The following is a 113,144-nucleotide window of genomic DNA, read 5'->3' on the forward strand; positions in this document are numbered from 1 at the left end:
TGCCGCTCGCCCAGTAGCCGCCAGAGACGAGCACCTGGCCCGTGGGCAACAACGTGGCGGTGTGGCCGTAGCGAGCCGAGGCGAGGGAATCGGTGGCACTCCAGGCGCCAGTGGCCGGCTCGTACACATCCACGCTGGTCAGGGCTTCGCCCTCTCCGTAGCCGCCAGAGACGAGCACCTGGCCCGTGGGCAGCAGCGTGGCGGTGTGACGCTCGCGCGTCCTGCGCAGGGAGCCGGTGGTACGCCAGCCCGGAGTCGCCGCGGTGAGGGTGTTCCGGGCGGAGGAGATGCCAGGGGCGCGCTCCGACTCCGGGTCCCGGGATTCCTGTCCCGCGTTGGGGCTACAACCGAGAGCCACACAAACACATATCAGTGAAACCCACCACGAATCCGACCTGCTACCGGGCTGCCGCTCTGCTCCCTCGCGCATACACCTTCCCCTCGGTGAAATGGACAAGCACTCGAGGAGCGCGCCTCTCGTGCCCGTGGGCCGAACCCAGGACGCTCCTGGGTTCCCCCCCTTCAGCGGCGCGGGGAATAGCGCTTCGACAAAAGAATGCAACCGTTCACTGAGGCGGGCGGAGCAACACGAAAGGCACACGCGATGACCCACACCCCCAGCGGGGTTGGAGGCCGCACACGGGCTCAGTGCGCGCCGGGTGCGCCGTCCCGCCGGGCCACGTTGTTGCTCAGCGAGCGGGCGCGCTTCAGCAGGGACACGAACTCCTCGCGCTCGGCGTTGCCGGCGGGCGTGGCGCCCCGGGCGATGTCGAGCACCTGCTCGAAGCTCCAGCGCTCGGCGTGGGGGCTGTGGCGGAGCAGCTCGGCGGCGCCCATGACGGCGGTGGCGAAGCGCAGGTCCGCGGAGGCCTCGGGGAAGGAGGCCGCGAGCGCCCCGGCGGGGAAGCGGTACGCGCGCTCCGAGGCCTTCTCGCCCCGGGGCCGCCTGGCGCGCAGGCGCACGGTGGCGAGGCCCTCGCCCGCGCCGGGCTTCAGCTCCAACTCATAGAGCGCGGTGACGGTGTGGCCGGAGCCGATCTCTCCCGCGTCCACCTTGTCGTCGCGGAAGTCGCGGTCGGCGATGTCCCGGTTCTCGTAGCCCACCAGCCGGTAGCGTGCCACCTGGGCGGGGTCGAACTCCACCTGGAGCTTCACGTCCTGGGCGATGACCTCCAGGGTGCCGCCGAGCTGCTCCTGGAAGATGCGGCGCGCCTGCAGCAGCGAGTCCACGTAGTAGTGGTTGCCATTGCCCTTGTCGGCGAACTGCTCCATGAGCGTGTCCTTGTAGTTGCCCATGCCGAAGCCCACGGTGGTGACGGTGATGCCCTCCTTCACGTGGCCGCGGATGAGCTCGAGGATCTCCTCGTGGGAGGAGGGGCCCACGTTGGCGTCGCCATCGGAGAGGATGAGGACGCGCGAGAAGGAGTGGCCATCGAGCGTCTTCATGGCCTGCTGGTAGGCGAGCTGGATGCCATTGGACATGGCGGTGGAGCCGCTGGCGGTGAGGTCCTCGATGGCGGAGTGGATGAGGGCCTTGTGCTCCAGGCCGGTGGGAGGCAGCACGAGCTTCACGCCGCCCGCGTAGGTGACGAGCGCCACGGTGTCGCCATCGCGCAGGTTGTCCACGAGCATGCGCAGGGAGCGTTTGGCGAGCGGCAGCTTGTCGGGGGACTGCATGGAGCCGGAGACGTCCACCAGGAAGGTGAGGTGGGCGGGCTTGCGCTCGGAGACGCTGAGGCGCTTGCCCTGGACGCCCACGCGCAGCAGGTGGCGGCCGGGGGTGAAGGGCGAGGGCGCGGCGTCCAGGTGCACGGCGAGCGGGGCGCCCTGGGGCTCGGGGTAGGTGTAGCGGAAGTAGTTGAGGAACTCCTCCACGCGCACGGCCTCGCGGGGCGGCGGCGTGCCCTCGAGGAGCTTGCGGCGCACGAGGGTATAGGAGGCGGTGTCCACGTCGATGGAGAAGGTGGACAGCCGGTCCTCGGCGGTGGTGACGAAGGCATTCACCCCATGGTCGCGGTACTGCTCGGTATTGCCGGCGAGCGGCTCGGAGGAGCGGGTAGTGGGGATGCGCGCGCCGCCCTTGCCGCCGCTTCCGTAGGACGAGACACCAGCGCCCCGGCCCCGGGTGCCGATGGAGCCGATGCCAATGACGTCACCGCCTCCTCCGCCCCCGCCGGCGCCCTTGAGGCCGAGCCCACCGAGTCCCTGGGCGGTGCCACCGCTGCCAGCGCCGAAGAGATTCGCGGCCGCGGCTCGGGCCTCCGCCGAGGCTCGGGGCGCCGCGGACGGGGCAGGCGCTGGAGGCGGAGTCGCTGGAGGTGAATCGGCCGGGACCGTCGCCGGGGCCGCTGGCGCCTGGGCCTTCTCCAGGAGCGGCTCCAAGCGCTTCAGCGTCGATGAGGGCGCCGGTGGCTCCTCGGAGCGCTGACATCCTCCGAGCGTCCAGCTTCCAACGGTCAGCGCGCACACGACTCCCGTGACGGCGAGGGAGCTTCGCCTCATGGACTGCCTCCAGGGTAGGTGGGGTTCGTCTCTCGGAGGCCTTGGACAACGGCGCGCGCGGCGGGTTCCCGGGTATGATGGAGGCACCGTGCAACGTTCACGTTCCGCCCTTCACGCCCCTGACACCACTGGCGAGCTCCTGAGGGAGCTCCCCGCGCCGGTGAGCCAGGCGGAGCCGCCGTCCCCGCGTGCCCTGCTGGAGGAGGTGCGCTCGCCGGGCGCGGCCCGCGCCGAGGTGGATGCGTTGCTGAGCGGGCTCATGAGGCCCCTGGGGCCCGGGGAGAGCGCTCGCGAGCGAGCGGACCTGCTGCACGAGATTCTCGGGGACGAGCAGATCCGCGACTACACGGGCAGCGGCGGGCGCAAGGTGGAGCACGTGGCGGTGCTGCAGTTGGTGGAGCTCGGCTTCCCGTACGCGCTGGAGGTTCCTCCGGAGCAGTACGCCCAGGCACGTGCGGCGTCCGGACACCACGTGGTGACGCGCCGGGAGGGGATGAACCGCGGGATGGGTCTCGCGGCGACCACCTTCGTGGGCGCACTGGAGTCGCTGCCCATGCTCTTCTTCGCGCTCGATGGCAAGCCCACGGAAGTGTCGTTCGCGCTGGTCTGGATTCTGGGAGTGGCCCTCACCTCCTTCGTGCCGGCCGCGTTGGCGGAGACCGGGCCGGTGGTGAGCAGGGACTGGTTGCGCACCCTCCTGAAGGTAGCGGTGGTGCTGCCGGCGCTGCCCTGGCTGGCGGCCGCGGCCCTCATGGTGGTGGGGTCCCTCCTGAGCGGGGCCTTTCCGTATGTGCTGCTCGCCTTGCTGCCCCTGGGAGTAGGGCTGTTGCGCCTGAGCGGAGCGAAGTGGCTGTACGGCTCGTCGGCCGACCAGGCGCGGCCGGAGCCCAGGAAGGAGTGAGCATGGCCATCCGGGGCAGGAACCGCCTGGCCGGTTGCCCGCCCCTGGTGCGGAATGCAAGGCGCGGGAGGCATTCCTACCTTCCGGGGGTATGCGTCGACAAACGAGCCTGGTGCTCCTCAACGGGCTGTCGCTGAGCCGTCTACCGTTGGCGGGTGTCTTCGTGTCGACGGAGGATCCGCTGGCCCGGGCGGGACTGGTGGCCGGAGCGGCGCTGACGGACTTCCTGGACGGGTGGATCGCCCGTCACCGGCACCTGGAGTCGTACTGGGGTGCGCTCATCGATCCACTGGCGGACCGGGGCTTCGTGATGGTGGCGCTGGCGGCCTTCGTGGCGGAGGGGAAGCTGACGCCGGTGGAGTTCGGCACGCTGGTGGTGCGCGACGTGGCGACGGGGGTGGGCTTCGTGGTGGCGCGCTTCCTGCCGAGCTTCCGCCCGGTGAAGTTCCAGGCGCGGATGCTGGGCAAGGTGGTGACGACGCTGCAGTTGGGGGCGCTGATGTCGGTGCTGGTGGCGCCGAAGTGGGTGCGGCCGTTGGTGGCGGCGGTGGGAGTGACGTCGCTGGCGGCGGTGGTGGACTACACGGTGGCGGTGTGGCGGAAGCGGGTGCGCCCGGACCAGGCGAGCCCCATCAAGCGCGCAACCGTGTGAAGAACCGCGCCAGCTTCTCCGTATCCAGCCTGCCCTCCGTCCGCACGCCGCTGCACAGGTCGAGCCCGAAGGGTCCCACCTGACGGATGGCCTCGCCCACGTTCTCCGGGCGCAGGCCGCCGGCGAGGAACACGGGCACGTTCACCTGCTCGCGGATGCGCCGGCTGATGCTCCAGTCGTGGACGCGCCCGGTGCCGCCCAGCTCCTTCACCGCGAGGGCCTGATTGCCCGAGTCGAGCAGCAGCGCATCCACGTGGGGCGCCACGCTCAGGGCCTCCTCGAGGGATTCCTCTCCGGTGACGTGGATGACCTGGACGAGCGAGATGCCGGGCATGGCGCCGCGCAGGTCCGCGTAGGTGCCGGCGGTGAGCCGGTCACAGAGCTGCACGGTGTTGGTCCGGCAGCGGCGCTGCTGGGCGATGATGTCCCGGGCGTCCTGGCCGCACGTGAGCAGGAAGGTGCCGATGGAGGGCGGGACGGTGGCGGCGATCTCCGTGATGAGGGCCTCGGAGATGACGCCGGGCCCGCTGGGCATGCTGGAGACGAGCCCCAGCGCGGAGACCCCGGCGCGGATGGCGGCGCGAGCCTCCTCGACGCTGGAGATGCAGCAGACCTTCACTCGTGGGGTGCTGCTCGCTTCCATGGAGTCACCACTCCACGTGGACGATGAAGTCGCTGCCGGAAGGGTTCTTCACCTCCACGCGCACGCGGGCATGCACCTTGGCGGCCTTGAGGAGCGCCTGCTCCACGACGCCCTGGGTCCACGCGGGGCCGAGGAACTCCCCATGGCAGATGAGCTTGCCGGAGCGGGGACCCACGCGCTCATAGGCGCGCTCGCCAAAGGCGGAGACGGCCTTGTAGGCGGCGGGGGAGCTGGCCATGAGGCGGTGGGGCTCGTCGCCGGACAGGAAGGACATCATCTTGCCGGCCTGCGAGTCGAAGAAGTAGTTCACCGCGGCGCGGCCGAACTCGGCGATGGAGTCGTCGTAGCTGCGCGCGCTCGTCTTGTTTCGCTTCACGCCGAGGTCGACCAGCTTGAGGAGATCGGCCACGGGGTAGCGGAAGAAGCTCACGATGTTACGCGAGCCGAACACCTCCCGGCGCACGGTCTCGGCCTCCGTGGGGCCCAGCAGCCGCTGGAGATTCTCCATCGAGCTGTCGAAGAACATCCCGAGCAGCACATCCTTCTCGGTAGCGGCCCGGATGCGGAGTTGGAGCGCGTCACTGCTATCCATGAAACCCCCTGCGGAAACAGGGGGGTGCCTACCACCAAGGTGGGGCCGCGCGCCAGCGGGTGCTGACGCCCACGCGCATCCGCCCATCTACCGAGGGCGGGGAATCGTGCTCACGGCCTCCATTTGGTCCCTCTGGGGGGAGTTGTTAGGCTCGGACCCGATGGAGCGGGAGCAACCATGGATCGCAAGAAGTTCGCTCTGATCAAATACGATCATGGCGAGCCGACGAGCTTGAGCGGTGCCCGGTGGATGTGGATCGTTCTCGTCCTGGCCGCCGCCGTGGGCGCATTCTTCGTCGTCTTCCCCGCGGGCCTCGTGCTGATGATCGTGGCCTGGATCATCGCCCAGCAGCCCAAGCGGCTCTACGTGGGGCCCCGCTACCTCATCTGCGGCAGGAAGATCGTGTACTACGCCAACATCCAGAAGGTCTCGATGGAGGACTCCGGGAGACGGCTCGTGCTCAAGTCTTCCACGGGCAAGGTGCTGGTGATTGAACAGGACAGGTTCCAGACGGGTGCCCGAAAACCCGAGAAGATCTTGGCCAACAAGGCGGCCCGCTTCGAGAAGGTGGCGCAGAAGATCGTGAAGCACGTGCGCCGCGCCGCCCCCCAGGCGGTGCTCACGGGCGTGAAGGACCTGCCCGCGACCGGCACTTGAAGTCCGTGAACCCCGCCATGACCGCGCTCCAGCTGAAGCCCCAGCGGGACTACTCCCGTCACATCCACCTGCTGTACGTGCCCACGCTGGGCTGCAACCTCGGTTGCAGCTACTGCTATCTCGGGGACCAGACCACCCGGAAGACGCTCAAGCAGGACGCGGCCCGCGCCACCGCCACGTTGCGGCACGCCCTGGAGGCCTTCGAGGCGGCCGGGGTCCTCGCCTTCAACGTCTCGCTGCACGGGGGCGAGGTCACCACGATGCCTCCGGCCGTGCTGGAGGAGCTCTTCACGCTCATCCGTGGCTACTACATGGGCCACTTCGACGCGCTCTCCGCGCTGGGGCAGCCGAAGAGCGTGCCGCACATCAAGACGAACCTGTACCGGTTCGAGCCGCTCTACGACTTGTTCGTGAAGCACAAGGTGTCCATCAGCGCGAGCATCGACCTGCCGCTGTCCATGCACGCGAAGCATCGCACCACGCGCGGCGGGGCGAGCTGGCTGGACAAGACGCTGGAGAACCTGCGCCTGCTGGCGCGCTATCCGCACGCGAAGAAGATCTCCGCCACCCTGTGCGAGGAGCACCTGGCGGACATCCCGGCGATCATCGAGGACATCTGGTTCATCCATCGAGAGCTGGGCTTCGACATGAACCGGTTCAACGTGATGTTCGCGTTCGAGTCGGAGCTCAACGAGTCGCACGAGGTGAGCAAGGGCAAGGCTCCACTGACGCAGGCCTCGCCCGCGAAGCAGATGGAGCTGTACCGGGCGCTGAACGAGGCCTTCTCGGGCACGGAACTCGAGGAGGGACTGCGCCGCCACTGGTTCGACGAGTTCAAGCCGTCCTATTGCACCAGTGCCTTCAATTGCGGCGAGCGCTTCTTCCTGCTGCAGAGCGATGGCTCGGTGTACTCGTGCGTGCGGGGACAGGGGCTCGAGGAGCTCCACTACGGCAACGTGTTCACCGACTCCGTCGAGCAGATTCTCGCCACGGGGGCCCGGAAGGTGAGCGCGCTGCACCAGGCCCATGGCTTCGACGCGAGCTGTCAGGGCTGTGGCCACCTGCGCCTGTGCAGGACGGGTTGCCCCGCGGTGAAGCTGCAGATGAAGAGCGCGAAGTCGTACACGTGCGATCTGCAGAAGGCCATCTACACGGACAGCCCGCGCTCGTTTCCAGCGGACCCGCCCGAGGCGCAGCAGGACTACGCGCGATGGTACGCCCGCAACATGCACCCGCGGCTCGCCTTCGCGGAGGCGCCCGCTCCGAAGCCCGGGGTGCTGCTGCCGAACGATCTGTACGAGGAGAAGAACACGCTCCTCGCGTTGATCGAGGAGGACGAGACGTTGAAGGCCCTCTACTCCAGCGAGGCCTTCGTGCTGGAGATGGGGGACGAGCGGCTCCCGCTCTCATCCCAGTTGCTCAAGCGCGAGCGCTCGTTGTTCACGCTGACGAAGGAGGACCGGCTGCGGCTCCATGTGCGCCGGGACGTCTTCCAGAAGGCGTGCCCGGAGCCCATCCGCAACACGCTGTATCTGCAGATGCTGCGGGATACACCGGTGGTCTACGGGGACGAGAAGCGCACGAAGCAGGAGCATCTGTTCACGTACCAGCTCCATTTCCAGTGCCTGGAGCCCAGTGACACGCTGGGGGAGGAGTACGTGATGGCGGACCTGGGGGGAGTCCTCCACCTGCATCGCGGGCTGTACCTGCCGGGGGTGACGAACAATCTCTTCGTCACGACGCAGTACCTGCGCGAGTATCACTATCAAAAGCAGAAGAACAACGCGTTCTATCACATCCAGGCCATCAACCTGCCGTTCCAGAACTTCGAGTTCTACTATGTGCCCTGAGGAAGGAATCCCGGCGTGAATCCCCAGGAGATGGCGCGAACCGCGCACACGGTGGAGTGCTTCCTGAATGCCTTGCGGCTGGAGGACGGCCCCGCCCGGACGCAGATCGAGGAGTGGCTGGTGAACTGGCTGCTGACGGAGGAGGCCCCGAAGCCTCATGCCATCTACAGCCGGGCCAACATCCACTGCTATGCGGGGGACAAGCTCACGAGGAGCTTCTCGCTGCCGCAGGTGATGGAGAACCAGACCATCTGGTGCGACCGCAAGAAGCTGTCGATCATCGACCCCCAGGCCTACTCGCGCTCCGGGCATCTCGTCATGATGGGCACGGCGGGCCTCATGTTGGCCATGCCCGGTGGCCCCGAGGAGCCCGAGGGCAACCAGCGTCCGGGCGAGGCCAGGCAGAGCAACAACAACAATAATAATAACAACAATAACAACAATAATAACAACAACAACGGCTGACGCCCTCACGCGGCCGCTCCGGGCACGGTCTCGCCAAACTTGTCCAACAGTTGGACAAGTTCGTGAAGAGCGCGGCCGGGAGGTGGGCAGAACCGGAGGGCGTGACTTGCGTCCAAACCATGCGAAGTCATTCCGTGCAGGGGGGAGGTCCCGGCCGCGATGGGGAGCAACTGGTCCGATTGTTGGACCAGTCGGCACGCCGCGTGGCCGGAAGGCGCCCCGTGCTCCTGCATGAGCACCCCTGAACGGACTTGCTTCCGCTGGCTTGGGGTGGGGACACGCTCACCGGCCGCTCAGCTCAACCCGCCCGCGAAAGGCATCGTCCGCCAGCGCTGGAGCGCGGGCGCGAGCCCCTCTGCCAGCATCGGCAGTTGTGGCACGAGAGCGTGGCAGGCGGCCATCTGAAGCATCCCCGCCGTCTCCATGACGCGCAGGACCGCCGGGTCGAGAGGCCTCACGCCCGCCCGCTCTGCCGCCGCGTTGTAGACAGCGGCTCCCTCCAGGCCGAGGAACGCGAGATCCCATTCAGCCGGGCCGAGGGTCACCTCCTCGAAGTCCGCGTAGCGCACGCCCGAGGCCGTGCGGAGGATGTTGTACGACGGTGCGTCGCCGTGGATCGGCTGGATGCCGACGTTCGGGAACGCCTTGGAGAAGCCCTCGCGCGACGAGAGCACGGGCTCGAGCACAGCCCACTCGCTCCGAGCCCTCTCGAGGTCCGCGGGAGCCAGCAACCCGGGGTTCTCCTCCAGGCGCGCGAGGAAGGTGGGCACCGCTGTCATGGGGGCGAGGAACGGGAGCTCGCCCGGGTAGTCGCGCAGCGCCGCATGCAGGTCGGCCGCGAGCGCCGCCTCGGCGATGAAGTCCGGTTGCCGCGATGCGTCGACCTCCACGAGCTCCCAGAACGTCATCGAGAGGCCGTCCCGCTGCACGGGCTCACGAGGGACGAGGGGACTGGGGCGCACGATCGGGAGCCCCCGGTCGGCCAGCCAGGTCACCACGGCCAGTTCTCGCGCCTGACGCGCGACCACTGAGGCCACGTCTCGTCCGGGCGGCAGCACCACGGGGACGCGAACCACCACGGGTGATGGCGCCAGGTGCACGACGACGGAGAACACGTCATGCAGGACCTTCGGGGTGGTCACCTCGAGTCCGAGTGCGCGGCCCGCGCTCGTCGCCGCGGCGACGGCACGTGCCTTACGGGCCTCGATGTCGGAGGGAGTCAGATGCTGGATGGTCATTCCGTCACGGCCTTCTTCAGGGGGGGTCGAGAGGCGACGGGGAAGGGGGCCCACGCCTGACATGAGGCGTGGGCCCGGAGCGGAGGATGTCTACTGCGCGTCGATGTAGGCGCGGTAGGCCTCGAAGGCGTAGGGACGGCCGAGGAAGTCCTTCACCAAATCCGCGGCGGGTTTGGAGCCACCGGATTTGAGAATCAGGCTTGCACCTTCTCAATCCGGGAATCTTCCCTCCAGCAGAGTGCGGATGTCGGCGGGAACGGCGGAACTCATGGCCTTTTCCCATCCGAATTGCCAGAACAGGTTCTGTGCTGCTTCGTAAGCAGCGTCATACAGGTCGGAATCGCGAGCGATGACCAGATCAAAGGTCCAACTGGGCAACCGGCTGATATTATGTCCAAGAATGAAGCCAGCACGGCGCGGATTGAAGATGCGGAGTGAGCGTGCTTGCAGCCCCTCCCATCGGTACTTGATGGCCAACCTCCCTTGGTAATCGAGCCGGTTGAGCAAATTGCGTGCGAAGAGCAGGGGCTTGACGATGTCCATCAACGCCCATTCCACGGACAGGGTTCCCTTCGGAGAAGGCTGTACAGCTGATGTTTCGATGTAATCCTCTTCCATTCCTTGCCGTTGCATGAAGTCGCCAGAGAACAACATCATCCAGAAATGGAAGCGCTTCGTGACAGGAAACCTGGCATGGGTGTCCACCAATTGGAGCCCATTCTTGAGGACTCTTCTGAACGCATTGGTGGAATTCCAATCATGGGGAAATTTGGCGCCCCCTCCGCCCCTCAGTTCCACGGTGCATTCGTGGATGAGGTTCACCACCTCGGAGGGTTGAGATAGCTCGATGGGCACGGAGTCTTCCGGCCCGATGGCCACATCCTTGACGGCCATTCCAGGTGGGCATCCTTGAGCTTCAGCGTCCTTGGGCAATTCAGCGAATACGGACTCCAGGTGGAGGAACGAAGCAGCACCGCCCCTTGCGTTCTCCTTCCTCCAACTTGCGGAATGACTCGTACGAACGGCCTGGGCGAGCCGGTTGATTTCTTGGGATATGTCGGCCCAGGCTTCGTCTTGGTCGCTGTAGCTGGTAACAGGCTTGTCGTGTGACGGCAGCATGGGCAACCGTGCGAAAGGGGTTCCTTTCCAGAAAACGGGCCTCAAGAGAACGGGTCGCACCAGGGCCTTGCCTTCCAGTTGGCGCTCCAGGGCCCGCTTCATCTCGACTCCCTGGGCATAGTCAGACGCCAGGAAGTCCGCACTGAGGAAGACCAGGATGATGTCCGCCTCCTCGATGTGGACATCCAGCTCGGTCCTCCAATGAGTTCCCTTGGTAACCGCACGATCCCGCCAATCGCTGATGACTCCTTGTTGCTGCAGCACTCCCAGGTGGGACGTCAGTTGTCTCACCAGCTGCCCATCTCTGGCTGAATAGCTGAGGAACAGCTGGACGGGTTTCTGGGCATACGCGCCCTCTTGTGTCGCAGGGGGCTGCATCGGCGTCACCTTCCACGCCGCTGAAACATAGGAGTCCCGGTTTCTCACCAGGAGATCGGTTCCATCCAACCCATGGGCAAGCAGCGCGGCGAGCGTCTCGAATGAGAAGGAGATCTGTTCTGGATCCTTGCCGTCCTCTTCTAGCACCGGCAATTCCTCGCCGAAGCTCCAATAAGGGACGTAGGGGATACGGGTGTGGTTGAGCAGTTCCGGGACCGAGACTTCCTTGCTGGTCCACTCCGCGAAGATGGGCTCCAGCTTCTCGGCGAACATCTTCAGCCAGTCCTGTGCCCGCGTGTACTCCACGCGCTGCTCGAAGCGGGTGGAAACAGGAAGGGCCAACAGCCGTCCGCGGTCGTAGGCGAAGTCGTTCCGCCCTTCCAGCGCGCTGCGCCAGACGTCGACGATTCCCTCCAGGCTCTGATGGTTGGCCGTGAACAACAAGACGAGCTGATCAGGCAGCTGGATGGTGCAGATGCCGCCGATGTCTGTGATGCCCGTGCGGCTGTCGATCAGGACGAAGTCGTAGCTCTCCTTCCACTCGTCGCGCATCTGCTCGAGGAAATCACCCAGAGCGTGCTTCTCGTAGAGCGAGGCCCAATCCAGATCCTGGATGCGGCGCTTGTAAGTGTCGTCCTGGATACCCGCGGGCATCAGATGGAGCGGCAGTCCAGCGCTGCCGAGTTTCAGCTCCACCACGTACTCTTGCCAACGCGGTTTCCTCTCCTCGACATGGGCGTGGATCAACTCCACGACCCCCGGGTTCTGGGGCTGTTGGAGCCACTGGTGGAAGTACCTGTCCAGGCCGGGCGCCTCCAGGTCCCAGTCGACACAGAGGACCTTGTAACCCCAGCGGGTCAGGAGCGTGCCGATGTTGGCCAGCGCCTGGGTGCGGCCAACTCCGCCCTTGTAGGAGTAGAACGTGATGACTCGACCTGTGCTCATGGGAGCCTCGGCACTGGAATGGTCGTGGCGGAGCTGACCTCTGGGATGTCGATCGGCCAGTTGTCCTGCCACGGTGGCGCCTCGAGGATGAGTTTCGAGAGCTCTTCCGTCAGCTTCATCATTTCCTTATGGAATCCGATGATCTTCTTGGATTGGGCAAAGACCGGATCCGGGATCGACCACTCCCTGAGATCCCGGTACAGAATCCCTTGGGTGTAATCGGGGAGGAGCTTGCCGTCCGAGAAGAGGACGGGATACACGAGCCGACGATCCGGATGGCTCTCTGTCCGGTATCCGAGCAGTTGCTCGCGTTTCAGCATGCTCTTCAGTTCAGCCACGCACCAGGGCGAGCGGAAGTATTCCGCCGACCACACGGTGACGATGCAGCGCGAACTCTTCAGTGCCTCCTGAAGAACCAGTGGCCACTCCTGCCCGGTTTCTATCTCCCGGGTGTCCATGAAGATCCTGGGCGGGTGTGGCAGTGCCTCACCCAGCAAGCCCTCCAGCCGCTGGTAGAAATGGTTCTGCACCCAGTCCAATGCTGGCCATTTGCGGCGGTAGCTGAGGAAGACGTCGTATTGGTAGTCCCCGGACATGGCGGGCAGGCGGACCTCCAGCAGGCGGCCCACCATATAGCAGCCCCACACGGCCAGGTCTGGTGGCGGGCAGGCGAGTTGCCACAAACTTCATCGAGACCGAGAACGGCTGTGCCGTCCTCGGCCCCGGTTCATCCCCGGCCCTACTGCTGGTCGATGTAGGCGCGGTAGGCCTCGAAGCCGTAGGGTCGGCCGAGGAAGTCCTTCACCAGCTCCGCGGCGGGCTTGGAGCCACCGGGCTCGAGCACCGTCTTGCGGTACTTCATCGTGGTGGCCGTATCCAGGTAGCCGTTCTTCTGGAACTCGGTCTCCAGGTCCTTGGCGATCACGAGCGACCACACGTACGTGTAGTACGCGGCCGAGTACCCCTTGAGGTGCCCGAAGGCGAGCTGGAAGTGCGTGCCGTCACGGTACTCGTGGCGGAACGGGCTGAGCTTCTCCTGCTGCTTCTCGAGCGCCTCCGTGGTGTCGAAGCCCGGCGCGCGCGAGTAGTAGTCCAGCGACACCGCCGCCAGGAACATCTGCCGGCGCGTCCACAGGCCCTTGCCGAACTCCTTCGAGGCCCGGAGCTTTTCCACCATCGCGGCCGGAATCACCTCGCCCGTCTCATGGTGGCGGGCGAACTGCTGGAGGATGGCGGGGTGGGTGGCCCACTGCTGCAGCAGCATCGAGGGCGTCTCCACGAAGTCCCACTCGGTGGCGATGCCCGTGATTCCCTTCCACTGCTGGCGGCCGGCGAAGACGTGGTGCAGCAGGTGGCCGAACTCGTGGAAGAACGTCTCCACCTCGTCCTGCGTCATCAGCGCGCCCGTGCGCGGGAAGTTGCAGACCAGCGCGCCCTCCGGATAGCGCTTGCCGGCCTGGCCCGCCACGAGGTCGAACTGCGCCGCGTGCTTGTACTTGTCCTCCCGCGGGTGCATGTCCAGGAAGATGCGGCCCAGCAGCGTGCCGTTCTCCATGACGTCATAGGCCTCGACGTCCGGGTGCCACACCGCCGCGTCCTTCACCGGCACGTAGGTGATGCCCCACATGCGCGAGGTGATGTCCATCACCCCCTGCTTCACGCGCCCGTACTCGAAATAGGCCCGCATCGCCTGCGAGTCGAAGCCGAGCTTCTCCGCCTTGAGCCGGTCCTCGTAGTAGTCCTGGTCCCACGGCTCCACCGTGGTGGCCTTGGGATCGTCCTTCTGCTTGCGTGCGAGCAGGTCCGCGTACTCCTGCTTCGCACGCCGCTCGGCGGTGGCTGCCACCTTGTCGATGAAGTCCGCGGCCACCTGCTGGGTGCGCGTCATCTTCGTCTCGGTGACGAAGGCGGCCCAGGTGGGGTAGCCCAGCAGCGTGGCCAGCTCGTGGCGCTTCGCGATGAGCTGCTCGAGCACCGGCTGGTTCTTCGGATGGGCACGCTGACGATAGGTGCGCCACACCTTCTCGCGCGCCTTGCCATCGCGGGCGTACGTCATGAAGGGGAAGTAGTCGGGGTAGTTGGTGGTGATGACCACCTTCCCGTTGGCGCCCGGCTTGTGGCCGTCGATGAAGTCCTGGGGCAGGCCGATGAGCTCCTTCGGGTCCAGCTCTACCTTGCGCACGTCCTCGGAGATGTTCTGGGTGAAGGTCTGTCCGAGCTTGAGGATCTCCTCGTTGAGGGCCTTCACCTTCGCGCGGGTGGCGTCATCGCGGTCCACGCCGGCGCGGCGGAACTCGAGCAGGGTGCGCTCCATCCAGTAGCGGGTGGGGGCATCGGCCTGGGAGAGGTCCACGGCGGACAGGGCGTCATAGACGCCACGGTCCTGGGAGATGTCGACGTTGAGGGCATCGGCCTTCTGCTCGCAGGCGCGGGCGGCGTCGCGGAAGGCGGCCTGGGGGTGGACCTCGCGGGTGAGGCTGGAGCGGTTGAGGGAGGCGCCGAGCGCGGCGGTGGCCTCGTCATAGGCCTCGAGGATGGCGCGGCCGTCGGAGGCCTTGAGGGATTTCAGGGAGGCAATCTGGGCGCGGGCGCGCTCCAGGTCGGCGGAGCAGGCGGCGTTGAAGGCCTCGAGGGTCCCCGAGACGAGTTTGGAGCCCTCGGGAGGAGGAATGGGCTTGCGGGCTTCGGCCTGGACGGAGGAGGTGGGCTCGGGCTTCGTCACGGTCGAATGGGCGCAACCGGTCGCGCCCAGGGCGGCCATGAGGGTGAAGGCGGTGATTCTCAAGACGACTCCTTGGGGAAACAGCGGGGAAACGGAGGGCGGAATGTATCCCCGGGAGGAAGAGACCGCAGCCGGAAGCAGGCCGGGGGGACAGCGAGCACACAGGGAGACAGCGAGGACACAGGGAGACAGCGAGGGCACAGGGAGACAGCGAGGACACAGGGAGAAGGGGGCCACACTGTCCGCATCTTCCCTCGCCCTCCGGGAGAGGGACGGGGTGAGGGTGCCGGGCATCCCGGGTTCCCACCCGAGGACGTCTCCGCTCCACCCGGGTGCACGAGGCGCTAGGCTGGGCGCCCCCTGACCCACAAAGGCGTGGTGACCGTGAACCAACGACGTGGCGCGTGGCTGTGGCTCTTCTGTGTCCTCGGAGTGGCCTGGAGTTGTGACCCGAATGCCCCCGACACCTCGTCACCTGGCACGGGGCCGGGAGTGCGCGCGTGTGGTGTGGATGGCGTGCTGCTCTGTGACGACTTCGAAGGGGGGGCGCTGGGGAGTGTGCCCAATGCGTCGACGTGGCAGGTGCAGATCTTCGAGCAGAAGGGCCACATCGCCATCGACAGCTCGCAGGCGCACTCGGGCTCGAAGTCGGTGTACGTCAACGGCATGGGCACGGGCAATTACCGCTCGGTGTTGTTCTCGACCACGGCGCCCTTCCCGCCGCAGCACAACAGCTTCTACGCGCGGGTCTTCCTGCGCTCGAAGAACGGGATGGGCGAGGGCCACAGCACGTATTTCGGAGGAGGCTCGGAGGACAACCAGCGCATGGTGCGCATTGGCTTCCACCAGTACGTGCTCGAGGCGAACCTCATCCACCCCGGCACGGAGTACGAAGTGCTCTCGGGCCCGTGGGGCCAGCCCTCGCAGGGCATCCAGCTCCAGGCGGGGAAGTGGCACTGCGTGGAGGCGCTCTTCGATGGGGCGCGGCACGAGCTGCGCGTGTGGTTCGACGGGAGCGAGGTCTCGGACCTGCACACGACGAACTGGAACAAGAACCTGAGCACCTGGTCGCCGCAGTATGGGAAGGCGTGGTTCGGCTTCGAGACGTACCACGGCGAGCAGGATGAGCTCTGGTACGACGACATCATCATCGGGACGCAGCGGATCGGCTGCGGCGGATAGCGCATGCGGATCGGCGTCATCGGAACGAAGTGGGGGCTGATGCACGTCGGGGCCTTCCGCGCGGCGGGGGCCGAGGTGGTGGCGCTGTGCGGCCAGCACGAGGCGCACACGCGCGAGGTGGCGGACCGGGAAGGCATCGCCCTGGCCACGGCGGACGTCCGCGAGCTGTGCGCGGCGGTGGACGCGGTGGTGGTGGCGAGCCCGGACGCGCTGCACCGGGCGCACGTGGAGGCGGCACTGGACGCCGGGTGCGCGGTGCTCTGCGAGAAGCCGCTGGCGCTCACCCATGAAGACGCCGCGGCCCTGGTCGAGCGGGCCCGGTACGCGAAGTGTCCCTGCGTGGTGAACTTCCCCTACCGGATGTTGCCGCCGCTGCGGGCGCTGAGGGCATGGCTGAGGGAGCACAGGGCGCACCACCTGGTCATCACGGTGCGCAACGGCTTCGTCCCCACGGAGGTCCTGGAGCCCGGGGCCCGCGTGGGGCGCTCGGCGGACTTCGGAGGCGTCTCGCACCTGCTGGACGCGGTGCTGTGGCTGACGGGGGCCTCGCCCTCGTGGGTGCAGGCGTCGCTGTCGGGCCGGCCGGTGCACACGGCGGCGCTCCAGGTGGGGCTCTCCAGCGGGGCGGTGCTGGTGCTGACGCACGCGTCCAGTCCGGAGCCGGGGCTTCATGGCGGCTGGTCTCTGCTGGGCGAGGACTGGGAGGCGGGCTTCTCCGGCGGCTTCATCCCCGCGCGCGAGGGGTGGTGTGTCTCGCCGGTGCGCTGCTTCGAGTCCGGTGCGTGGTGGGATCTGGCGCCCGGACTGGAGCCCCGGCCCGGCGAGCGCGAGCCCTGGGCCCAGGCCCATGTGGAGACGGCGCGGCGTTTCCTCGGGATGCTCGGGCAGCCGCCACGGGTGGACGCGGAGCTGGCCTCGGTGGAGGAGGCGGCCCTGGTGCAGCGCATCCTCTCGGCGGCCCTGGCCTCGGAGGACGGCGGCCGCCGCATCCTGCTGGACTGAACGCGCGCTCCTTCCTTTCAGTGCCTGACAGCGGGAGTCCCGTGACTCCTCTTCGGGTTGCCGTCACTCCCACCCGCCGTCAGCTCTCTGTCGCTCCTGGTGATTGAGGAAATGAGACCCCCGAATAGCGACAAAATGCGACACCAGGGTACACTGGGGCGGAAATGAGCTCCTGGCGCTCTCATGGAGGCCTTGAATACGGGCTTTCCCTGACAAAAAAGGAATATGTTTTACAGTCCTGATTCAGCATTATAGTCTCACTGCCCGAGAGTCTCTCCCAGGGTGCCCCCGCCCGCCTCGAGGTTCCGATGCTTTCCGTTCTCCCGTCCGGTTCCGCCGCGTTTCCCCCGTCGCAAGAGGAGACGCTGCTTCGAGGGCCCAGCCTGTCGACACTGAGGCTGCCCGTGTCCTGGAGCTCGGAGCCGAGCCTGCACGCGAGGGCGATTGACCGGGCCACGCGGACGCGGGTGCTGGCGGTGAAGCTGTTGCCGAGGGTTCAGCCGGTGGTGAGGCGCTTCGACGCGAGCCAGTTCGGCCTGCTCACGGCCTACACCTATCCGCGGGGCACGCGGGAGCGGCTGGAGGTCTGCAACGACTGGCACGTGTGGCTGTTCCTCTTCGATGACCAGGCCGACGAGCAGGAGGAGGTGGGCCAGCGTCCGGAGTACCTCCAGGAGTACGTGGAGTCCTGTCTGAAGGTGTTGCGCGGAGGCCCCCTGCGCGCGCGGGCGACGCCGTTGGAGCGCTTCACCCGCCACCTGCGCGAGCGCATGGGCAGTCTGGCGAGCGAGGTGTGGTTGGAGCGCTTCACCCGGGACGTGGAGGACTATCTCTACCGGGGCACGCTCCCGGCGGCGCGTCACTGGGCGGAGGGCACCGTGCCCGAGCTCGAGCCCTACATCGAGCAGCGCTCCATGGACTCGGCGATGTACACGGCGTTGGACCTGGTGGAGTTCGCGCACGAGGGGCAGGAGCTGCCCGAGGCGCTCTTCCAGCAGCCGCTCGTCCAGCGGCTGCGGCACCTGTGCGCGCGGGTGGTGGGGCTGACCAACGACCTGTTCTCCTTCGAGAAGGAGGTCCTCTGGCACCGCAACCCGAACAACTTCGTGCACGTGCTGCGGGTCAACCAGCGGCTGGGGCTGGAGGCGGCCATTCACGCGGCCATCGGTGTCATCAACGCGGACACGGACGCGTTCCTCGCGTGTGAGGAGGCGCTGCTGGAGCAGGGGCCGGTGGACCCGCGTGTCCTCTCGTACGTGGAGGGGATGAAGGCGTGGATTCACGGCAACGTGCGCTGGTCCATGGTGACCGGGCGTTACAGCTCGCAGACCTCGCCCTTCCCCGAGCTGCGCCGCTAGTCAGGCCCTGGGCAGGTGGTCGCGGATGACGCCGAGCCAGTACTCGCGCCCGTAGTACTGGCTCATCTTCCCGAGCAGCTTGCCATCGCGGAACAGCAGGAAGGTGGGGATGCCGAAGAGGCCGAAGCGCCGGGCCAGCTCCTCGTGCTCGTACGCGTTCACCTTCACCACGCGCATGCGGGCGCCCTCGAGCTCGGAGAGCAGGGAGGGCTCGGCGGCCGCGTAGATGTCGCAGTTGGGGCAGCCGGGTCCCCAGAAGTCCACCACGACCAGCTCGTCCTTCGGCTCCAACACCAGCGCGTCGAAGTTCTCCGTCGTCGCGTCGTAGCTCACGGGATGTGACATGCGCCCGTGACTAACGGCACCGGGCGCCCGCTTCAACCGGGGAAGCGGGCGCCAGGGGGGTTCAGCGACGCTCCCCGGCGGGTGGGCGGGCCTGACGCTGCGCGGGCTGGGCCGGCTGCTGGGGTGCCGGTTGCGGCTGTCCGGCCTGGGCCTGGGGCTGGGACTGGCCGAGCAACTGGTAGGCCCGGTCCCGGTGCTCGCGCAGCTTGGGGAGCAGCCCGTCCAGCAGGGGCGCGAGCTCGGGGTACTGCTGCCGGCCGAGCGTCACGAGCTGGATGGCCTCGGCATGGTTGGCCACCTGCGAGGCCAGGTAGGCCTGATCATAGAGAGGGGGCTCCAGCACCGCGAGCTTCGCCTTGCTGGCCTCGGTGGCGTTCATGAGGCGGGTCTGCACGTCGTTGGTGGGCTGGAGCCGGGCGGGGAGCTGGAGGTTGCGCTGCTTCGCGAAGTCCAGGAGTTGCTGGTGGGCCGTCCGGTGGTCGCTCACCATGCGCTCGCCGAACTGCTTCACCGCGGGGTTGGCGGCCCTCTGCACGGTGAGCTCGCCGAGGGCGATCTCCGATTCGTTGATGGCCCGGAGCTGTGCGAGGAAGGCTGGCGCGCTGCCCGCGAGCATCATCACGCCCACGCGGTGGGCCTCGTCCGCCTCGAGGTCCCCCGTCTTGTGGGACGGGTGTTTTCCCTGGGGGGTCTGGGCCATCGCCGGCCCCCCCAACCCCAGGGCCATCGCCATCGAGCCGAGCACTGCCCACCGTCCCCACGAGCGCTTCATGTGACCCACTCCTTTCGAACCTTTTCGGGGAAGCTGGGTTCGGGAGGGGTGGAGAGGACAGGGGAGGGCAGGCGGCCGGGCGAGGCCCTCCCGGCCGGGAAGGGGGACCCTGGAGTGCCGATCAGCGGGCGGTGATGTCGAGGGTGAGGGTGATGACGGCCTCGAAGTCGCTGGAGGCGGTGCGGGGGGTGCCTCCGCGCAGCCCGAGGAGGAAGTCGCCCCGGGCCAGGTTGGCGTCCAGGGACTCCAGCGTGTTGCGGGTGGTGTCCATGTCGAGCTGGGCGCTGCCCCGGGGGTTCTGGATGGTGGCGATGTCCACCTGGGTGCCGGTCTCGCTGGCGCGCAGGAAGGCCGTCACGTCACTGGAGAGCACGTCCTGGAGCATGCCCACGTTCTTCGACTTCGTGACATTCAGCTGCAGGCGCGCCTGGGTGACTTCGAAACGCGAGGGGGCCTCGCCCAGGGTGGCGCGGGCCTGGGACAGGAAGGCCGTCCACTGGTCGTTCGTGGAGTCCAGGTGGAGGCTGTCGTTGATGGTGCCGCCGATCACGCCGCCGGCATCGAGTTTCACCTCATAGGTCACGGTGCCCTCGTGGCTGGGGCCGCAGGCGATCAGGGACAGGGCGAGGGGGAGCAGCAGGAGGACGCGGAGGAGGGGCACGGAGGCTCCGGGAAAGGGATGGGGGAGGGAAGTCCCGTGGGTTGAATTCATGGCGGAATCCATACGGAATTGGCGGCTGCGGAGTGCGGAAAGGCTGCCCGCGCGGGCCGTGGCGGTGCACAATATCCGACGAGGCACACTGCGCAGCAGGCCCCGGGCGCCATAAGTTGGGGCCCTCGACGGAGGGGACATGTACGAGTGGCTGGAGGGACTTCAGAAGTCGGCGAAGCGGACGGCGGCCGGAGTGGGCGCCGAGGATATCCGGAGGGCGGAGACCGAGTGCGGGGTGCCCTTCCCCGAGGAACTCGGCACGCTGTACCGGACGTTCGACGGCGGTGAGCTCCAGGGGGAGGTGACGCTGTTTCCGCTGCATGGTCCCGAGAGTGCGCCGAGCGTGTTGGAGAAGACGCGGCTGAAGCTGGAGAGCCTGCCGGCCGCGGGAGTGTGGCGCATCGGGGTGAAGGGGCCGCACCGGCAGCTCTTCGCCGCGCGCAAGTCGGCGATGGTGGAGCAGGCCGACAGCCCCCTGCCTGGCTGGGCGGAGCCGTTGTCGGGGGATGATTGGATCTACGGCACCTGGGAGACGGAGAAGCGCGAGCTGCGGCTGTACCGGACGCTGCAGACGATGCTCGAGGTGCTGGTGCCTCCGGCCGAGGTGGAGGAGTTCGGTGACAGGACGTTCGCGCGTGCGCTCTCGGCGGTACAGGGAGCGCTGAGCGATCTGTCCGTGGAATACGACGAGGACGCTCGGCCGAAGGCGGAGGCCGAGGAGTCGGAGGAGGAGGAGGAAGAAGAGGCGGCTGAGGAGGAAGAGGGCGAGGAGGAGGAGGCCGAAGAAGGCGAGGCGGCGGCGGCGGCTGAGGAGGAAGAAGCCGAAGAGGGCGAGGAAGAGGCCGAAGAGGGCGAGGAAGAGGCCGAGGAGGGCGAGGAGGCGAAGGCCGAAGAGGAAGAGGCCGAAGAGGGCGAGGAGGAGGTCGAAGAGGAAGAGGCTGACGAGGAGTTGCGGAAGCCCGTGGTCGCGGCGGCCGAGCGCCGGGTGGTGCAGCTCCGGCAGGCAGCTCCCCAGGAGCCGCCCTCGCCCGTGACCCGTGTTCGGAGTGCGGTGAAGAAGGCCGCTGCCGTGGCTCAGGACGCCGTGGAGACGGTTGCCGAAGTCGCGCAGGGGGCCGCGAAGACGGTTGCCGCCGTGGCGAACGTCGCCACGATGACGATGACTGGCGGCACCACGTCCACGGCTGGCGCGAAGGCTCCGGCCAAGAAGGCGGCGGCGAAGGCTCCGGCCCAGAAGGCGGCTGCGGAGGTTCCTGCCGCGAAGACTCCGGCCAAGAAGGCGGCGGCAAAGGCTCCGGCCAAGAAGGCGGCCGCAAAGGCTCCAGCCAAGAAGGCGGCAGCGAAGAAGGCGGCAGCGAAGAAGGCACCTGCCAAGAAGGCGGCGGCGAAGGCTCCGGCGAAGAAGGCACCTGCCAAGAAGGCGGCGGCGAAAAAGGCGGCAGCGAAGAAGGCTCCGGCCAAGAAGGCACCGGCGAAGAAGGCCGCCGCGAAGAAGGCCGTCGCGAAGAAGGCCGTCGCGAAGAAGGCCGCCGCGAAGAAGACCGCCGCGAAGAAGACCGCTGCCAAGAAGGCACCGGCGAAGAAGGCCGCCGCGAAGAAGGCCCCGGCGAAGAAGGCCCCGGCGAAGAAGGCCGCCGCGCGCGGCCGGCGCTGAGCCTCGTCGCCGCCCGTCCGAGCTCCCCTCTCGTCAGGAGAGGGGAGCGGACTCAGTGTCGAATCAAGGGAGGCTCGGCGGGGGGCCGTGGGCGGGTTCCCTGGTCCTCGGGGGCGAGGATGACGCGGGTCACCCCGTCCTTGCCGGTGCGCCATTGCTCGTGCAGCCGCGCCAGCCGGTCCTCGAGAATCACCTGCACCGCGCCAGCGATGGGCAGTGCCAGCAGCGCGCCGAGGAGGCCCGCCAGTGCGGTGCCCACCAGCATCACCAGGGCGATGAGCAGCGGGTTCATCTTCAACGTCCGGCGCTGGATGAGGGGCTGCAGCAGGTTGCCCTCCACCTGCTGGTAGACGACGAAGATGCCCACCGCGATGAAGCCCTCCTTCATTCCCACCGAGGCGAACGTCGTCCCCGCCACCAGGAAGAGGCCCAGCGTGGAGCCGATGAAGGGGAGGAGCCCCAGCACCGCCATGGCCAGGCCCAGGGCCATGAAGTAGGGCACGCCCAGCAGCAGCGTCGACACCGCCGTCACCACCCCGCCGATGAACGAGATGAGGAACGCTCCCGCCACGTAGCCGCCCACCGTGCGATGCATCTCGTGCGCGAGGCCGCGCCAGTGCTCGCGGCGTGATGGCTCCACCCACTGCAGGCTCTTGTCGAACAGGTCCGGTCCGAACAGCAGGAAGAAGACCGTCAGCACGGAGATGGTCACCACGGCCGCCAGCTTCTGCAGCAGGTTCGTCACCACGCCGATGACGGGCCCGGGGGCCATGGGGATGTGCTGGCGCAGCTCCGCGGAGACACGGTCGACGACGTCATAGCGCTCGTCCAGCTTCTCCACCCACGACAGGTGCTGGAGCCGGTCGATGTAGTCGGGCGCGGCCCGCACCAGCGCGAGCCCCTGCTCGAGGAACATCGGCAGCAGGGTCATCAACAGCGCCGAGAGCAGGCCCAACCCCAGCAGGGCCACGGAGAACACCGCCGCGCCTCGGCGCACCTGGTGCCGCTCCATCCAGCGCACCAGCGGATGCGCCGCCAGCGCGAGGAAGAGGGCCACCATCACCCAGGAGAGAACCGTCCACACCCGGGTCAGCAGCCACAGCACGGCCACCAGCGCCAGCACGTGCGACGCCACCGTCCACACCGTGCGGGGTGTCACCTGGGAGCGGGGCCGGCGGGGGGTCTCCAAGAGCCCGCCCCTCGTCTAGCCTTCCGGCAGATCGTTGGGAGGCATGGGGCGCAGCGGCTCCCGGGGACGAGCGGTGAGCTCCTCCTCCTGCTCCTCCTCGTCACCCCGCCGGAACTCGTGAATCTGATCCGGGAGGATGTCCCGGTAGTCCGGGTCCTCTTCCAGGGGTGGGGTGGCCGTCAGCTCCTGATCCGTGAAGTTGATGTGCTCCTGGCCGGTGACGGGGTCCCGGTTGCGCAGGGACTCGGACTCACCCACGTCCTCGGAACCGAGTTTCTTGAATCGCATGGTGTTTCCTCCGAGCACGCCGGGTTGGCTGCCCGAGCCAACGGTGCGAACCCAAGGGATTCCACGCAACAGAGCGGGGCCGCCCGCCTGTCAGGTGGCTCAGCGCGGAGAGGCCAGCGTCCGGCCGGAGGGGTAGCGGGGTTCCGCCTTGGCCAGCACCATGCCCAGGGCGAGCACCCGGGAGAACGTCTCGCGCATGGCATAGCGCCGGGTGCGGGGCCGGCCCTCGTCGGCGGCCACCCCCCAGGCGTCGATGCCCACCGAGTTGGCGATGTACAGGGCCCGTGTCAGGTGGAAACGTTGGGTGACGAGCACTGCCTCGCGCACCCCGAAGACGGTGTGGGCCCGGACGGAGCTGTCGTAGGTGGACAGGCCGGCGTCGTCCTCCTCCACCGCCTCGGGAGGCACGCCCCGCTCCAGCACGTAACGCACCATGGCACGCGTCTCGTCGTGGAAGGGGTCCGAGTTGTCCCCGCTGAGCAGCAGCGAGTCCACCGTGCCCTCGCGGTACAGGGCGATGGCCGCGTCCAGCCGCTGGGCCAGCACGGCCGACGGCACGCCTCCGGGGGCCAGTCCCGCCCCGTACACCAGGGCCACCGGGGCCTGGGGGGCCTCGGCGCGCGGGATGATCCGATCCGCGTAGCGCTTCTCCACGTAGAAGGAAACGACCCACACGCCCAGGACGGCCGCCAGCCCCATGGCCAGCAGCCCCAGCACCCACCTGCGCAAGGCTCGCGCCTTCTTGCCGCCTCTCCCCATGGTCCCCCGGCCAAACCGCCGGGAGCCTCATTCTCGTCCCTTCATTCCCAGATGGAAGCGGCTCTCTCTCCTGGTGCTCACACGGGGACACCAGCGCTCGTGTCCTCTGTCCTCAAACCATGCCGCTCCACCGCCTCCAGCACCTGCCGGGGGTCGGCCGGCTTGCCCAGGAAGGCGGCCACCCCATAGCTGGCGGCGTACAGGGCCCTATCCCTCGGGCTCATCCCCGCCAGGGCCGCCGAGAGGATGACCACGGGGACGGCGCGCAGGGTGTCATCCCCCTTGCGCGCGGTGAGGAGCCGGTTGCCGTCCATGACGGGCATGTTCATGTCCAGCACCACCATGGAGGGCCGGGGGACGCGCCTCAGGTACTCGAGGCCTTCCCTCCCATGGCTGGCGGCCACCACCGGGTAGCCATGGGCCTCCAGGAAGTGTTGGAGTGACTCCCGGATGTCCGGGTCATCCTCCACGATCAATACCGGGCCACGCAGGGAGGCCATGATCTCGCGCTCCACCGATGAGGGAACCTGCCCTCGAAGGCTAAGTCCGGGAGACCAGGGTGGCACCCCCGGTGGAATCGCCTGGATGCCCGGCCCCGGCCCCAGGAGGGCCCCGGGGGGGTGCTCCGAGTTTCAAGGCCACGGTTGACCGGCCGCCATACCGCCTATATAGGGGGCCGCGTTCAGGCCTGTTTCCAGAGGAGTTGGTGGCCCCATGGCGTCCCTTCGCGATATCCGCAAGCGCATCCGCTCGGTGAAGAACACGCGGCAGATCACCAAGGCCATGAAGATGGTCTCCGCAGCGAAGTTGCGTAAGGCGCAGGATGCCATCATCGCCGCGCGTCCCTACGCGCAGATGCTGGATCAGATCATCTCCGACCTGACCACCCGTTCCGGGGGCGAGGAGCTGGCGCACCCGCTGCTGACGTCCCGTCCGGTGCGCAAGGTGGAGTTGCTGCTGCTCACCTCGGATCGCGGCCTCGCCGGCGGCTTCAACTCCAACGTCATCCGGCGCGCCAGCCGCTTCCTGTACGAGAACAGCGGCGTGGAGATCGAGGTCTCCACCGTGGGCCGCAAGGGCAACGACTTCTTCCGGCAGCGCGGCCAGAAGATGCGCAAGGACTTCGGCTACCTCTTCCAGCGGCTGGACTACACCCACGCCTCGCAGGTGGCCGAGGAGATGAGCGCGCGGTTCCTCAAGGGCGAGGTGGACGCCGTCTACGTCGTCTACAACGAGTTCCTCTCCGCCATCAGCCAGAAGGTCTCCCTGGCCCAGCTGCTGCCGCTGCAGACGCTGTCGGTGGGCGCCCCCACGGCGGCCCAGGTCGGCCAGAGCGCCCCGGTGGCCGCGCCCACTCCCGCCCTCGTGGACTTCAAGTACGAGCCGGCCCGCCAGGACGTGCTCGACCGGCTGGTGCCCCAGGCGGTGGCCATCAAGCTGTACCGCTCCCTGCTGGAGAGCGTCGCCAGCGAGCATGGCTCCCGCATGAGCGCCATGGAGAACGCCACGAGCAACGCCTCGGACATGATCGCCAGCCTGTCGCTCACGTACAACCGCACCCGCCAGGCGGTCATCACGAAGGAGCTGATGGAGATCGTGTCCGGCGCGGAGTCTCTGAAGTAGAAGTTCCGCTTCTGGCCTTAGGGCCGCGAAGCTTGACCCCTGGGGGAGGCCACCTGTAGAGGGGGCCCGCCCATCCCCCGGGCCACAATTTCGACGAGGGACGGAAGACATTCCATGAGCGCTCAAGTTCCGACGGTAGGCAAGGTGACGCAGGTTCTCGGACCTGTGGTCGACGTGGAGTTCCCGCCCGGCGGTCTGCCGGAGGTGTACACCGCCCTCAAGCTGACCAACGCCAACATCAGCACCGAGGCGGACAACCTCACCCTCGAGGTGGCGCAGCACCTGGGTGAGAACACCGTGCGCTGCATCTCCATGGACTCCACCGAGGGTCTGGGCCGCGGCACGCCGGTGAAGAATACGGGCGCCCCCATCCAGGCGCCGGTGGGCAAGGCCACCCTGGGCCGCATCCTCAACGTCACCGGCGAGCCGGTGGACGAGAAGGGCCCCGTGAAGGCCAAGGAGTCCTGGCCCATCCACCGCCAGCCTCCTCCGTTCACGGAGCAGGACGTGCGCGTGCAGATGTTCGAGACCGGCATCAAGGTGATCGACCTGCTCGCCCCCTACACCCGTGGCGGCAAGATTGGCCTGTTCGGCGGCGCCGGCGTGGGCAAGACGGTGCTCCTGCAGGAGCTCATCCGCAACGTGGCCGTGGAGCGCGGTGGCTTCTCGGTGTTCGCCGGCGTGGGCGAGCGCACCCGCGAGGGCAACGACCTGTATCACGAGATGCAGGAGTCCAAGGTCATCAAGATCGACAACCTGGAGGAGAGCCAGGTGGTGCTGGTGTACGGCCAGATGAACGAGCCGCCCGGCGCCCGCGCCCGCGTGGCCCTCACGGCCCTGACCATCGCCGAGTACTTCCGCGACGTCGAGGGGCGCGACGTGCTCCTCTTCGTCGACAACATCTTCCGGTTCACCCAGGCCGGTTCCGAGGTGTCCGCCCTCCTGGGCCGCATCCCGAGCGCCGTGGGTTACCAGCCCACGCTGGCCACGGAGATGGGCAGCCTCCAGGAGCGCATCACCTCCACGACGAAGGGCTCGGTCACCTCGGTGCAGGCCATCTACGTGCCCGCCGACGACCTGACGGACCCGGCGCCGGCCACCACGTTCGCCCACCTGGACGCGACCACGGTGCTCAACCGCGCCATCTCCGAGCTGGGCATCTACCCGGCCGTGGATCCGCTCGACTCCACCAGCCGCATCCTCTCGCCGGACGTGGTGGGCGCGGAGCACTACGCGGTGGCCCGCAAGGTCCAGGGCATCCTCCAGCGCTACAAGGAGCTGCAGGACATCATCGCCATCCTCGGCATGGACGAGCTCTCCGAGGATGACAAGCAGGTGGTGGCGCGCGCCCGGAAGATCCAGCGCTTCCTGTCGCAGCCCTTCTTCGTGGCGCAGATCTTCACCGGCTCGCCGGGCAAGTACGTGAAGCTCCAGGACACCATCCAGGGCTTCAAGGAGATCGCCGACGGCAAGCACGACGACATCCCCGAGTCCGCCTTCTACATGGTGGGTGGCATCGAAGAGGTGCTGGAGAAGGCCCGCAAGATGGCGGCGGCCTAACCGGCCGTTCCCGCCTGGGAGGGAGCCCCCGTGCTGCATTCCGCCCTCATCCTGGTGTTGTCGCTGGTGGCGCTCCCGGCCCTCGGGCAGGAGCGCTCCAGCCGGGCGCGTGTGAGCGCCAATGGCACCTTCACCGTGCGCCTGGTGCAGCATGCGGCCGGGAAGTGCACGCTGGAGGTGGCCAAGGAGAGCGGCCCGGTGTGGACGCTCAAGCAGTGCGTGGGTGGGGTGGATGACCTGTACTACGTCTCCAATGATGGAGAGCGGGTATGGGTCATGTTCCCGCTGGCGCCCAAGGGCACGGTGAAGCTGCCCGGGAAGCAGTACAAGAAGGTGCCCGCGTGGGCCAACACGGTGGTGGCCGAGGAGTATGGCCGCGAGGGGCGCCTGCAGGAGCGGCGCCTGATGAACTTCGTGAGCCCGCGCGAGGTATCGGAGGTGCGGCAGTTGGGACAGCACCTCAAGTGGTTGGAGGGCGTGCTCGGGGTACCGGGCAAGGGCCCGCGCCTGACGGACGCGGGGCGCATCGAGTTCGAGACGGTGGGCGGCAAGTCCCACCAGCTGACCTTCTGAAAAAGCGGTACTGCAGGGAGCACGGAAGCCCATGGCCAAGCTGACGGTCGAGATTGTGACCCCCGAGAAGCGCATCCTGTCGGTGCAGGCGGACGAGGCGATCGTTCCGGGCGGCAAGGGCCTGTTCGGCGTTCGGCCGGGCCACACGCCGTTCCTGTCGCTGATGGAGCCGGGGCCGCTGACGCTGATCGACGGAGGGCGCCGCGAGTACTACTTCGTGGCGGGTGGTTTCGTCGAGGTGAGCAACGACAAGGTGTTGGTGCTGGCGGACGTGGCGGAGGCGGTGACGGGCATCGACGTGGAGGCGGCGAAGAAGCGGATGCAGGATGCGCAGGAGCGGCTGCGCGGCATGTCGTCGGACGACGTGCGCTTCGACATCGAGCAGGCGACGGTGCGCCGCGAGACGGCGCGCATGAGCGCCGCGACGATGCGCTAGCTCCCTCTCCCTCTGGGAGAGGGTCGGGGTGAGGGTCTTCAGCCCCGCCTGACGGATTCACACGAAGCCCCCGTGCACGATGCCCGCGTTTTCGGGCGTCAGGCATCGGGGGCTTCGTTGTTTCCACCCCCCTTCTTTCCCCGTTTCACCGTCCGTGCGAGCGTTCCACTTGACGTGGCGCCCAAAAAGGAGCATTCAAGATACACATTTAAAGATGCATTCGAGATGCATCGAAAGCAGGGCGCCACGAGCGGCCCGGGGAGCGAGCGCATGAGCACCAACGTCGCGGAGAAGAAGAGCAGCCTGTACGAGCAGATCGGCGGGGAGCCGGCCATGGAGGCGGCGGTGGATCTCTTCTACCGGAAGGTGCTGTCGGACGAGCGCATCAGCCACTTCTTCGAGGACGTGGACATGGAGCGCCAGTCGGCGAAGCAGAAGGCGTTCCTCACGATGGTGTGCGGAGGGCCGAGCGCGTACTCGGGCAAGGACATGCGCAAGGGGCATGCGCACCTGGTGCAGCGCGGGCTGAACGACACGCACTTCGACGCGGTGGTGGAGCACCTGTCGGCGACGCTGCTGGAGCTGGGCGTGGCGAAGCCGCTGGTGGAGCAGGTGCTGGCCATCGCCGGTGGCGCGCGGGCGGACGTGCTCGACCGCTGAGTCCGAGGGGGGCACGCACATGGCGAGGGTGAAGCTCGAGGGCCAGTGGTACGGGCTGGACGAAGGCGAGTCGGTACTCGACGGACTGCTGAGGGGGGGCGTGCGGGTACCGCACTCGTGCCGGGCGGGGGCGTGCCAGTCCTGCCTGATGCGAGCCGAGGGCGGCGCGGTGCCGGCGAAGGCCCAGGTGGGCCTGAAGGAGACGCTCAAGGCCCGGGGCTACTTCCTCTCGTGTGCGTGTCACCCCGAGGGGGACCTCGAGGTGGCGGGGGCGGGCGCGGAGCTGCGGGTGCCCGCGCGCATCGCCACGCTGGAGCGGCTGAGTGACAGCGTGCTGTGCGTGCGGCTGCGCCCGGAGAAGCCCTTGGAGTACCGGGCGGGCCAGTACGTGTCGCTGATCCGGGCGGACGGGCTGGCGCGCAGCTACTCGCTCGCCAGCCAGCCGCATGAGGACACGCTGGAGCTGCACGTACGCCGTACCGCCGGAGGCCGCATGAGCGGGTGGCTCTTCGACGAGGCCCGGCCCGGGGACGCGCTGGAGCTGCAGGGGCCCGCGGGCGAGTGCTTCTACGTGCCGGGCCGGCCGGAGCAACCGCTGCTGCTGGCCGGTACGGGCACGGGCCTGGCCCCGCTGTACGGCATCCTCCAGGATGCGCTGAGTCATGGGCACACCGGGCCCATCTGGCTCTTCCACGGTGCGCTCGAACCTTCGGGGCTCTACCTCGTGGAGGAGCTCCGGGCGTTGCAATCCTGTTACAGTCAGTTCCAGTACCGCCCCTGCGTTCTCAAGGGGCAAGAAAGAGTGGGCGTGACGGTGGGGGCGTTGGACGCGGTCATCAAGGAAGCGTGCCCCCGGCCTGCCGGTTGGCGGGCTTGGCTGTGCGGCGACCCTTCGCTGGTGCTATCCCTGAGAAAGAAGCTTTTCCTCGCCGGGCTGTCGCTCAAGGACCTCCATGCGGATGCGTTCCTCCCGAGCACTCCTCCGCCGCAGGAAGGAGTGGAGGTCTCGGGCCGTGCATCTGACGCTTCACGCTGACTACGCGCTGCGCGTGCTGCTGTACCTCGCGGTCAACCCGGATCGGGTGATCTCCACGGGCGAGGTGAGCGGTGCCTACGGTATCTCCAAGCACCACCTCGTCCGGGTGGTGCAGGGGCTGGGCCGCCACGGCTTCGTGGAGGTGCGGCCGGGCCGCTCCGGCGGCGTGGTGCTGGCCCGGGCTCCGGCGGAGATCTCCGTGGGCGAGGTGGTGCGCCGCATGGAGCCGGACTTCCACATCGTGGAGTGTTTCGATCCGAAGACGAACACCTGCCCCATCACCCCGGCGTGTGGACTGATCGGCGTGCTCAACGAGGCAACGCGCGCCTTCCTGGCCACGCTGGACAAGTACACCCTGGAAGACCTGGTGCGGCGCAGTCCGCGCAAGCTGTCCGCCTACTTCCTCAAGCCCGCGGCGAACGCCGAGGTGGGTTGAGCATGGTCGGGCCCGTGCTGGAGCTCTTCCACCGCATCGCGGAGCCGACCTCGGCGGAAGCGCGCCGCTACGTGGTGGACTACGCGCTGGAGGATCGGGTGCGCTTCCGCAACGTCGCCTTCGAGGAGGCGCAAGCGGCGTGGAAGGAGCTCGGGGGACACAGCACGCCCGCGCTCTGGGACGGTGAGCACCTGCACCAGGGCGCCCAGGCGGTCCTGGCGAGACTGCAGGCGGTTGTCAACCTCGGTCGCGACGGCTGACGCTTCCGGCATGTCGCGTGCCAGTGCCTCGTGGGCCCGAGCGCCTTGTGGTGGGAGAGCGACCTTCACCCAAGCTATGCGCCGGCATGCGGGGAACTCACGAGGAGATGAAAGTCGGGGCTGGTCACGGAACGCGGCTCGGTTATCTTGCCGCTCCCCATGTCGCTGACCCCCGCCGAACGCCAGGACAGGTTTCAAGCGGCGTTCCTGGGACTCGCCATCGGAGATGCCCTCGGGTTTCCCCTGAGGGGCGTGCCTCCAGCGAGCCTCACGCGCCTGCCTGGACTGGCGGAGGACTTCGCGCCTCGGCCTCGGGGGAAGTTCGCCAAGGGCCAGTTCTCGGATGACACGCAGCTGATGCTGGCGGCGGCCGAGAGCGTCATCCGCGAGAACAAGGTGGACGGGCGCAGCGCGGCGGCGCACCTGGCGTGGCTGTGGCAGGAGGGCATCATCCTCCAGCCGCCCAAGCAGCTGGCCGAGGCGCTGCAGAAGCTGGCGCAGGGCACGCCGTGGATGAGCGCGGGGGCGCCACTGGGAGTGAAGTGCCCCTCGGTGCTCAGCCGCGGGGTGGTGGTGGGCCTCTTCGAGAGCAAGAGCCGGGTGCGCATCCGCCACGACGCGGGCGTGCTGACGGTGCTCACGCACAAGGACCCGACGTGCGCGGCGGCGGCGGCCGCGTTCGCGCAGGCCATCGCGCTGGGGCTGACGACGAGCGAGCCGCTCACGCCCGCGGAGTTCTGCGAGGAGCTGGCGCTGTCGGCGGCGGCGCACGACAAGGAGCTGGCCGAGGAGCTGCGGCACCTGCCCCGGCTGCTGACGTGGGATCCCGCGCGGGCGCTGACGCAGCTGCGCAAGGTGAGCGTGCCGCCCAGCCAGCTCAAGGGCGTGGACGGGCTGCCGCCGCACGTGGTGCCGGTGCTGCTCACCGCGCTGTACGCCACGCTGAAGGTGCCGCACGACTTCCGCCAGGCGGTGGAGCTGGTGCTGCGCTGCGGCGGCGAGGCGGACGTGGCCGCGGCGTGCACGGGGGCCCTGGTGGGAGCGCACCTGGGCACGGCGGCCATTCCGGCGCGGCTGCGCAAGAACGTGCTGTACGCGGACACGTTGCTGGACACGGCGGACCGCCTCTTCCAGGCGCGGCAGGTGCGCGAGACGCTCGCCACCGCGCTGGCCCAGCAGCACCACCCGAAGCGCCGCCGCTGAAGCTCCGGTACGGATGAAGGGCCGGCGCGGAGCCGGGCCCCTGGTTGCCCGCTCGCCCCGGAGGGGGCAGCCGGGCGTTGGCGTGTCCTGGCCGCCAGACTTCCCGCGGAATGTTCCCGCTCCCACCTTCCGCGGGAGAGTGGGACGTCCCCGGCACCCCGGGGAAGGCCCGCGGGATGCCCCGGGAGGCGGAGACGTGGAACTCGAGTCGGAGCGTCTGGAGCGAAGGCAACTGGAGTCGTTGTCCACGGCGGAGCTCATCCGCCATGCCATCGAGGAGGCTCGGCTGCTGGCGCGGGCCGAGGTGCTGCACGCCAAGAAGGAGTTGCAGCAGGAGGTGAAGGCGGCGCGCACCTCGGGAATCCTGCTGGGCGCGGGAGGCGTGCTGGGGCTGATGGGCCTGGCGGCCCTCCTGGTGGCGCTGGGGCTGGCGTTGCCGCTGAGCGAGACGCTCGGCGTGCTGCTGGTGGGCGTCTTCCTGGTGGTGGTGTCGGGCGGCCTGGCGTTCGCGGGCGTCAAGCGGCTGCCGAAGAAGCCCCTGCCGCACACGCAGGAACGGCTGAAGACGGACCTCGCCCGCACCCGGGAGACATTGCAATGAGCGAGCAGGACGACAAGAGCGGCGGACACATCACCGCGGGCATGGGCGATCGCGAGCAGGTGGAGAAGACGGCGGACCGGCTGCGCGACGAGCTGCTGCTCACGCTCGAGGAGCTGGACCGGCGGCGCGAGCGGGCCATGGACGTGAAGTACCAGGTGGGCAAGGCCGTGGAGAAGAACCGCGACGTGCTCATCCAGGCGGGCGGTGTCGCGGTGGCGCTGGCCGTGGCGGGCATGGGCTACTCGTGGTGGCGGGCGCGTCACCGCGAGGAGCTGCTGTGGAAGCACCGCGCGCGGGCGCTGCGGCGCGCCTGGGAGCATCCGGACCGGGTGGCCTCGCGCGCCGAGGAGCGCCCGGTGGGCATCGAGCTCGGACGCAAGCTCGTCCTCATCTTCGTCAGCACGCTGGCCTCGGCCATGGCCCGGCGCGCGGTGCAGTCGCTGCTGCCTCCCGCCGAACAGACACCGGCCCCGGAGGGCAGGAAGCGCCTCGGGCTGCGTTTCCCGCAGACTCCCGCCCACGCGTAGGCCGCCGGAGCGGAGGGGGGACGGCGTGGCACTCTCCCGTCAACGGAGGGCGCCGCGTTCTCGTCCTCACATGGATAAGAATTGTTTATTGCGAGAAACCCGTGCATAAAGCAGATTCATCCACGACATGGATCTGCTCTACGCGCGCGCCCAGATGGGCCTGTCCCTCGCCTTCCACATCGTCTTCGCGGCGGCGGGAATCGCGCTGCCGTTGTTGATGGTGCTCAGTGACTTGAAGGCCCGGAGGACGGGAGACGCGGACTACGCGCTGCTCAGCCGGAAGCTGGCGAAGGGGACGGCCATCCTCTTCGCGGTGGGCGCGGTGAGCGGCACGGTGCTCTCCTTCGAGCTGGGGCTGCTGTGGCCCGCCTTCATGGGCACCTACGGGGAAGTCATCGGCCTGCCCTTCGCGCTGGAGGGGACGGCCTTCTTCACCGAGGCGGTGTTCCTCGGCATCTACCTGTACGGGCGGGAGCGGATACCGGCGGGGCTGCACCTCTTCTCGGGGGTGATGGTGGCGCTGAGTGGCGCGGCGAGCGCCTTCTTCGTCACGCTGGTGAACGTCTTCATGAATGACCCGTCGGGCTTCACGCTCACGGCGGGCGGGCCGGTGAACGTGGATCCGGTGGCGGCGATGTTCAGCCCGGGCTGGCGGCACCAGACGGCGCACACGCTGCTCGCGTGCTACCAGGCGAGTGCCTTCGCCATGGCGGGCATCCACGCCTTCGTGCTGCTGCGGCACCCGGGTGCGGCCTTCCACCGCAAGGCGCTCTCGATAGCGTTGCCGCTGGCGTGCCTCTCCGCGCTGGTACAGCCGCTGGTGGGGCACCAGTCCGCGGAGCACGTGGCGCGCGCGCAGCCGTTGAAGCTGGCCGCCGCGGAGGGCCTGTTCCAGACGCAGCGGGGCGCGGGGCTGAGCGTCGGCGGGCTGCCGGACGTGGAGACGGGCACCATGCGCTACGCGGTGGAGATTCCCAAGGGTCTCTCCATCATGGCCTTCATGGATCCGGACGCGGAGGTGAAGGGGCTCGACGCCTTCCCGCGTGACGAGTGGCCGCCGGTGGCCAAGGTGCACGTGGCCTTCCAGGTGATGGTGGGGACGGGGGGCGCGATGGCGCTGCTGGCGGTGGTGACGCTCTTCCTGCGCTGGCGGCGCGAGGCGTGGCCCGAGGACCGGCGGGTGCTGTGGGGGTGGCTGCTGTGCGGACCGCTCGGGGTGGTGGCGATGGAGGCGGGGTGGCTCGTCACCGAGTGGGGACGGCAGCCGTGGATCATCCGCGGGGTGATGCGCACGGGCGAGGCGGTGACGCCAGTGCAGCACCTGGCGGCGCCCTTCTGGACGTTCACGCTCGTCTACGTCTTCCTGGGGGCGATGGTCGTCTTCCTCATGGTGAGGCAGGTGGCGGGCACGCTGCCGGGCCACGAGCCGCCGGTGGGGGAGGTGGCCCATGAGCACTGAGCTGTGGCTGGGCGGAGCGTTGGTGGCCGCCTTCGTCCTCTACGCGCTCTTCGGGGGCGCGGACTTCGGGGGTGGCGTCTGGGATTTGCTGGCCTCGGGGCCGCGCAAGGCGGAGCAGCGGGCGCTCATCGCGAAGGCGCTCGGGCCGGTGTGGGAGGTGAACCACGTCTGGCTCATCATCGGCATCGTCATCCTCTTCTCGGCCTTCCCGAGGGCCTTCGCGGCGTTGTCGGTGGCGCTGCATGTGCCCCTGACGCTGTTGCTGCTGGGCATCGTCTTCCGAGGCACGGCCTTCACCTTCCGCACGTACGACGCGCGCGGGGACGCGGTACAGCGGCGCTGGGGGCTCGTCTTCAGCGTGGCGAGCGTGCTGTCGCCGGCGCTGCTGGGCATGTGCGTGGGGGCGGTGGTGAGCGGGGACATCCGCGTGCAGGGGCTCGTGGTGGTGAGCGGGTTCTTCTCCGCGTGGCTGTCTCCGTTCGCGCTGGCGGTGGGGGCGCTGGCCCTGTGCCTCTTCGCCTTCCTGGCGGCGGTGTACCTCATCGCGGAGACGCGCGAGCCCGGGCTCCAGGAGGACTTCCGGAAGCGGGCGCTGGGGGCGGGAGTGGCGGTGTTCCTGGCGGCGCTGGGGGTGCTGGTGCTCGCACGGGAGGGAGCGCCCCGGGTGTGGGAGGGGCTGACGGGCTCGCCTTTCGCGTTGGTGCTGCACGCGGCGACGGCGGTGGCGGCGGTGCTGGCCTTCGGGTTGCTGCTCGCGCGGCGTTTCTGGCTGGCCCGAGTGGCGGCGGCGGCGCAGGTGGGCCTCATCGTGGTGGGGTGGGCGGCCTCGCAATACCCGTACCTGGTGGTGCCGGACCTCACGCTCCAGGGGGCGGCGGCGTCCGTGGCCACGCAGCGGGCCCTGCTGGTGGCGCTCGCGGTGGGGGCCGCGCTCATCATTCCCTCGCTGCTCTTCCTGCTGAGGGTGTTCCAGTCCGCACCCAATGTGCCCATTTCCCCTCGCCCTCCGGGAGAGGGACGGGGTGAGGGTATCTGATGAACCCGGGTTGAACCCGGTGTCCCCACGTGGGGGCCACGGGTTGAGGAACTGGTCCAGGCCCCCTCCACCCCCACCCTCTCCCGGAGGGCGAGGGAGCCGTCTCACGGAAATCGCCGTGCGACCGCGGGCACGAAGGTCCGGTCATCGGGTGCGGCTTCCAGGAGCTGCGCGGGCCTGCCCACCTCGGGTGTGGGCGCGTCCTCGTCGAGCAGCACGCTCTCGAGCACGTCCCGGAAGCGCTCGCGCAACGACTCCTCGTACAGCACGAAGCGCACCTCGCGCAGCCGGCTGCCGCCCAGCAGCAGGTGCCAGCGCAGCGCCGACGCCTCCGCGCGAGCACTCGCCTCGACCGTCACCCGTCCCGCGCCCGTGCCCAGCGCCGGCACCGCGAGCGAGCTCAACCCTTCTTCCTCCGCGGTCAGCAACGCCCGCTGCATCGCCCGGCCGATGCAACTGACCTCCTCCCACGCGCTCACCGCGTGCAGCACCCGCTGGCACGCGAGCCGCCCCGCCCCCGTGGAGATGCACGCCCCGAGCGGCTGCTCTCCCCAGTGGTGCGCCTCCTGCTGGATGCTCTCCCCGCCGTGGGCCCGCAGGGCCGCCGCGGCCCCACCCGTCATGTTCAACTGGGGCACCGCCGGGCTCACGATGCCGTCCACCCGCGCCAGCGCCAGGTCCCCGGTCTCGCAGACGATCCGCGTGGAACCCAGGGTCAACGTGCCGTCCTCCAGCCGCGTGGCGGCACCGGGTGGGCGCGTGGTGGAGGCAAGCCGTGCGAACAGGTGGCGCACCTGGGCCACGTCGGGAAAGCGCGCGTCGGGCCGCGGCGCGAGCATGCGCGCCAGCACGTGCTGGAAGTACGCCTCCTCGGGTCCGCTGGGGCTGGGGAAGACGGGGTGCGCCTCACCGCGCAGCCGGGGCTCGATGCCCTCGAAGGGCGGCCGCCCGTAGCGCAGGTGATAGGCCGTGGCGCCCAGGCCGAATACGTCCGCGCGCCGATCGAACGCCTCTCCGCGCAGCACCTCGGGGGCCATGTACGGCCCCGTGCCCGAAATCTCCCCTCCACTCGCTCCCCCCACGTTCCGGGCCACCGCGATGCCGAAGTCCCCCAGCTTCGTCCCCAGCTCCGGCGAGTCCAGGATGTTCGACGGCTTGAGGTCCCGGTGCAGGATGCCGGTGAGGTGCGCGGCCGCGAGCCCCTCGGCCACCTGGGCGAGCACCTCGCAGACGAACCACAGCGGCAGCCCGTACCCCAGGGCCCGGCGCCGGCGCACGTCCACCTCGTCCATGTCGATGCCGTCCACGTACTCCTGCACCAACAGCGGTGTCCCCTGGTGGATGCGCACGTCCGTGGCGCGCACCACGCGGTGGCTGGGCACGCGCGCCATCAGCCGGGCCTCGTTGAGCATGCGCTGGTAGCGCTCCTCGGGGTCCGCCTGGAAGTGTGGCTTGAGCGTCTTGATCACCAGCGGCGACGCCAGCAGCACATGCCGCGCGAGCCACACGTCGCTCATCCCACCACCGCCGATACGGCCCCATATCTCGTAATCCCCGATGCGTGCGCCGGACTCGATCATGGTGCGGATTCCACTCTTACCCCGGAGGTACCGCACATTGAAGCCCCCCCTCACCGCTGGGAATGTCTGGCCATTGGCCATGCGGCCGGAGCGCTCAATCCCTTGCGGACGGGAGCCGGTGAGGAGCGCGTGGCGCGTGGTGGTGCTCGGCGAAGACGTGCCACGGCTGCGGTCTGCAACAGCGTGGGGTTTCGCTGCGCCCGCGATGTCGAGGTGATCCCGGCCCTGGGGCTGTCGGCATTTCCAGACACTCAATCGTGACGCAGTGGGTCAACTCCAGGTGGAGGGCTTTACCTCCGAGGACTGGCGGACTTTTCCACCCGTGGTGTGTGCGAAAGCGCTTCTGGACCCATCCAGTAGGGCCCGGGTTTGGGGTAGCGTCCCGGCACTTTCCAGAATCCGAGGAGCCCGAATCCCGATGACGAGCCCCAAGTTCGAGACGCTGGTCGACATCTTCCTGCAGAGCATTGCTTCCTTTGGCCCGCGGCCGCTCTTCGGCGAGAAGAAGAACGGCCAGTGGTCGTGGATGACGTACATCCAGTTCGGCCAGATGGTGGATGATCTACGTGGCGGTCTGGCCCAGCTGGGCGTGACGCACGGGGACCGGGTGGCCGTCATCGCCAACAACCGGCACGAGTGGGCGGTGGGCGCCTACGCCTGTTACACGCTGGGGGCCGCCTACGTCCCCATGTACGAGGCCCAGCTGGACAAGGAGTGGGCCTACATCCTCAATGACTGTGGCGCCAAGGTGGTGTTCGCCGCCACGGATGCCATCGCCGCCAAGCTCAAGGCCATCAAGTCGGAGCTGCCCAAGCTGGAGCACATCATCCGCTTCACCGGTACCGCCACTGAAGCGGACACCTTCGCGTGCCTGTTGCGCCGCGGCGCGGATACGCCCAGCCCCGTCACCACGCCCAAGCCCGCGGACCTGGCCGGCCTCATCTACACCTCGGGCACCACCGGCAATCCCAAGGGCGTGATGCTCAGCCACTCCAACCTGGCTCGCAACGTGTGCGCCATGCACGAGGTCTTCCCCATGAACAAGGAGGACCGCTCGCTGGCCTTCCTGCCGTGGGCGCACTCCTTCGGGCAGAACGTGGAGCTCAACGCCCTGCTCTCCATGGGCGCCTCCATGGGCATCGCCGAGGGCGTGGACAAGATCGTCGACAACCTCGCCGAGGTGCAGCCCACGCTGCTCTTCTCGGTGCCGCGTATCTTCAACCGCATCTATGACGGTCTGCAGAAGCGCATGGCGGCGGAGAAGCCCATCAAGCGCATGCTCTTCCACCGCGGCCTCGAGGTCGCCAAGCAGCGCAAGGCCCTGGCCGAGAAGAACCAGAGCAGCACGCTGCTGGACCTCCAGCATGCCTTCTTCGACAAGGTCGTCTTCTCCAAGGTGCGTGCCCGCTTCGGCGGCCGGCTGAAGTACGCCTTCAGCGGCGCCGCCGCCATCTCGCGCGAGGTGGCCGAGTTCATCGACAACCTCGGCATCACCGTCTACGAGGGCTACGGCCTCACCGAGACGTCCCCCATCGCCACCGCCAACTACCCGGGCTACCGGAAGATCGGCTCGGTGGGCAGGCCCATCCCCGGCACCCGCGTGGAGATCGACCGCTCCGAGACGGGCGACCCCAAGCAGGGAGAAATCGTCGTCTACGGCCACAACGTGATGATGGGTTACTACAACCTGCCCGACGAGAACGCGAAGGTCTTCACCGCCGATGGCGGCTTCAAGACCGGTGACATGGGCATGGTCGACGAGAACGGCTACGTGTGGATCACCGGCCGCATCAAGGAGCAGTACAAGCTGGAGAACGGCAAGTACGTGGTGCCGGTGCCCATCGAGCAGGCGCTGCAGCTCTCGCCCTTCATCGTCAACGTGATGCTGCACGGGCAGAACAAGCCCTTCAACGTGGCCATCATCGTCCCGGACATGGAGGCGCTGAAGAAGTGGGCGACGGAGAAGGGGCTGGACACCTCCTCCATCCCCGAGCTGCTCAAGCGCGAGGAGGTGCAGCAGCTCTACCGCGAGCAGATCAACGAGTTCTGCAAGGACGCGGCGAAGGGCTACGAGAAGCCCCAGCGCTTCCTGCTCATCAGCGAGGACTTCAGCACCGCCAACGACATGCTGACGCCCTCGCTCAAGCTCAAGCGGCGCAACGTGCTCAAGAAGTTCGGCGAGGCGGTGGAGGAGCTGTACCGCGAGGCCGAGAAGAACGGCGAGCGCGCGGCCTGAGTCGCATGGCCCGGGAGGGCTCCGGGACCCGGGTGATTTCCCGGGCGCCCGAGCCCTCCGTGCCTCAGGCGGCCTTCGTGAGGAAGGCCGCCACCGACTCGATGGTGGGGTACTGCCGCAGCAGCGTCTCGTCGAGCTCCCGCTGAAGCCAGGTCTCCAGCTCGCCGATGACCCGCAGCTGCTCCATGGAGTCCAGGCCGTAGTGCTGGAAGGGCGCGCGCACGTCGATGTCCGTGGGCGTCAGCTCCAGGAAGCCCGCCACCCGCTCCACCAGCCAGCGCTGGATGTCCTCGGAGGTCCTCGCGCTCACGAGACCGGGCCCTGGCGCAGCCGCGCCGCCATGGCCGCCAGTTCCGACTGCTCCGCCGGCGTGCCCAAGATGGGGGGCAGGTCCGCCATGGAGTCGGTGGGAATCAGGTGCACGTGCGCGTGCGGCACCTCGTAGCCCAGCACCACCTCCACCACGCGCTTGCACCCGGTGCGCTCCTTGAGCAGCCGCGCCACCGTGCGCACCGCCTGCATCAGCTCCGTGTACCGCTGCGGCTCCAGGTCGAACAGGTAGTCTCCGTCCGCCTTTGGAATCACCAGCGTGTGTCCCGGCTTCACCGGACGGATGTCGAGGAACGCCAGGTGCCGCTCGTCTTCCCAGACCTTGTGACAGGGAATCTCGCCACGGACGATGCGCGCGAAGATGTTGTTCTCAGCCACTCTACACTCTCCATTGATTGAAAAGTCGGTGCTCCCTTGCTTACCGGGCAGGTCTACTTTACACACTAAGCATGGACTCTGGGGTGATGCAGCGCACGGCGAGCACTCATCCGGAGGGATTCACGTTCCTTGTGTGGAGTGGCGTGGGCGTTGGCGTGTTGGAGGATCGGCGGGAAGGCCCCCTCCCGAAATACTTCCTGTCGCCCGGGGAGCGGGTGTGTCTCGACGAGCGGGTGCTCCCCCAACGTCAGCCGGAATGGTTACGCGGGCGTCACGCGTGCAAGCAGGTGGTTCGGGAGCTGCTGGGCCCGGAGCTTTTGATGCACCAGGTCGAAGTGCTGCCGGGTCCTCGGGGCGAGCCCCAGCTCCATCTGTCGGAGGGGCCCGGGCCCCTGGATGTGTCGATCAGTCACACGCGCACCCTGTCGGTGGCGGCCGTCACCGCTCGCGGGCAGGTGGGGGTGGACGTGGAGCCCATGGCTCCCGTGGAGGAGCGTTTGTGGCACTTCTTCCTTTCTCCCGCGGAGAGGGCCCGCTGCGAGCGGGAGCCAGAGCTGGCCTTGCGGCTGTGGGTATTGAAGGAGGCGCTCTACAAGGCCCTGCGCCCACCCCAGCCCATTCCGCTGCGCTCCCTGGTCCCCGAGCTGGGTGAAGGGGTGCTCCGGCTCGCGCCTCCTTTCGAGTGCGAGCTCTCCTTCACCTTCCTGCCCCTCCGCAATCACCTGCTGGCCGTCGTGCACTCATGAATCCCTCTTCCTCCATCCGTATCCACGGCATCCACTACACGCTGCCCGAGCGGCAGGTTGGCCTCGAGCAGCTCTCGGCGGAAGGGCGGCTCGTCAGCACGCCCGAGACGATGCGCGACTTCGGCTTTGGCGACTGCCGGGTGTCCAATGTGCCGGCCACGCAGCTCGCCTCCACCACCCTCAAGGCGCTGCTGGAGCGCCACGGGGTGGATCCCCTGGAGGTGGGATTGCTCATCAACGCCAGCGTGCTGCCCACCAGCTCGCTGGTGCCGCGCGGGGAGTCCCTCGCCGAGTTCCCCACCGGAGACAACGCGCACCTGGGGTTGTTCCGCTTCTCCAGCACGCGCCTCCAGGACGAGCTGGGCTTGTCCAATGCGCGCACGGTGGGGTTGAGCGAGCTGGGCTGTGTGTCCCTGTCCCATGCGGTGTGGCTGGCCCACGCCGTCATGGAGATGGAAGACCTGAAGTATGCCCTGTGCGTCAACGCGGACGTCTTCCCCGACGGCATCAAGCGCGAGGTCGTCTACAACGTGTGCAGCGACTCGGCGTGCGCGGTGCTGTTGTCGCGCGACCCCGAGGGCCTGCGCCTCAAGACGTATCACACGCTCACCCGTGGCTATTATTGGGATCCGGACGGCCACCAGAACGAGTTGCTCGCCGCCTACTTCCCCACCGGCAAGCGCGTGCTGGAGAAGACCTTCAAGGCCAGCGGCCTGGCGCGTGAGGAGATCAAACTCCTCATCCCCCACAACGTCAGCCTGCGAAGCTGGGAGATCCTCAGCAAGTTCACCGGCATTCCCCTGGAGAAGATCTACACGGAGAACATCCGTCCCAAGGGGCACTCGGTGGCGGCGGACAATTGGATCAACCTCAAGGACGTCATCGACCGGGGTCTGGTGAAGAAGGGCGACCACGTGATGATGTTCTCCTTCGGGCTCGGCGCCCACTGGGGCTGCAGCATCGTGCAGATCTAGTTCCGCCCGGGTTCACCTCTCTCCCCCCGGAGTTCCCCCCAGAGGTCCCCCCTCATGCATTTGTTTCTCACCGGAGTCACCGGCGCCGTCGGTATGGAGATGGCTCGCTGGATTGTCCGCAACACGCCGAAGGCGCGGGTGTATGCGCTCATTCGTGCCCCCTCGCCCGTGGTGCTCAAGGCGCGCTGGTCGAAGCTGGCGGCGAAGCTGTGGCCGGACGTCTCGGCGCGCCCGCCCGAGGGCCAGTTCATCCCCGTGCTGGGCGACATCTCCCAACCCGGGCTGGGGCTGTCACCAGAGGACGCTGCGCGGCTGGCCAGTGAGGTGACGCATGTCATCCACTCGGCGGCCAACGTGGAGCTGGATGCGCCCCTGCCGGAGGCGCGCGCGGCCAACGTGGACGGCACGCGCCATGTCTTCGAGGTGGTGCGCTCCTTCCGCCGGCTGGAGCGCGTGGGCTACGTGAGCACCCTCTTCGTGGCGGGCAAGCGCCCGGGCCGCTTCCTGGAGACGGATGCGGTGCACGCGTCGGACTTCGTCAATCCGTACGAGCAGAGCAAGTACGAGGCGGAGCACCTCGTGCGCGGGCTGATGAAGGAGATGCCCATCGCCATGTACCGGCTGGCCTACCTCATCGGCCGGGATGACGGCGAGGTGACGCGGTACAACTCCATGCACTCGCTCATGCGGCTCTTCTACCAGGGCCACGTGGGCGCCTTCCCGGGCACGCCGGACTCGCGGATGGACCTGTCCTCCAACGACTACGCGGCCGCCGCCCTGCTCACGCTCTTCCTGGAGCACTACCAGCCGGGACGTACCTTCCACATCGGCAATGGCGACGCGGGCCTGCGGTTGCAGGACTTCATCGACACCATGACCGAGGTGTCCGCGGAGTCGGAGCGGCGCTGGGCCCAGGGTGTCTTCCTCCCGCCGGACGTGGTGGACGAGGACACCTATACGCTGCTGCGGCGCACGCTGCTGCAGACCCAGAACAAGCAGTCCCACGAGGTCATCCGCCTCGGGGACACCATGTACGGGCACCTGCTGGCCAACCAGATCTTCGACGCCGCGCCCGTGCACGCGTTGCTCGGCGAGCGGGTGAAGCCGCCGCCCGCGAAGCAGTTGCTGCGTGACGTATTGCGGCACTGCGTGGCCACCGACTGGGGTCGTAACCGCATCTGACGAGGGACGGAATCATGGACAGGAATCAGTTCGAGGAGCGGCTGCTCACCTTCATCCGCAAGCTGTGCGTGGAGAATGGCATCACCGCGGACATCGGCCGGGACACCGCGCTGTTCGAGAACCGGCTCATCAATTCCATGCGCATCATCGACCTGATGGGCTTCATCGAGAGCGAGCTCTCCATCGAGGTGCCCGAGGACAAGTTGACGATGAACTTCTTCCGCACGCCGCGGATCATCTCCGACACGTTCTGCCCCCCGGGTGGAGACGCGAAGGCATGAGCGCCCTGACGGTGGACCCGAAGAGCCTGGCCTTCGACTCCGGGCGCTCGCCCCGGCCCGAGGCCATCGGCCAGTTGATGGAGCGCGGAGACCTGCGCTCCTACGAGAACGGCACGCTGGGCATGTCTGGCCCCGCGCTGTGGCTGTTCCGCTACTTCGAGCGCAAGTTCCTCGAAATGGCGTTCAGGTACGGCGCCTCCGAGCGCCAGTACCCCACGCTGATGCCCATCTCGGTGATGGAGCGGACGGACTACTTCAAGTCCTTTCCACACCACGCCACCTTCGCCATGTGCCTGGACCGGGACACCACGTCCCTGCGTCAGTTCGTGGACGCGGTGAAGGGCGGCGAGCGCGTGGAGGAGGGAGCGGCCTCGCGGGTGCGCTCGGCGGGCGCGGTGCTGTCCGGCGCCGTCTGTTACCACTGCTACGCGGAGCTGCAGGACCGCCCCATCACCGGCGAGCCCCTGGTGCTCACCACGCAGGGCCGGTGCTTCCGCTACGAGCACGGGGAGTTCGCTCCGCTGCGCCGGCAGTGGGAGTTCACCATGCGGGAGATCGTCCTGCTGGGGCCCGAGGCGCCCATCGCCAGCATGCGCGAGAAGCTGCTGCTGGAGGTGGTGGCGTTCGCGAAGGCGCACGGCCTCACCGGGCGCATCGACGTGGCGTCCGACCCGTTCTTCGGAGCGGTGGAGGGCCGGGCGCGCACGCTGCTGCAGCGGGCCCAGTCGCTCAAGTACGAGCTGCTGGTGGACGTCACCGGGCAGAAGGGCGGGGACCTGGCCATCGCGTCCTTCAACCTGCACGGGGACTCGTTCTCCCGCACCTTCGGCCTCAGCCTGCCGGACGGCCAGCAGGCCAGCACGGGCTGCATCGCCTTTGGCCTGGAGCGCTGGGTGGCCGCCTTCACCGCGTACCACGGGGTGGACCCCTCCGCGTGGCGCGAGGTGATTCCCGCCTCGGAGTTCGCACCCACACCGAATCGAGGAGCCGTATGACGACGGAGCGCTACTACTACGACTTCTTCGGCGCCAGGTCGGAGTCGCGTTGGAACGTGGAGAAGGACATCCCCTGGGGGGAGATCGATCGGGAGGCCGCGCTGAGCCAGCCGGACATCCTGGACAAGGTGCGGCGCACGGCGCTCATCGAGTCCTACCACGCCCTGGGCACCGTCTCGCTCATCAAGCTGCTCCACGAGGACGTGGACGCCACCTCGGTGTTCCAGGTGGAGTGCTTCGAGGGCTTCCGGCACTTCTGGAGCCTGCGGCGCTACCTGGACCTGGTGGGCTTCGAGCCGCGCATCACCGACGAGGAGCTGGTGGAGATCCGCCGGCGCAACATCGAGCACGTCAACTACAAGCCCGAGGACACCGTCCAGGAGCTGGTGAACTTCATCTGGTCCGAGCACGCGGCGGGCTACTTCGCCCGGCAGCTCGGCGCGCAGTGCAAGGACCCGGTGCTGGCGAAGCTGCTGGGATTCATCTCCGTGGACGAGTTCCGCCACGCGGAAGGCGGCTATCAGATCCTCACCAAGCTGCTGGAGCGCCAGCCGGAGCTGAAACCCGAGGTGCTGCGCGCGGCGAGCAACTTCAAACACTACGGCTGGCACGTGTGCGAGCTGCCGGTGGCGGTGGAGAACGACTTCACCACCGTGCTGCAGATGAAGCGCAAGTTCGAGAAGGTGTGCGGTGCCCGCATCGTGAGCTGGCGCGAGGGCTGGGCCAATGGCTGAGGCCGCCCGGAAGCTGGTTCCCGAGGAGCAGGAGCCCGCCTCGCCCGTGGGTAACAAGGCGGGGTGGGTGCTCCAGGAGCCCACGTTCGGGTGGGCCACCGCGGAGGGGACGCCGAAGGAGCCCACGGTGGGCGAGGCGCTGCGCGAGTGGTGGGACGCGGTGAACATCTTCGCCGACATGCGGCGCCTGCCATCGGCGCTGCACGTGGCCTTCCACCTGGCGACGCTGGGCTGTCTGGTGGCGCTGGTGGGCTGGCACCTGTCGGTGAAGAGCGCCCTGTATTTCTCCGTGTCCGCCTTCTTCATGGCCACGGTGACGCACACGGCGTGGCTGCACCGCTATTGCTCGCACAAGGCCTTCGACTTCCGGAGCCCCTGGCTGGCGCGCGCCTTCCTGTGGCTCAACGGCATGGCCATCCGCGAGGACACGTATGCGATTCCCCACCGGGTGCACCACCAGCGCTCGGACAGGGTGGGGGACCCGTATGGCCCCCACCTGGGGCGGCTCGCCAGCTACCTGGCCATCGAGTCGGTGACGAAGTTCAACACGGACATGGCATCGGAGCAGTACGAGCACGTGGCGAAGACGGTGAGCCACATCGGCTTCCCCATCAGCACGTACGAGCAGTTCCGGCGCACGGGCACGGTGGAGCATGCCGGGCACCTGGCGGTGCGCACGCTCTTCGCGCAGGCCTTCTGGAGCGGAGTGGCGTACGCGGTGGGCGGCGTGCCGTGCGTGCTGGCCTGGTACGCGGCGGTCTTCTTCGTCACCTTCCTCATCCGCGACTTCAACTACCTCGGCCACGGTGGCCGGAGTCCTCGGGCGAAGCTCCAGGGCTGGGAGTTCGACGAGCGGACCCTGGCCCTCAACCAGGTCTTCTACGGCGTCTTCGCCTCCGAGTGGCACAACAACCACCACAAGTTCCCCCGCTCGGCCAACCTGCGGCTCGTCCCGGCGCAGGTGGACATGTCCTTCCTCTTCATCCGCCTGCTGCACACGTTGGGCGTGGTCACCTCCTACGTGGACGCGGTGCCTCGCTTCCGGCAGCAGCTCGCCGCCGGCAAGGCGGTGCGTCCCACCGCGGGAGACGAGGAGTACGCCAACGCCATCGGCATCGCGGATGGCAACGACGGCACGCCCCTCCCCGAGCGTCACTGATCCATCACTCCCTCTCCCTCTGGGAGAGGGTCGGGGTGAGGGTCTTCACCGCTGTGTTCAGGCTGAGATGGAGCCTCGATGCGCGGGGGACAACCCTCACCCCCCGCCCTCTCCCAAAGGGAGAGGGTGCATGCGTCACCCCCTAGCCCCCCCGACCTGGAGTACCCCCCCCATGGCTTCTGACTGCATCTCGGGCGCGACCTCGCTCGCCCACATCCTTCATCGCCGCGCCGGACGTCATCCGGAGCGCAGGGCCCTCACCTTCATCGCCCGCGGCACCGAGGAGCGTAAGGCGTACTCCTTCGCCGGGCTGGATCAGCGGGCCCGCACCATCGCCGCGTTGCTCGAGTCCCATGGCGTGCGGGGCGAGCGCGCCCTGCTGCTCTACCCCCAGGGCGCCGAGTACGTGGAGTCCTTCCTGGGCTGCCTCTACGCGGGCACGGTGGCGGTGCCGGCCTACCCGCCGGACCCCACCCGCCTGGAGCGCACCCTGGGCCGGTTGCTCGGCATCATCGCGGACTGCCGTCCCAAGGTGGTGCTGTCCACCGCGGAGATCTGCGCCATGGCCGCCGCCTTCGCCGAGCAGGTGCCCGGGCTGGGCGAGCTGACGTGGCTGGCCACTGATCAGCAGGACCTGGGCGTGACGCCGCTGGAGTCTCCGGCCGACGCCCGGAGCGAGCAGCTCGCCTTCCTCCAGTACACCTCGGGCTCCACCTCGTCGCCCAAGGGGGTGATGGTGAGCCATGGCAACCTGCTGGCGAACCTCGCGCACATTGGCGGCAGCGTGAAGCTGGGCGAGGACTCGTGCTCGGTGACGTGGCTGCCGTCCTTCCACGACATGGGGCTGGTGGACGGGCTGCTGGAGGGCTTCTATTCGGGCTACCCCGTGTACCTGATGTCCCCGGCGGACTTCCTCAAGCACCCGCTGCGCTGGTTGCAGGCGGTGACGGCCTTCAAGGTGACGCACTCGGGTGGGCCCAACTTCGGCTACGAGCTGTGCGTGCGCAAGGCGACGCCCGAGGCCCTCGCCGCGTTGGACCTGTCCTCGTGGCGCAGCGCGTACTGCGGCGCCGAGCCGGTGCGGGCGGGCACCATGCGGCGCTTCATCGAGACGTTCTCTCCCCGGGGCTTCTCTCCCTCGGCGCTCTTCCCGGTGTTCGGCCTGGCGGAGGTGACGCTCAAGGCCCCGGGTCCGCAGGGGAAGGGCCTGGTGACGCTGGGCGTGGACAAGGAGGCCCTCAAGGAGGACCGCGTGGTGCCGCTGCCCGTGGGTGATGCCAACGCCGCGGAGCTCGTCTCCTGTGGAGAGTCCGAGGAGGGCTACGGCCTGGCCATCGTGGATCCAGAGTCGCGCGACACGCTGCCGGACGGCCGCGTGGGGGAGATCTGGGTGTACGGCCCGAGCGTGGCGCAGGGCTACTGGCGCAAGCCGGAGCTGTCCGAGGAGACGTTCCGCGCACGCATCCGCGGGGACGACTCGCGCACCTGGCTGCGCACGGGGGACCTGGGCTTCATGAGGGACGGGCTGCTGTACATCACCGGCCGCAAGAAGGACCTCATCATCATCGGCGGACAGAACCACTATCCGCAGGACATCGAGTGGACGGTGGAGGCGGCGCTGCCGGCGGTGAGGCCGGGGTGCGGCGCGGCCTTCTCGGTGGAGGTGGAGGGCGAGGAGCGGCTGGTGGTGGTGGCCGAGGTGGACACGCGGCAGCAGCAGGGCGGCGCGCCCTTGGAGCTCCACGCGGCGACGGTCACGGTGCGCCAGGCCATCAACGAGGCCTACCAGCTGCGGGTGCACGAGGTGGTGTTCCTCAAGCCGGGCAGCGTGCCCAAGACGTCCAGCGGGAAGATTCAGCGGCAGGCGGCGAAGCGCGCGTACCTGGAGCGCGGCCTGCAGGTGGCGGAGGAGCAGGCGGCATGAAGGTCGCCATCGTCGGGGGCGGTATCGCGGGGATGGGCGCAGCCTACAGTCTGCACCGTCAGCACGAGGTGACGCTCTTCGAGGAGTCGCAGGCGTTGGGCGGCCACGCGCACACCGTGGAGGTGACGCGCGAGGGCCGCACGGTGCCGGTGGACATCGGCTTCCTCATCTATCACCCGTGGGTGTACCCGAACCTGTCGGCGCTCTTCCGGAAGCTGGGCGTGGAGACGCAGCCGCTGCGGCCGGGCCTCGAGCTGTCCATCCACTTCCAGGGTGGCCACTGGCGCACGGGGCGGGACTCGGCGTTCTGGGAGTCCGTGCGGCACGAGGTGGAGCGCTTCCAGCTCGCGGTGCCGGAGCTCGTGTCGAATCCGAAGAAGTACATGCCCCTGACGGTGGAGCAGTACCTGGACGAGGAGGGGTACTCGGAGGACTTCAAGCACAAGGTGATGGCGCCGTTGCTGTCGGTGCTCTTCGTCACGCGCATCGGCCTGCTTCAGATGTCGATGTTCATGGTGGCGGCCACCTTCGGGCCGGTGAGCGGCTACTCGATGGATGGGCCCACGCCGTGGCGCACGGTGAAGCAGGGCTCGCGCGAGTACGTGCGCCGGCTGTCCGCGGTTTTCGCCTCGGGGGTGCGCACGGGCTGCGGCGTGCGCTCCATCCGCCGCGAGCGGGACGGAGTGACGGTGACGAGCGCGGACGGCGGGGTGCACCGGTTCGACCAGGTGGTGCTGGCCACGGAGGCGGGCACGGCGTTGAAGCTGCTGGAGGACCCCAGCTCGGACGAGGCCGTGTTGCTGGGCGAGGTGGAGTACGAGCCGGCGAGCATCGTGCTGCACACGGACCCGCGGGTGATGCCGGAGGACCGGAGCCTGTGGGCGGCGTACACGTACGTGACGCCCGAGGCGCGAGGGCCCTTCACGCGGGCGCACTACAACTACTACCTGCCGGCGTTGCAGGACTGGGTGGGCGAGGACCTGTTCGCCACGTGCAATCCGCCCGAGGGGCTGGTCGACCCGGCGAAGGTGGTGAAGACGATGCGCTGGCAGCACCTGGTGTGTGACGGGATGCATCCGGTGCGTTCGGCGGAGTTGCACCGCATCCAGGGCAAGCGGCGGACGTACTTCTGCGGGGAGTACGTGGGGTTCATCTCGGGGCACGAGATGGCGTTCACGTCGGGGCTGGCGGTGGGGAGGGCGCTCGGAGGGGAGTTCCCGTTCGAGGACAGCGAGTTCGCGCGGCGGAGCTTCTACGACCTGGCGGTGCACCACATGAAGGTGGTGAGGCCGGAGGACGCGCCGGTGGAGGGCGCGCCCACGTGGTGGCCGCCGCCGATGGCTCGGGTGCAGTCCGAGGTGTTGAGGGGACTGGTGGAGGACGAGGTGCGGCGGAGGATGAGGGCGGTGCTGCCGCTGCCGGAGGTGCTGCGTCCACTGGAGCAGGCAGTGGCGGGCACGGTGGCCGGACGCGTCTCGCTCTACGACGAGCTGCGCAAGCAGAAGAAGCAGAGCACCTGAGCGTGAAACATCCCCTCTCCCACCGGGAGAGGGACGGGGTGAGGGTATCCGGGTCCCGGGTTCATGCCCCAGGGGGCCAGGTGAGGACTTCGCGGTCATTCCAATAGAATCACCGCCCATGTTCCATCCGGTCCGCTGGCTCTTCCTCCTGCTGGGGTGTGTCTCTTGTGCAAGCACCCCATCTCCATCGCCCAGCCCTGACTCGAGCCGCCCCGTGCGCGTGCTCTTCGTCGGCAACAGCTACACCTACTACAACGACCTTCCAGCGATGCTCGAGGGCTTCGCCCAGGCGTTGGCTCCAGGGAAACGGCTGGAGACCGGCTCGGTGCTCGAGGGCGGTGCGACGCTCGCATCCCTCTGGAAGGGGGACAAGGCGAGGCCGCTCATCCGTGACGGCTCCTGGAACTACGTCGTGCTGCAGGAGCAGAGCATGCTGGGCGGCCTGCGCATCAACGGCGTGCCGTACATGAACGACCCCGAGGAGATGTTCCTCCCCTACGGCCGCCTCTTCGCCCAGGAGGTGAAGACCGCCGGAGCGCGGCCGGTCTTCTACATGACGTGGTCGCGCAAGGACGACCTGCCCGCTCAGGATGTGCTCACGCGAGCCTATGCGAGCCTCGCGCGCGAGCGGGTTCGGGGCTACTTGGACGCCGGGGCGGCCACCTTGCCGTCCACCGGCTTGTACTTCATGCCCAGCTCGTTGAAGAGGAACGAGTAGACGTCCACCAGCTCCTCGATCTTCTGGCCCAGCGGCGTGCCCATGCCGTGGCCCATGTTGTTGGTGCGCAGCAGCACCGGCCGCTTCGAGCCCGTGGCCTCCTGCATCCGCGCCACCATCTTCCTCGAGTGGAACGGATCCACGCGCGGATCATTCTCTCCCGAGGTGAAGAGCACCGAGGGGTACTTCACCCCGTTCTTCACGTGGTGGTACGGCGAGTAGCCATACATCGCCTGGAACTGCTCGGGGTTCTTCACCGTGCCGTACTCGGGGATGTTGAACTGGCCATTGGGCGTGAGCTCCACGCGCAGCATGTCGTAGATGCCCACGTGCGCGAGCACCGTACGGTACATCTCCGGGTGCTGCGTGAGCGCCGCGCCCATCAGCAGGCCACCGTTGCTGCCGCCCTGGATGGCCAGGCGCTCGGGCTTCGTCCACTTCTGGTCCACCAGCAGCTTCGCGCAGGCGTAGAAGTCGTCGAAGACGTTCTGCTTCTTCGTCAGCGAGCCATTGGCGTGCCACTCCTCGCCGAACTCCGCGCCGCCGCGCAGGTTGGCGATGGCCACCACGCCGCCCTGCTCGATGAAGGCGAAGTTCATCGGGCTGAAGCCCGGCGACAGCGAGATGTTGAAGCCGCCATACCCGGTGAGCAGGGTGGGGTTGTTGCCGTTCTTCTTCGTGCCCTTGGCGTGCAGGATGTTGAGCGGTACCTGGGTGCCGTCCTTCGAGGTGCACATCACCCGGTCCACCACCACGTTGCGGGTGTCCACGGGCGAGGTGCGGCCCAGCGCCGTCTTCGCCAGCTTCCCGTCCTTCGCCGAGTAGCGGTACACGGCGGAGGCCTCGGTGTAGCTGCTGGTGCCGAACAGCAGGTCATCCCCGCCCAGGTACACCGTGCCGCCCACGGAGGAGACGGGCGGGGTGGGCACCACGCCGATCTCCTTGCCGTCCAGGCCCAGGATGCGCATCCGCGTGGGGCCGCCGAGCTGCTCCACCACGTAGAGCCGGGTGGCCGTGGGGCGGACGCCCACGAGGGAGGCCTCGCCCTCGGGGATGAGGACCGTGGCCTTGTCCTGCGCGGGCGTGGCGAGCGGAATGCTCAGCAGCTTGCCGCGCGGCGCGTCCTTGCGCGACAGCACGTAGAGTACATCCTTGCCGAACGTCGCATCCTTGAGCTTGTCCTCGAACTTCGACAGCTGCGTCCAGGTGCCCTGCGGCCCGCGCACGTAGAGCGCGTACTCGCCTCCGTCGCCATTGCCCAGGATGGCCAGCACGTACTTGCCGTCCTCGGACGTCTCGAGCTGGAAGTTGGCGATGCGCGGCGCGTCCTTGCCCAGCTCGTAGGTGTCCTGGTCCGTGGGCGTGCCGAGCTTGTGGAAGTACACCTGCTGGAAGAACTCCCGGTCCTCGGCCGGACGCTCCTCGCCACGCGGGTAGCGCGTGTAGAAGAAGCCCGTGCCGTCCCCGTTCCACGAGAGGCCGCCGCCGGCCGTTCCGCCATTCACCCGGGGCACCACCTCGCCGGGCAGCGGCTTGCCGGTGGCCACGTCGTACACGGTGACGTCACCGCTCTCCGTGCCGTCCTTGGACAGCGACACCGCCACCTTCTTCCCGTCCATCGAGGGCACGAAGAAGTCGATGGTGGTGTGGCCGCTCGGGTCCAGCTCCATCGGGTCCACCAGCACACGGGCGGTGGAGGTGTCGTCCACCGAGGGCAGCACCACCAGCATGGACTGCTGCCGGGGCGGCTGGAACTTCATGGCGAACAGGGTGCCGCCGCGCTGAATCATGGCGAAGTGGGCGGCCGACTTGTGGGTGAGCAGCGTGGTGATGCGCGCGCGGATGGCGTCGCGCGAGGGCAGCTTGTTCATCACCGCGCGCATGTGCGCCGTCTGCCCCTCCACCCACTTGCGGACCTCGGGGTCGTCACTCTTCTCCAGCCACTGGTACGGATCGTCCACCTTCGTGCCGTGGTAGGTGTCCACCACGGCCTTCTTCGCGGCGACGGGCGCCGGGGGCACGGCCCCCTTGGCACCGGCCAGCGACGTGAGCGGCAGCATCAGCGACAGCACGGCGACGGCCGGCTTGAGGCGTTGTTGCATCGAGTCCCTCGGGTTGGTTGAGGGCCCGTAGCCTGCCACGCGACGCCGCCGTCCGCTCGTCTCCGCGCGTCGTGTCCGCTCCTGGGACGCCATCCCACTTCCGGACAGCTTCACTGCCCGTCGTGGAGGCGGGCAGCCATCTTCACGCGCGTCGCGAGGTCTTCTTCGTCACGGTTTTTTTCGCCCGCGTCTGTTTCGGCGTGGCCGTCTTCGCCTTCGCCGGAGCGGACTTCTTCTTCGCGGCGGGCTTCTTCTGCGCGGCGCGCAGCGAGGCCTCCACCGCGCGGCGGGCCCAGGGCAGCAGCGCGTGCGCGTCGTCGCTCACGTCCGCTGGAGGCGTCCAGTACGACATGGTGACGGGCTTGCGGCCCTTGCCCGCGTCGTAGACGAAGGGCTCGCCTCCCGCGGCCTCGAAGGCGGGGCGCGTGGTGTCGTCCGTCTTGAGGTAGAGCCGGTCCTCGATGATGAGGCCCATCATCCTCCCGGCGTAGTACAGGCCCCACCCACCGAACATGGCGCGCGCCTGCACGGGGCCCAGCGGCTCCAACAACTCCAGCGTGTACTCCACGTAGCTGTCCATGCGCGCCATGCGGTGTCCTCCGTTTCACCCCATCATGGGGCCGTGGACGTCGCGGTGACCACGCCCTTGTTCACCCGGGGCGGTGCGTTGGCCAGCACCGCCGTGCGCTCGAGCATCGCGTCCAGCTCGCTCCCCGGCAGCCACTTCCCGCGCACCATCACCCCGGCGATGTCCCGCGTGTGCTTCACGTCCTGGAGCGGGTTGGCCTCCAGCAGCAGCAGGTCCGCGCGCCGGCCCTTGGCCACCGTGCCCCAGGTGCCCGCCTCGCCCAGGTACTCCGCCGCGTTGCGTGTGGCCGCCTCCAGCACGCCGTAGGGCGGAATCCCCGCCGCCGCCAGTGACTCCATCTCCCGGTGCACCGCGAAGCCCGCCACCATGAAGAGCTGCGGCGAGTCCGAGCCCACCAGCAGCTTCGCCCCCGCCGTGTACAGCCCGCGCGTCACCTGCCGCCGCAGCTCGGCGAACTTGCGCTCGCGCTCGGCCGGGGCGTTCACCATCTGCGGGTCATTGGCCAGCATCTGCGTCCATGCCTCCACGGAGGACTGCTTCGCGTAGCGCAGCTCCGGACGCGCGCGCAGGGCCTCCACGCCCTCGGGGTTCGTCACCGTCTCGAAGAGCGCCAGCGTGGGCGAACTCCACACGCCCTCCTTCCTCGTGGCCTCCGCCAGCGCGGGGATGCGCGCCGGCTCCATCCGCTCCAGGGGCTCACCCACCTCCACCTGGCCCACATGCTGGCGCGCGCTGTCGTTCTCCGGCAGCAGCTCGTTCAGGTACCCATCCAGGTGCTCTATCTGCTGCCCCGACTCGAGCGCGTGGAAGAGGCCCACGTCCGGCGTCACGTGGCCGCTCACCGCGAGCCCTTGTGTGCGCGCCTCGGCCATCATCGCGTCGTACGTCTCGCGGCCGAGCGAGCCGTGCGTCTTCAGCAGGTCATAGCCGGCCGCCTTGTACTCACGCACCCGCTGGCGTGCCTGCTCGGGGCCCTGTACGGACTTGCCGTGCATGGAGGGCGCGGCGACGCGCAGCATGGGCCCGAGCACCTCGCCACGGGCCACGCGGTCCCTCACCACCCGTGAAGTGTCCTTGGGGCCGCCCAGCGCTCGCGCCGAGGTGACGCCATTGGCGAGCAGCAGGGCGAGCACCTGTCCGGCGGGGTCCTCGGGTTGGCCCGTGCCCGGCACCAGGTGGAGGTGCATGTCGGCGAGCCCCGGCATCAGGTAGCGCCCCTGGCCCTCCACCCGTATGGCGCCCGCGGGCACCGGGGTGGTGTCCACCGGCCCCAGGGCGACGATGCGCTCTCCCCGCACCACGACTGTCTGGTGGGCGAGCAAGCGCTCGGAGTCCATGGGCACCACGTTCACGTCCACGAAGGCCACCGTGTCCTTCGCCGGTGGCTCCGCCTTCACGGACGGGTGGGTCGTGCCGCAGGCCGTCATCCAGAGTGCCAGGCCCATGACTACCGGGTGTGGCCGCCATGTCTCTCGCCGCATGTGGTGTGCTCCCCCTCTCCCGGGATGCCCGGGCGGGAGGCCAACACCGGTGTCCGTCCGGTTGTTCCCAAGGCAGCCGGGCGATGGAGCGTCCGCGGCGCTTCACATCTGCTCGCCCCCCTCGTCCATCTGCTGTGGGTCCGACGCACCGCCCGCGCGAACTTCATGAGGGGTTCGCTCCAACCCACGAGGAAGCACTTCATGCCCCTGTACGCCAAGCTGCCCGACCGAGTGAAGCCCAGCGAGCTCACCATGATCAACCCGGTCTGGATCGACATCCAGTCCAACCCGAAGGAATTCGTCCCCCACAAGAGCGTCACCTTTCTCTGGGTGATGCGCGGCGACGGCAACGTCATCCTCGGCGTCGAGGAGCCCTGGAGATACAAGGAGGCCTTCGACAAGAGCGTGTGGCCGATGCTCGAGAAGATGAAGCAGCACTACGAGGCCGAGGCCGAATACTGGAAGACCCAGAGCATCCGGGATGGGAGCGGTGGCCACCCCACGCTGGCCGCCTGGTTCGACCCGACGGGGAGGGCTTCCGACCACGCCGGCTTCGCCTACATTGGCGGTGAGCTGCGCTACGACGAGAACACCAGTCAGTGGGTGCTGACCAATCAGTCGGGACGCTTCGGCCGCGGGTCGGAGCTGAAGGAGGGGACGGTCCAGGAGCAGGATGTACTGGAGGCGCTGAACGGGGCCGCCCAGCGCATCACGGAGAAGACCGGGCTGGCCGTGACGATCCGACTGGTGAAGAAGTAGCACGGGTCACCGTTTCATCTCGTGAGCTCCCGGGAGGGGGAGAGCCCACCCGCGACCACCGGGCTCATCAGGGCTCTCCGCCTGGCTGAGTACTGTCCGAGGCGAGCAGGCGAGCAGCGGGACGGGAAATGGTTTGGAATAGTACAAGGGGCTCCCGTCGTTTTCGCGCGGCCTACCCATGATCCTGCCCACGCTCTTCCTTCTCGCTTCCGCTCCGGCAGTTCCCTCCGCCCGCAACACCGTGGCACCCGAGATTGGCGTTCCCTTCGCTTGCGGCCGTGTGTTTCCGGTGAGCCAGGGTCACGACACGGGCAGCCACCTGCAGAACGACACGTACGCCTGGGATTTCCGCATGCCCGTGGGCACGCCGGTGGTGTCCGCCGAGGACGGCACGGTGCGCCTGGCGCGCGGGGACAGCACCCAGGGGGCGTGTGACCCGAAGATGGCGCAGCACGCCAACTATGTCGTGGTGGCCCACGAGGGGGGCCTGGAGACGCAGTACCTGCACTTCAGCGCCGTGGTGGTGAAGCCCGGCGAGCAGGTGCGCAAGGGACAGCTCCTGGGCTACTCGGGCAACACGGGCTGGTCGTGCGGCCCGCACCTGCACTTCAAGGTGGCCCGTGCTGCGGGCACCGGGTGGAACAACCCCTCCGTTCCCGCGCTCATCGCGGGGTATGGGGATCCGGTGCGCGACACGCTCATCGCGGCGCCCGCGTGTGGGAAGAACCAGGACATGCCGGTGATGGCCGCCAACGATCCGCGTGCCAACGAGCCGCTCGCGCCCGCCACGGACGTGCTGCGGGATGGCGAGCAGGCCGCCGGTGGCATTCCGTCCGGGGCCCGCTCCATCCTGGAGAAGGTCTCGCGCACGGCCTCCGAGTCGGCCCGTCAGCGCGAGCAGCAGCCCGAGGCGCGCGCCTCGGACGGTGCGGGCGGTTCCCGCTAAGCCATCGGAACAAAGTCCCTTCAGGGGTGGGTGTTTCCGCGCTGTATACGCAAGTCATGCCCTCGATTCAGCCCGCCTCCCGGGCGCGCTCTTCACGAACTTGTCCAACTGTTGGACAAGTTTGGCGAGACCGTGACCGGAGGGCTTTCTCTTGCTCTTGAGCTGAGGACAGGCCCCTGTACGGACTTTCTTCGGATGGGTTGGCGCTCCTCGTCAGCGGTCCGCCACGGGTGTGGCCGCTGGGAGCGTGAGGGCGAAGTCACGCATCCAGAAGCTCAATAGGGGCTTCTGGCCCGCGAGGCCGAGCGCGGCCAGGGGGCTGCTGTGGGGGATGGACCAGGAGCCCCGGAGCAGCCGGAGCGAGGTGGAGAAGGAGTCCTGCGTCTCGCCCACCTGGCCCTGTATGGAATAAAGGTCCGGCAGGGAGAAGGGCAGCCGGACGCGGCGAGGCAGGCCGGGGAGGAGCTCGAAGTGAGCCTTCCCCAGGAGCCGCCCCCGCTCATCCCACGCGGCGCCGGAGAAGCCTCCACTGGGAGGACTCCGGTCGAGTTCGAAGCGGGCCATCTCCTTGGGCAGATTCCACAGCGCGCGCCCGCCGCGCAGGGACTGCTCACTGTCCACCCAGATGAGGGGAGTGGCCGCGCCGAAGCGCCGGGCGCCCCGCTGCTTCACGACGATGCCCATGGCCAGCTCGCCATACGTCAGCGTGCCGCCGGGCTCGTAGTCCACGAAAGCCCCGGTGACGAACATGCGGCCCGCGACGACGAGAGGCTCGAAGACCGGTTCCACCTGGAGCGAGCACCGGTGGACGGGCACGCTCCATGCGGACATGTACACCTGCCCACGCAAGAGCCACGGTGCGGGCGGGTAGTCGACGGGCCTCGCTTGGGGAGAAGACGAAGGCTGGATGCCCACGGTGATTTCCCTGAGTAGGTGCATGATGCCGAGCTGTTCTGTTTCAGCCCGTGAAATATGGCGTCATAGGGGTGAAGTCATCGCAGCTGGCACTGCCCTTCGCTCTTCGAACATTGCAACCATGGCTCGCAATCTTGGTCAGATTTGCAGCCTGTGCCGGCCGGGCAATAGATACCTGTGCCGTCGGACATTCCGATCAGCTCAAGGCCGTCATTGGATGTTGTCTTGATGTCTTTGTTGCCGTCTACTCCTGCGAGTTTGTTTTCGAGCCTCACGATGTTCCAGTTCGCCGAGACGGCCTGAACCCTTATTCTGTCGTCAGCACTGCCAAATGCTGATTTGTTGATGGTGTCCTTGATTTTATTGGCTATCTCGTCCGGAGAGTCCAGGTTCCAGATGTCAATCCACTCATCGCCTTTCGGTAGTTCGAGTTTGTCGTAGAATTTGAATACAAATTCCTTGCTTCCGTCGTGGATGGTTATTGATTGGTCGTGTTTTACGCTGCTGGGATTTTTTATGATGATGATGCCAGTTGCGGACTTGAACTCTTGCCAATTCTTGCAATCTTTTTTGCAGGTGCCGCAGTTGCTGTCGTTTTTGTCATCGCATGCTTCGCCAGCGCTGGTGTTTACGATTCCATCGCCGCATTTCGTTAGTGTGCAATTGAAATTACATCGCTCCGAGACTCCCTTGTCGTCACATTCCTCGAGGATTGGAGTTTGCTGGTCTTGATGCCCATCGCCGCATGTATTGAAAAGACAGTTGGTGAGGCAGTTGTCGTTGTCGGAATTGTTCCCGTCGTCGCACTGTTCGCCTGGGTCTAAGATGCTATTGCCGCATTTCTCGCCTGAGTGACAGTCGGCGCTGCACCCGTCTCCGTTTGTGGTATTGCCATCGTCACAGACCTCGCCCAGAGAAGAGTCCAGGAACCCATTGCCGCAGGTCTCATCGGATTTGCAGTCAGCGCTGCAGCCATCGCCACTATCTTTGTTGTTGTCGTCGCAAACTTCTCCTAGGTGAGCGTCAATGATGTTGTTACCGCATACCTCTGTGGAACGGCAGTTTGCGCTGCATCCGTCGCTGCTGTCGTTATTGCCGTCGTCGCACTTTTCCCCTGGGTCGATGATGTTGTTGCCGCAGGTCTCTGTGGACTTGCAGTCAGCGCTGCATCCATCTTTGTCTGAAATGTTACCGTCATCGCAGACTTCACCGAACTGGGCCTGGAGGATGCCGTCGCCGCACTCAGTCTTGATGCAGGACTGCTGATCGGCGGAGCATCTCTCTCCTGCGGGGCAGAGCAGGCCGGAGGCGCAATTCACACTCATTGGCTCAAGGCAGGACTGGAGTGGCATGGCCAGGAGCACTGCCGCGAGCGCGGGAAGGGTGCTTAGGCGAGCAAGGAAAGAGGATTCTTGTTTCATCATGCACCTCAGAATCGGAAGGTGGCTTGGACGCCGTTCATGCCACCGAGGATCGGCACGACGTTCACCGACTCCTCACTCTGGTATGGGTCGATGAGATGGGCCTGGGGTTGGTTGAGGTAGAGCAGCACCGCGCCCGTAACAAGCGCAGCACCTCCGAGAGCATAGGCTCCCATTGCAGCCTGCTTCAGATTGTCACCTCGGCTTCGTATGGCCGCCAGTTCGGGCGTGGCCATGCAGCCACCACACTCCCGGACCTTTGTATCGAAAGCTCCATAGGTACTTGCTGCTCCCAGATGCATGACGCCGCCGCTCACAGCTGCCGCGAGCCCTGAACCGACGACTGCCCAGGGCTTCCATTCGTCCCACTGCCTTCGATACTGGGTTGCATCCTCGCGCCGCACGAGATGGAGGTTTAGTTCCACCTGCTTTCCGGAGACCCAGGTCTGACTCTTGTCGTAGGTGAGATGTCCGTCTTTGCGTGCGACCACACTGTGGATACCCGTACGGGCTAGCCCCTCGTAATGTCCGGGCGCCACGAATAGGGTCTGGCCGTCCAACGTCACGATGGTGCCTGGCTCATCACAGCGGACGGACACTCGCACGATCTGCTTGTCGAGGAGATCCTTGTACGTGCGGGCACGTTCGAAGCGCTCTTGATCGAGAGGCTCGGGGCCATAGCGCATCGCCGCTTCCAGATGCGTGTATGCCTCAATCGGCTGTTCGAAGTTCATCAGCGCCAGTGCTAGGTTGTAATGGATGGCGGGATGATCCCAGTGCTTGAGCGCCTGTCGGTACTTCTCGACGGCTTGGATGAAAATGGAGTTTTTCAGGAACCCATTGCCCTCGCGGAACAGTGCGTAGGCGGCGTCTTGCTCCTTCAGGGAGACGTTCCGGACCCACGGGTAGGAGCTCTCCAATTCAGCACTGGCCAGGATCGAAGGTTCTGCTGCCGACGCCATCCACGGCGAATGCAGAACTACCAAGGCCAGGCAGACCAGGAACTTGTTTATCATCCATCTCACTGTCGTGCCCCCTTCAGGATCTCGATGTATGGGCCGAGCCGCTCCTTCATCTGCCGGAGGCGTTCCTGTTCTTGAAGCAGCATCTCCTCAAGTTTCTGTGCGGCACGGATGGCTTCAGCACGCGCCTTGCGCGCCTTCATCGCGTTTTTCTCGGCGCGAAACTTGGCTAGTTTGGTGCGCAGTTGGGCTTCCTGTGCCCGATCCAGCGCCGAGCGCAGCGCATCATTTTTGCGCAGCAACTCCTCATTGGTGAGCGCCACCTGCGCATTTGCCTTCTCCGCCGCCTGCTGCGCCTCCTGGCGCTCCCGCTCCTTGGCTTGTACCTCCGCCAGATGCTGCCTGGCTTCCGTCTCGGCCGTGCGTGCCACTGCCTCGGCTGCTTTCGCTACCTCGGCCTGGCGCTCGGCCTCCTGCTGTGACGTGCGGATGATCACCAGTGCTACCGCCGCGGCGATGACCAGCAACACCAGGAACACCGTGGAGCCGACCACCAGCGCCCGCTTCAGTCTCGTGGACCGGACCTCCTGGGCGAACACCGCATCGAGGAAGTCTCGCTGCAACTGCGGCAGTTCCCCCCGGTATCTGCGCTGGAAGCGCCGGGCCTCCTCCACCATCTCGCCGCGCCACAGCAGGTTGTTGTCGAATTTCTTCGCCTGCCATTGCCGGGTCGCGTTGCGCAGTTGTTCCAGGAAGCCCGAGTCCTCCTGGCCCTCGTCCAGCCAGCGCTTCAGGGTGGGCCAGCTGTGGATGAGCGACTCGTGGACGAGCTCCACCGTCGCGCCCGTGGCCCCGCCTCCCGTCTGCACCACCAGCAGTCGCGCCTGCACCAGGTGGTCGATGAGCCGCTGCATCTCCCCCGTGTCCTTCGTCAGCTCACGCAGCTCGTCCGCAGATACCAGGGCACGCGTGTGCTCTGGCGTCACCAGCCGCAGGAAGAGCGCGCGCACCAGGGTCCGCTCCTGCGTGGACATTCCCGTGAGCACGCTGTCGGCATGGCTGGCGAGCGCCCCCGCGATGCCTCCAATGGCCGCATAGGCGCTCGTGGTGAGCAGCTTGCGCGCCGGGTCTCTCGACTCCCACAGCTGTGTCGCGGCGAACTGGAGCAGCGGTAGCGCGCCCTGGGTGGATTCCAGGTGCTCCAGCATGTTGTCCACCATCGCTGGCGTCTCGAACCGGTAGCCCGCCCGCTCCGCCGGTTGCACCAGGGCGTCTCGCAATCCCTCCCGGTTCGGCGGGGTGAGGAAGTAGAGGCCCTGGCTCAACTCGGCCATGAAGCCCTCGTCCTCCGGCACCCGGTCCAGGAAGTCAGAGCGGATGGAGAGCACCACCCGGATGGGCGAGGTCGCGTCATCCGCGATGCCCAACAGGCACGCCGTGAACGCCAGCCGCTCCTTCGCGTCCGGCACCAGCGTGTACAGCTCCTCGAACTGGTCCACGAAGAGCAGGATGTGGTGCTGCTTCCTCCTCGCCCGGCTGCGCAGCACGTTGCCCACGTAGCCGGGCTCGTTGCGCAGGTGCGCGATGAGGAGCTTCTGCTCCTTGAGGTCCTGCTCGACCGAATCCGACGAGCTCACCAGCGGCGCCATCATGTTGGCCAGCGCCGACAGCGGATTGCGGCCGGGGCGGATGACGAGCGCCTCCCACGGTTTGCCCGAGCGCTTGAGCACCGGCACCAGGCCCGCGCGCACGAAGGACGACTTGCCCGTCCCAGACGGTCCCACCACCGCCAGCAGCGGCCGGTCGTGGATGCGGTTCACCAGCGCCGCGATCTCCCGCGTGCGGCCGAAGAAGCGGTCCGCGTCCGCCTCCTGGAAGGAGCTGAGGCCCGCGTAGGGGCTCTCGTCGATGCGCTGCTCGCGGTTGTAGCGGCCGGGCAGGAAGGGCTCCAGGGCGCGCAGCAATGACAGCGCATCCGGGAAGCGCTCCTCCTTGTGTTTGAGCAGGCACCGGTCGACGATGGCCGCCAGCTCCGGCGGGGCATCCGGCACGACCTCGCGCAGGCGGGGCATCGGCTCGTCGAGCAGCGCCGTCACCGCCAGTTGCGGTCCCCCCATGTTGCCCAGCGGGTGCTGAGCCGCGAGCATCCGGAACAGCATGATGCCCACCGCCCAGATGTCCGTGCGGTGATCGATCGCCACCCCGTTGCCCCACTGCTCCGGGGACATGTACGCCATGGTCCCCAGGATGGAGCCGCGGCGGGTGAGCTCCTCGCCGTCATCCTCGAGCAGTCCCACGAAGGTGTCCGTGGCGACTCCCATCGAGGGCTCCTCGCCCTGGAGCACCTTGGCGATGCCGAAGTCCAGCACCTTGATGGCGCCCGAGTCCGTCACCAGGATGTTCTCGGGCTTCAAGTCCCGGTGGACGATGCCCTGCTCATGCGCGCACGCCAGCGCTCGCACCACCGGCACCATCAACTCCACCGCGCGTGAAGGCGGCAGGCGCTGGCCGGCGATGAGCTTCTTCATCGGCTGGCCCTGGAGGTACTCCAGCACCATGAAGGGGCTGCCCTGGTGCTCGCCCACCTCGTAGATGATGACGATGTTCTCGTGGCTGCACCGCGCCGTGGCTCGCGCCTCGAGGATGAAGCGTTTGGTGAGGTCCGGGTCCTCGGTGTGCAGGAACTTGATGGCCACGCGCCGGCCCAGCCGCGTATCTCGGGCCAGGCAGACGGTGCCCATGCCGCCGCTGCCCAGCTCGCGGATGAGCTCGTAATGCTGGATGCGCGTGCCCGGTGCGAGACCCCTCTCCCGTGACACCAGTTCCAGGCCCGTGCGCGTGGTGCGCAGGGCACTGCTCGCGTGCTTGCTCATGTCTGGCCAACCCCCCCGAGGCGGCATTCCCAGACGGGAACGCACGCTTCCTGCCGCACCGGCCTCGTGATGGCCGATGCCCGTATTGTGAGATGGATTACAGGAGATGCCGCTCCAACCCGGGCTGTCAGTGAATGCGGGAGCAGCCTGCTTCAGCGGGCTCGCACATGGAATGGACCTCTTCTGGCTTTACCGGCCTCCCAGACGCCCATCCCCATCCACCTGCCCCCCAGGGAGCCTTCCGTGTCCGTTGTGGGGCAACAACACCGACATGATGGGCATGGATGCTCCCTCGCCTATCCCCGCCCCCGGTACAGGAACAGTGTTGACCGTTCAATCCAGACGGAGCGTGAAGAGCACTTCGCGTGCCATCGTGTGGTGTGAATTATTGGAACAAATTCTGGCTGGCGAATGTGTTTCAGTCACCATTACTTCTCATTTCGCAACACAACACATGGAGGAACGCATGGGGGCACTGGACGGAAAGACGGCCATCATCACGGGTGGAGGTTCTGGAATTGGACTCGGGATCGCCGAGCGCTTCGTACGTGAAGGGGCGCAGGTGGTGATCGCCGGGAGGAGCATGCACCGGCTCGAGGCAGCGGTGGCGAAGCTGGGGAGCAACGCCCGCGCGGTGCAGACGGATGTCGCCGACGAGGCCCAGGTCAAGCGGCTCATCGACTCCGTGGAGAGTCTCGACATCCTGGTGACATGCGCGGGCGGGGCGGTGTTCGGCCCGGTCGAGCAGGTCCCCATGAAGTCCTGGCGCGAGCTGTTCGAGGGCCGCTTCTTCGGACAGCTCTCCGCCTGTCATTACGCCGTGCCGAAGATGAAGCCGGGCAGCTCCATCATGTTCTGCTCGGGCATCGCCGGCCACGCGGCCCTGGCCAACTACGCGGGGGGGGCGGGTCTGTGCGGCGCGGTCAACGCCATGGGGCGTTCGCTCGCCATCGAGCTGGCGCCCAAGGGCATCCGGGTGAACGTGCTGTCTCCGGGGCTCACCCGTGACACGGCCATCGACTGGGGCGTCCCGTCCGAGGCGGTACCCGAGTTCCTCGCCGGGCTCTCCAACAACATTCCGATGAAGCGCCCGGGCACGGCCAACGACATGGCCGACGCGGCCTTCTTCCTGGCCACGTGCGCCTACGCCACCGGCATGGTGCTCGACGTCGACGGCGGTTGGACGGCGGTGTGAGCCGTCCGGGTGAGGGCGAGCAGGGCGCGGGCGGCCTCGCGCGGGGGACGCAGGCTGTCCTGCACCGTCTCGCCCAACCGGGTGCCGAGCGCGCCCAGCCGTGCCAGGAAGTGCTGGAGGCCCGCGCGGCGCACGCCCCGCGCGGTGCCCGCGAGGCTCGCCGACGCCAGCAGCGCCCCGCCTCCCGCCAGCAGGGCGAAGAGGGCCCCCGCGTTGAGGAAGTAGTCCAGGCCCAGCAGCGGGCCTTCAATGTACGCGCGCACCACGCGGTAGCCCACGTGCCCCAACAGCGCGAGCAGGGGCAGGTTGATGAGCGGCAGCAGCAGCCAGCGCGCCGTGCGCCACCAGCGGGCCACCGTCTCTCCCACCGCCGTGGTGACGGTGTAGCGCCAGGCGCTCGCCCGCGCGGACTTCAGCTCCGCCAGCACCGTGTCCACGTCCGGCAGGCCCAGGGACTCGGGGGAGAGTCCGCTCGCGTGCGCGAGGCTCCGGGCCTCCGTCAGCGAGGCGCGTGCCGCTCCCTCCACGGCGATGTCGTCCTCGAAGGGCTCCACCACCGCCGTCTCCGCCGCGCGGGCGCGCGTCTTGTCCCGCACCGCGTCCAGCACCGTGGAGGTGGCCGCCACCGCCAGTCCCACCGGCAGGCTGCGCCGCGCGAGCAGCGTCGCCGCTCCCAGGCCTCCCGCCCCCACATAGGACAGCCGCATGCCCCACGCCGCCGGGCCCCAGAAGCGCCCCGCGGCCTGGGTGCGCACCTCCGAGGCCAGGTGGCCCTGCGCCAGCTCCAGCCGCGCCTCGAAGTCCGTCCTCAGCCCCTCCGAGGTGCGCGCCAGCCCCGACTCCAGCGCCGCGCGCGTCCGGGCCAGCGTGTCCTCCGTCTCCTTCAGCGCCGCCTCCACCCGTGAGGCCAGCTCCTCCAGCGCGCCCCGGGCGTTGGAGCGGCGCACCCGCTCGGCCACCGCCTGCGTGCCCAGGGACTTGAGGTGGAAGAGGAAGGCGCCGAACTCGCCGGAAGGGTCCTCCCCCCGCTGCGCCGCCCGGCCGCTGATGGCGAAGACGGGCACCGACTCCAGCGCCAGCCCGTACTGCTCCGCGGCCAGCCGGCGCGCCTGGGACTTGAGGGACTCGCGCGAGTCGGCCGACAGCTCGTCCGCGAAGTTGATGAGGAACACGAGCGAGCGGCGCCGGGCGAATTCGGCGAGGAACTCGGCCTGGGTGGCCTCGGCCACGCTGCCCCGGTGCATCACCACCAGCGCCACGTCCGCGCGCTCCAGGGCCGCGCGCGCCACCTCGCGGTGCGTGGTGGCCACGCTGTTGAGGTCCGGCGTGTCGATGAACACCTGGCCACTCCACAGGCCCTGGGGGCCGGGCGTGTAGCGCACCACCCGCGCACCCACCCGGGCCAGGTCCTCCAGGCCAGCGCCCTCGGGGGCGAAGACGGTGGCGGCGGTGCTGGTGGGGCGGTCCTCGCCCTCGCGCGCGAGCGCCTGTCCGGCCAGGGCATTGAGCAGGGTGGACTTGCCCGCGCCGGTGGCGCCCACCAGGGCCACGGTGAGCGGGGCGTCCTTGCGCTCCAGGCCGCGCGCGTAGTCCTGGCGCAGCCGCTCGAGCCGGGCCGCCTGGGGCTTCAGGGCGGGCAGGGCCAGCGCGGCGGAGAGCAGGGGTTGAAGCTCGTCGGGGTCGGGCAGGGTGTCGGGCGAGGCGTTCACGGACCCAAGATTCGCCAAGGCGTGCGCCGGTGCACAGTCCGAAGTGCGGGCACATTTCCTTCAGTGGGCACTCGTATCCTCTGGGGAACTCGTCTTCCAGGACCCCCCTCATGATGAAGAGCCGTGTACCTCCCAGGGGGGGCGCGCTGTCGAGAGGGGCGCGAGCGCGTCGCTCCTGATGCTGGTGGCGCTGGTGCTGCTGGGATGGGCTCGGGCTGCTCCTCCCACGGCGCGGGACGCCCTGAGTCAGGAAGAGGCGGCGCGGTGTGGGCCCGGGCCCGGCCCGGTGCGCGACATGGTGACCTGGGAACGGCTGTGCCGGGCCACGATGCGCGCTGCCTCCAGGCTGCCGGACTCCGACGCCCGGCGGCTGGTGTCCCTGGTGGGGCCACGACACCTCGCCACCCTGCACCCCCTGACGAGCCTCTGGCTGGACCCACGCGGCAAGCCCGTGGTGGAGGACGTGGTGACCAGGGCCTGGCCGCCTCTCCCCGCCAGGCCGGGGCCCGAGCAACTCCAGCGGGTGGCCCACGCGCTGTGGCGCTACGTCAACGCGGCCACCTTCGCGCGCACGCAGGAGGAGTTGGGGCAGGCGGCCCTGGCACTGGAAGAGGCGGTGGCGGCCGTGGGCGTGGAAGCGGTGGTGTTCCTTCTCGAGGAGGGGCTGCTGTCCGCCCAGGCCCGGCTGCGGGATGCGCCGCGAGAGGCCCCGCTCGTGGTGGTGCCCGCCAGCGCCCGGGCCGAGCCTCGCGAGGACACGCTCGAGCCGGGTGGATGCGCGAGCGGTTCGCCCGGGGCGTGTCCTTCGAGCGCGACATCGCCCAGGTGGTGCGCGACGATGCCCTCCGTCCGAAGGCGCAGCGGCAGATGCTCCAGGACTTCGACGAGCCGCTCGTCGAGACGTACGTGGGAGTGCACAAAGCCTTGAGCGAAACCAAGGCGACAGTCCCAGGCGTGGAGGTGCTGTTCCGATGAAGGTACTGAGCGTGCATGACCTGAAGCCGGAGGACAGCCTGCTGCTCACGTTCGATGGAGTCTACAAGGCACGGACCGCGCTGAAGACACGGCTGGCTCCCTTCCTGGACGCACTCGAGAAGAACGCCGGCGGGTGGATGCCGGATGTCATCAGGGGCAAGCGGCAGCGTAAATACTCCCGTTCCTCCTTCTTCCAGGCGCTGGGAGAGAATGACGAGGACAACGACCCGGGTATTGGCCTCTACCGCACGGAGTGGCCCGCGTTGGACGGGTGCTTCGACCGCTGGCTCTCACGCAAGCCTCCCCAACTGGGGGTCTTCCTCCGCGTGCAGCCGCTCTCCTTCTTCGCGGACGAGCAGCGCTGCCTGCACTTCGTGGAGATGGTGCGTGCGTGGGCTTCTCATTACCCGGTATCCCATGCCGAGGCTCACAGTACCGCGGACAGCAATCTCGCGGGCTCTCCCTGTTTCGGCCGCGATGATCAGACCTGTTTCCGAGACGGCTTCGACAAAATCTACGAGGTATTCTGGCTGAACGTCTTCGGACCCAAGCTGGTGGAGGAGGTGGGCCGCGAGCGCATGCTGTCCACGCCGGCCTGGAGGGTGGAGGAGTTGCCCAATGGCTGCGTGCTGCTGGTGACCTGGCCCACGGCGGCGGACTTCGCCAGCGAGGAAGCCCGTCTGGCCCAGGCCCGGGCGCATGCCCACCTGCGGCCGGACCTCGACTTCGACACCGTGCTGCGCACCCTGCGCGAGCGCAGCGCCACGCTGGCCCCCGTGGAGCCGCGCTTCCCTCCGGACCTGGCCCCGTTGCTCTCGCGCGTGGTGGACGCGGTGGCCGTCCACGAGCGTCAGCGCACCATCACGGAGCTCAACGCCTGGCGGCCGCCCGAGCCCGAGGAGTGGTTGCCCCTGGACGCCGCCCTGCCCCCGGACGTGGCGGACCCCGAGCGCGTGCTCGAGCAGTACCGCCTCCACGCCGAGTACCTGGTGGCGCTCCTGCACACCCCGGTGCCCTCCGTCTTCAAGAGCACCCCCGAGTCGCTCACGGACGTGGACGCCTACTTCTGGCGCGACGACTTCACCCGGGGGCGCTCGAGGGAAGCCATCGACGAGCACCTGGTGCCGGCCGTGGGGGCCTACCTGGGCCAGGTGCTCGTGCACCACCTGGACGGGCGGTGGATTCCGCGCAAGAAGCTCCTGGAGGCCCAGGTGCTCGCCGGTGGCCGGGTCTGGTTGCCGATGAAGCGCGCCTGGCGCTACCTGCGCTCCCGCCAGTCGCTGCTGGACTCCTCCCTCACCCAGCTCTACCGCGAGGCCGAGCGCCACCGCTCCTGAGTGCGCCGGGAAACACACGCATCCGGGCCGCACGACCTGATACGTTGAGGTCCTCCGAGGTAGGCCCCGCGTGTCCACACATCCGCCATCCCCCAGCCCCGAGCACCCCCTCCTCGCCGGCATGATTGCGGCCCTCGAGCCGCCCGACGACACGTCTCCGCTGCCCGTGGGCACCGTCATTGGCGGAGACGTGGTGGAGGGGGTGCTGGGCAGCGGCGGCTTCGCCACGGTGTACCAGGTGAGAAGTCCCGGCGGTTACGTGTCCGCTCTCAAGCTGCTGCCGCTGGACCAGGGCCCCGAGCGGGCCGAGCGCGCCTGGCGCGAGGTGTCGCTGGGCACGCGCCTGCATCACCCCAACCTCGTGCGCCAGCTGGGCTGGGGACAGTGGCCCGTGGACGAGCCCCGCTACCTGTGGGTGAAGCTGGAGCGGGTGGAGGGCCCCACGCTGGACGAGTGGGGACTGGCACCGGGGCGCACCCTGGGCGAGCTGTTGGACCGGGTGCTGGAAGTGGCGCGCGCGCTGGCGGTGTCGCACGAGGCGGGCGTCCTGCACCGGGACGTGAAGGAGGCGAACATCCTGGTGAACGAGCACACCGGGCAGGCGGTGCTGGTGGACTTCGGGGTGGGCTGGCACCCGGCGTACCCCACGCTGACGAAGGGGATGTTTCCCCCGGGCACGCCGGCCTACCGCGCCCCAGAGGCCTGGGCCTATGGCCGTGCGCACGCGGGCGAGCAGGGGGCGCATTACCGGGCTGGAGTGGGGGATGACCTGTACGCGGTGGGCGTGGTGCTCTACCGGTTGCTGACGGGCCGCTTTCCCTTCCGTCCCGCCGAGCACGGAGGCGAGGACGTGGAGGCCGTGCTGCACCGCGAGCCCCTGCCCCCGCACCTCGTCAACCCACGGGTGCCCCTGGCGGTGGAGGAGGTGTGTCTGCGGCTGCTGGCCAAGACGCCCGAGGCGCGCTACCCGGACGCGGTTGTGCTGTGCCGGGTGCTGGAGGAGTTGAGGGCCCGGACGGACGTGGACTGGAAGCAGGTGCCGCACCCGGAGCGGCGGCGTCCGGTGAAGCCCTGGGCGCGTCGGGGCCGGGTGCTGGGAGTGGTGGGCGTGGGGTTGGCGGTGGCACTGGGGGCCTGGTGGCTCGGCTCTGGTCGGGAAGTGGCGCCGGGTGGGCACACGCCGGAACCTGTGCGGGCCGTGGCCGCGCCTCCTGCCGAGACGCCTCCTCCCCCGGCCGCCGCCCCGCCGCTGGCGCCCCGAAAGGACAGTGCCCCCGTGAAGCAGCAGCAGACGTCTGGCCCCCAGCCCGAAGCCACCTCCAAGCGCCGGGGAGCCGCCATGCGTAATGCGTGTCTTGGACTCACCGGCGCCGCGCTCCAGGCCTGTCTGGGCACGCCGCAGCAGGTTCCGTCCGAGCGCCCCGCTCCGCCTCCCCAGGAGTGCCCCGCCGGTGCCGTGAAGGTCATGACGGGTACGCTTGGCTTGAGCGTTGGGGAAAGGAAGAGCGTGGGGTTGACCGACGGACCGGGACAGGGAAGGCCCGTGCACGTCCAAGAGGACGCGACCCTCCGCGTGGGAGGTCATTGGGAGGCGGGAGCGGACCACACGGGAAAGGGCTACAAGGTCGCGCTGCCAACCAACACCCGCCTCTTCGGAAGGCTCTACGTCAAGCAGGGGCGGGTGTACGGCCGCTTCACCGAGGCACGCACGCCCCAAGGGGTGACGTACCCGGTGTGCCTGGAGTTGCTGGATTCGAGCAGCCACGTCGGCGTAGAGCTCGAGCCCGGCAGCGCGCCGGGGAAGATGATGGTGTCCCCCTATGCGCAGGTGCGGGTGGTGGACCGCTTCCCGTAGGGGCGTCCCGCTGGCGGGACGGACACGACCGGGCAGGAGGTGTGGTAGAGCCCCACTCCTCCGGTCTCGTTCCCGTGAGGTGCCTTCCTCATGCCCGTGTTCTCCGCCGCTGCCCTGTTGCGACTCGCGTTGCTCTCCGTTCCCATGGATGCCGCGCCGCCTGACTGTGAAGCGGGCACGCGCCACCTGGAGTTGAAGATGGACACGCCCGGCGAGGCGCTCGCGGTGTGCATCCACCCGGGGCTGCCCACCAGCTTCCTCTTCGACGCGAAGCTGGGGCGCGTGGAACTGCCTGGGCGGGAGCGGTTCCTGTTGATAGCGGACGAGACAGGGCTGACCCTGGTACCCACGGGAGCCGTCACGCAGGGCGAGCGCGTGCGGGTGAGCTTCCACTTCCAGGACGGCACGGACCCGGCAGGCGTGCGGTTGCTCCTGGTGGTGCACCCGTCCGAGTCCTCGCGGCTGGTACAGGTGACACGTCAGCCACGCTCGCTCGAGTCCTACCGGGAAGGCGAGCAGCGGGCGCGGGCGGATGCCCAGGAGTGCAGAGCGGACAAGGCACGCCTGGAGGCGGAGTGCAGTGGGCCGCGGGGACTGTTGGGCCTGCTCGCCCAGGAACTGCTGGGCGACGGTGGTGGCACCCGCAAGGACATCACGAAGAGCGTCGTCTCTCGTTCGGGCAATACCCTCGAATCGATGAGGGCGCGCAGCTACCGCTCGGACACCCCACGCGTGGAGGACGGGCGGAAGGTGGTGCGGCTGGTTGTGGCGCAGCAGTTACAGAACAATGGCAGCACGCACTGGATGCCCGGTAGGGCGGTCCTGGTGGGGCCCAAGGGAGAGGAGTGGAAGGCGCTGGGCGTGTGGACGCAGGAGCCGATTGCTCCGGGGCAGGAGCGCAGCGTCGGGATGGAAGTGGAGATGCCGGAGGAGGCGGCGCGCGGCACCTTCACCCTGAAGTGGTGGGGCCAGGAGGCGGGCAGCGCGAGCGAGCGCTTCGACGGCGTGACCTTCCCGTAGTTCGACCAGGAGTCCGCTTCAGACGCTCCTCAGTGAGCATCCACGAGGAGAGTCGCGACTTCCGATGAGGTCATGCCGAAGCGCCCAGCCACGTCGTCCGACTGCCCTGATGGGGCAAACGTGGTCACGATTGGCACGAACCCCTTCTGCTCGAGTCGAGAGGCCACGCTCTTGAATACCTTGCCCGATTGGGTATCGAGGTAATGGGTGGCCAGTAGAACGAAGCGGACGTCGGAGTAGAGTCGGGCCTCGATGCTCTCGCGGAGGTGCACTGCCACGGAATCCACGAGCCTGCTGCGAGAGCGGTTGGAGAGCAGCACGGCCTCGTGACAGACCAGCACCAGAACGGGACCGGCATGTGTCGCGACGACGCGTCCTCGGGTCAACTCGGCAGGGAGTCGCCCGTCGTTCTCCCATGCGATGTTCCAGCCCCAGAGTGTGCTGCGTTCCGATGATGCAGGATAGCTCTTCACCGTGATGTCCTCGAACGAGGGCTGCCGCCCGTCATCGAGGTGAATGACGCTCTGCAGCCAGGTTCCGTGGTGGTTCAGATCCACTCCGAGCAGGACTTCGTGCCGCAGTCGTCCGAGGTCGAGCTGAGCGATGGTGTGTTGCAGGCTGACCAGCGCGTCCTTGCTCGTACTGAGTGGTCCTTCTGCGTCCGTAGTGATGGCACCGGCCGGCATGAGGATGACCGCGCTGGGGGGAACCGCAACCCGGTGGAACTCGTCCGCGAGGACGCGGATGAAATTCCGGTGGAATGAGTGCCCCTCCTCACCTTCGGGCGCCCAGCAGCGCTCATCCACGACCAGTCGGACAAATCTTGCCTGCGGGGCTTTCATTTCGTCGCCAGGGAGCCAGCGGCACACAAGGTTTCGGGGAGGTTCACTGACGGGCGGAGACGGCTTGGCCTTGGCGGAACTTGCGGACATCAGTGGCCCCCAGATTCAGATGCTTACGGTCACTACTCCGAATCCCATCAGCATCACATGCCTTCAGGCCTCTTGGTTCACCCCACGGGCCCAAGACTCGCCAAGGCGTACGCCGGTGCACACTCCCGAAGGCGGGCGAGCTTCCGCCACCGGGCATTGGCCTGGCTCCATGCTAGAGGCGTCCGGGAATGCAGCTCTACGAGCCCACGGCGACGGCCTTCCTGCTCACCGCGCTCGGTGTGCTGATGGGCGGGAGCGCGCTCTTCAGCCGTGCCGCCGGACGTTTCGGTGTCCCCGTGGCCCTGCTCTTCATCCTCCTGGGCGTGCTGGGGGGCTCCGAGGGCATCGGCGGCATCGCCTTCGAGAACTACGGCTTCACCTTCCGGCTCGGCACCGTGGCGCTGGTGCTCATCCTCTTCGATGGTGGCCTCAACACCCCGCTGTCCGCCATGCGCCACGGCCTCAAGCCCGCGGCGCTGCTGGCCACCGTGGGCGTCATCGGCACGGCGCTCGTCACCGGCGTGGCCGCGCACCTCTTCGGCTTCGAGTGGAAGCAGGCGCTGCTGCTCGGGGCCATCGTGTCCTCCACGGACGCGGCGGCCGTCTTCTCCGTGCTGCGCGGCAGTGGCCTGCACCTCAAGCGCCGCGTGGGCGTGACGCTGGAGCTGGAGTCGGGCCTCAATGATCCCATGGCCGTCATCCTCACCATGGCGCTCACCGGGGCGCTCATGAGTGGCGAGCCCCTGGACTGGCACATCCTGCTGCATGCCGCCGTGCAGATGGTGGTGGGCGCGGCCTTCGGCATGGGCTTCGGCTACGCGGGCCGGCTCCTGCTCTCGCGCGTACACCTGGCCGCGGGCGGCCTCTACCCCGTGCTCACCCTGGCGCTGGCCTTCCTGGCCTTCGGGCTGCCCACGCTCTTCGAGGGCAGTGGCTTCCTCTCCGTGTACGTCGCCGCCGTGGTGATGGGCAACCAGTCCTTCCCCTACCGCAGCGGCCTGCTGCGCGTGCACGACGCCATGGCGTGGCTTGCCCAGGTGTGCATGTTCCTCATGCTCGGACTGCTCGCCATCCCCACGAAGCTCGTGGAGGTGGCCTGGGTGGGCGCCGGAGTGAGCCTGGTGCTGGCCTTCCTCGCCCGGCCCCTCGTGGTGATGCTGTGCCTGCTGCCCTTCCGCTTCCCCTTGAAGGAGTCCTTCTACGTGGGCTGGGTGGGCCTGCGCGGCGCGGTGCCCATCATCCTCGCCACCTTCCCCGTGCTGGCCCGGGCACCGGGCGCCTTCTCCATCTTCAACGTGGTGTTCTTCATCGTGGTGGTCAACGCGCTCATCCCCGGCGCCACCGTGCCGTGGCTCACGCGCCGGTTGGGGCTCGTCTCGCTCGCGCCGCCTCCACCCCCGGCCGCGTTGGAGCTGACGTCCATGCACCAGCTCGACGGCGAGGTGGTGCCCTTCTACGTGGATCCGGCCTCGGCCGTGGCGGGCGCCACCCTCGCCGAGCTGCCGCTGCCCGGCTCCGCCGTGGTGACGCTCATCGTGCGCGGCAAGGAGTTGGTGCCCGCCAAGGGGGCCACCCAGTTGCTGCCCGGCGACCACGTCTACGTCTTCTGCAAGCCCGCGGAGCTGGCCGAGGTCCACCTCCTGCTCGGCCAGCAGATGGACGAGTGAGCCGGCGCCTCACGCCGACTTCTTCTGCTTCTGCTCGTCCTTCTCGAAGAGCTCCTGCAGGTCCTGCCGCGCCTGCTTCGCCAGCTCGGTGAGCTTCTTCACGTCCTTGTGGTGGAGGTACGAGGTCCGCAGCAGCGCCTCGTCGTGCTCGCGGAAGCGCTCCAGCGCGCTCTTGCTCTCCGACCAGGTGAGGCCCAGCTCCTGGAGGATGTCACCCGTCATCTCCAGGCTGCCCGCGTACGTCTCGCGCATGACGTGTTGGATGCCCAGGTTCATCAACTGGTAGGCGTGCTGCCGGTTGCGGGCGCGCGCGAAGAGGGTGAGGTGGGGGAAGTGCTGGAGCACCGTCTCCGCCGTGCGCACCGAGGCCTCCATGTCGTCGATGGCCAGCACGAACACCTTCGCCTTGTCCGCCCGCGCCGCCCGCAGCAGGTCCAACCGCGAGGCGTCCCCGTAATAGATTTTCGTGTTGCCGAACTTCTTGAGGAAGTCGATGTGCTCGGGGCTGGCGTCCAGGGCGGTGAAGCCGATGTGCTTCACGTGCAGCAGGCGGCCCACCACCTGCCCCACGCGGCCGAAGCCCGCGATGATGACGGGGTGGTCCTCCTCGGCGGCCACGTCGAAGTCGCGCCGCTCCTTCTGGTGGAAGCGCGGCCGCACGAACCGGTCGTACACCAGGAAGAGCACCGGGGTGACGGCCATGGAGAGGCTCACCACCACCACCAGCAGCTCCGCCAGCTCCCGCTCCATCACCCGGAAGCCCACCGCGAGCCCGAAGAGCACGAAGGCGAACTCGCCGCCCTGGGAGATGACCACCGCCATGCTCGAGGAGGGCTCGTTGCTCTTGAAGGCCCACCGGCCCAACGCGTAGAGCACCAGCGCCTTGGCCAGCACCAGCCCGAGCACCAGCACCACCACGCGCACCGGGCCGCTGGCCAGCAGGCCGATGTTCACCGACATGCCCACCGCGATGAAGAAGAGGCCCAGCAGCAGGCCCTTGAAGGGCTCGATGTCCGCCTCCAGCTCGTGGCGGTACTCCGAGTCCGCCAGCAGCACGCCGGCGAGGAAGGCGCCCAGCGCCATGGACAGCCCCACCTTGCTCACCAGCAGCGCGGTGCCCACCACCAGCAGCAGCGCCGTGGCGGTGAAGAGCTCCTGGCTGTGCAACGAGGCCACGAAGCGAAACACCGGCCGCAGCACGTAGCGCCCTCCGAGCACCACGCCCGCCAGCACCCCCACCACCTTGAGCGCCGACACCCACCCGGGCTCCGTCGACTGCGCCACCGGCTCGCCCAGGAAGGGCAGCAGCGCCAGCAGCGGGATGACGGCCAGGTCCTGGAACAGGAGGATGCCGAAGGAGGCCCGCCCGTGCTCGGTGGTCAGCTCGTTCTTCTCCGCCAGCAACTGCAGCGCGAAGGCGGTGGAGGACAGCGACAGCCCCAGGCCGGTGATGAGCGCGGTGGCCGGCTTCAGCCCCAGCGCCATGCCCGCTCCCGCCAGCACCGCCCCGGTGGCCACCACCTGCACCCCGCCCAGGCCGAACACCGACTTGCGCAGCTCCCACAGGCGCGAGGGCTGCAACTCCAGGCCGATCAGGAAGAGCAGCAGCACCACGCCCAGCTCGGCGAAGTGGAGGATGCTCTCCACGTCGGAGATGAGCCCCACGCCCCACGGCCCTATCACCATGCCCGCCGCGAGGTAGCCCAGCACCGAGCCCAGCCCCAGCCGCTTGAAGAGGGGGACGGACACCACCGCGGCCGCCAGGAAGATGAGCGCCTGTTGCAGGAAGGACATGCCCTCCTTCATGACATCGCCGCTCGAAAGAGGGCAAGACAGGTGCTCGCCGAGGCCCTGGCCGGGTCACTCCCGCGAGGCGGAGGGCGGGCGGCGGAGGGCTGGTGGGCGGAATGGCATTCGGGCCCTTCACCGTGGGTGTCACCTCATCCGAGCGTCCTGGCGGAGTGGGCTTGGGTCTTCCCCTCGTCAAACGTATCGTTCAGGAGCATCACGGCCCGGTCTCCGTGGACCATACAGCCGAGGGGGGAGCCGAGGTCCGGGTGTATCTCCCGGCCGAGGGGGAGCCGAGTGCAGAGACGCATTCTGGTAGTCGATGACGAGCCAGCGGTCCGCTTCGGCCTGCGCCACTTCTTCGAGGCCAATGGGGTGGAGGTCGTGGAGGCGCGGACCTGCCGCGAGGCACGCGAGCTCTTCCGCGGCTACCGGCCGGACCTCGTCCTGCTGGACTACCGCCTGGCGGATGGCACCGCGATGGATGTGCTCCCGGAGATGCGGGCGCTGGATCCCTCCGTCCCCGTGCTGGTGCTCACCGCGCACGTCTCCATCGACGCCGCCATCCAGGTGATCAAGCAGGGCGCGGAGCACTTCCTGCCCAAGCCCGTGGAGCTGCCTACCCTGTGGGTGATGGTGGAGCGCCTGCTGGAGGCCCAGCAGACCCGCCGCCAGCAGCAGGCCCAGGCCGCCAGCCGCGCCGAGGAGCTCAACCCCTTCCTCGGCGGCAGCCGCGCCATCCGGGAACTGGAGGCCACCGCCCGCCGTGTGCTGGACAGTGACAGCCCCGTCCTCATCCAGGGCGAGACGGGCTCCGGCAAGGGCGTGCTCGCCCGGTGGCTGCACTTGAATGGCCCCCGGGGTGGGGGCCCCCTCGTCCAGCTCAACTGCGCCGGGTTGCTGCCGCAGTTCCTCGAGACGGAGCTCTTCGGCCACGAGCGCGGCGCCTTCACCAGCGCCGTCAACCGCAAGCAGGGCCTGCTGGAGGTGGCGCACCGCGGCACCGTGTTCCTCGACGAGATTGGCGACATGGACCTGCAGGTGCAGCCCAAGCTCCTCAAGGTGTTGGAGGAGAAGCGCTTCCGCCGGCTGGGCGAGGTGGAGGACCGCTCGGTGGACGTGCGCCTCATCGCCGCCACCCATCACGACCTGGCCGAGTCCGTGCGCACGCACCGCTTCCGCTGCGACCTGTACTTCCGCATCAGCACCCTGCCGCTGCACCTGCCCGCGCTGCGCGAGCGGCCCGAGGACATCCCCGTCATCGCCCGGGACCTGCTCGCCCGGCTGTCCCGCGAGCTGGGCCGCCCCGGGTTGGCGCTCACGCCCCAGGCCGAGGCCGCCTTGCGCGCCTACCCCTGGCCCGGCAACCTGCGCGAGCTGCGCAACGTGCTCGAGCGCGCCGTGCTCCTCTCCTCCACGTCCACCCTGCGTCTGGATGACCTGCGCTTCAACCACGCCATGGCCCGGGCGCTCTCGGCCTCGCCCCCGGAGTCCAAGGCGCCCGTGTCCGAGGCCGCGGAGCTGGACCTGACCCTGCAGGAGGTGGAGCGCCGCCACATCGAGCGGGTGCTCGCCGCCGAGGGCGGGCACGTGGAGCGGGCGGCCAGGCGGCTCGGCATTCCCCGCAGCTCGCTGTACCAGAAGCTCAAGAGCCTGGGCCTCTCGTCCAAAGTCTAGAATCCGGAATCCGGACCCTGGACATGGGCTGGAGTGGCGGCGCTGCTGGTTGTGATTCCGAGGATTTGTCCTCCAAAGGACAATGGCTTGGAAATTGCTCTTGACAGCCCCGCCCCATGACCTGGTTCTACAATCTGAAGATTGCCACCAAGCTGCTCGTCGCCTTCCTGGCCCTGAGCGCCTTCACGCTGCTGCTGGGTTTCTTCGCTCTGCGTCAGATGGAGACGATGAACGACGCGACGGGTGAGGTGACGGACATCCTGGTGCCCGCCCTCTCCGCCGTCTCGGACACCAACACCGACACCTCGGACTTCGTCATCTCCGAGCTGCAACACGTCATGTCGACGGACCCCATGCAGATGGCCCAGTCCGAGCGGGAGATGCAGCAGATGCTGGAGAGCATCAACCAGGGGCTCGCCCGGTACGAGGCCTTCATCCGGCTGGATGAGGAGCGGCGCCTGTACGACAACTTCACCAGGGGCTGGAAGCTGTTCCTGCTAGAGCACGAGAAGGTCATCGCGCTTTCGCGCTCGGGCCAGCAGGAGGCGGCGCGCACCCACTACCACGAGCAATCGCGGCCCGCCTACCTGGCCGCCAACGAGCACATGGAGGGGCTGGTGGTCGTCCTCCAGAAGGCCTCGAAGCGGGCCTCGGACTACTCGGATGCCACGCATGCTCTCGCGCGGGGGTGGATCCTCTCCGCCATGGGCGCCAGCCTGCTCATCGGCCTGCTGCTCAGCATCCTCATCGCCCGGGCCATCTCCCGGCCGCTGAACGATGCGGTGCAGGTGGCGGACCGCATCGCGGAGGGGGACCTCACCGTCCGTATCGTCTCGGAGACGCAGGACGAGGCGGGCCGGTTGATGGCGGCCCTGCAGCGCATGGTGCAGAAGCTCGCCCAGATCATCGGCGAGGTGCGCGAGGGCGCCGGTGCGCTCGCCTCGGCCTCCTCCCAGGTGTCCGCCTCCTCGCAGAGCCTGTCGCAGGGCACCAGCGAGCAGGCCAGCAGCGTGGAGGAGACCACCTCCAGCCTGGAGCAGATGACGGCCAGCATCACGCAGAACCGCGGCCATGGCCGGCAGATGGAGCAGATGGCCGTGCAGGGCGCCCGGGACGCGGAGGAGGGCGGCCGGGCGGTGAAGGAGACGGTGGCGGCCATGGGCTCCATCGCGGAGAAGATCTCCATCATCGAGGAGATCGCCTACCAGACGAACCTGCTGGCGTTGAACGCGGCGATTGAAGCGGCGAGGGCGGGGGAGCACGGCAAGGGCTTCGCGGTGGTGGCCACGGAGGTGCGCAAGCTGGCGGAGCGGAGCCGGACGGCGGCCAAGGAGATTTCCGGGCTGGCGACGAGCAGCGTGAAGGTGGCGACGCGCTCGGGACAGTTGCTGGAGGAGCTGGTGCCCAACATCCGCAAGACGGCGGACCTGGTGCAGGAGGTGGTGGCCGCCTCGGCGGAGCAGACCAGCGGCGTCACGCAGATGAACAAGGCGATGCAGCACGTGGACCAGGTGACGCAGCGCAACGCGTCGGCGTCCGAGGAGCTGGCGTCCACGGCGGAGGAGCTGTCCTCCCAGGCGGAGGCGCTCAGCCAGTTGGTGGCCTTCTTCCGCACGGTGGAGGGCTCCGAGCGCGCCTGGCGCCCGGGAACCCGGCCCCCGGTGGGCGGGCACTTCGCGGGGGCGGCCCACTCCGCGGGGCATGGGCTGAAGGCGGTGGCGGGTGCGCTCGCCCACCCTGGAGCCCCGGCGCCTCGCGCCTCCGCCCCTGTTTCCGCCGCGCTCCCAGACGAGGACCGCGAGTTCAAGCGCTTCTAGGTGCCCGCCGCGATGAATACACAGACACCCGCCGCCTCCTCGCAGTACCTCAGCTTCATCCTCGCCGGGGAGGAGTACGCGCTCGGAATCCTGCAGGTGAAGGAGATCATCGAATACGACACCGTGACACGCGTGCCGGGAACGCCGGCGTGGGTGAGGGGGGTGTTCAACCTGAGGGGCAGCGTGGTGCCGGTGGTGGACCTGGCGGTGAAGCTGGGGATGGTGCCGTCGGTGCTCAGCCGGTGGAGCTGCATCGTGGTGGTGGAGGTGAAGCTGGGCCAGGAGCGGATCGTGCTGGGGCTGCTGGCGGACGCCATCGGGCAGGTGATGGAGCTGGAGCCCGGGGCGGTGATGCCGCCGCCGTCCTTCGGAACGCCCATCCACGGGGACTACCTGCTGGGCATGGGGCGGGTGGGAACGAGCAAGAAGTTCGTCCTGCTGCTGGACATCGACCACGTGCTCAGCACCCAGGAGGTGTTGGCGGCCAGCGCGCTCAAGGCCCCGGTGGAGGCGGCCGAGCCGCCCGCGGTGGCTCCCGAGACGGGCGTCACGGCCTCTTCCAGCGCGCCCAGGTAGCTCCCCAAGGCCCGTTGAGGGCGGACGGGTTCCCTGGCAGTCGCTTCGCCGCTCGCTCTCCGTGATGGCGGCACGGGGAAACAGGGCCCGTGTCTGGATTCTGGAATCCGGAATCCGGATGTTGGACATGGCGCGCCAGTCCAGAGCGCCGGGACGCAATTCCGGGGAGTTGTCACCCGCTGAACAATGGCGTGGGGATTGCTGTTGACTCCGGCAGATGAATCCCGAGTTGGAGAAGGTTCACGCCGTCTTCCTCACCGAGACGGAAGAGCAGCTCGTCAGCCTGGAGCAGGAGCTGTTGGCGCTGGAGGCGTCTCCCGGACCGGAGACCTTGCGAGCGGTCTTCCGCACCGTCCACACCCTGAAGGGCGGCACCGCCGTCATGGGCTACTCGGCGGCGGTGGAGCTGGCCCATACGCTGGAGGAGCTGCTCACCCGGCTGGAGGCCGGGGTGCTGGTGCTGCACTCGGGGCTGGGGACGTTGCTGCTGCAATCGGTGGATGCGCTGCGCGAGCTGGTGGGCCTGCGGCCCGTGACCGAGCCGGACCTGCGCCTGCCGGCCAGCGACGTGCATGGCCTGCTGGCCTCCACGGTCGCGGCGTCCCGGCCCGTCTCCTCGGGCCCGGCGCAGGCGGGCGCGGAGTGGCACGGGCCGACCAGCGCCGAGCCCGCCGAGCCGGCCCCGTCCCGGGAGCGCACGCTGCGCGTGGGACTGGACCGGCTGGACCGGATGCTGGACCTGACGGGGGAGATCGCCATCGCCCGAGGGCGGCTCACCCCCATGCTGGCCCAGGCGCACCGCTACACGCCCGAGCAACTGCTGGAGGCGCACCGCGAGGCGGACGGGCTCTACCTGGACCTGCAGGAGCTGGTGATGAAGGTGCGGATGGTGCCCGTGGGCCGCACCTTCCAGCCCTTCACGCGCACGGTGAGGGACCTGTGCCTGGCCACGGGCAAGCGGGTGCGGCTGGAGATGAGCGGCCAGGAGGTGGAGGTGGACACCACCGTCACCGAGCTCATCCGCGACCCGCTCACCCACCTCATCCGCAACGCGATGGACCACGGCATGGAGACGCCCGAGGTCCGCGAGGCGCAGGGCAAGGAGCCCACCGGCACGCTCGCGCTGCGCGCCTTCCACGAGGCGGGCAGCATCGTCATCCAGGTGTCCGAGGACGGGGCCGGGCTGGACCGGGCGCGCATCCTGGCGCGGGCGCGCGCGCGCGGGCTGGTGGGCCCCGAGGAGGTGCCGGAGGACGACGCGCTCTTCCAGGTCATCTTCGAGCCGGGCTTCTCCACCGCCGAGCGCGTCACGGAGCTGTCGGGACGGGGCGTGGGCATGGACGTGGTGAAGCGCAACGTGGAACTGCTGCGCGGCACCATCTGCGTGGACACGACGCCCGGCAAGGGCACCACGTTCAGCCTGCGTCTGCCGCTCACCCTCTCCATCATCGAGGGCTTCTCGGTGGGGACGGGGGAGGAGACGTACGTGATTCCGCTGGAGCACGTGGTGGAGTGCGTGGAGCTGCCGCCCGGCGAGAGCCGCCCCGGGCGCACCGGCATCTTCAACCTGCGGGGCGAGCCGCTGCCCTACCTGCGCCTGCGCGAGCACTTCTCGCTCGGAGGAGAATCGCCACCGCGCGAGAGCATCGTCGTCATCGGCCACGGCAGGGGCCTGGCGGGTCTCGCCGTGGACACGCTGCTCGGCCAGGGCCAGACGGTCATCAAGCCCCTGGGCAAGCCGTGCCAGGGCCTGCCCGGACTGGCCGGCTCCACCCTGCTCGGAGATGGCCGCGTGGCCCTCATCCTGGACGTGCCCGCGCTCCTCCAACAGGCCTTGAAGGCCGTCCCCCCCGCGGCCGCCGTGGCCTGACCGCCGTTCCCCGCTCACGCCGTCATGAACTGGTTCAACAACACATGAAGGAGAGTGCGGCGTGAGCGAGACCCAGAGGGCAGTGGACACCCCCGTGCCGCCGCGAGAGTCCGCGCCGCCCACGGAGCGGGAGTTCGCCGGGTACCAGCGGCTCGTCTACCGCGAGGCGGGCATCTGGCTGTCCGAAGCGAAGAAGGCGCTGCTGGTGGGGCGGGTGTCGCGGCGGCTGCGCGAGTTGGGGGGGCTGTCGTTCGGCGCCTACCTGCGGCGCGTGGAGGAGGACGAGGCGGAGCGGGTGCGGTTGCTGGACGCCCTCTGCACGCACGAGACGCACTTCTTCCGCGAGCCCCGGCACTTCGAGCTGCTGGAGCGCGAGGTGTTGCCCCGGTGGCGGGAGAGTGGAGACACCGGCTCGGGCGAGGGGCGCCGGGTGCGGGTGTGGAGCGCGGGGTGCTCCTCGGGCGAGGAGCCCTTCTCCCTGGCCATGGTGCTGCGCCACCACCTGCCGGCCGAGGAGGGCTGGGACATCCACATCCTGGCGACGGACCTGTCCACGCGCGTGCTGGAGCGGGCGCGCCAGGCGCTCTGGCCGGTGGACAAGGCGGAGGAGATTCCGAGGAGCTACCTCCGCTCGTACATGCTGCGCGGGGTGGGCAGCCAGGAAGGGAAGATGAAGGCGGGCCCGGAGCTGCGCTCGCTGGTGCGCTTCCAGCGGGTGAACCTGAATGACGGGCAGGGCGTGGTGGGGCGTTTCGAGCTCATCTTCTGCCGCAACGTGCTCATCTACTTCGACACGGCCTCGAAGACGCGGGCGGTGGAGCGGCTGTTGAGCCACCTGTCCCCCCATGGGCTGTTGTTCCTCGGACACTCCGAGAGTCTCACGGGCCCCGGATGGGGCGTGCGCACGGTGATTCCCACCGTCTACGCGCCGAGACCCTTGACCCGGGAGGCCACCCGGCGAGGGTGAGGCATGGCTTCCGTGTTGCGCGTGCTCGTGGTGGATGACTCGGCGGTGGTGCGTCAGGGGGTGCTCACGCTCCTGCAGCACGTTCCGGGCATGGTGGTGGAGGTGGCGTCGGATCCCCTCATCGCGAAGCAGAAGATGAAGAGCCAGCGGCCGGACGTCATCCTGTTGGATTTGGAGATGCCGCGCATGGATGGGCTGACGTTCCTGCGCGAGCTGATGCGGGAGGACGAGCCCGTGCCGGTGGTGGTGTGCTCGGGGCTGGCGGGGCCGGGCTCGGAGACGGCGGTGCGCGCGCTGCAGGAGGGCGCGTTGGAGATCATCGCCAAGCCGCAGCTGGGCGTCGGGGAGTTCCTGCGCGAGTCCCGGGCGCGGCTGGTGCAGGCGTTGCGCAACGCGGCCCGGGCCCGTTCCCGGCTGGTGCGGCGGGGGACTCCCGTGAAGGAGGAGCCGGAGCGTCCGGAACGCCTCGCGCGCCCCGAGCGGCCGCCGCCCTCGATGCTCACGGTGACGACGGACATGGTGGTGGCGGTGGGCGCCTCCACGGGAGGCACGGAAGCGCTGCGGCAGTTGTTGGAGCGGATGCCTCCGGACTGCCCGGGCATCGTCATCGTGCAGCACATGCCGGAGCAGTTCACGTCGGCCTTCGCGAAGCGGCTCCACGAGTTGTGCCGCATCGAGGTGAAGGAGGCGGAGCAGGGAGACCGGGTGCAGCAGGGCAGGGCGCTCATCGCGCCAGGCAACCGGCACCTGCGGGTGAGGCGCAGCGGCGGCCACTACCAGGTGGAGTTGATGGACGGAGGGCGGGTGTCCGGCCACAAGCCGAGCGTGGACGTGCTGTTCCAGTCGGTGGCGCGGGCGGCGGGGGAGAACGCCGTCGGCGTGCTGCTGACGGGGATGGGCGAGGACGGCGCGGACGGCCTGCTGGTGATGAAGCAGGCCGGAGCGGAGACGCTCGCGCAGGACGAGGCGAGCTGTGTGGTGTTCGGGATGCCGCGGGCGGCCATCCAACGTGGCGCGGTGGACGAGGTCGTCTCCATCAGGGGCATGACGGACGCGGTGCTGCGCCGCGCCCGCCGCGTCCGCGTGCACTGAGCCCCTTCAGGTAGAACCTCGAATATATCCCCTCGAATATTTCCCCTCTCCCCTCGGGAGAGGGACGGGGTGAGGGTGCCTGGGCCCCGGGTTGAACCCCCTGTCCACACCGAGGGCCACGGGTTGAAAGAACGGGCTCGGATACCCTCACCCCAACCCTCTCCCGGGGGGAGAGGGAGCATCAGGAAATCAGGGCGCCTTCTTCTCTCCTCCCGCCGGTGGGGGCGCGACATAGCCCCCCTTGGAGAGCCGCTCGGCGCTGCGCTCGTAGACCTCGACGGGGTGCTCGCGCACACCCGTGGCATCCGCCCACCGGTTGTAGAAGTTGAAGAGCGCGCAGACGGTGATGGCGTCGTAGACCGCCTCGTCCGTCCAGCCCGCCGCCTTCACGGCCTCCACGTCCTCCTCGCGGATGTGCTCCGCCTCGCGATTCACCTTCTCCAGGAAACGGAACAACACCCGCTCGGCCTCCGGAATGGGAGCCGTGTCGGGGTTCTCCAGGACGGCCTGGACCTTCTGCTCATCGCCCAGCATTCGCGCCGCGACCGCGGCGTGGGAGTTCGTTCAAAATACGCACTGGTTGCGCCGCGAGGTGAAGGCGGCGATCAGCTCGCGCATGCCCGCGGGCAGCGGCGAGGGCCCGCGCATCGCCGCCTGGGTGAACTGCGTCAGCGCCTCCGTCATCTCCGGCTTGAACGCCAACAGGTGCCAGAGGCCGGAGGGCGGCGCTCCGCTGCTCCGTGCGCGCCGGATGAGCTCCGAGTAGGAGCCATTGCCTTCGTGCTTCTCGATGTCCTTGAGGAACATGCGCTCCAGTGTACCAGAGTGGGCCGGAGTGCCCGAGCCGGGCCCGTCACGAGGGCGGCCGGGACACACCCAGGGTTCAACCCTTCCGTCAGCTGGTGCAAGCTGGCCCGCCATGAACCCCACTGTCTCGGTATTGGTGTTGTCGTTGCTGGGCGCTCCGCCCGCTTCTTCCCAGGACCCGCTCTGCGCGAAGCGCGAGCCCTGCCGCGTCGTGGAGACGCTCGACGCGGGCAAGGACGCACAGGGCCGCTCCCTCCAGGTGAAGCACCTGTCTCTCGGCTGGGCGGACGCGGACACGTCCGCTGACTTCGTCGGGCGCAAGTTCGGCCCGGGCAGCCGCAAGCAGGAAGGTTCCCGCGAGGAGGGCCAGTGCGAGGCCCTCGAGTGGTGGCTGGTGCGCCCGTCCCAGCCCGCCCAGCTCCTGCTGTCCGTGTGCAATGACGGCTATGGCTCCGCGGGCGTGGGTGAGGACCTGGTGACGGTGGCGGACAACCGCTTCACGCACGAGCAGAGCGGTGGCAGCCGCCAGCGCTGGTCCGTCTCGCGCACGTTGCAGCTCTCCCCGCTGCGGCAGGTCATCGAGGGCCACCGGAGCACCGACGGCATGGACGCGGAGCAGAAGGAGAGCGGTGACTACTGGGACGCCGAGCAGCTGCGTGGCGAGGTCGTCCGGGCCGCTCCCGAGTGCGAGCCGGGCCAGGCCTCGCTGGGAGAGCGGACGCTGCCGTTCCTGCCCCAGGTGCAGGTGGACAAGGCGTACCTGGAGGGCGGGTGGAAGCAGGCGGGGCTCGGCGCGTGTGGCTTCGAGGCGGGCAACTTCCTGCTGGGCACCCAGAACGACCCGAAGGACGCGGGGCTGAAGGCGCTGCTGGTGGCGCCGGACACCCTGCTCGTCGAGGTGCGGGACAACAAGTGGACGGGCCCGAGCGCGAAGTGGCTCAACGATGACCACGTGGAGCTCTGGCTGGCTCCTCAGCCGCCCCAGGAGCTCACCGGCTGTGGCAAGCCCGCGGCCGCGCAGTTGCCCTCGCAGTGGGGCATCCGCGTCGCCGATGGCAAGGTGTTCCCGGCCTTCGGCTCGCCCAGGCAGACGCTCCAGGTGGAGCGCGCCGAGCTGCCCGGCAAGCAGGGCTACCGGATGAAGCTGAAGCTGCCCACGCCCTTCCAGGCCATCAGCGTCGTCTACAGCGACAGCGACAGCGGGAAGAAGCAGGAGCGGATGCTCGCCACCAGCGCGGTGAAGTTCGGCCGGCCCGAGACGCTCAACCCCGTGCGCGTGGTGCCTCCGGCGGAGGCCACGTGCGCCGTGAAGAATGGCGAGCTCGCCGTGGTGCCCGGGCCGGCGAAGAAGACGGAGCCCGACGTCGCCGTCCTGCGCATGGAGTAGCTCGGCCGGACTCTGAGAAACCTCTCAGAGTCCTCTCAAGCGGTCCGGACGCGCGGCCTTTACGGTGCGCGTCATGGTTGCCGTCCTCGCCGCGCTCGTGTTGGCCGTCTCGCCCCCGGAGCTCTCTCCCCTGACCTTCGAGGAGGCGCTCGCGCTCGCCGGGCGAACCCCTGGTCCCGAGAGCGCCGCCCGAGCCGCCGAGGTCCGCCGCTCGGAAGGCACGCGTCTCTCTCCCTTCGTCTTCAACCCTCAAGTCACCGTCGAGCCCGGCTATCGCCAGCGCGCGGACGAGCGCGGCGCGGACCTGCGCGTGGGCGTGAGCCAGACCTTCAGCCTCTCGGGCCAGGCGGGCGCGCGGAACACCGCCGTCCGCGCCGAGGAGGCCGTGCTCGACGCCGAGGCCCGCGCCGTCCTGCTCTCGCGCCGGCTCGCCATCGCCGAGGCGTGGTTGCGGCTCTGGGCCGCCGAGCAGGCCATCGTCCAGAGCGCGCACGAGCTGAAGCTGGCCACTTCCTTTCGCGATGCGGTGCAGGGGGCCGCGAAGCTGGGCGCCTCCACGAAGCTGGAGCTGGCCGAGGCCGGTGCGTACCTCGCCGAGGCCCGGCTCGCCGAGCTGGACGCGGAGGGGCAGGTGGCCGAGCGCCGCGTGGCGCTGGCGATGTTGCTCGGCGGGGACCCCTCGCGCCCCCTCCAGGCCACCGGTGCGCTGCCCGAGGTGGAGCTGCCCCCGGACGCGGAGTGGGTACCCCTGGTGGCGCGGGCCTCCCAATTGCCGGAGGCGGCGGCGCGGACGCTCGGGGCCCAACTGGAGCGGGCACGCGCGGCCGAGGCCCACTCCTCCCGAGGCACCCTGCTGCAGGTGGGCGTCGCCGGGCTGCGCGAGTATGACGGGGCGGCCGGTGGGGCGCTCACGCTGACGCTCACGCCGTCCCTCTTCGAGCGCGGAGAGCGGGACCGGGGCACGTTGCTGGCCTCCGCCGAGCGCCTCGAGGGCGAGGCCCGTGACGCCGGCCACCGCGCCGCCGCCGGACTGGCCCTCGCCCTCCATGAGGTGGAGCACTCGCGCGAGGTGCTGGCGGCGCTGCGGGGAGCGCTGCTGCCCTCCGCCGAGGAGGCCGCCCGGCTGCGCGAGCTCCTCTTCCAATCCGGGGACTCCACCGTCCCCGAGGTGGTGCTGGCGCGCCGTGCGCTGGCCGCCGCCCGCATCCGTCTGGGCCACGCCCGCGCCGGGGAGACCTGGGCGCGCGTGAGGGCCCGCTTCTTCCTCGACGCTCTCTCCGGAGTCTCCACGCCATGAGCCGTTCCGCGCTCCTCTCCTCCGTCCTCCTGCTGGGCGCGGCCCTCGGCTGCTCCTCGCCTCCCGCTCCGGCCGCGGCGCCTCCGCCCGCGCGCTCCAGCGCGCGCACCGCCTGGGTGCACCCGCGTCCTCCCCGGGGCGTTCCCCTCACGGAGGCCCCCGCCCTCGTGCTTCCCCACCCCGAGGGCGCCGCGGCGCTCGGCCTGCCCTTCAAGGGGAGTGTCACCCGCATCGCCGTGAGGCCCGGCCAGAAGGTGCGCAAGGGCGAGGTGCTCGTCGAGGTGCTCATGCCCGAGGTGGTGCGGGCCGCCGGTGAGTACGCGGCCGCTTCCCTGCGCCGCGAGGCCCATGAGCGTCGCACGGCGCAATTGAAGGCGCTCCAGGAGCAGGGCATGGCCCGCGTCTTCGAGCTGGCCGAGGCCGAGGCGAATCTGGCCGAGGCCCGCGCGGCGCAGCAGGGCGCGCGGGCGCTGTTGAAGGTGGCGGGGCTGGAGGGCTCGGCGGCGGCCGGGGTGGCGCAGCGGGGCTCGGTGGCGCTGCGCAGCCCGGTGGACGGCGTCGTCACCGTGGTGGACGCGGTGCTGGGGCAGACGCACGAGGGGGGCTCGGCGCCGCTGGTGCGCGTGGCGGGCGAGGGTCCCGCGCGGCTGGAGGCCCGGCTCTCGCTCACGTTGCCGGAGGACACCGCCTTCGAGTTCTCCGCGCCGGGCCTCGGGGCCGTGCCGGTGCGGCTGGTGGGGCGTGCGCCCTCGGTGGACGTGAGGGATGGCACCCTGGCCGCGTGGTTCGAGCCCGAGCCGGCGCGCTCCCTGCCCTCGGGCCTGCAGGGCACGCTGCGGGTGAGGGCGGACGGGCTGCCGGAGGTGAAGGTGGTGCCCGCGCGGGCCCTGTTGCTGGAGGGCCGTGAGGTGGCGGTGCTGGTGCGCGAGGGCGAGGGCCACCGCCGCCAGCCGGTGAAGGTGGTGGGGCAGTCCGGCGCGGACGCGCTGGTGCTCGGGCCGTTGAAGGAGTCGGACTCGGTGGCGGCCGACGCGGCGAGCGTGCCGGTCTCGGGAGGGCAGGGGTGATGATGGAGCGACTGGTACGTGGCTCGGTGAAGCACCGCGGTTGGACGTTGGGGCTCACGGCGCTGTTCGCCGTGCTGGCCTCGGTGGTGGCGGCGAGGATGGAGCTGGACGCGCTGCCGGACATCACCACCAACCAGGTGCTGGTGCTCACCCGCGCTCCGGGCATGACGCCCGAGGAGGTGGAGCGGCTGGTGACGCGGCCGGTGGAGACGGGGCTCGGCGGCGTGCCGGGGCTCGAGGAGCACCGCAGCCTGTCGCGCTACGGCATCTCCTCGGTGACGGCCGTCTTCGGGGACGGCGTGGACCCGTACCGCGCGCGCCAACTGGTGCAGGAGCGGTTGAATGCGCTGGCGGGCGGGCTGCCCCCGGGCGTGGAGGCGCCGGAGCTGGGACCCCTCACGGGAGGCCTGGGCGAAATCTTCCACTTCACCGTCAGCTCGTCCCAGCGCACGGAGGCGGAGCTGCTGGAGCTGGCGGAGCTGCGGGTGGCGCCGCTGCTGCGCGGAGTGCCGGGCGTGGTGGAGGTGAACAACTGGGGAGGGCAGCAGCGCACGCTGGAGGTGCGCGCGGATCCGGTGAAGCTGGCGCAGCGGGGGCTGACGCTGGAGGAGCTGCGGCGGGCGCTGGAGGACGTGTCGGGCAGCGCGCCCGGGGCGAGCCTCGTGACGGGAGACCGGCAGGTGCTGGTGCGCGCGGTGGCGCGTCCCCCCGGCCCGAGCGAGCTGGGCGGCGCGGTGGTGCGGGGCGCGGACGGCCGGACGGTGCGGCTCGCGGACGTGGCCGAGGTGGTGCCGGGTGCCCTGCCGCGCATCGGCACGGCGACGTCCAACGGCCGGGGCGAGACGGTGTACGTGATGGTGCAGATGCTGCGCGGGGCCAACGCGCTGGACGTGCTGGAGGGCCTGCACGCGCGGATGGGGCAGGTGCGCGAGGCGCTCCCCGGGGACGTGCGGGTGGACGAGGTGTACGACCGGAGCACGCTGGTGCGCGGCACGCTGCGCACGGTGGCGAAGAACCTGCTGGAGGGAGGCCTGCTGGTGATGGGGGTGCTCTTCCTGCTGTTGGGCAGCCTCCGGGCGGGGCTGGTGGTGGCCTCGGCGATTCCGCTGTCCATGCTGGGGGCGGCGGTGGGCATGGTGCTGCTGGGGATTCCGGGCAACCTGATGAGCCTGGGGGCCATCGACTTCGGCCTGCTGGTGGACGGCGCGGTGGTGATGGTGGAGGCCGTCTTCCACCACGTGGGGCACGAGCGGGCGGGCCGGGGCGAGTGGCGCGAGAAGGTGTCTCGGGTGACGGGCTCGGTGGCGCGGCCGGTGTTCTTCTCGGTGCTCATCATCCTGCTCGTCTACGTGCCCATCCTGGCGCTCAGTGGGGTGGACGGGAAGATGTTCCGCCCCATGGCGGTGACGGTGATGCTGGCGCTGGCCACCTCGCTGGTGCTGTCGCTCACCTTCATTCCGGCGATGGCCAGCCTGGTGCTGCGCCCCCAGGACGTGCCCGAGCATCCGCCCCTGCTGGTGCGCTTCTTCGACACGGTGTACCGGCCGGTGTTGAACCACATGGTGCACCACCCGCGCCGGGTGGCGCTCGCGGCGGCGGTGCTGCTCGCGCTGGGCGTGGGCCTCTTCCTGCGCGCGGGCAGCGAGTTCGCCCCGCAGCTGGACGAGGGGGACATGGTGGTGCAGACGACGCGCACGGCGGACATCAGCCTGGAGGCGGCGGCGCGCGAGGCGGAGCACCTGGAGGCGGTGCTGCTCGAGCACATCCCCGAGGTGACGCAGGTGGTGTCGCGCGTGGGCAGCCCGGCGGTGGCCACCGACATCATGGGCCTGGAGCAGGCGGACGTCTTCATCCAGTTGAAGCCGCATGCGCAATGGCGGCCGGGCCTCACCCGCGAGGCGCTCATCGAGGAGATGGCGGCCGTGCTGGAGGCGCGGGCCCCGGGCAGTGAGCCGTCCTTCACGCAGCCCATTCAAATGCGCTTCAACGAGCTGCTGGGGGGCTCGGTGACGGACGTGGCGGTGAGCGTGTACGGGGAGGACCTGGGCGAGCTGCGGCGGCTGGCCGAGCAGGTGGCGGCGGAGGTGGGCCGGGAGCCCGGGGCGGCGGACGTGCGGGTGCTGGCTCCGCCGGAGGTGTCGATGCTGGAGGTGGTGCCGCGCCCGCTGGAGGCGGCTCGCGTGGGCTTCAGCGTGCGCGAGGTGCTGGAGGCGGTGCAGGCGGTGCGCACCGGGTTGGAGGTGGGGGCCACGTATGACGGGGCGGTGCGGATTCCCATCCTGCTGCGGTTGTCGGGCGCCGAGGGGGCCTTCTCGCTGGCGGAATTGCCGCTGCCGGCGGCTTCCGGCGGCACGGTGCCGCTGTCGCGGGTGGCGGAGGTGAAGCTCGTCTCCACGCCCGGCCTGGTGAGCCGGCAGGACGGACAGCGCCGGCTGGTGGTGGGCTTCAACGTGCGCGGCGCGGACCTGGGCACGGTGGTGGAGCATGCGCGGGCGAGGGTGGCCTCCACGGTCCGCCTGCCGGACGGTTACCGCCTGGAATGGGGCGGCCAGTACGAGACGCTGAGGGAGGCGGCGCGGCGGCTCTCGCTCGTCATCCCCGCGGTGCTGGTGCTCATCGTGGCCGTGCTCTGGCTGACCTTCCAGCGCCTGCGTCCGGCCCTCATCATCTTCACCAACGTGCCCTTCGCGTGCGTGGGAGGCGTGGTGGCGCTCATGCTGCGGGGAATGCCGGTGTCCATCTCCGCGGCCATCGGCTTCATCGCCCTGTCGGGCATCGCGGTGCTCAACGGCGTGGTGCTGATGTCGAGGCTGCTGCACCACGAGGCGAGCGGCCTGCCGGTGAAGGAGGCGGTGCTGCTGGCGGCCCAGGAGCGCTCGCGGCCGGTGCTGATGACGGCGCTGGTGGCGGCGCTGGGCTTCGTGCCGATGATGCTGGCCACCGGGGTGGGCGCCGAGGTGCAGCGCCCGCTGGCCACCGTGGTGGTGGGGGGCCTGGTGACGTCCACGCTGCTGACGCTCGTCATCCTCCCGTCGCTCTACCCGTGGTTCGCGGGAGCGCGCACGGGGACGGCCGGGAGCGCTGAGCTCCACCCGGAGGGCCCTCGGGAAGCCACCGCGTGAAGCCTCCGGGGTGCGGCGGGCGCTGGCCCGGAAGCATCCGCCGCCGGCCTGAAAAACCCGTTTAGGGGACGGTATCCCACATGAAAATACAATTTGATTGTAAAATCAGTGGGGAGTTCAAGGGATTTTCAGAGGGCGATTGTTGACCTGATCGCCATCGAGCGCGGTCCCTGGCGGGGGGGCCCTCCTGACGGACGGAGGCGGACGGAGAATGTCCGCGGGGGGAAGCGCCATGCAGCCCAAGAACAGTCAGGCCGCTCCCGGACTCGATGCGGTTTCGAGGAAAGGGGAGGCGGAGTCATCTCCGGCGCGGAGGAGGATCCCTCCTTCCCTCGCCGAGCGGTTCGAGGACATCCAGCTCGCCGGCGAAGGCGCGATGGGGACTGTCTACCGGGCGGTGGATCCGCGGCTCGGCCGACCCATCGCGCTCAAGCTGCTCAAGAACGGCGAGCCGTCGCTGTGCCGGAGGCTCATCTCGGAAGCCCGGGTCCAGGCGCGCATCCAGCACGAGCACGTGTGCGGCGTGTTCGAGGCGGGGATGGCGGATGGCGAGCCGTACATCGTCATGCAGTACATCGACGGGGCTCCGCTGTCGCGCATGCGCGGGCGCCTGACGCTCGAGCAGCAGGTGACGCTGATTCAGCAGGTGGCCACGGCGGTGCACGAGGCGCACCGGGAGGGATTGATTCACCGGGACCTCAAGCCGGGAAACATCCTCGTGGAGCGGAGAGAGGACGGCACGTGGAAGCCGTACGTGGTGGACTTCGGCCTGGCGAGAGAGGTCGCGGAGCGGGGACAGACCCAGACGGGCGAGGTGCTCGGGACGCCGGCCTATATGTCGCCAGAGCAGGCCAATGGGGACGTGCACCGGTTGGACCGCCGCTCGGATGTGTATTCGCTGGGAGCGACGCTCTACGACGTGATCGCCGGGAGGCCGCCCTTCGTCTCGGAGCAGCCGTGGAAGCTGCTCATGATATCGGCGACGGAGGATCCGCCGCCGTTGGGGCAGGTGAAGCCGGGCATCTCGAAGGACCTCGAAACCGTCGTGATGAAGTGCCTGGAGCGGGAGCCGGAGCGCCGCTACGAGTCGGCGAGGGCGCTCGCGGAGGAGTTGGGGCGTGTCCTGGAGGGCGAGCGCATCCAGGCGAAGCGCACCTCCTGGGGTCAGCGTCTCCGGAAGAAGGCCCACAGGCACAAGCTGCTCACGGGAGTGATGGGGGCGCTCCTGGTGGGCGTGCTCGGGCTGGGGGCTGTCTGGGTGGGTGCACGGCGGCAGGCGGCGGAGCAGGCGCGGCTGGCGCAGGAGCTGGGCGAGAGCGTGAAGGAGATGGAGCTGTTCCTCCGTGCGGCGTACGGGCTGCCGCTGCACGATGTGGAGCGGGAGCGGGACGTGGTGCACGCCCGGCTCGAGGAGATCTCCCGGAACCTGGGCGCGCCGGGCGAGACGGGAACGGGCCCCCGGCACTACGCGCTCGGGCTGGGACAGCTCGCGCTCGGTGAGCCCGCGCGGGCCCGGGCGCATCTGGAGCAGGCGCTCGCGGCGGGGTACTCGTCGGCGAACCTCGAGTACGCGCTGGGGCGAGCGCTCGGTGAGCTCTACCGGAGAGCCCTGGAGGACACCCGGCGCATCACCCACCCGGGGGAGCGGCAGAAGAAGGTGGCGCAGCTCGACCAGGAGCTGCGCGAGCCCGCGCTCCGCCACCTGCGGGCGGCAATGGGGGCAAGGCTCGAGGTGCCCGAGTACGCGGAGGGGTTGATCGCCCTGTACGAGGGCCGGCACGAGGAGGCCATCGCCAAGGCGCGGGAGGCCTTCACCAAGGCGCCGTGGATGTACGAGCCGAAGAAGCTGGAGGGGGACGCGCTGTACGCCGAGGGGAGCAAGTACCGGCATGACGCGGCGTTCGACTACGAGAAGATGAAGGGCTACTTCGAGCGGGCGGCGGAGGCCTACCGGGAGGCGGCGGAGATGGGCCGCAGCGATCCCTCCATCCACCTGGCGCAGTGCGAGCTCTGGGAGAAGATGGGGTGGGCGGACGCCTCGAAAGATCTGCCGCCCGGCCCGTCCTTCGAGGCCGCCCTGGCGGAGTGTGACAGCGCGGTGCGAGCGAGCTCGCGGGAGGGAGAGCCCCTGGTGCGGCGGGCGCTCGTGCTCCTGGCGCGGGTGCATGTGCGCACTGGCAGTGGCTCGGAGGTCCCGCTCTCGCTGGTGGAGGAGGCGCTCGAGGCCGCCGAGCTGGGACGGCGGGCGCGCCCCCGGGAGGTGCTGGCCCACTACGCGGTGGCCCAGGCCCTCTTCCTTCGGACCTCGCTCCTCTATATGTCGGGCCGCGAGGCCTCCATGGAGCCGGCCATCGCGGCCTATCAGGAGGTCCTCTCCCTGGAGCCGGGCTTCACCTGGGCCCACAACGAGCTGGGGGAGGCGTATCTCGAGGAGGCCAGGAGGGCCATCGCGTTGGGACGGGAGGCGGCGCCGCTGTTGGACAAGGCGGCCTGGCAGTACGAAGAGGCCCTGTCGCTCGACCCGGGATTCGCGTTACCGGTGGGGGGCCTGCTGGAGGCCGCCAAGGTCCGGCTCGAAGCGGAGATCGCTCGAAGGCGCGAGGCACCGCGGGCGCTCCTCGCGTTCTCCTACGCGGTGACCCGGCTCGAGCACCTGCACTCCAGCCCGTCGGTCGTGGCCCTGTGGAAGGTGCGTGCGCATCGGCTCCACGCCCACCACGATTTCGTGCTCGGACGGGATCCTCGTCCGTCGTTGGTGGCCGCGGCCGAGGTGAGCCGCGTCCTCGCCGGCGAAGCGCCGACGGACTTCCGGCTGCTCAAGGAATTGCTCCTGTGCCATCTCCTCGAAGCCGAGAACGAGCGGCACCTGGGGAGGGCGCCGGAGCACGCCCTGGAGAAGGCGCGGGACGCGCTGCGAAAGGTGGCCGAGGTGGACGTGAAGCGCGCCAGGCAGACCTGCGAGGCCGCGGTCGAGCTGAGCCCGCTCCTGTCCCGGGAGTGCCAACGCCTCTCGAACGAGGCCAGCCGCTCCGTTCGATGAATTCAAGACATCCTGGCGAAAAATGTAACTCCAGCCATCTTTGAAATCCCGCTGGATACGGGTACCTATATGCAAACGCTCGATGTCCGAGCGAAACCGGGGGGGTCCCATGCAGCTCCATTTCACACGTCTGTCGTTCACCCTTGTCCTGCTGACAGGTCTGGCGGGATGCGGAGGAGTCGAGGAGGACTCCCGGTTCGCGACCCTCGGACAGGCGGTGGATGTGGCGAATGAAGATCGTGACCCGCCCAAGGGGCTGAATGGCACGAGTCCCGCCTGTTTCTGGGCCCATGGCACGCAGCAGGCGCTCCGGAACCTGGGCGGTGCGGCCCTCGATCAGGGCGCGGGCTTCCTGCCGGACATCCCGCTGAGCCAGGTCTCCGAGTCCTGCCGGCACGCGCTCCGCTCCGCCGTCGAGTGTGCCCTCACCCGGGAGCAGTCCGTGATCGATCCCGTGACGGGCGAGCGCTACACGGGCTGGTGGGGGCTCGCGCCCTCATGGAGCAACAACGTGCTGAACACCGAGGGCCGCCGGTACGTGACGGCGTGCATGGTGCAGCGGCTGAACTACTACGGGAGGCCCGTGCCCATCCTCCTCGAGGGGCCCGCTCCCTCCATCGAGCGCAACGCCTCCTTCGACGCGGAGTACTCCATCGAGGAGTCGACCGTCTTCGGCGACTTGTTCTCGTCCACCACGCCCCTGCTGGGCATCCTGCCCGCCTTCAACGTGTTCGTCTGCTGGGAGTCGCTGCTGCCCCAGTCGTGCAGCCTGTTGGGACTGCCGCTGTTCGAGCAGCGGCTCTGCGACAACCTGCCGCTGTGCGGCGTGGTGCCGCTGGGCCCGTGCGGCTTGTGGTGCGTGCGCAATGGCCCCTATTGGAAGTGCCGGCCCAACCTGCTCGCCTCGCCGTGGACGGAGACCGTCCGGGTGAAGCTCGAGACGGACATGTGTCAGTGACGCCGGCTCGCCCGCCCGGGGTGCTGGCCGCCAATCCCGGGCGGCCTCCACCCGCCACACCGTTACCGCTTGGAATGGGGAGGGCGGTAGGCGACGCTGACGAGCCGGGTGAAGGGGCACGCGCATGAAGCTGCTGCTCGTCGAGGACGAGGAGAAGATGGCCCGGCTGCTGCAGCGGGGCTTGACGGAGGCGGGACACCAGGTGGACGTGTGTCAGCGGGGCGAGGACGCGCTGGAGCAGGCGCTGCAGATCGCCTACGACACCGTGCTGCTGGACTGGAACCTGCCGGACCTCGACGGGGTGGCGGTGCTCAGGCGCTGGCGCGAGCAGGGGCTGCGCACACCGGTGTTGATGCTCACCGCGCGCGGCACGGTGGGCGAGAAGGTGGTGGGGCTGCGCGCGGGGGCGGACGACTACCTGGTGAAGCCCTTCGCCTTCGAGGAGTTGCTGGCGCGGCTGGAGGCGCTGCACCGCCGGGGTGACGCACAGGGGCCGGCGCAGCAGGTGGGTCCGCTGGTGTTGGACTCGCGGCGGCGGGTGCTGCGGCATGGGGACAGGGAGCAGGTGCTCACGGGGCGGGAGTTCGCGCTCTTCGCCGAGCTGGCGAGCCACGCGGGCGAGGTGCTGGCGCGCTCCTCGCTGCTCAGCCACGTGTGGGGTGACAGCTTCGACGGGCCGCCCAACATCGTGGACGTGTACGTGGGCTACCTGCGCGGGAAGTTGAAGAAGCTGGAGGTGGAGCCGGGCGTGTCCATCCAGTCCGTGCGCGGAGTGGGCTTCCGGCTGGTGGTGGAGGGACACGGGTGAGGCTGTCGACACGGCTGTGGCTGCTGGGCGCGCTGGTGCCCATGGTGGGCATCCTGCTGACGCTGACGCTCGCGGCGGAGTTCTTCGAGGCGTGGCTGGCGCGCTCGGTGGACCGGGCGTTGCTCGCGCAGGCGGCGGTGGAGTCGGTGAGTCTCTTCGACGGGCCGGGAGGCCAGCCGCACCTGCACATGTTGAGCTCACCGCTGGAAAAGGAGGTGCGACCCTTCGCGCCGGCGGCCGAGCTGTTCGCGCCGGAAGGCCAGCGGCTGGTGTCCTATCCGTCCTCGGCCGAGGGGGTGCATGGGCCGGCTCCCGCACCGCATCCGCCGGGAGAGCCGCCGCGCTTCGAGACGGTGCGAGGCGAGGATGGAGCACGGCTGCGGCAGCTCACCCTGGGCGTCCGGGCTCCCGCGGGCGGGGTGTACACGCTGAGGCTGTCGGCGTCGCTGGCGCAGCAGGACTCGGCGGTGCGGGCCTTCCATGGGGTGACGTTGGCGGTGGCGGTGTTGCTGGGCGTGGTGCTCTTCGGCCTGCAGACGTGGCAGGCGCGGTGGCTGGCCGGGCGGTTGGAGCAACTCCGGGGGCTCATCGGCCGGCTGCGCGAGGGCGTGCTTCCCGGGGGGCTGGCGGAGGGGCGGCGGGGAGACGAGGTGTCGGAGGTGGAGGGGGCGCTGCACGAGGCCTCGGCGCGGCTCAACGAGGCGCGGGAGGCGCAGGAGCAGCTCATCGCCCGGGCGGCGCACGAGCTGCGCACGCCGTTGGCGCTGATGCGCACGAGCCTGGACCTGGCGTTGTGGAAGGAGCGGGACGCGCGGTCGCTGCGCGAGGCGCTGGAGGAGACGCGGCGCGAGGTGGAGCGGCTGAGCGCGCTGGCGGGCAACCTGCTGGACCTGGCCTCGTTCGGACGAGGGGGCTGGGAGGTGCGAGCGGGAGACTTGCGCGAGGTGGTGGAGGACGCGACGGCGGCGGCGCGTGCCGAGGCCGAGGGGCGGGGCGTCTGGGTGACGGTGGAGGGGCCCGAGCCAGCACCCTGCCTCTTCCATGCGTCCTCGGTGAGGCAGGCGGTGGACAACCTGCTGGCCAACGCGCTGCGGTACGCGCCGAAGGGGACGGAGATCGCCGTGCGGCTGGAGCGCGAGGGCGAGCGGTGGAGGTTGTCGGTCAGGGACCAGGGCCCTGGCATTCCAGCCGAGCACCGGGAGTCCGTCTTTCAACCCTTCCACCGGGTGGAGCCGAAGGGAGCGGGGACGGGGTTGGGGCTGGCGGTGGTTCAGGAGGTGGCGAAGCGCCACGGAGGCCGGGCCTGGGTCGCGGACGTGCGGGGGCCTGGGGCGGAGGTGGTGCTCGAGCTCCCCGTGGAAGGCCCTGGCACCGCGACCGCCGCCGCGTGAATCAGGCGCTTCCCTCGCGCACCACATCCAACCGGCACTGCACCTGGAGTGACAGGCCCACCTCCTCGAGGGACACGGGCGTCTGCTCCACGGCGCCGGCGGGAGCGCAGTCCACCACCTGAAGTGGCGCCTCGGCCGAGCCCAGGGCCGAGGCCAGCTCCCGGGCGCGCTCGACGAAGCGGCGGAGCAACTCCGCGCGGTGGGCCTCGGGCTGTGAGACGAAGGCCTCCACGGAGCCGAAGCCGAAGCGGGGCTGTTTCTTCATCTCGCGGCTGTCGCGCTCCACCTCGTGGCACACGCGCACCAGCGCGCCCACGCGGGAGCCGCGCGCCCAGAAATCCAGCTCGGCGGGGAGGGCAACCACCAGGAGCCCATCCACGGCGACGAAGGTCCGATCCTCGTCCTCGGGGAGCGACAGCTTCTTCGGGGCCGAGCGGTTGAAGCGCGTGTCCCTCGGCCGGAGCGTCACCTCGGCGCCGGTGGCCTCGCGGGCGCGGCGCTGGAGCTGCTCGCACGCGCGCCGCAGGAGGGGCAGGGCCTGGTCGATGCCCTCGGTATCGAGCGAGACGGAGAAGGAGACGCGCAGGAAATCCGGCCGCACGACGAGCTCGGCGCGGATGGGAGCGGGCTCATGCAGGGAGGGAGCTTTATAGGAGAGGGACATAGCGGACGGCGAGCCTACCTGCTGGCAAGCTGCGCGGCACATTCCCCTGGAGAGTCCGCTCATGAAATGGCGTCCCCTCGTCGTCCCTGGCTGCGTGGTGCTCGTCTGTCTCTGGACCTCGTGTGGCCGCTCGTCGGTCTCGAGTGCCGTGGCCAGCTCGTACGACTCCGACCCGGTTCACGCCATCCCGGGGGAGGAGGAGGGCCTGACGGTGCGGCCGGACGTGCTGCGCGTGTCCTTCGCCTTCGGGCAGGAGTCGGAGTCGCTGGAGCAGGCGGTGCCGAAGCTGAAGGCGGCGGTGGAGCGGTACGTGCGCGCGGCGACCGAGGCCTCGAAGGTGGAGGTGGCGGTGAAGATGAAGGAGGTGGGCCTGGGGTCGGGTAAGCGGATGGCCGGAAACGAGGTGATGGCACACGGGGTGCTGGAGGTGGCGCTTCCCGAGGCGCAGGACTTCTGGAGCCGCACGGTGCTGGTGGCCACGCTGGTGAAGGTGGGGAGTCAGGAGGCGGCAGCGGCGGAGAAGGCGAACACGGGCCTGCGGGCGTCGTTCGGCTTTCCGGTGGCGCAGGTGCGGGAGCCGGAGGCGCGCCGGGACGAGCTGGTGAAGCGCTGGGTGGAGCGCGCCCGGGGCTTCGTCTCCCAGGCGCAGTCCGAGCGCGCCCCGCTGCAACTCGTCGGCTGCGAGCCTCCGGGCGCGGTGAAGCAGGCGCCGGTGTCGGTGGACGAGGTGGTGCTCTCGCTGGCGATGAGCTGCCGGCTGGACGCGGTGACGAAGTAGCGCCGGCTCAGCGGGGCTCGGGTGGGGCGGGGGCCTCGGTGTCCTCGTCCAGGGCGCGCCGGAGCGCGGACGCGCCGTTCTGGAGGATGGGGCGTCCGTGGGCGAAGCAGAGCACCTCGACGGGCAGGTGATCGAGGATGCGCCGGATGCTCAGCCGGGTGCGGCCGGGCTCGTCCTGGTATTGGCTCTCCACGAAGCGCGGCGTGCCGTTGTCGAAGTGGGTGAGGAGGTCCGAGAGGAAGATGACGCTCCGGGGCCGCTCCATCCACAGGGCGTACATGGACTCGACGGGGCCGGGGGTGTGGTAGGCCACGAGGCCGCCGGGAATGTTGTCACCAGCGCCGTAGGTGGCATCCGGAGCGTCCTCCAGGCCGTAGGCCTCCTGGGGGGCCCACACGGGAGCGCCGAAGAGCTTGCGGAAGTACCAGGCGGCGCGTTGGTGGTTGCCGGCGGTGAGGACGATGGCCTCCACCCGGCCCAGCTTGCGCAGCGCCTTGTCGTCGATGGGCAATGGGTCGATGAGGGTGACGGCGCCGTCCTCGGCCACCACGGCGTAGGCCTCGCTCTCCATGCCGCCAATGCGGTCATCCTTGACGCTCCAGCGGTGGATGCCGGGAAGCACCTGCACCGTCCGGTGGGCTCGTTCCTTGGGCTCGCTCATGCGGCAAAGCTAGGCACCCGCGGACACGGCGCGTGGAGGCCCGGCCGCTCGGGCCCTTCCGGGGCGAGGGGTTGGGCCTCGCGAGCATGGGCCTTCCGGTGCTCCCAGCTTTGACGAAAGCAGGAGGGGAGCCCCATGCGTGCTGTCCGCCCCCAGGGCGCCAAGGCGTTCTTCCGGATGCTCCGCTCTCTACCCGCCCGGCGGCCGGGCAGGCGGGGGCGGAGAGGGAGAGGTGCGCTCCTCGGCGGGCTCGTCGAGCGCTCGGTGGCGCCACCGCATCACCGGCTCGTGCGCCAGGTGTTCTTCCGGGCCCTGGGCGGCATCTACCTCATCGCCTTCTCCTCGTTGGCGCGGCAGGTGCGGGGGCTCTATGGCTCGCGCGGCATCCTGCCCGTGAAGGATTTGACGTCCTCTCCCCGGATGGTGTCGATGGGGTACGAGCGGTACCTCTGGTACCCCTCGTTGTTGTGGCTGGATGCGTCCGACAAGACGCTGGTGCGGGGCCTGCGCGCCGGCCAGGTGCTGTCGCTGGCGGTGATGGCGGGTGTGGCGCCCCAGGCCTCGCTGACGGCGCTGTGGGCCCTCTACCTCTCCTATGTCTCGCTGGGACGGGACTTCCTCTCGTTCCAGTGGGACGCGCTGCTGCTGGAGATGGGGCTGCTCGGCATGCTCACGGCACCGGTGGGTCCGCGACCCGGGCCGGGCCGGTACGAGCCCACCGCGGCGCAGGTGGCGCTGTGGCGGGCGCTCGTCTTCCGCCTCTACTTCGGCTCTGGAGTGTCCAAGCTGAAGTCCGGCGACGAGACGTGGCGCAAGCTCACCGCGTGCGACTACTACTACGAGACGGCGCCCCTCCCCACGCGCGGTGGTTGGTACGCGCACCACCTGCCGCCCCCGGTGCGGCGCTTCTCCACGGCGGCGGTGCTGGCGCTGGAGACGGTGGCGCCCTTCCTCGTCTTCGCGCCGAGGCGGTTGCGGCTCCTGGGCTTCTGGCTCTTCTCCGCGCTGCAGGGCGTCATCATCGCCACCGGCAACTATGGGTTCTTCAACGTGCAGTCGTTGGTGCTCGGCCTGTGGCTGCTGGACGATGCGTCCCTGCGGCGCTTCCTGCCGGCCCCTCCGCCCGCGAGGCCGAGGCCCTGGTGGCGCACCCTGGGGGCCTGGCTCCCCGCGGCGCCCTTCCTCGTCCTGGGGGCGAATGAAATCCTGGCCCGCTTCCACCGTCCGCGCGAGGCGCCGCGATGGCTGGAGGAGTTGGAGAGGCGGGCGCGTCCGCTGCGTGCGGTGAACCCCTATGGCCTCTTCGCGGTGATGACGGTGCGCCGGCCGGAGATCGCCATCGAGGGCTCCGACGACGGCGAGACGTGGCACGAGTACACCTTCCGCTACAAGGTGAGCGACCCGGAGCGGCCCCCGAGGCAGGTGGCCCCCCATCAGCCGCGGTTGGACTGGCAGATGTGGTTCGCGGCGCTGGGCTCGCCGCCCATCTGGCTGCTCGCCTTCATGCTGCGCCTGCTCGAGGGCGCTCCGGACGTGGGGAAGCTGCTCGCCGTCAATCCCTTCCCCGAGCACCCGCCGCGCTACATCCGTGCCACTTTGTACGACTACCGGATGACGGACCCGGAGACGCACCGGCGCACGGGGACGTGGTGGAGCCGTGAGCGGTTGGGGCTCTACCTGCCGCCCCTGAGCCTGGCGCCGGGGGGGGCGTCGAGCCGGCTGCAATGGCACGCCGGGGAGTGAGGGCTCAGCGGCCGGGCTCGGAGGGAGCGTGCGTCGCCGGGGGCCTCGCCACGGGGGCCGCGTCCCGGGCCTCGGGGGCGGGGTCGGCGTAGACGCCGCGGTACTCCGGGGGAAGCAACCTGGCCACGCGCCGCATCATCGCGTCGGTGAGGGCCTGGCGCGGGTCCTCGGCGCCGGTGGCCTCGGCCTCGAGCTCGTCCAGGAGGAAGGGCCTGCCGAAGCGGACGGTGAGGTGGGCGCGGCGCACCTGCTCCCGGCCCATGTCCCGGTCATCGATGGGCATGAACTTTTCCGTCCCGGTGAGGGCCACGGGGACGATGGGGACACCGGCCCGGCGGGCGATGAGGGAGGCGCCCTTCTTGGCCTGGGTGAGGGCGCCCGTCCGGCTGCGGCCGCCCTCGGGGAAGATGAGGACGGAGTGGCCCTCCTTGAGCGTCTCCACGGCGCGCTTGATGGGCTCGATGTCCGAGGAGTTGGGGCGGATGGAGATGGTGTCCACGGCCTCGGTGCCGAGCCGGGTCATCACGGTACCCTGCAGTTTGATACCGGCCAGGAAGTACACCTTCCGGGGCCGCAGGGCCCGGTCGAGCGTGAATCCATCCGCGTTGGACAGATGGTTGCAGATGAAAAGGCTGGGCTGGGAGGGGAGGTTCTCCCGTCCGAGGACCTCCTCGGTGGTGCGGAGGTGCCAGACGGTGTCCATCAGTGTGCGCACGGCTGCCCGGCGAGGGCGTGCCGGCAGGACGGAAAGCAGCGCGAAGACGTTGTGGATCAAGGCCGGTGTCCCCCCTGGCTCGAACCTCCTCCTCCATGATGTGCATTCCAGCGTTGGCTACCCGGCGGAAAAGGGCAGCCAGGCGGACGGGCGCGCTTGCAAATCATCGCGGACGGGCCGTATCGAAATACACTCCTGAGCGCCGCTGTTCGAGTGGCACGCTCGTCCGCCCGCAGGCCCCCCTTACCGCCTTGAAGACCTCGACGTTCACCCGCTCGCTGCTCCTGTCGTCCGCCCTGCTGCTCGGCGCCTGCCGTTCCGCGCCCGAGTCGCTCACCCTCGCCATGCCGGAGGACCGGCCGCTGCATGCCCATGGGGAATCCGTGGTGCTGCAGGCGGTCGCGCTCGATGGAGAGGGCCAGCCGGTGGAGAACCCGAAGTTGCGGTGGGTGAGCTCGGCGCCGGAGGTGGCCTCGGTGGAGAACGGGGTGGTGGTGGCGCGCAAGTCCGGCAAGGCGAAGATCTCCGCCGCGGCTGGAAAGGCCCGGGCCTCGGTGGAGGTGCAGGTGTCCATCCCGAGCCTGGTGGACATCCGGGTGGATGGGGCGGACTTCCTGCTGGCGGGCAACTCCATCGCCATCTCCGCGGTGGTGAAGAACGAGCTGGGCAAGCCGCTGGTGGACGTGCCGCCGCGGTGGACGACGAGTGATCCCACGGTGGCGCGGGTGGAGAAGGGGCGGCTGGTGGGCGTGGCGCCCGGGCGGGCCACCATCACCGCGACGGTGCCTCCGCTGAGCCGCAACCTGCAGGTGCAGGTGGTGCGCTCGGACTTCGCGCGGGTGGAGGTGGAGCCCACGCACCTGATCTTCGCGAAGGTGGGACAGAGGCAGCAGTTGCGCGCCAAGACGTTCAACAACCGGGGCGTGTCGCTCAGCGACGTGCCCGTTACCTGGTTCAGCTCGGACTGGTCGGTGGCGACGGTGACGCCCACCGGGCAGGTGACGGCGGTGGGGCCGGGGCGCACGGTGGTGACGGCCACGGCTGGCAGGCGCAAGGCCGCCGCCGAGGTCGTCTTCGAGGTCAAGACGGCCCGGCGCTGAGCAACTCGCGGCGTCCCCTCTCCCTGCGCGGCGCCCCTCTCCCTCTGGGGGAGGGGGCCATGCGCTGCTACTTCCTGCCCTTGGTCGGCTTGACGGGAGTCAGGGCCTGCTCGGTGGCGGGATCCTGCGGGCAGGGCGGCATCACCGACCCCTCGACGGGGGGCATGATGGTGAACTCGACCCGGCGGTTGAGGGCCATGTTCGACTCGGAGTCGTTGGCGGCCACCGGGCGGCTGCGGCCGAAGCCCGCCGAGCACAGGCGCTCCACGGCGATGCCGCTGTCGAGCAGGAAGTTCATCACGCTGGCGGCGCGGCGGCGCGACAGGTCGTAGTTGTACGCGTCCGTGGCGCGCGCGTCCGTGTGGGCCTCGACGAGCACGCGCTGGATTTCCAGGCGCTTGAGCAGCTGATCGGCCACCTCCTCGAGGATGGGGAAGGACTCGGGGAGGATGACGTCCTGGTCCGTGGCGAAGTGCACCTGGTCGAGGATGACGAGCTTGTTCCCGTCGATGCGCGTGAGCGGGCAGCCCTCGCGGCCCTTCGGCCCCTGCGGGTGGGTGGGGCAGCGGTCGAGCCGGTCCGCCACGCCATCGTGGTCCTGGTCCGGGTCGGGGCAGCCCCCGTTGTCCTCGAGACCGGGCGAGTCGGGGCAGCGGTCGAGCCGGTCCACCAACCCATCGCTGTCCTGGTCCGTATCGGGGCAGCCCCCGTTCTCCACGGGGCCAGGGATGGACGGGCAGCGATCGCCCTCGCCGATGACGGAGTCTTCATCGGGGTCCACGGGCGGCTCCGGAGGATCCATGTAGCGCTTGATCGCCGCCGTCTCGGGGCCAGGGGCCCAGAGGAGGGAGGTGAAGACGCGCAGGGTGGGCGCCGTCAGTGAGCAGCCGCAGCCGCCGCCACCGCCCACGGTGAGGTGGAGGCCGAGCGCGGTGTTGTACCAGCGCAGACCGACGAGCAGCTCGGCGGGAATCTGCCGGGGGTCCTCCGGGAGCTTCTTCAGGGGCGTGCTGCCGGAGAGCATGCCCACGGCGTTGATGCCCCAGCCGCGGATGAGGGGGAGCTCGGCGCCGATACCAAAGGTGGCGGAGCTGCCCCACTGCACGCCGGCGAACTCGTAGTCCGGGCGCAGCCACGTGCCGGCGTTGAGGGCCAGCAGGGCGCCCGATTCGAAGCGGTAGTCCAGGACGACGCCGAGGTTGCCGGAGAAATCACCGTCACCGGCGAAGGCCTCCTGGAGACCGGTGGGGAAGCCCACGCCGAAGGTGAGCGCCGCACCGAACCCCGCGTCCTCGGGCTTGTTGCGGCGCAGACCGGGGACGGCCACCTTGCCATTGAAGCGCAGGTCTCCGGGCGTGAAGGACTGGATGAAGCCCTCGGTGCCGATGGCCTCCAGGTTGTCTCCGGCCTGGGCGAGCACCAGGGGCATGTCCACGCCGAGCTCGACCCAGCCGAAGAGTCCCACGGTGGCCATGGCATCGAGCTGGAGGCGGTTGCCCACCACGCTCACGGCCTTGGACTTCGTGCCCGCGGCGACGAGCATCAGCGGATCCAACGCGAGGTTGAAGAAAGCACCACCGGAGACGGCGATGCTCTTGTCCAACTCCGTATCCCCCATGGGGCGGGACTGACTGACGATGACCAGGTCCCGGGGAGCGCCGACGGGGCGGAAGGCCTGGACGTCGAAGCGGGAGTCCTGGGCATACGCGGGCCCGGAGGTGGCGAGCCCCAGGGCGAGTCCGAGGGCGATGGGGGCGGAATGCTTCACGCGGAGCCTCGCGAGCGGAGGGCGAGGAAGGCGGCCAGGAGGACCAGCAGGGCGAGGCCGCCGGGGTTGCTGTCCGCGGTGGTGCCGCAGCAGAAGCCACCACCCTGGGGCTCTGTGCCGGGCATGCGCCGGCCGCGCTCACACTGCTGGGTGTTGGCCGAGCAGTGCTGGACGCCGAGGCAGTCGTCGCTGTCGTTGCAGGAGGTGGTGCAGACGTTGAGGGCGGTGTCGCAGGTACCGCCGCAGGGGCAGTGGGCGTCGGCGAAGCACTGGACGCAGGCGTTGCCGTAGCACACGGTGTCCTCGGTGCAGCTCACCGAGCAGGTGGAGGCGGAGCAGGTGCGCGTGGTGGGGTCGCACGTGCCGCCCGGGCCGCAGTCGGCGTTCTCCCGGCAGCCCACGCAGGAGCTGCCCCGGCTGGTGCCGTCCGTGAGGCAGAAGGGCTGCTCGCCGGGGCAGGACTCGCAGCGCTCACCGCAGCGCTTGTCCGTGGTGCACGAGGCGCACTCGCCACTGACGCAGAACCTGCCCTCACCGCACTCGAGGTCCGAGCGGCACTCGACGCACACCTGGCCGTCCATGCAGTAGGGCCGGTCCGAGGGGCACTTGACGCACTGGGAGCCGCAGCGCTCCGAGGTGTTGCACTCGGCGAGCTGCTCCACGCAGCGGCCGTTGGCGATGTCGCACTTCTTGCCGTCGGAGCAGTCCGAGTCGTTGGTGCACTCCACGCAGCTGGGCGAGGCGCCAGGGGCGGAAGCGGCGCACTTGAGGCCGCCGGGGCAGCAGTTGCAGGAGGTGCCCGCGCAACTGTCGTTGGTGGAGCAGGGCTGGCAGGTGTTGTCGGCGCAGGTCTCTCCGCGAGGGCAGTGCTCGTTGGTGACGCACTCGTGGCACTCGTTGTCGGCGCCGCAGAATTCACCCTTGGGGCAGTGCGCGTCGGTCTTGCAGCCCCGGCACTGGTTGGTGGCCAGGTCGCAGCGGCCGTTGGGGCACTGCGAGTCATTCTCGCACTGGGCGCAGGTGAACGTGCCGTTGCGGTTGAGGCAGAGCGGGGTGGACGCACCGCACGGAGAGCAGCTGGGGCCGCAGAAGACGGAGGAGTCACAGGGAGCGCAGAGCGCTGCTCCGTTGCAGTAGTAGCCCGGGTCGCAGCCGTTGTTGCCCGCGGTGTTCGCGTACTGGCGATTGCACTGCGCGCATTGCGCCGGATCCGGGTAGGACGGGCGTCCGCTTTCGGTCTGGTAGAAGGCGCTGGGCCTGGCCAGGGTGAAGTTCGCTGCCTGCAGCTTGATGACAGGCGCCTCGTTCGCCGGTCTCTCGAAATCGCTGAATGGCCCGACGAAGATCGCCATCTCCAGCGCCGCGTGCTCACCCACTTCAGCGTAGAGCACCTCGACGGGGTAGAGGCCCGGCTTCTTGAAGGTGACGCTATTAGTCGTGCGGTAGGTCGCGAAGCCCAGCCGTGGCGGCCGGTTGATGACGGCATAGCTGCGGTTGCTCCGGTCATAGATGGAGAGCGACACCGCATCGTCGGCGTAGAACCCGAAGTGGATGGGCTGGTCCACCATGTCCGCAGTGACGTTCAGGTAGCCGCGCAGTCGGCTACCGAAGGCGGCCGAAGGGCTCACGCCGAAGAAGTCACAGCCGCCGCTCGGGCATTCCGTCACCACGCCCTCGTAGTCGCCGTAGCTCAGCCTCAGCCCGGAGGTGTTGTTGTTCGAGAGGTCGAACAACGTCCGAAGCACCGACGAGACGCGGGCGTTGGGATTGAGGGTGTCGGGCGGCGTCTCCAGGAAGGAGTTCAGCCTTCCGTTGAAGCCCGAGAGGCTCTGGTCGAAATCGGCTCCTGGGTCCGTCGAGACTCTCGATGCCACGCACAACCCGGTTCCGGGTTGTGTGGGCGAGGCCGCCACTGGATCCCCTGTGACAACCACGGCGGGAAGCAGATCGGCATGTGCCACCCCAGCCAGCGTCACCAGCAGTGCCACCACCAGGGGGGGTCATTCTTCGGAAGGGATGTAGGTGCACGGGGGGATATCGAGCATCCCCCGGCCTACTTCTGCGGTCAAGTTGAAGGCCGGGGTCACTATAAGGGGGGACTCGACTCTACCCCGGCTCCCGGTACGCCTCCAGCGGCGGGCGGCCTACTCCTTCTTGAGCGCCACCGCGAGCCGCCCCAGCAGCTTGATCTGCCCGGAGTCGAGCTGACGCAGCACGCGCAGCACCGCCCTCACCTCGGGCTTCTCGCCCTGCTCGCTCGGCGGGTCGGCGAGCCGCAACGACCCATCCGGCCCGGCCAGCCCCAACAACTCGTCCGCCGAAATCCTCAGCGCGCGGCACAGCCGCAACAGCGTCGGAACGCTCGGCACCATGCCGCCACGCTCGATACGGCCGTACACCTCGGTCACCAGGTCGACCATCTCCGCTACATCCGCCTGGGTGAGCTGCGCGCGCAGCCGGGCCGTACGGGCGGCCTCCCCAATCGTCTTCGCCAGTTTCTTGTCCATACCTGAACCCACCCTACAGTGTAGGTAAGGCGGAATACGACGCATCAGGTTGTCTGAACAGGACTGCAAAGGTCATTTCTTCAACCCTATTTTTGAAGTCACCCTGTTCTGACCTGTTTCCCGCGAAGGCCAGCGCGTGCCGCCTTCCTTCCCTGTGACCGACCCCGTCTCGATTCGGGAAAACCATGTGCGAAGTGCTCCCACCCTCCTCTTGTGGTCCGCGAGATGCGGTTGGACACACTGTGCACGAGGGGTCTGACACGGTGGGCGTTCAGGAGGAGATCCACGAGGTCGTGTCAGGCAGGTAGACGCGGTGGTCATGGGGGAGTTGGCCCGAGCCGGCCAGCTCCAGGTACTCCTCGGTGCTGCGCACGGTGGCGATGACGTGGGGAGGCCCTCGCGCGTCACCAGCACCGCGCCGATGGTGCCGGGCCCGGCGGCGAGGATGGCCGAGAGAGCGGCCTTCTGCTCGCGGGTCGGCTGGGCCCGGACGTGCTCCGCGACCATCACCACCTGCGCTCCATGCCTCCTCCGGGCGGGGGCTCCGCTTCAAGGGCAAGGGAGGGCTCCTGCGGCGGGTCCTCACGAGGAGATCCGGCAGGTCGTCTCGGACAAGGTGGAGGCGGTGCGCGCCCAGTCGGAAACCTGGGTGTCCAGGTGCTCGAGGAGCGCGGGGAAGAAGCGCCGCTCCAGGGCCTGGGCGAGGGTGGCGCCATGGGCGTCGGCCCACTTCTGGGTGAGGCGCTCGCGGATGTTCGCGCCCAGCGCGTCCACGAAGCGCTCCAGCAGGGGCGTGGACAGGAGCGTTCCGGCCCAGATGACGGCGTCATGGCCGAGGCCGCCGGTGGCCACCGTCACCACCGCGGCGGCCCCGGAGGGCACCGAGTAGACGAGCGTGGTGAGCGTCTGCAGCACCTCCTCGCGCAGGCCGCCCTGCAGCTCGGTGCCCACGAGTCCCCGGCAGAAGGCGTAGAGGCTCTCGCGGTCGGCGGTATGGGCCTGAATCGCCTCGAAGCCCAGGGGCTCCTCCAGGCGGGCCAGGGTGGGCGGGCCGAAGGACTCGGAGAGCAGCTCGCGCGTCCGGGCATCTCCATGCCAGGCGGCCACCTCGGGAGCGAAGAGTTCCACCAGGCGCCGCACGCCATCGCGCAGGGTGTCCTCGGTGAGCTGGCCCGCGGGGGCCGGGGTGGGTTCGGGGCCGGTGAAGGAGCGGCGCACCTGGCGCGAGAGGAAGGTGAGGGCGGTGGCCAGTCCCCGGAAGGGCAGGCGCACGTAGCGGTGGAAGGCGCTGCGCGCGTCCAGCTCGTCGCGGAAGGCCTCCACCAGCACGTCCGCGGGCACCGCCTTGAGGGCCGCGTGACGGCCCACTCCGAGCAGCTCGTGGCGCAGCCGCTGGCGCAGCCGCTCCGGCTCATGGGCGGCGGTGGTGGCGGCCCGGGCCAGTTGCTCCATCTCCGCGCGCGCGTCCCGCAGCGAGGCGGCCAGGGCCCGGGCCTTGAGGGCGTGGGCGTGCTCGGCCTCGCCCAGCAGCGCGGTGAGCGCGGGGGCCGCGTCCAGCGGGTTCGTGGCGAGCGGCTTCTCCCCGGCCTCCACCTCCGGCTGGTGCGGGGCGAGGTAGCGCGCCAGGGGCGGGTGGCCCACGTCCGAGGCCAGCTTCTCCAGGTGTCCGCGCGCCACCTCCTCGCGCGTGGCCTCGTTGTAGACGAGGAGGTAGGGGCGCCCATGGCCCACGGCGGCGCGCAGGAAGTCCACCAGCGCGGCGTTCTGGTACGTCTGCCGGCTGACGACGAAGACGAGCACGTCCACGGTGACGAGCAGGGCCTCGGCGCGCTCGCGGTTGTCGCGGTAGACGCTGTCGAAGTCCGGTGTGTCCATCACCACCAGCCCCCGGGGCACGGCCTCGGCGAGCACGAGGTAGAGGCGCCCGGCGGGCCCCGGCTGGTCCACCGGCGCGGCCTCGCCCGAGGCCACGGGGACGATGTCGTAGCGGCTCGTGAGGAAGTCCTTGAGCGAGCCCGTCCAGGTGTCCGGGTGCGCGGCGGCGAGGCACTGCTTGGTGAGGCCTCCCTCGGGGCGGGCCGGGGACAGGTGCGTGCCCACCAGCGAGTTGAAGAGGGTGGACTTGCCCACGTTGTTGGGCCCGGCGATGGCCACCAGCAGCAGGGGCGCATCCGCGCCGCCCAGGCGGGGCAGCAGGTCGCGCCGCAGCCGCTCGAGGAGACGGCGGGCGGTGTCCGCGTCGGTGGCCGTGGGGAAGCGCTCGGGGGGCGGGAGGGCGTCGCGGGCGGACTCGAGGGCGGTGCGCAGGTGGGCGAGGTCGTTCATCCAGGGGCCGGAAGACAGCACGTGGCGGGCCGGATGCCCATGGAAGACGTGCCGGGTCTGTCGGCCCTGGACGAATGTGCCCCGGCGTCCGCCACGGGGCTCAACGGCGCGAGCGCAGTGCCCGGCCCACCTTCCGGGCGAGGTCCGTGGGGTCCAGGGGGAGCGGCACGTAGTCGTAGACGCCGCTCGCGACGGCACGGGACATCAACGAGAAGTCCTCTCCGCTCCCGCAGAGCAGCACGGGCGGCGCGTGGGGCCGGGTGGACAGGGTGCTCGCCAGTGCCAGGGCCTCCTCCTGGGCCTGGTCGCTCCGGGGCACCACCACCACTGCGTGGAGGCCCTCCAGGGAGTCTCCCTCTCGGCGGGGCACCACCCGGTAACCGGCCACCGCCAGCGCGGTGCCGATGCCGAGGGGGTTGGTGGAGCCGTCCGGCTCGATGACACCCACGGGCCGCGCGAGGACCTCGGGCGCGGGTGTGGGCGGTGGGGAAGGCGGAGGCCGCATGCGCTCCTGCTTCTTGCCCTCGCCGCGCAGGGGAGGGGGAGCCAGGGACTCGCGAAGCCGGGCGGCCAGCTCCCGCGCGCTCGCCGGGCGCTGGGCCTTCGACTTGGAGAGACACGCGAGCACCAGCGTCTCCAGCGCCTCGGGAACGTCTTGCTCCGGCCGCAGCTGGCGCACGGGAGGCGGCGGGCGGTAGAGGTGGCCGCTCATCACCTCCACGGCGGGCGACTCTCCGAAGGGAGGCTGGCCCACGAGCAGCTCGTGCAGCAGGCATCCCACGGAGTACAGGTCCGCGCGTCCATCGGGCAGCTCCCCGCGGCAGTGCTCGGGGGACATGTACGCGGGCGTGCCGAGCACCTGTCCGCTCCCGGTCAGCCGGGCCTGGGGCTCCTCGTGCACCGGCGCGGCCAGCCCGAAGTCGAGCACCTTCACCGTGGGGGCGGACAGCTCGCCCACCAGCATCACGTTGGAGGGCTTGAGGTCGCGGTGCACCATGCCCAGGCCGTGCGCGGCCTCCAGCACGTCCAGCATCCGCGCGGCGAGCTCCACCGCTGCTTTCACCTCCAGCTGGCCGTGGGTCTCCAGCACCTCGTCGAGCGGGATGCCGAACACCCGCTCCATGGCGAGGTAGAGCACCTCCCCGTCGGCGCCGTGGTCGAAGAGGTGCACCGCGCCCGGGTGTTTCAGCCGGGCCATGAGCTGCGCCTCGCGCTGGAAGCGGGCAACGGCGCCGGGGGTCTTCGCCACATGCGGGTGCAGCACCTTCAGGGCCACATAGCGCTCGAGGCCCAGCTGCTCGGCCTCGTACACCGTGCCCATTGCGCCCTGGCCGAGCGTCCCCGTCACCTGGTAGCGCCCGGCCACCACCCGGCCCCGCCAGGCGTCCCCCGTGCCCGCCATGGGCTACTCCCCCGAGCCCTTGATGCGGTCCAGCTTGCGGTAGAGCGTCTTGCGGTCCAGCCCCAGAATCTGCGCGGCGAGCGACTTGTTGCCCTTCACCTCCTCCATGACGCGGAGGATGTAGCGGCGCTCGACCTCTTCCAGCGTGGTGAGCTCCGAGGGGTCTCCGCTGGCCACCACCACGTGCGAGGCGCGGTAGGCGCGAATCTTCTCCGGCAGATCCTCCACCGTGAGACGCTCGGTGACGGTGACGGCCACCGCGCGCTCGATGCAGTTGCGCAGCTCGCGCACGTTGCCGGGCCAGCTGTAGCTCATCACCCGCTCGGCCACGGCCTCGTTGAGGCCCGTCACCCGCTTGTTGGCCCGGGCGGCGAAGTGCTCGATGAAGTGCTGGGCCAGCAGCAGGATGTCCCCTCCACGCGAGCGCAGCGGCGGCAGCTCCATCTGCACCACGTTGAGGCGGTAGTAGAGGTCCTCGCGGAAGCGGGTCTCCTCCACCATGCCCTCCAGGTCGCGGTTGGTGGCGGCCACCAGGCGCACGTCGAAGGACACCTCGTGGTCCCCGCCCACCGGGCGCATCACCCGCTCCTGCAGGGCGCGCAGCAGCTTGGGCTGCAGGCCCAGGGGCATCTCCCCCACCTCGTCCAGGAAGAGCGTGCCGCCGTTGGCCTGCACGAAGAGGCCCGAGCGCGCCGCCTTGGCGTCCGTGAAGGCCCCCTTGGCGTGGCCGAACAACTCGCTCTCCAGCAGGGCCTCGGGCATGGCCGCGCAGTTGACGGCCACGAAGGGCCCCGAGCCACGCCGGCTCTTCTCGTGGAGCGCCCGGGCCACCAGCTCCTTGCCCGTGCCGCTCTCGCCGTTGATGAGCACCGTGGCGTCCGAGTCCGCCACGCGGGTGAGCAGGTCATACACCTTGCACATCGGCGGGCTGGAGCCGAGCAGTCCGCCCAATCGCTGCGATTCGGTGACGACCTTCTTGAGGCGCACCACCTCGCCCTTGAGGTGGTGGTGCTGCACGGCGCGGCCGAGCGTCAGCGCCAGCGCCTCCAGGTCCACCGGCTTGGTGATGAAGTCGTAGGCGCCAGCCCGGATGGCGGCCACGGCCGTTTCCATGCTGCCGAAGGCCGTCAACACCACCACCGGCAACTCCGGCAGATTGGCCACCACGCGCTCACACAGCTCCGTGCCACTCAGCCCCTGCATGTTCAGGTCCGTGAGGACCACGTCGAAGGGCTGCTCCATCAGCAACGGCAGGGCCGCGTTGGGGTCGTTCAGCGGGGTGACGGTGAAGCCGCGCCGGGTGAGGCGGTTCTGGAGCATCTCCAGCATGCTCGGGTCATCGTCGATGAGAAGAACTCGGCCGCTCATCGGGGCACCATATCCCACTCCCGACGCGGCCAAGGTGGCTTGCTTTCTCCCCTGCCCGCCCGCGGAGTAGGGTGCCGGGCTCATGAGAACACTCCTCTCCAGCCTGCTCGTGGTGGGTCTGCTGGCCTGCTCCACCGCGCGCACCTCGGCCGTGTCCGAGCCCGCGGCGTCGCATGCCCGGACGCCCCTGCCCTTCATCGAGGATGACTACCCGCGTGCCCTGGCGGAGGCGAAGTCGAGGGGATTGCCCCTCTTCGTCGATACCTGGGCCCCGTGGTGCCACACGTGCCGCTCGATGCGTGCCTACGTCTTCACGGATGCGGCACTCGCGCGGCATTCCGGGCGGTTCGTCTGGCTCGAGGTCAACACGGATCTTCCCGGCAACGCGCAGTTCCAGGAGAAGTACCCGGTGGAGTTCTGGCCCACCTTCTTCATCATCGACCCGAGGGAGGAGAAGGCCCTCGTGCGCTTCGCGGGCAGCGCCACCGTTCCGCAGTTGGAGAAGCTCTTCGAGGATGGCGAGCGGGCGTACCGTGGGGGCGCCCAGGGACCCGAGGCGCTGCTGGCCCGTGGTGATGCCCTCTATGGTGAGGGCAAGGCCGCCGAGGCGGCGGACGTGTTCGCCCAGGCGCTGGCCGAGGCTCCGGCGGATTGGTCCCGCCGTGCCCGTGCGCTGGAGTCCACCCTCACCGCCCAGTACGGCGCCAGCCGGCACGAGGCGTGTGCCCGGACGGCGCTGGCGGAGCTTCCCAAGGTGCCGCACTCGGCCTCGTGGGCGAACGCGGCGGCGCTCGGGCTCTCCTGTGCGCTGCAACTGCCGGAGGGCACCGCGGACGCTCAGGCGCTGCGGGACTCGCTGGAGGCGAAGGCCCGTGAGGCGCTCTCGCCGGACATCGTCATGCCCGGGGATGACCGCTCGGGCGTGTACGACGTGCTGGTGCAGGCGCGCATGACGGCGAAGGACGAGGTCGGCGGGAAGGCGCTCGCCGAGCAGTGGCTCACCTTCCTCGAGGGCGAGGCGGCCAAGGCCCCGACGCCCGAGCAACGCACGGTGTTCGACTCGCACCGCATCGGCGCCGCGCTGCTTCTGGGTGACCCGATGAGGGTGGTTCCGGCCATCGAGCAGAGCGAGAAGGACCTGCCGGACGACTACAACCCGCCCGCGCGCCTGGCCAACCTCTACCGGCGGCTGGGCCGGCTGGATGATGCACTGGCCGCGAGCACCCGGGCGCTGTCGAAGGTGCAGGGCGGCCGGCGGTTGCGCGTCCTCTCGGAGCGGGCGGACATCTACGTCGCCCGGGGTGAGAAGGACGCGGCCGTGCGCACCCTGGAGGAGGCGATCGCCTACGCGAAGACGCTCTCCGGGGCGCAGGCCTCGCCGCGCATGGTGGACGCCCTGGAGAAGAAGCTGGCGGCCACGAAGGTGAAGTGAGGAGACGGGCCCGTGCTCAGGGCCCGTCTTCGTCGAACAGGTCGCCCGGGTCGTTCTGCCACCGGGCGAGCTGTTCCAGGGTGGGAAAGCCCGTCACCCGGTAGCGCTCGGGGTACAGGCCCTCCACCGGCGCGAGCAACTGCCCGGCCACCCGCGATACCTCTTCCCAGCGGGCGATGCCCACTGG

Annotated in this window: 99 protein-coding genes and 1 pseudogene (1 of these 100 running past the window's edge); 60 read left to right on the forward strand and 40 right to left on the reverse strand. The window is 69.2% G+C overall.

Annotated features, from left to right (window positions below; genetic code table 11):
* Positions 1–358: pseudogene (locus tag Q664_RS46165) on the reverse strand (kelch-like protein); the annotation flags it as partial.
* A gap of 287 nt (positions 359–645) precedes the next feature.
* Positions 646–2,502: a vWA domain-containing protein gene (locus Q664_RS46170; protein ID WP_063934883.1), complete on the reverse strand. Its 1,857-nt coding sequence runs from the start codon at positions 2,500–2,502 to the stop codon at positions 646–648.
* Positions 2,503–2,590: 88 nt separating this feature from the next.
* Between Q664_RS46170 and Q664_RS53675 the strand changes: the two genes are divergently transcribed.
* Together Q664_RS53675 and Q664_RS62485 are read left to right on the forward strand one after the other, a co-directional pair.
* Positions 2,591–3,403, forward strand: coding sequence for a hypothetical protein (locus Q664_RS53675; protein WP_152622751.1), 813 nt, complete (start codon positions 2,591–2,593; stop codon positions 3,401–3,403).
* A 91-nt stretch (positions 3,404–3,494) separates the two neighbouring features.
* Positions 3,495–4,055: a CDP-alcohol phosphatidyltransferase family protein gene (locus tag Q664_RS62485; RefSeq protein WP_052519547.1), complete on the forward strand. Its 561-nt coding sequence runs from the start codon at positions 3,495–3,497 to the stop codon at positions 4,053–4,055.
* On the opposite strand, the gene Q664_RS46185 is transcribed toward Q664_RS62485, so the two are convergent.
* Positions 4,036–4,698, reverse strand: a complete 663-nt coding sequence (locus Q664_RS46185) for a phosphoribosylanthranilate isomerase (protein WP_043412193.1) — start codon at positions 4,696–4,698, stop codon at positions 4,036–4,038. The genes Q664_RS62485 and Q664_RS46185 overlap by 20 nt on opposite strands.
* A 4-nt stretch (positions 4,699–4,702) precedes the next feature.
* Positions 4,703–5,290 (reverse strand): TIGR02265 family protein, encoded by a 588-nt coding sequence (locus Q664_RS46190; protein ID WP_043412195.1) that lies wholly within the window; start codon positions 5,288–5,290, stop codon positions 4,703–4,705.
* 177 nt (positions 5,291–5,467) lie between these two features.
* Between Q664_RS46190 and Q664_RS46195 the strand changes: the two genes are divergently transcribed.
* From Q664_RS46195 to Q664_RS46205, 3 genes are read left to right on the forward strand one after another with little or no spacing between them, the layout of a single operon-like run.
* Positions 5,468–5,947: a hypothetical protein gene (locus Q664_RS46195; protein WP_043412196.1), complete on the forward strand. Its 480-nt coding sequence runs from the start codon at positions 5,468–5,470 to the stop codon at positions 5,945–5,947.
* 5 nt (positions 5,948–5,952) lie between these two features.
* Complete coding sequence (locus Q664_RS46200) at positions 5,953–7,797, forward strand: radical SAM protein (protein WP_235217155.1); 1,845 nt, start codon at positions 5,953–5,955, stop codon at positions 7,795–7,797.
* 15 nt (positions 7,798–7,812) lie between these two features.
* A complete protein-coding gene (locus Q664_RS46205) occupies positions 7,813–8,262 on the forward strand; it encodes a hypothetical protein (protein WP_043412200.1) in 450 nt (149 codons plus the stop codon).
* 293 nt (positions 8,263–8,555) lie between these two features.
* Here the strand turns inward: Q664_RS46205 and Q664_RS46210 are convergent, their stop codons facing one another.
* The 4 genes from Q664_RS46210 to Q664_RS46225 all read right to left on the reverse strand — a co-directional run bounded on the left by Q664_RS46210 (position 8,556) and on the right by Q664_RS46225 (position 14,703).
* Entirely contained in the window at positions 8,556–9,500 is a 945-nt protein-coding gene (locus Q664_RS46210) for a phosphotransferase (protein ID WP_043412202.1), read from the reverse strand.
* Between the two features lie 210 nt (positions 9,501–9,710).
* Positions 9,711–11,942, reverse strand: a complete 2,232-nt coding sequence (locus Q664_RS53680; RefSeq protein ID WP_052519548.1) for a KGGVGR-motif variant AAA ATPase — start codon at positions 11,940–11,942, stop codon at positions 9,711–9,713.
* The gene (locus Q664_RS46220; protein ID WP_043412204.1) at positions 11,939–12,574 is read right to left on the reverse strand and encodes a toll/interleukin-1 receptor domain-containing protein; all 636 of its coding nucleotides are present in this window, start codon (positions 12,572–12,574) and stop codon (positions 11,939–11,941) included. The genes Q664_RS53680 and Q664_RS46220 overlap by 4 nt, the downstream gene beginning before the upstream one ends.
* 107 nt (positions 12,575–12,681) lie before the next feature.
* Entirely contained in the window at positions 12,682–14,703 is a 2,022-nt protein-coding gene (locus tag Q664_RS46225) for a M3 family metallopeptidase (RefSeq protein ID WP_200883872.1), read from the reverse strand.
* A gap of 345 nt (positions 14,704–15,048) precedes the next feature.
* Between Q664_RS46225 and Q664_RS46230 the strand changes: the two genes are divergently transcribed.
* The 3 genes from Q664_RS46230 to Q664_RS46240 all read left to right on the forward strand — a co-directional run bounded on the left by Q664_RS46230 (position 15,049) and on the right by Q664_RS46240 (position 18,206).
* A complete protein-coding gene (locus Q664_RS46230; RefSeq protein WP_152622752.1) occupies positions 15,049–15,846 on the forward strand; it encodes a hypothetical protein in 798 nt (265 codons plus the stop codon).
* Positions 15,847–15,849: 3 nt separating this feature from the next.
* Positions 15,850–16,848, forward strand: a complete 999-nt coding sequence (locus tag Q664_RS46235; protein WP_043412215.1) for a Gfo/Idh/MocA family protein — start codon at positions 15,850–15,852, stop codon at positions 16,846–16,848.
* 404 nt (positions 16,849–17,252) lie between these two features.
* Entirely contained in the window at positions 17,253–18,206 is a 954-nt protein-coding gene (locus Q664_RS46240) for a terpene synthase family protein (protein ID WP_043412218.1), read from the forward strand.
* On the opposite strand, the gene Q664_RS46245 is transcribed toward Q664_RS46240, so the two are convergent.
* The 3 genes from Q664_RS46245 to Q664_RS46255 all read right to left on the reverse strand — a co-directional run bounded on the left by Q664_RS46245 (position 18,207) and on the right by Q664_RS46255 (position 19,984).
* Complete coding sequence (locus Q664_RS46245; protein WP_043412220.1) at positions 18,207–18,551, reverse strand: thioredoxin family protein; 345 nt, start codon at positions 18,549–18,551, stop codon at positions 18,207–18,209.
* A gap of 61 nt (positions 18,552–18,612) precedes the next feature.
* The gene (locus Q664_RS46250; protein WP_052519549.1) at positions 18,613–19,323 is read right to left on the reverse strand and encodes a DUF4142 domain-containing protein; all 711 of its coding nucleotides are present in this window, start codon (positions 19,321–19,323) and stop codon (positions 18,613–18,615) included.
* 121 nt (positions 19,324–19,444) lie between these two features.
* Positions 19,445–19,984, reverse strand: a complete 540-nt coding sequence (locus tag Q664_RS46255) for a hypothetical protein (RefSeq protein WP_043412223.1) — start codon at positions 19,982–19,984, stop codon at positions 19,445–19,447.
* A gap of 190 nt (positions 19,985–20,174) precedes the next feature.
* Between Q664_RS46255 and Q664_RS62490 the strand changes: the two genes are divergently transcribed.
* Positions 20,175–21,689 (forward strand): SMI1/KNR4 family protein, encoded by a 1,515-nt coding sequence (locus Q664_RS62490; protein ID WP_043412225.1) that lies wholly within the window; start codon positions 20,175–20,177, stop codon positions 21,687–21,689.
* Between the two features lie 52 nt (positions 21,690–21,741).
* Here Q664_RS62490 and Q664_RS46265 read toward each other — a convergent pair whose 3' ends face one another.
* The 4 genes from Q664_RS46265 to Q664_RS46280 form a co-directional block, all read right to left on the reverse strand.
* Positions 21,742–22,878: an AI-2E family transporter gene (locus tag Q664_RS46265; protein WP_235217150.1), complete on the reverse strand. Its 1,137-nt coding sequence runs from the start codon at positions 22,876–22,878 to the stop codon at positions 21,742–21,744.
* 15 nt (positions 22,879–22,893) lie between these two features.
* The gene (locus Q664_RS46270) at positions 22,894–23,166 is read right to left on the reverse strand and encodes a hypothetical protein (protein ID WP_043412227.1); all 273 of its coding nucleotides are present in this window, start codon (positions 23,164–23,166) and stop codon (positions 22,894–22,896) included.
* Between the two features lie 99 nt (positions 23,167–23,265).
* A complete protein-coding gene (locus Q664_RS46275; RefSeq protein WP_326938797.1) occupies positions 23,266–23,895 on the reverse strand; it encodes a SanA/YdcF family protein in 630 nt (209 codons plus the stop codon).
* Between the two features lie 107 nt (positions 23,896–24,002).
* Positions 24,003–24,425 (reverse strand): response regulator, encoded by a 423-nt coding sequence (locus Q664_RS46280; protein WP_084610936.1) that lies wholly within the window; start codon positions 24,423–24,425, stop codon positions 24,003–24,005.
* Between the two features lie 214 nt (positions 24,426–24,639).
* On the opposite strand from Q664_RS46280, the gene atpG reads away from it, so the two are divergent.
* The 13 genes from atpG to Q664_RS46345 all read left to right on the forward strand — a co-directional run bounded on the left by atpG (position 24,640) and on the right by Q664_RS46345 (position 35,335).
* Entirely contained in the window at positions 24,640–25,548 is a 909-nt protein-coding gene (gene atpG / locus Q664_RS46285) for an ATP synthase F1 subunit gamma (protein ID WP_043412233.1), read from the forward strand.
* Between the two features lie 114 nt (positions 25,549–25,662).
* On the forward strand, positions 25,663–27,108 hold the full coding sequence (gene atpD / locus Q664_RS46290; RefSeq protein ID WP_043412235.1) for a F0F1 ATP synthase subunit beta: 1,446 nt from the start codon (positions 25,663–25,665) through the stop codon (positions 27,106–27,108).
* Between the two features lie 30 nt (positions 27,109–27,138).
* Entirely contained in the window at positions 27,139–27,681 is a 543-nt protein-coding gene (locus tag Q664_RS46295) for a hypothetical protein (protein WP_043412239.1), read from the forward strand.
* A gap of 31 nt (positions 27,682–27,712) precedes the next feature.
* Positions 27,713–28,117, forward strand: coding sequence for a F0F1 ATP synthase subunit epsilon (locus Q664_RS46300; RefSeq protein ID WP_043412242.1), 405 nt, complete (start codon positions 27,713–27,715; stop codon positions 28,115–28,117).
* Between the two features lie 270 nt (positions 28,118–28,387).
* Positions 28,388–28,777, forward strand: coding sequence for a group I truncated hemoglobin (locus tag Q664_RS46305; RefSeq protein ID WP_043412570.1), 390 nt, complete (start codon positions 28,388–28,390; stop codon positions 28,775–28,777).
* Positions 28,778–28,796: 19 nt separating this feature from the next.
* Positions 28,797–29,813, forward strand: a complete 1,017-nt coding sequence (locus Q664_RS46310; RefSeq protein WP_052519584.1) for an FAD-binding oxidoreductase — start codon at positions 28,797–28,799, stop codon at positions 29,811–29,813.
* Positions 29,791–30,249: an RrF2 family transcriptional regulator gene (locus Q664_RS46315; protein WP_043412574.1), complete on the forward strand. Its 459-nt coding sequence runs from the start codon at positions 29,791–29,793 to the stop codon at positions 30,247–30,249. Before Q664_RS46310 ends, Q664_RS46315 begins: the two co-directional genes overlap by 23 nt.
* A gap of 2 nt (positions 30,250–30,251) precedes the next feature.
* Complete coding sequence (locus Q664_RS46320; protein WP_043412244.1) at positions 30,252–30,509, forward strand: hypothetical protein; 258 nt, start codon at positions 30,252–30,254, stop codon at positions 30,507–30,509.
* 159 nt (positions 30,510–30,668) lie between these two features.
* Positions 30,669–31,712 (forward strand): ADP-ribosylglycohydrolase family protein, encoded by a 1,044-nt coding sequence (locus Q664_RS46325; protein ID WP_043412247.1) that lies wholly within the window; start codon positions 30,669–30,671, stop codon positions 31,710–31,712.
* A 196-nt stretch (positions 31,713–31,908) separates the two neighbouring features.
* On the forward strand, positions 31,909–32,313 hold the full coding sequence (locus tag Q664_RS46330; RefSeq protein ID WP_043412251.1) for a phage holin family protein: 405 nt from the start codon (positions 31,909–31,911) through the stop codon (positions 32,311–32,313).
* The gene (locus Q664_RS46335) at positions 32,310–32,840 is read left to right on the forward strand and encodes a hypothetical protein (RefSeq protein ID WP_043412253.1); all 531 of its coding nucleotides are present in this window, start codon (positions 32,310–32,312) and stop codon (positions 32,838–32,840) included. The genes Q664_RS46330 and Q664_RS46335 overlap by 4 nt, the downstream gene beginning before the upstream one ends.
* Positions 32,841–32,967: 127 nt before the next feature.
* Positions 32,968–34,299 carry a cytochrome ubiquinol oxidase subunit I gene (locus Q664_RS46340; RefSeq protein WP_043412256.1) on the forward strand — a complete coding sequence of 444 codons (1,332 nt, stop codon included), beginning with the start codon at positions 32,968–32,970 and terminating at the stop codon, positions 34,297–34,299.
* Positions 34,289–35,335: a cytochrome d ubiquinol oxidase subunit II gene (locus Q664_RS46345; protein WP_043412263.1), complete on the forward strand. Its 1,047-nt coding sequence runs from the start codon at positions 34,289–34,291 to the stop codon at positions 35,333–35,335. Before Q664_RS46340 ends, Q664_RS46345 begins: the two co-directional genes overlap by 11 nt.
* Positions 35,336–35,439: 104 nt before the next feature.
* Here the strand turns inward: Q664_RS46345 and Q664_RS46350 are convergent, their stop codons facing one another.
* Positions 35,440–36,915, reverse strand: coding sequence for a serine/threonine-protein kinase (locus tag Q664_RS46350; RefSeq protein ID WP_052519552.1), 1,476 nt, complete (start codon positions 36,913–36,915; stop codon positions 35,440–35,442).
* Positions 36,916–37,333: 418 nt separating this feature from the next.
* On the opposite strand from Q664_RS46350, the gene Q664_RS46360 reads away from it, so the two are divergent.
* The gene (locus Q664_RS46360; protein ID WP_043412269.1) at positions 37,334–39,151 is read left to right on the forward strand and encodes an AMP-dependent synthetase/ligase; all 1,818 of its coding nucleotides are present in this window, start codon (positions 37,334–37,336) and stop codon (positions 39,149–39,151) included.
* A gap of 64 nt (positions 39,152–39,215) precedes the next feature.
* Here the strand turns inward: Q664_RS46360 and Q664_RS46365 are convergent, their stop codons facing one another.
* Both Q664_RS46365 and Q664_RS46370 read right to left on the reverse strand, forming a co-directional pair.
* The gene (locus Q664_RS46365; RefSeq protein WP_043412271.1) at positions 39,216–39,461 is read right to left on the reverse strand and encodes an acyl carrier protein; all 246 of its coding nucleotides are present in this window, start codon (positions 39,459–39,461) and stop codon (positions 39,216–39,218) included.
* On the reverse strand, positions 39,458–39,859 hold the full coding sequence (locus tag Q664_RS46370) for an HIT family protein (protein ID WP_043412273.1): 402 nt from the start codon (positions 39,857–39,859) through the stop codon (positions 39,458–39,460). The genes Q664_RS46365 and Q664_RS46370 overlap by 4 nt, the downstream gene beginning before the upstream one ends.
* A gap of 155 nt (positions 39,860–40,014) precedes the next feature.
* Here Q664_RS46370 and Q664_RS58585 point away from each other — a divergent pair, with 155 nt between their 5' ends.
* The 10 genes from Q664_RS58585 to Q664_RS46420 all read left to right on the forward strand — a co-directional run bounded on the left by Q664_RS58585 (position 40,015) and on the right by Q664_RS46420 (position 50,092).
* Positions 40,015–40,605, forward strand: a complete 591-nt coding sequence (locus Q664_RS58585) for a 4'-phosphopantetheinyl transferase family protein (protein WP_160174651.1) — start codon at positions 40,015–40,017, stop codon at positions 40,603–40,605.
* On the forward strand, positions 40,602–41,579 hold the full coding sequence (locus Q664_RS46380) for a 3-oxoacyl-[acyl-carrier-protein] synthase III C-terminal domain-containing protein (RefSeq protein ID WP_043412278.1): 978 nt from the start codon (positions 40,602–40,604) through the stop codon (positions 41,577–41,579). The genes Q664_RS58585 and Q664_RS46380 overlap by 4 nt, the downstream gene beginning before the upstream one ends.
* A gap of 54 nt (positions 41,580–41,633) precedes the next feature.
* Complete coding sequence (locus tag Q664_RS46385; protein WP_084610919.1) at positions 41,634–42,761, forward strand: SDR family oxidoreductase; 1,128 nt, start codon at positions 41,634–41,636, stop codon at positions 42,759–42,761.
* A 14-nt stretch (positions 42,762–42,775) separates the two neighbouring features.
* Positions 42,776–43,042 carry an acyl carrier protein gene (locus tag Q664_RS46390; protein WP_043412286.1) on the forward strand — a complete coding sequence of 89 codons (267 nt, stop codon included), beginning with the start codon at positions 42,776–42,778 and terminating at the stop codon, positions 43,040–43,042.
* Positions 43,039–44,037 (forward strand): class-II aminoacyl-tRNA synthetase family protein, encoded by a 999-nt coding sequence (locus tag Q664_RS46395; protein WP_043412289.1) that lies wholly within the window; start codon positions 43,039–43,041, stop codon positions 44,035–44,037. Before Q664_RS46390 ends, Q664_RS46395 begins: the two co-directional genes overlap by 4 nt.
* Positions 44,034–44,771 carry a hypothetical protein gene (locus tag Q664_RS46400; RefSeq protein ID WP_043412291.1) on the forward strand — a complete coding sequence of 246 codons (738 nt, stop codon included), beginning with the start codon at positions 44,034–44,036 and terminating at the stop codon, positions 44,769–44,771. Before Q664_RS46395 ends, Q664_RS46400 begins: the two co-directional genes overlap by 4 nt.
* Positions 44,764–45,930, forward strand: a complete 1,167-nt coding sequence (locus Q664_RS58590) for a fatty acid desaturase family protein (protein WP_043412294.1) — start codon at positions 44,764–44,766, stop codon at positions 45,928–45,930. The genes Q664_RS46400 and Q664_RS58590 overlap by 8 nt, the downstream gene beginning before the upstream one ends.
* Positions 45,931–46,102: 172 nt before the next feature.
* The gene (locus tag Q664_RS46410; RefSeq protein WP_043412297.1) at positions 46,103–47,854 is read left to right on the forward strand and encodes a fatty acyl-AMP ligase; all 1,752 of its coding nucleotides are present in this window, start codon (positions 46,103–46,105) and stop codon (positions 47,852–47,854) included.
* Complete coding sequence (locus Q664_RS46415; RefSeq protein ID WP_043412299.1) at positions 47,851–49,374, forward strand: FAD-dependent oxidoreductase; 1,524 nt, start codon at positions 47,851–47,853, stop codon at positions 49,372–49,374. The genes Q664_RS46410 and Q664_RS46415 overlap by 4 nt, the downstream gene beginning before the upstream one ends.
* A 214-nt stretch (positions 49,375–49,588) precedes the next feature.
* Positions 49,589–50,092 (forward strand): hypothetical protein, encoded by a 504-nt coding sequence (locus tag Q664_RS46420; RefSeq protein ID WP_052519553.1) that lies wholly within the window; start codon positions 49,589–49,591, stop codon positions 50,090–50,092.
* Here the strand turns inward: Q664_RS46420 and Q664_RS46425 are convergent.
* The 3 genes from Q664_RS46425 to Q664_RS46435 all read right to left on the reverse strand — a co-directional run bounded on the left by Q664_RS46425 (position 50,014) and on the right by Q664_RS46435 (position 54,228).
* On the reverse strand, positions 50,014–52,194 hold the full coding sequence (locus Q664_RS46425) for a prolyl oligopeptidase family serine peptidase (protein WP_043412303.1): 2,181 nt from the start codon (positions 52,192–52,194) through the stop codon (positions 50,014–50,016). The genes Q664_RS46420 and Q664_RS46425 overlap by 79 nt on opposite strands.
* A gap of 142 nt (positions 52,195–52,336) precedes the next feature.
* Positions 52,337–52,783, reverse strand: coding sequence for a TfoX/Sxy family protein (locus tag Q664_RS46430; protein ID WP_043412306.1), 447 nt, complete (start codon positions 52,781–52,783; stop codon positions 52,337–52,339).
* Positions 52,784–52,806: 23 nt separating this feature from the next.
* On the reverse strand, positions 52,807–54,228 hold the full coding sequence (locus Q664_RS46435) for an amidohydrolase family protein (RefSeq protein ID WP_052519554.1): 1,422 nt from the start codon (positions 54,226–54,228) through the stop codon (positions 52,807–52,809).
* Positions 54,229–54,465: 237 nt separating this feature from the next.
* Here Q664_RS46435 and Q664_RS46440 point away from each other — a divergent pair, with 237 nt between their 5' ends.
* Positions 54,466–55,023, forward strand: coding sequence for a hypothetical protein (locus Q664_RS46440; RefSeq protein WP_043412309.1), 558 nt, complete (start codon positions 54,466–54,468; stop codon positions 55,021–55,023).
* A gap of 178 nt (positions 55,024–55,201) precedes the next feature.
* Entirely contained in the window at positions 55,202–55,969 is a 768-nt protein-coding gene (locus Q664_RS46445) for a M23 family metallopeptidase (RefSeq protein ID WP_200883868.1), read from the forward strand.
* A gap of 213 nt (positions 55,970–56,182) precedes the next feature.
* Here the strand turns inward: Q664_RS46445 and Q664_RS46450 are convergent, their stop codons facing one another.
* The 4 genes from Q664_RS46450 to Q664_RS46460 all read right to left on the reverse strand — a co-directional run bounded on the left by Q664_RS46450 (position 56,183) and on the right by Q664_RS46460 (position 62,140).
* On the reverse strand, positions 56,183–56,800 hold the full coding sequence (locus Q664_RS46450; RefSeq protein ID WP_160174653.1) for an acetoacetate decarboxylase family protein: 618 nt from the start codon (positions 56,798–56,800) through the stop codon (positions 56,183–56,185).
* 161 nt (positions 56,801–56,961) lie between these two features.
* Complete coding sequence (locus tag Q664_RS55815; protein WP_075207702.1) at positions 56,962–58,308, reverse strand: DUF4215 domain-containing protein; 1,347 nt, start codon at positions 58,306–58,308, stop codon at positions 56,962–56,964.
* Positions 58,309–58,313: 5 nt separating this feature from the next.
* Positions 58,314–59,321 (reverse strand): peptidase associated/transthyretin-like domain-containing protein, encoded by a 1,008-nt coding sequence (locus Q664_RS46455; RefSeq protein ID WP_052519556.1) that lies wholly within the window; start codon positions 59,319–59,321, stop codon positions 58,314–58,316.
* A 5-nt stretch (positions 59,322–59,326) separates the two neighbouring features.
* Entirely contained in the window at positions 59,327–62,140 is a 2,814-nt protein-coding gene (locus tag Q664_RS46460; RefSeq protein ID WP_268811458.1) for a serine/threonine-protein kinase, read from the reverse strand.
* Between the two features lie 466 nt (positions 62,141–62,606).
* Between Q664_RS46460 and Q664_RS46465 the strand changes: the two genes are divergently transcribed.
* A complete protein-coding gene (locus tag Q664_RS46465) occupies positions 62,607–63,335 on the forward strand; it encodes an SDR family NAD(P)-dependent oxidoreductase (protein ID WP_043412312.1) in 729 nt (242 codons plus the stop codon).
* Here Q664_RS46465 and Q664_RS46470 read toward each other — a convergent pair.
* Entirely contained in the window at positions 63,284–65,044 is a 1,761-nt protein-coding gene (locus tag Q664_RS46470; protein WP_052519557.1) for a GTPase, read from the reverse strand. The two genes, Q664_RS46465 and Q664_RS46470, sit on opposite strands and share 52 nt — an antisense overlap.
* A gap of 178 nt (positions 65,045–65,222) precedes the next feature.
* On the opposite strand from Q664_RS46470, the gene Q664_RS46475 reads away from it, so the two are divergent.
* The 4 genes from Q664_RS46475 (at position 65,223) to Q664_RS46490 (ending at position 70,231) form a co-directional block, all read left to right on the forward strand.
* Positions 65,223–65,972 carry a hypothetical protein gene (locus Q664_RS46475; protein WP_152622755.1) on the forward strand — a complete coding sequence of 250 codons (750 nt, stop codon included), beginning with the start codon at positions 65,223–65,225 and terminating at the stop codon, positions 65,970–65,972.
* A gap of 43 nt (positions 65,973–66,015) precedes the next feature.
* Positions 66,016–67,356 (forward strand): hypothetical protein, encoded by a 1,341-nt coding sequence (locus Q664_RS46480; protein ID WP_043412316.1) that lies wholly within the window; start codon positions 66,016–66,018, stop codon positions 67,354–67,356.
* A 121-nt stretch (positions 67,357–67,477) separates the two neighbouring features.
* Positions 67,478–69,211 carry a serine/threonine protein kinase gene (locus Q664_RS53685; protein WP_052519558.1) on the forward strand — a complete coding sequence of 578 codons (1,734 nt, stop codon included), beginning with the start codon at positions 67,478–67,480 and terminating at the stop codon, positions 69,209–69,211.
* A 90-nt stretch (positions 69,212–69,301) separates the two neighbouring features.
* Complete coding sequence (locus Q664_RS46490; protein WP_043412317.1) at positions 69,302–70,231, forward strand: DUF2381 family protein; 930 nt, start codon at positions 69,302–69,304, stop codon at positions 70,229–70,231.
* Between the two features lie 29 nt (positions 70,232–70,260).
* Here the strand turns inward: Q664_RS46490 and Q664_RS46495 are convergent, their stop codons facing one another.
* The gene (locus Q664_RS46495; protein WP_043412321.1) at positions 70,261–71,037 is read right to left on the reverse strand and encodes a hypothetical protein; all 777 of its coding nucleotides are present in this window, start codon (positions 71,035–71,037) and stop codon (positions 70,261–70,263) included.
* Between the two features lie 314 nt (positions 71,038–71,351).
* Between Q664_RS46495 and Q664_RS46500 the strand changes: the two genes are divergently transcribed.
* Positions 71,352–72,830 carry a potassium/proton antiporter gene (locus Q664_RS46500; RefSeq protein WP_043412324.1) on the forward strand — a complete coding sequence of 493 codons (1,479 nt, stop codon included), beginning with the start codon at positions 71,352–71,354 and terminating at the stop codon, positions 72,828–72,830.
* A 9-nt stretch (positions 72,831–72,839) separates the two neighbouring features.
* On the opposite strand, the gene kefC is transcribed toward Q664_RS46500, so the two are convergent.
* Positions 72,840–74,624, reverse strand: coding sequence for a glutathione-regulated potassium-efflux system protein KefC (gene kefC / locus Q664_RS46505; RefSeq protein WP_043412598.1), 1,785 nt, complete (start codon positions 74,622–74,624; stop codon positions 72,840–72,842).
* A 113-nt stretch (positions 74,625–74,737) separates the two neighbouring features.
* On the opposite strand from kefC, the gene Q664_RS63100 reads away from it, so the two are divergent.
* From Q664_RS63100 to Q664_RS46535, 7 genes are all read left to right on the forward strand, one after another.
* Positions 74,738–74,944 (forward strand): ATP-binding protein, encoded by a 207-nt coding sequence (locus Q664_RS63100; protein ID WP_084610938.1) that lies wholly within the window; start codon positions 74,738–74,740, stop codon positions 74,942–74,944.
* Positions 74,916–76,295: a sigma-54-dependent transcriptional regulator gene (locus Q664_RS46510; RefSeq protein WP_043412326.1), complete on the forward strand. Its 1,380-nt coding sequence runs from the start codon at positions 74,916–74,918 to the stop codon at positions 76,293–76,295. The genes Q664_RS63100 and Q664_RS46510 overlap by 29 nt, the downstream gene beginning before the upstream one ends.
* Positions 76,296–76,411: 116 nt before the next feature.
* A complete protein-coding gene (locus Q664_RS46515) occupies positions 76,412–78,112 on the forward strand; it encodes a methyl-accepting chemotaxis protein (protein WP_043412329.1) in 1,701 nt (566 codons plus the stop codon).
* A gap of 12 nt (positions 78,113–78,124) precedes the next feature.
* A complete protein-coding gene (locus Q664_RS46520; protein WP_043412600.1) occupies positions 78,125–78,688 on the forward strand; it encodes a chemotaxis protein CheW in 564 nt (187 codons plus the stop codon).
* A 217-nt stretch (positions 78,689–78,905) separates the two neighbouring features.
* The gene (locus tag Q664_RS46525) at positions 78,906–80,558 is read left to right on the forward strand and encodes a chemotaxis protein CheA (RefSeq protein WP_043412333.1); all 1,653 of its coding nucleotides are present in this window, start codon (positions 78,906–78,908) and stop codon (positions 80,556–80,558) included.
* 61 nt (positions 80,559–80,619) lie between these two features.
* The gene (locus Q664_RS46530; protein WP_052519559.1) at positions 80,620–81,525 is read left to right on the forward strand and encodes a CheR family methyltransferase; all 906 of its coding nucleotides are present in this window, start codon (positions 80,620–80,622) and stop codon (positions 81,523–81,525) included.
* Positions 81,526–81,528: 3 nt separating this feature from the next.
* On the forward strand, positions 81,529–82,617 hold the full coding sequence (locus Q664_RS46535; RefSeq protein ID WP_043412340.1) for a protein-glutamate methylesterase/protein-glutamine glutaminase: 1,089 nt from the start codon (positions 81,529–81,531) through the stop codon (positions 82,615–82,617).
* A 189-nt stretch (positions 82,618–82,806) separates the two neighbouring features.
* Here the strand turns inward: Q664_RS46535 and Q664_RS46540 are convergent, their stop codons facing one another.
* Together Q664_RS46540 and Q664_RS46545 are read right to left on the reverse strand one after the other, a co-directional pair.
* Positions 82,807–83,151, reverse strand: coding sequence for a carboxymuconolactone decarboxylase family protein (locus Q664_RS46540; protein WP_043412342.1), 345 nt, complete (start codon positions 83,149–83,151; stop codon positions 82,807–82,809).
* Positions 83,152–83,181: 30 nt separating this feature from the next.
* Entirely contained in the window at positions 83,182–83,424 is a 243-nt protein-coding gene (locus Q664_RS46545) for a carboxymuconolactone decarboxylase family protein (protein WP_235217151.1), read from the reverse strand.
* Positions 83,425–83,536: 112 nt separating this feature from the next.
* Here Q664_RS46545 and Q664_RS46550 point away from each other — a divergent pair, with 112 nt between their 5' ends.
* The 8 genes from Q664_RS46550 to Q664_RS46585 all read left to right on the forward strand — a co-directional run bounded on the left by Q664_RS46550 (position 83,537) and on the right by Q664_RS46585 (position 96,494).
* Complete coding sequence (locus tag Q664_RS46550; protein WP_152622757.1) at positions 83,537–84,811, forward strand: hypothetical protein; 1,275 nt, start codon at positions 83,537–83,539, stop codon at positions 84,809–84,811.
* A gap of 73 nt (positions 84,812–84,884) precedes the next feature.
* Entirely contained in the window at positions 84,885–86,108 is a 1,224-nt protein-coding gene (locus tag Q664_RS46555; protein ID WP_052519560.1) for a TolC family protein, read from the forward strand.
* Positions 86,105–87,175, forward strand: coding sequence for an efflux RND transporter periplasmic adaptor subunit (locus tag Q664_RS46560; protein ID WP_043412349.1), 1,071 nt, complete (start codon positions 86,105–86,107; stop codon positions 87,173–87,175). The genes Q664_RS46555 and Q664_RS46560 overlap by 4 nt, the downstream gene beginning before the upstream one ends.
* Entirely contained in the window at positions 87,175–90,297 is a 3,123-nt protein-coding gene (locus Q664_RS46565) for an efflux RND transporter permease subunit (protein WP_043412352.1), read from the forward strand. The genes Q664_RS46560 and Q664_RS46565 overlap by 1 nt, the downstream gene beginning before the upstream one ends.
* A gap of 232 nt (positions 90,298–90,529) precedes the next feature.
* Complete coding sequence (locus Q664_RS46570) at positions 90,530–93,337, forward strand: serine/threonine-protein kinase (protein ID WP_052519561.1); 2,808 nt, start codon at positions 90,530–90,532, stop codon at positions 93,335–93,337.
* A 109-nt stretch (positions 93,338–93,446) separates the two neighbouring features.
* A complete protein-coding gene (locus Q664_RS46575; RefSeq protein WP_043412354.1) occupies positions 93,447–94,295 on the forward strand; it encodes a hypothetical protein in 849 nt (282 codons plus the stop codon).
* A gap of 124 nt (positions 94,296–94,419) precedes the next feature.
* Positions 94,420–95,103, forward strand: a complete 684-nt coding sequence (locus tag Q664_RS46580; RefSeq protein ID WP_043412357.1) for a response regulator transcription factor — start codon at positions 94,420–94,422, stop codon at positions 95,101–95,103.
* Positions 95,100–96,494: an ATP-binding protein gene (locus Q664_RS46585; RefSeq protein WP_043412359.1), complete on the forward strand. Its 1,395-nt coding sequence runs from the start codon at positions 95,100–95,102 to the stop codon at positions 96,492–96,494. The genes Q664_RS46580 and Q664_RS46585 overlap by 4 nt, the downstream gene beginning before the upstream one ends.
* 1 nt (position 96,495) lies before the next feature.
* Here Q664_RS46585 and Q664_RS46590 read toward each other — a convergent pair whose 3' ends face one another.
* Positions 96,496–97,158: a hypothetical protein gene (locus tag Q664_RS46590; protein ID WP_043412361.1), complete on the reverse strand. Its 663-nt coding sequence runs from the start codon at positions 97,156–97,158 to the stop codon at positions 96,496–96,498.
* 61 nt (positions 97,159–97,219) lie between these two features.
* On the opposite strand from Q664_RS46590, the gene Q664_RS46595 reads away from it, so the two are divergent.
* Positions 97,220–97,936, forward strand: coding sequence for a hypothetical protein (locus tag Q664_RS46595; protein WP_043412363.1), 717 nt, complete (start codon positions 97,220–97,222; stop codon positions 97,934–97,936).
* A 7-nt stretch (positions 97,937–97,943) separates the two neighbouring features.
* Here the strand turns inward: Q664_RS46595 and Q664_RS46600 are convergent, their stop codons facing one another.
* The gene (locus tag Q664_RS46600; RefSeq protein ID WP_043412365.1) at positions 97,944–98,597 is read right to left on the reverse strand and encodes an MBL fold metallo-hydrolase; all 654 of its coding nucleotides are present in this window, start codon (positions 98,595–98,597) and stop codon (positions 97,944–97,946) included.
* Between the two features lie 135 nt (positions 98,598–98,732).
* Here Q664_RS46600 and Q664_RS46605 point away from each other — a divergent pair, with 135 nt between their 5' ends.
* Positions 98,733–100,340 (forward strand): lipase maturation factor family protein, encoded by a 1,608-nt coding sequence (locus tag Q664_RS46605; protein WP_052519562.1) that lies wholly within the window; start codon positions 98,733–98,735, stop codon positions 100,338–100,340.
* 4 nt (positions 100,341–100,344) lie between these two features.
* On the opposite strand, the gene Q664_RS46610 is transcribed toward Q664_RS46605, so the two are convergent.
* The gene (locus Q664_RS46610) at positions 100,345–101,115 is read right to left on the reverse strand and encodes a lysophospholipid acyltransferase family protein (RefSeq protein ID WP_043412368.1); all 771 of its coding nucleotides are present in this window, start codon (positions 101,113–101,115) and stop codon (positions 100,345–100,347) included.
* A 191-nt stretch (positions 101,116–101,306) separates the two neighbouring features.
* On the opposite strand from Q664_RS46610, the gene Q664_RS46615 reads away from it, so the two are divergent.
* Positions 101,307–102,155 carry an Ig-like domain-containing protein gene (locus Q664_RS46615; RefSeq protein ID WP_043412371.1) on the forward strand — a complete coding sequence of 283 codons (849 nt, stop codon included), beginning with the start codon at positions 101,307–101,309 and terminating at the stop codon, positions 102,153–102,155.
* A gap of 67 nt (positions 102,156–102,222) precedes the next feature.
* On the opposite strand, the gene Q664_RS46620 is transcribed toward Q664_RS46615, so the two are convergent.
* From Q664_RS46620 to Q664_RS46645, 6 genes are all read right to left on the reverse strand, one after another.
* The gene (locus tag Q664_RS46620; RefSeq protein WP_200883870.1) at positions 102,223–103,923 is read right to left on the reverse strand and encodes an OmpA family protein; all 1,701 of its coding nucleotides are present in this window, start codon (positions 103,921–103,923) and stop codon (positions 102,223–102,225) included.
* A complete protein-coding gene (gene traA / locus Q664_RS46625) occupies positions 103,920–105,914 on the reverse strand; it encodes an outer membrane exchange protein TraA (RefSeq protein ID WP_200883871.1) in 1,995 nt (664 codons plus the stop codon). Before traA ends, Q664_RS46620 begins: the two co-directional genes overlap by 4 nt.
* 153 nt (positions 105,915–106,067) lie before the next feature.
* Positions 106,068–106,430: a helix-turn-helix domain-containing protein gene (locus Q664_RS46630; RefSeq protein WP_043412376.1), complete on the reverse strand. Its 363-nt coding sequence runs from the start codon at positions 106,428–106,430 to the stop codon at positions 106,068–106,070.
* Positions 106,431–107,012: 582 nt separating this feature from the next.
* Positions 107,013–108,755: a GTPase gene (locus Q664_RS46635; RefSeq protein ID WP_043412378.1), complete on the reverse strand. Its 1,743-nt coding sequence runs from the start codon at positions 108,753–108,755 to the stop codon at positions 107,013–107,015.
* 100 nt (positions 108,756–108,855) lie between these two features.
* Positions 108,856–110,157 (reverse strand): serine/threonine-protein kinase, encoded by a 1,302-nt coding sequence (locus Q664_RS46640; protein WP_052519563.1) that lies wholly within the window; start codon positions 110,155–110,157, stop codon positions 108,856–108,858.
* Positions 110,158–110,160: 3 nt separating this feature from the next.
* Positions 110,161–111,525, reverse strand: coding sequence for a sigma-54-dependent transcriptional regulator (locus tag Q664_RS46645; RefSeq protein ID WP_043412380.1), 1,365 nt, complete (start codon positions 111,523–111,525; stop codon positions 110,161–110,163).
* An 82-nt stretch (positions 111,526–111,607) separates the two neighbouring features.
* On the opposite strand from Q664_RS46645, the gene Q664_RS46650 reads away from it, so the two are divergent.
* Positions 111,608–112,957, forward strand: coding sequence for a thioredoxin family protein (locus Q664_RS46650; RefSeq protein WP_043412382.1), 1,350 nt, complete (start codon positions 111,608–111,610; stop codon positions 112,955–112,957).
* 16 nt (positions 112,958–112,973) lie between these two features.
* Here the strand turns inward: Q664_RS46650 and Q664_RS46655 are convergent, their stop codons facing one another.
* Positions 112,974–113,144, reverse strand: partial view of a DUF1444 family protein gene (locus Q664_RS46655; protein ID WP_043412385.1) — the 3' portion only. The gene runs 1,206 nt beyond the window's last position; the window shows 171 of its 1,377 coding nt (coding positions 1,207–1,377); its start codon lies off the right edge, out of view — the gene reads right to left on this strand; it ends in the stop codon at positions 112,974–112,976.

It is taken from the genome of Archangium violaceum Cb vi76 (genome assembly GCF_000733295.1).
Classification (GTDB): Bacteria; Myxococcota; Myxococcia; order Myxococcales; family Myxococcaceae; genus Archangium; species Archangium violaceum.

Excerpts from the sequence above, each read along its gene's own strand:
- Q664_RS46170 (WP_063934883.1), bottom strand. The coding sequence starts at position 2,502 with ATGAGGCGAAGCTCCCTCGCCGTCACGGGAGTCGTGTGCGCGCTGACC.
- Q664_RS62485 (WP_052519547.1), top strand. The coding sequence starts at position 3,495 with ATGCGTCGACAAACGAGCCTGGTGCTCCTCAACGGGCTGTCGCTGAGC.
- Q664_RS46185 (WP_043412193.1), bottom strand. The coding sequence starts at position 4,698 with ATGGAAGCGAGCAGCACCCCACGAGTGAAGGTCTGCTGCATCTCCAGC.
- Q664_RS46190 (WP_043412195.1), bottom strand. The coding sequence starts at position 5,290 with ATGGATAGCAGTGACGCGCTCCAACTCCGCATCCGGGCCGCTACCGAG.
- Q664_RS46195 (WP_043412196.1), top strand. The coding sequence starts at position 5,468 with ATGGATCGCAAGAAGTTCGCTCTGATCAAATACGATCATGGCGAGCCG.
- Q664_RS46210 (WP_043412202.1), bottom strand. The coding sequence starts at position 9,500 with ATGACCATCCAGCATCTGACTCCCTCCGACATCGAGGCCCGTAAGGCA.
- Q664_RS53680 (WP_052519548.1), bottom strand. The coding sequence starts at position 11,942 with ATGAGCACAGGTCGAGTCATCACGTTCTACTCCTACAAGGGCGGAGTT.
- Q664_RS46220 (WP_043412204.1), bottom strand. The coding sequence starts at position 12,574 with ATGGTGGGCCGCCTGCTGGAGGTCCGCCTGCCCGCCATGTCCGGGGAC.
- Q664_RS46225 (WP_200883872.1), bottom strand. The coding sequence starts at position 14,703 with ATGGCCGCCCTGGGCGCGACCGGTTGCGCCCATTCGACCGTGACGAAG.
- Q664_RS46235 (WP_043412215.1), top strand. The coding sequence starts at position 15,850 with ATGCGGATCGGCGTCATCGGAACGAAGTGGGGGCTGATGCACGTCGGG.
- Q664_RS46245 (WP_043412220.1), bottom strand. The coding sequence starts at position 18,551 with ATGTCACATCCCGTGAGCTACGACGCGACGACGGAGAACTTCGACGCG.
- Q664_RS46250 (WP_052519549.1), bottom strand. The coding sequence starts at position 19,323 with ATGAAGCGCTCGTGGGGACGGTGGGCAGTGCTCGGCTCGATGGCGATG.
- Q664_RS62490 (WP_043412225.1), top strand. The coding sequence starts at position 20,175 with ATGTACGAGTGGCTGGAGGGACTTCAGAAGTCGGCGAAGCGGACGGCG.
- Q664_RS46270 (WP_043412227.1), bottom strand. The coding sequence starts at position 23,166 with ATGCGATTCAAGAAACTCGGTTCCGAGGACGTGGGTGAGTCCGAGTCC.
- Q664_RS46280 (WP_084610936.1), bottom strand. The coding sequence starts at position 24,425 with ATGGCCTCCCTGCGTGGCCCGGTATTGATCGTGGAGGATGACCCGGAC.
- atpG (WP_043412233.1), top strand. The coding sequence starts at position 24,640 with ATGGCGTCCCTTCGCGATATCCGCAAGCGCATCCGCTCGGTGAAGAAC.
- atpD (WP_043412235.1), top strand. The coding sequence starts at position 25,663 with ATGAGCGCTCAAGTTCCGACGGTAGGCAAGGTGACGCAGGTTCTCGGA.
- Q664_RS46300 (WP_043412242.1), top strand. The coding sequence starts at position 27,713 with ATGGCCAAGCTGACGGTCGAGATTGTGACCCCCGAGAAGCGCATCCTG.
- Q664_RS46305 (WP_043412570.1), top strand. The coding sequence starts at position 28,388 with ATGAGCACCAACGTCGCGGAGAAGAAGAGCAGCCTGTACGAGCAGATC.
- Q664_RS46310 (WP_052519584.1), top strand. The coding sequence starts at position 28,797 with ATGGCGAGGGTGAAGCTCGAGGGCCAGTGGTACGGGCTGGACGAAGGC.
- Q664_RS46320 (WP_043412244.1), top strand. The coding sequence starts at position 30,252 with ATGGTCGGGCCCGTGCTGGAGCTCTTCCACCGCATCGCGGAGCCGACC.
- Q664_RS46325 (WP_043412247.1), top strand. The coding sequence starts at position 30,669 with ATGTCGCTGACCCCCGCCGAACGCCAGGACAGGTTTCAAGCGGCGTTC.
- Q664_RS46335 (WP_043412253.1), top strand. The coding sequence starts at position 32,310 with ATGAGCGAGCAGGACGACAAGAGCGGCGGACACATCACCGCGGGCATG.
- Q664_RS46340 (WP_043412256.1), top strand. The coding sequence starts at position 32,968 with ATGGATCTGCTCTACGCGCGCGCCCAGATGGGCCTGTCCCTCGCCTTC.
- Q664_RS46345 (WP_043412263.1), top strand. The coding sequence starts at position 34,289 with ATGAGCACTGAGCTGTGGCTGGGCGGAGCGTTGGTGGCCGCCTTCGTC.
- Q664_RS46350 (WP_052519552.1), bottom strand. The coding sequence starts at position 36,915 with ATGATCGAGTCCGGCGCACGCATCGGGGATTACGAGATATGGGGCCGT.
- Q664_RS46360 (WP_043412269.1), top strand. The coding sequence starts at position 37,334 with ATGACGAGCCCCAAGTTCGAGACGCTGGTCGACATCTTCCTGCAGAGC.
- Q664_RS46380 (WP_043412278.1), top strand. The coding sequence starts at position 40,602 with ATGAATCCCTCTTCCTCCATCCGTATCCACGGCATCCACTACACGCTG.
- Q664_RS46385 (WP_084610919.1), top strand. The coding sequence starts at position 41,634 with ATGCATTTGTTTCTCACCGGAGTCACCGGCGCCGTCGGTATGGAGATG.
- Q664_RS46390 (WP_043412286.1), top strand. The coding sequence starts at position 42,776 with ATGGACAGGAATCAGTTCGAGGAGCGGCTGCTCACCTTCATCCGCAAG.
- Q664_RS46395 (WP_043412289.1), top strand. The coding sequence starts at position 43,039 with ATGAGCGCCCTGACGGTGGACCCGAAGAGCCTGGCCTTCGACTCCGGG.
- Q664_RS46400 (WP_043412291.1), top strand. The coding sequence starts at position 44,034 with ATGACGACGGAGCGCTACTACTACGACTTCTTCGGCGCCAGGTCGGAG.
- Q664_RS58590 (WP_043412294.1), top strand. The coding sequence starts at position 44,764 with ATGGCTGAGGCCGCCCGGAAGCTGGTTCCCGAGGAGCAGGAGCCCGCC.
- Q664_RS46410 (WP_043412297.1), top strand. The coding sequence starts at position 46,103 with ATGGCTTCTGACTGCATCTCGGGCGCGACCTCGCTCGCCCACATCCTT.
- Q664_RS46415 (WP_043412299.1), top strand. The coding sequence starts at position 47,851 with ATGAAGGTCGCCATCGTCGGGGGCGGTATCGCGGGGATGGGCGCAGCC.
- Q664_RS46425 (WP_043412303.1), bottom strand. The coding sequence starts at position 52,194 with ATGCAACAACGCCTCAAGCCGGCCGTCGCCGTGCTGTCGCTGATGCTG.
- Q664_RS46430 (WP_043412306.1), bottom strand. The coding sequence starts at position 52,783 with ATGGCGCGCATGGACAGCTACGTGGAGTACACGCTGGAGTTGTTGGAG.
- Q664_RS46435 (WP_052519554.1), bottom strand. The coding sequence starts at position 54,228 with ATGGGCCTGGCACTCTGGATGACGGCCTGCGGCACGACCCACCCGTCC.
- Q664_RS46440 (WP_043412309.1), top strand. The coding sequence starts at position 54,466 with ATGCCCCTGTACGCCAAGCTGCCCGACCGAGTGAAGCCCAGCGAGCTC.
- Q664_RS46445 (WP_200883868.1), top strand. The coding sequence starts at position 55,202 with ATGATCCTGCCCACGCTCTTCCTTCTCGCTTCCGCTCCGGCAGTTCCC.
- Q664_RS46450 (WP_160174653.1), bottom strand. The coding sequence starts at position 56,800 with ATGTCCGCATGGAGCGTGCCCGTCCACCGGTGCTCGCTCCAGGTGGAA.
- Q664_RS55815 (WP_075207702.1), bottom strand. The coding sequence starts at position 58,308 with ATGATGAAACAAGAATCCTCTTTCCTTGCTCGCCTAAGCACCCTTCCC.
- Q664_RS46455 (WP_052519556.1), bottom strand. The coding sequence starts at position 59,321 with ATGATAAACAAGTTCCTGGTCTGCCTGGCCTTGGTAGTTCTGCATTCG.
- Q664_RS46460 (WP_268811458.1), bottom strand. The coding sequence starts at position 62,140 with ATGAGCAAGCACGCGAGCAGTGCCCTGCGCACCACGCGCACGGGCCTG.
- Q664_RS46465 (WP_043412312.1), top strand. The coding sequence starts at position 62,607 with ATGGGGGCACTGGACGGAAAGACGGCCATCATCACGGGTGGAGGTTCT.
- Q664_RS46475 (WP_152622755.1), top strand. The coding sequence starts at position 65,223 with ATGCTGGTGGCGCTGGTGCTGCTGGGATGGGCTCGGGCTGCTCCTCCC.
- Q664_RS46480 (WP_043412316.1), top strand. The coding sequence starts at position 66,016 with ATGAAGGTACTGAGCGTGCATGACCTGAAGCCGGAGGACAGCCTGCTG.
- Q664_RS53685 (WP_052519558.1), top strand. The coding sequence starts at position 67,478 with ATGATTGCGGCCCTCGAGCCGCCCGACGACACGTCTCCGCTGCCCGTG.
- Q664_RS46490 (WP_043412317.1), top strand. The coding sequence starts at position 69,302 with ATGCCCGTGTTCTCCGCCGCTGCCCTGTTGCGACTCGCGTTGCTCTCC.
- Q664_RS46500 (WP_043412324.1), top strand. The coding sequence starts at position 71,352 with ATGCAGCTCTACGAGCCCACGGCGACGGCCTTCCTGCTCACCGCGCTC.
- kefC (WP_043412598.1), bottom strand. The coding sequence starts at position 74,624 with ATGTCCTTCCTGCAACAGGCGCTCATCTTCCTGGCGGCCGCGGTGGTG.
- Q664_RS63100 (WP_084610938.1), top strand. The coding sequence starts at position 74,738 with ATGGCATTCGGGCCCTTCACCGTGGGTGTCACCTCATCCGAGCGTCCT.
- Q664_RS46515 (WP_043412329.1), top strand. The coding sequence starts at position 76,412 with ATGACCTGGTTCTACAATCTGAAGATTGCCACCAAGCTGCTCGTCGCC.
- Q664_RS46520 (WP_043412600.1), top strand. The coding sequence starts at position 78,125 with ATGAATACACAGACACCCGCCGCCTCCTCGCAGTACCTCAGCTTCATC.
- Q664_RS46525 (WP_043412333.1), top strand. The coding sequence starts at position 78,906 with ATGAATCCCGAGTTGGAGAAGGTTCACGCCGTCTTCCTCACCGAGACG.
- Q664_RS46535 (WP_043412340.1), top strand. The coding sequence starts at position 81,529 with ATGGCTTCCGTGTTGCGCGTGCTCGTGGTGGATGACTCGGCGGTGGTG.
- Q664_RS46540 (WP_043412342.1), bottom strand. The coding sequence starts at position 83,151 with ATGCTGGGCGATGAGCAGAAGGTCCAGGCCGTCCTGGAGAACCCCGAC.
- Q664_RS46545 (WP_235217151.1), bottom strand. The coding sequence starts at position 83,424 with ATGTTCCTCAAGGACATCGAGAAGCACGAAGGCAATGGCTCCTACTCG.
- Q664_RS46550 (WP_152622757.1), top strand. The coding sequence starts at position 83,537 with ATGAACCCCACTGTCTCGGTATTGGTGTTGTCGTTGCTGGGCGCTCCG.
- Q664_RS46555 (WP_052519560.1), top strand. The coding sequence starts at position 84,885 with ATGGTTGCCGTCCTCGCCGCGCTCGTGTTGGCCGTCTCGCCCCCGGAG.
- Q664_RS46560 (WP_043412349.1), top strand. The coding sequence starts at position 86,105 with ATGAGCCGTTCCGCGCTCCTCTCCTCCGTCCTCCTGCTGGGCGCGGCC.
- Q664_RS46565 (WP_043412352.1), top strand. The coding sequence starts at position 87,175 with ATGATGGAGCGACTGGTACGTGGCTCGGTGAAGCACCGCGGTTGGACG.
- Q664_RS46570 (WP_052519561.1), top strand. The coding sequence starts at position 90,530 with ATGCAGCCCAAGAACAGTCAGGCCGCTCCCGGACTCGATGCGGTTTCG.
- Q664_RS46575 (WP_043412354.1), top strand. The coding sequence starts at position 93,447 with ATGCAGCTCCATTTCACACGTCTGTCGTTCACCCTTGTCCTGCTGACA.
- Q664_RS46580 (WP_043412357.1), top strand. The coding sequence starts at position 94,420 with ATGAAGCTGCTGCTCGTCGAGGACGAGGAGAAGATGGCCCGGCTGCTG.
- Q664_RS46590 (WP_043412361.1), bottom strand. The coding sequence starts at position 97,158 with ATGTCCCTCTCCTATAAAGCTCCCTCCCTGCATGAGCCCGCTCCCATC.
- Q664_RS46595 (WP_043412363.1), top strand. The coding sequence starts at position 97,220 with ATGAAATGGCGTCCCCTCGTCGTCCCTGGCTGCGTGGTGCTCGTCTGT.
- Q664_RS46600 (WP_043412365.1), bottom strand. The coding sequence starts at position 98,597 with ATGAGCGAGCCCAAGGAACGAGCCCACCGGACGGTGCAGGTGCTTCCC.
- Q664_RS46605 (WP_052519562.1), top strand. The coding sequence starts at position 98,733 with ATGCGTGCTGTCCGCCCCCAGGGCGCCAAGGCGTTCTTCCGGATGCTC.
- Q664_RS46630 (WP_043412376.1), bottom strand. The coding sequence starts at position 106,430 with ATGGACAAGAAACTGGCGAAGACGATTGGGGAGGCCGCCCGTACGGCC.
- Q664_RS46635 (WP_043412378.1), bottom strand. The coding sequence starts at position 108,755 with ATGAACGACCTCGCCCACCTGCGCACCGCCCTCGAGTCCGCCCGCGAC.
- Q664_RS46640 (WP_052519563.1), bottom strand. The coding sequence starts at position 110,157 with ATGGCGGGCACGGGGGACGCCTGGCGGGGCCGGGTGGTGGCCGGGCGC.
- Q664_RS46645 (WP_043412380.1), bottom strand. The coding sequence starts at position 111,525 with ATGAGCGGCCGAGTTCTTCTCATCGACGATGACCCGAGCATGCTGGAG.
- Q664_RS46650 (WP_043412382.1), top strand. The coding sequence starts at position 111,608 with ATGAGAACACTCCTCTCCAGCCTGCTCGTGGTGGGTCTGCTGGCCTGC.